This is a genomic window from Clostridium sp. OM05-9, from assembly GCF_003481465.1.
Taxonomy (GTDB): Bacteria; Bacillota; Clostridia; order Lachnospirales; family Lachnospiraceae; genus Coprococcus; species Coprococcus ammoniilyticus.
The window spans coordinates 122,843-238,185 of sequence record NZ_QULF01000006.1 but is presented as its reverse complement, the minus strand read 5'-3'; the positions used below and the strand labels follow the sequence as shown (position 1 = coordinate 238,185).

At 42.2% G+C, this 115,343-nt stretch carries 92 protein-coding genes (2 of these 92 running past the window's edge); 82 read left to right on the top strand and 10 right to left on the bottom strand.

Translation table 11 applies throughout. The features are described 5' to 3' along the window. The 3 genes from DXB77_RS11440 to DXB77_RS11430 form a co-directional block, all read left to right on the top strand. Positions 1-2,001, top strand: partial view of an LTA synthase family protein gene (locus DXB77_RS11440; protein WP_118615920.1) — the 3' portion only. It extends 45 nt beyond the left edge of the window; the window shows 2,001 of its 2,046 coding nt (coding positions 46-2,046); the start codon falls outside the window, past its left edge; the stop codon is at positions 1,999-2,001. A gap of 172 nt (positions 2,002-2,173) precedes the next feature. Next, the gene (gene guaB / locus DXB77_RS11435) at positions 2,174-3,625 is read left to right on the top strand and encodes an IMP dehydrogenase (RefSeq protein WP_008401827.1); all 1,452 of its coding nucleotides are present in this window, start codon (positions 2,174-2,176) and stop codon (positions 3,623-3,625) included. Between the two features lie 182 nt (positions 3,626-3,807). After that, positions 3,808-4,749, top strand: coding sequence for a tRNA-dihydrouridine synthase family protein (locus tag DXB77_RS11430; protein WP_243100180.1), 942 nt, complete (start codon positions 3,808-3,810; stop codon positions 4,747-4,749). A gap of 179 nt (positions 4,750-4,928) precedes the next feature. On the opposite strand, the gene DXB77_RS11425 is transcribed toward DXB77_RS11430, so the two are convergent. Then, the gene (locus DXB77_RS11425; RefSeq protein WP_117785490.1) at positions 4,929-6,317 is read right to left on the bottom strand and encodes a TrpB-like pyridoxal phosphate-dependent enzyme; all 1,389 of its coding nucleotides are present in this window, start codon (positions 6,315-6,317) and stop codon (positions 4,929-4,931) included. Positions 6,318-7,276: 959 nt separating this feature from the next. Between DXB77_RS11425 and aspS the strand changes: the two genes are divergently transcribed. The 3 genes from aspS (at position 7,277) to DXB77_RS11410 (ending at position 10,580) form a co-directional block, all read left to right on the top strand. Continuing rightward, on the top strand, positions 7,277-9,028 hold the full coding sequence (gene aspS / locus DXB77_RS11420; RefSeq protein WP_021943673.1) for an aspartate--tRNA ligase: 1,752 nt from the start codon (positions 7,277-7,279) through the stop codon (positions 9,026-9,028). A 91-nt stretch (positions 9,029-9,119) separates the two neighbouring features. Further along, positions 9,120-9,962: a pyridoxamine kinase gene (locus DXB77_RS11415; RefSeq protein ID WP_118663258.1), complete on the top strand. Its 843-nt coding sequence runs from the start codon at positions 9,120-9,122 to the stop codon at positions 9,960-9,962. 15 nt (positions 9,963-9,977) lie between these two features. Further along, positions 9,978-10,580 (top strand): TIGR04100 family radical SAM protein, encoded by a 603-nt coding sequence (locus DXB77_RS11410; protein ID WP_117785488.1) that lies wholly within the window; start codon positions 9,978-9,980, stop codon positions 10,578-10,580. 129 nt (positions 10,581-10,709) lie between these two features. On the opposite strand, the gene typA is transcribed toward DXB77_RS11410, so the two are convergent. Next, complete coding sequence (gene typA / locus DXB77_RS11405) at positions 10,710-12,548, bottom strand: translational GTPase TypA (RefSeq protein WP_117821949.1); 1,839 nt, start codon at positions 12,546-12,548, stop codon at positions 10,710-10,712. Between the two features lie 215 nt (positions 12,549-12,763). On the opposite strand from typA, the gene DXB77_RS11400 reads away from it, so the two are divergent. After that, positions 12,764-14,071: a Na+/H+ antiporter NhaC family protein gene (locus DXB77_RS11400; protein WP_118663256.1), complete on the top strand. Its 1,308-nt coding sequence runs from the start codon at positions 12,764-12,766 to the stop codon at positions 14,069-14,071. A 98-nt stretch (positions 14,072-14,169) separates the two neighbouring features. Here the strand turns inward: DXB77_RS11400 and hslO are convergent, their stop codons facing one another. Beyond that, positions 14,170-15,045, bottom strand: coding sequence for an Hsp33 family molecular chaperone HslO (gene hslO / locus DXB77_RS11395; protein WP_008401816.1), 876 nt, complete (start codon positions 15,043-15,045; stop codon positions 14,170-14,172). A gap of 171 nt (positions 15,046-15,216) precedes the next feature. Then, complete coding sequence (locus DXB77_RS11390) at positions 15,217-15,990, bottom strand: class I SAM-dependent methyltransferase (protein WP_118663254.1); 774 nt, start codon at positions 15,988-15,990, stop codon at positions 15,217-15,219. A 216-nt stretch (positions 15,991-16,206) separates the two neighbouring features. On the opposite strand from DXB77_RS11390, the gene DXB77_RS11385 reads away from it, so the two are divergent. The 3 genes from DXB77_RS11385 to DXB77_RS11375 all read left to right on the top strand — a co-directional run bounded on the left by DXB77_RS11385 (position 16,207) and on the right by DXB77_RS11375 (position 21,929). Further along, complete coding sequence (locus DXB77_RS11385) at positions 16,207-17,154, top strand: magnesium transporter CorA family protein (protein ID WP_118663252.1); 948 nt, start codon at positions 16,207-16,209, stop codon at positions 17,152-17,154. A 585-nt stretch (positions 17,155-17,739) separates the two neighbouring features. Further along, positions 17,740-18,918: an exonuclease SbcCD subunit D gene (locus DXB77_RS11380; RefSeq protein WP_243100179.1), complete on the top strand. Its 1,179-nt coding sequence runs from the start codon at positions 17,740-17,742 to the stop codon at positions 18,916-18,918. 2 nt (positions 18,919-18,920) lie between these two features. Beyond that, positions 18,921-21,929: an SMC family ATPase gene (locus tag DXB77_RS11375; protein ID WP_118663250.1), complete on the top strand. Its 3,009-nt coding sequence runs from the start codon at positions 18,921-18,923 to the stop codon at positions 21,927-21,929. 69 nt (positions 21,930-21,998) lie between these two features. Here the strand turns inward: DXB77_RS11375 and DXB77_RS11370 are convergent, their stop codons facing one another. Further along, positions 21,999-23,183, bottom strand: a complete 1,185-nt coding sequence (locus DXB77_RS11370) for a DUF4317 domain-containing protein (protein ID WP_117785484.1) — start codon at positions 23,181-23,183, stop codon at positions 21,999-22,001. Between the two features lie 717 nt (positions 23,184-23,900). Here DXB77_RS11370 and DXB77_RS11365 point away from each other — a divergent pair. From DXB77_RS11365 to DXB77_RS11210, 32 genes are all read left to right on the top strand, one after another. Then, positions 23,901-24,590, top strand: coding sequence for a response regulator transcription factor (locus tag DXB77_RS11365; RefSeq protein ID WP_117785483.1), 690 nt, complete (start codon positions 23,901-23,903; stop codon positions 24,588-24,590). 38 nt (positions 24,591-24,628) lie between these two features. Then, positions 24,629-27,340 (top strand): HAMP domain-containing sensor histidine kinase, encoded by a 2,712-nt coding sequence (locus tag DXB77_RS11360; RefSeq protein WP_118663248.1) that lies wholly within the window; start codon positions 24,629-24,631, stop codon positions 27,338-27,340. A gap of 137 nt (positions 27,341-27,477) precedes the next feature. Further along, entirely contained in the window at positions 27,478-27,780 is a 303-nt protein-coding gene (locus DXB77_RS11355; RefSeq protein WP_008402965.1) for a transcriptional repressor, read from the top strand. A gap of 514 nt (positions 27,781-28,294) precedes the next feature. Further along, complete coding sequence (gene mraZ / locus DXB77_RS11350) at positions 28,295-28,741, top strand: division/cell wall cluster transcriptional repressor MraZ (RefSeq protein ID WP_021944496.1); 447 nt, start codon at positions 28,295-28,297, stop codon at positions 28,739-28,741. 17 nt (positions 28,742-28,758) lie between these two features. Then, on the top strand, positions 28,759-29,703 hold the full coding sequence (rsmH, locus tag DXB77_RS11345) for a 16S rRNA (cytosine(1402)-N(4))-methyltransferase RsmH (RefSeq protein ID WP_117821942.1): 945 nt from the start codon (positions 28,759-28,761) through the stop codon (positions 29,701-29,703). A 15-nt stretch (positions 29,704-29,718) separates the two neighbouring features. Then, positions 29,719-30,285, top strand: a complete 567-nt coding sequence (locus tag DXB77_RS11340; protein WP_021944494.1) for a cell division protein FtsL — start codon at positions 29,719-29,721, stop codon at positions 30,283-30,285. A 108-nt stretch (positions 30,286-30,393) separates the two neighbouring features. Next, positions 30,394-32,550 (top strand): penicillin-binding protein 2, encoded by a 2,157-nt coding sequence (locus tag DXB77_RS11335; protein ID WP_226800979.1) that lies wholly within the window; start codon positions 30,394-30,396, stop codon positions 32,548-32,550. An 89-nt stretch (positions 32,551-32,639) separates the two neighbouring features. Beyond that, positions 32,640-34,370 carry a penicillin-binding transpeptidase domain-containing protein gene (locus DXB77_RS11330; protein ID WP_117821941.1) on the top strand — a complete coding sequence of 577 codons (1,731 nt, stop codon included), beginning with the start codon at positions 32,640-32,642 and terminating at the stop codon, positions 34,368-34,370. Between the two features lie 71 nt (positions 34,371-34,441). Beyond that, positions 34,442-35,401 (top strand): phospho-N-acetylmuramoyl-pentapeptide-transferase, encoded by a 960-nt coding sequence (mraY, locus tag DXB77_RS11325; RefSeq protein ID WP_021944491.1) that lies wholly within the window; start codon positions 34,442-34,444, stop codon positions 35,399-35,401. A gap of 16 nt (positions 35,402-35,417) precedes the next feature. Then, positions 35,418-36,773: a UDP-N-acetylmuramoyl-L-alanine--D-glutamate ligase gene (gene murD / locus DXB77_RS11320; protein ID WP_021944490.1), complete on the top strand. Its 1,356-nt coding sequence runs from the start codon at positions 35,418-35,420 to the stop codon at positions 36,771-36,773. Then, positions 36,770-37,924, top strand: coding sequence for a putative lipid II flippase FtsW (gene ftsW, locus DXB77_RS11315; protein WP_226800980.1), 1,155 nt, complete (start codon positions 36,770-36,772; stop codon positions 37,922-37,924). Before murD ends, ftsW begins: the two co-directional genes overlap by 4 nt. Before the next feature lie 22 nt (positions 37,925-37,946). Further along, on the top strand, positions 37,947-38,711 hold the full coding sequence (locus DXB77_RS11310) for a cell division protein FtsQ/DivIB (RefSeq protein ID WP_118663246.1): 765 nt from the start codon (positions 37,947-37,949) through the stop codon (positions 38,709-38,711). Positions 38,712-38,913: 202 nt separating this feature from the next. Further along, positions 38,914-40,182, top strand: a complete 1,269-nt coding sequence (ftsZ, locus tag DXB77_RS11305; RefSeq protein WP_021944487.1) for a cell division protein FtsZ — start codon at positions 38,914-38,916, stop codon at positions 40,180-40,182. 141 nt (positions 40,183-40,323) lie between these two features. After that, positions 40,324-41,874 (top strand): NAD(P)H-hydrate dehydratase, encoded by a 1,551-nt coding sequence (locus DXB77_RS11300; protein WP_118663244.1) that lies wholly within the window; start codon positions 40,324-40,326, stop codon positions 41,872-41,874. 26 nt (positions 41,875-41,900) lie between these two features. Beyond that, positions 41,901-43,067, top strand: a complete 1,167-nt coding sequence (gene alr / locus DXB77_RS11295; RefSeq protein ID WP_118663243.1) for an alanine racemase — start codon at positions 41,901-41,903, stop codon at positions 43,065-43,067. 70 nt (positions 43,068-43,137) lie between these two features. Beyond that, on the top strand, positions 43,138-43,482 hold the full coding sequence (locus tag DXB77_RS11290) for a type II toxin-antitoxin system PemK/MazF family toxin (RefSeq protein ID WP_008402980.1): 345 nt from the start codon (positions 43,138-43,140) through the stop codon (positions 43,480-43,482). A 213-nt stretch (positions 43,483-43,695) separates the two neighbouring features. Then, on the top strand, positions 43,696-44,502 hold the full coding sequence (locus tag DXB77_RS11285; RefSeq protein ID WP_021944484.1) for a hemolysin family protein: 807 nt from the start codon (positions 43,696-43,698) through the stop codon (positions 44,500-44,502). 98 nt (positions 44,503-44,600) lie between these two features. Further along, positions 44,601-45,341, top strand: a complete 741-nt coding sequence (locus tag DXB77_RS11280; RefSeq protein WP_008402983.1) for a YebC/PmpR family DNA-binding transcriptional regulator — start codon at positions 44,601-44,603, stop codon at positions 45,339-45,341. Positions 45,342-45,549: 208 nt separating this feature from the next. Continuing rightward, complete coding sequence (locus DXB77_RS11270) at positions 45,550-47,331, top strand: ABC transporter ATP-binding protein (RefSeq protein WP_118663242.1); 1,782 nt, start codon at positions 45,550-45,552, stop codon at positions 47,329-47,331. A 16-nt stretch (positions 47,332-47,347) separates the two neighbouring features. Next, complete coding sequence (locus DXB77_RS11265) at positions 47,348-49,108, top strand: ABC transporter ATP-binding protein (protein WP_118663241.1); 1,761 nt, start codon at positions 47,348-47,350, stop codon at positions 49,106-49,108. Positions 49,109-49,149: 41 nt separating this feature from the next. Next, positions 49,150-50,376 carry an acetylornithine/succinylornithine family transaminase gene (locus tag DXB77_RS11260; RefSeq protein ID WP_118663240.1) on the top strand — a complete coding sequence of 409 codons (1,227 nt, stop codon included), beginning with the start codon at positions 49,150-49,152 and terminating at the stop codon, positions 50,374-50,376. Positions 50,377-50,390: 14 nt separating this feature from the next. After that, complete coding sequence (queF, locus tag DXB77_RS11255; RefSeq protein WP_008402990.1) at positions 50,391-50,885, top strand: preQ(1) synthase; 495 nt, start codon at positions 50,391-50,393, stop codon at positions 50,883-50,885. Positions 50,886-50,897: 12 nt separating this feature from the next. Further along, on the top strand, positions 50,898-52,232 hold the full coding sequence (locus tag DXB77_RS11250) for a folylpolyglutamate synthase/dihydrofolate synthase family protein (protein ID WP_118663239.1): 1,335 nt from the start codon (positions 50,898-50,900) through the stop codon (positions 52,230-52,232). A gap of 1 nt (position 52,233) precedes the next feature. Continuing rightward, positions 52,234-52,380 carry a hypothetical protein gene (locus tag DXB77_RS13050; protein WP_021944479.1) on the top strand — a complete coding sequence of 49 codons (147 nt, stop codon included), beginning with the start codon at positions 52,234-52,236 and terminating at the stop codon, positions 52,378-52,380. Position 52,381: 1 nt separating this feature from the next. Continuing rightward, positions 52,382-53,758 carry a tetratricopeptide repeat protein gene (locus DXB77_RS11245; protein ID WP_118663238.1) on the top strand — a complete coding sequence of 459 codons (1,377 nt, stop codon included), beginning with the start codon at positions 52,382-52,384 and terminating at the stop codon, positions 53,756-53,758. Between the two features lie 76 nt (positions 53,759-53,834). Next, the gene (locus DXB77_RS11240) at positions 53,835-54,176 is read left to right on the top strand and encodes an STAS domain-containing protein (RefSeq protein ID WP_118663237.1); all 342 of its coding nucleotides are present in this window, start codon (positions 53,835-53,837) and stop codon (positions 54,174-54,176) included. Positions 54,177-54,197: 21 nt separating this feature from the next. Beyond that, positions 54,198-54,629, top strand: a complete 432-nt coding sequence (gene spoIIAB / locus DXB77_RS11235; protein WP_021944476.1) for an anti-sigma F factor — start codon at positions 54,198-54,200, stop codon at positions 54,627-54,629. Beyond that, entirely contained in the window at positions 54,630-55,307 is a 678-nt protein-coding gene (locus DXB77_RS11230; protein WP_021944475.1) for a sigma-70 family RNA polymerase sigma factor, read from the top strand. It abuts the gene before it with no gap. Positions 55,308-55,365: 58 nt separating this feature from the next. Continuing rightward, positions 55,366-55,995, top strand: coding sequence for a stage V sporulation protein AA (locus tag DXB77_RS11225; protein ID WP_021944474.1), 630 nt, complete (start codon positions 55,366-55,368; stop codon positions 55,993-55,995). After that, positions 55,985-56,407, top strand: coding sequence for a stage V sporulation protein AB (locus DXB77_RS11220; protein ID WP_117785469.1), 423 nt, complete (start codon positions 55,985-55,987; stop codon positions 56,405-56,407). Before DXB77_RS11225 ends, DXB77_RS11220 begins: the two co-directional genes overlap by 11 nt. A 79-nt stretch (positions 56,408-56,486) precedes the next feature. Then, positions 56,487-56,945: a stage V sporulation protein AC gene (spoVAC, locus tag DXB77_RS11215; RefSeq protein ID WP_021944472.1), complete on the top strand. Its 459-nt coding sequence runs from the start codon at positions 56,487-56,489 to the stop codon at positions 56,943-56,945. A 203-nt stretch (positions 56,946-57,148) separates the two neighbouring features. Beyond that, entirely contained in the window at positions 57,149-58,858 is a 1,710-nt protein-coding gene (locus DXB77_RS11210) for a VanW family protein (protein ID WP_182439481.1), read from the top strand. An 88-nt stretch (positions 58,859-58,946) separates the two neighbouring features. On the opposite strand, the gene DXB77_RS11205 is transcribed toward DXB77_RS11210, so the two are convergent. Beyond that, the gene (locus DXB77_RS11205; RefSeq protein WP_118663235.1) at positions 58,947-60,254 is read right to left on the bottom strand and encodes a chloride channel protein; all 1,308 of its coding nucleotides are present in this window, start codon (positions 60,252-60,254) and stop codon (positions 58,947-58,949) included. Positions 60,255-60,401: 147 nt separating this feature from the next. Between DXB77_RS11205 and spoVAD the strand changes: the two genes are divergently transcribed. Then, positions 60,402-61,421 (top strand): stage V sporulation protein AD, encoded by a 1,020-nt coding sequence (gene spoVAD, locus DXB77_RS11200; RefSeq protein WP_182427464.1) that lies wholly within the window; start codon positions 60,402-60,404, stop codon positions 61,419-61,421. 8 nt (positions 61,422-61,429) lie between these two features. Continuing rightward, on the top strand, positions 61,430-61,786 hold the full coding sequence (gene spoVAE, locus DXB77_RS11195; protein WP_118663234.1) for a stage V sporulation protein AE: 357 nt from the start codon (positions 61,430-61,432) through the stop codon (positions 61,784-61,786). Positions 61,787-61,876: 90 nt separating this feature from the next. Here the strand turns inward: spoVAE and DXB77_RS11190 are convergent, their stop codons facing one another. Further along, a complete protein-coding gene (locus tag DXB77_RS11190) occupies positions 61,877-64,870 on the bottom strand; it encodes a PBP1A family penicillin-binding protein (protein ID WP_118663233.1) in 2,994 nt (997 codons plus the stop codon). Positions 64,871-65,083: 213 nt separating this feature from the next. On the opposite strand from DXB77_RS11190, the gene DXB77_RS11185 reads away from it, so the two are divergent. From DXB77_RS11185 to thiI, 15 genes are all read left to right on the top strand, one after another. After that, positions 65,084-65,395 (top strand): hypothetical protein, encoded by a 312-nt coding sequence (locus DXB77_RS11185; RefSeq protein ID WP_021943476.1) that lies wholly within the window; start codon positions 65,084-65,086, stop codon positions 65,393-65,395. 74 nt (positions 65,396-65,469) lie between these two features. Beyond that, positions 65,470-66,387: a GPR endopeptidase gene (gene gpr / locus DXB77_RS11180; protein ID WP_117785464.1), complete on the top strand. Its 918-nt coding sequence runs from the start codon at positions 65,470-65,472 to the stop codon at positions 66,385-66,387. A 43-nt stretch (positions 66,388-66,430) separates the two neighbouring features. Then, positions 66,431-67,585 carry a stage II sporulation protein P gene (gene spoIIP, locus DXB77_RS11175; RefSeq protein ID WP_118663232.1) on the top strand — a complete coding sequence of 385 codons (1,155 nt, stop codon included), beginning with the start codon at positions 66,431-66,433 and terminating at the stop codon, positions 67,583-67,585. A 97-nt stretch (positions 67,586-67,682) separates the two neighbouring features. Further along, complete coding sequence (gene lepA / locus DXB77_RS11170) at positions 67,683-69,497, top strand: translation elongation factor 4 (protein ID WP_008403015.1); 1,815 nt, start codon at positions 67,683-67,685, stop codon at positions 69,495-69,497. Positions 69,498-69,609: 112 nt separating this feature from the next. Continuing rightward, positions 69,610-70,824: a radical SAM family heme chaperone HemW gene (gene hemW / locus DXB77_RS11165; RefSeq protein WP_118663231.1), complete on the top strand. Its 1,215-nt coding sequence runs from the start codon at positions 69,610-69,612 to the stop codon at positions 70,822-70,824. A 26-nt stretch (positions 70,825-70,850) separates the two neighbouring features. Further along, on the top strand, positions 70,851-71,489 hold the full coding sequence (locus DXB77_RS11160) for an ABC transporter ATP-binding protein (protein WP_118663230.1): 639 nt from the start codon (positions 70,851-70,853) through the stop codon (positions 71,487-71,489). 81 nt (positions 71,490-71,570) lie between these two features. Continuing rightward, positions 71,571-72,377 carry a hypothetical protein gene (locus DXB77_RS11155; RefSeq protein WP_118663229.1) on the top strand — a complete coding sequence of 269 codons (807 nt, stop codon included), beginning with the start codon at positions 71,571-71,573 and terminating at the stop codon, positions 72,375-72,377. A 116-nt stretch (positions 72,378-72,493) separates the two neighbouring features. Then, positions 72,494-73,525, top strand: a complete 1,032-nt coding sequence (gene hrcA / locus DXB77_RS11150) for a heat-inducible transcriptional repressor HrcA (protein WP_044946238.1) — start codon at positions 72,494-72,496, stop codon at positions 73,523-73,525. 11 nt (positions 73,526-73,536) lie between these two features. Then, on the top strand, positions 73,537-74,202 hold the full coding sequence (gene grpE / locus DXB77_RS11145) for a nucleotide exchange factor GrpE (RefSeq protein WP_008403020.1): 666 nt from the start codon (positions 73,537-73,539) through the stop codon (positions 74,200-74,202). Positions 74,203-74,274: 72 nt separating this feature from the next. Next, on the top strand, positions 74,275-76,122 hold the full coding sequence (dnaK, locus tag DXB77_RS11140) for a molecular chaperone DnaK (RefSeq protein ID WP_008403021.1): 1,848 nt from the start codon (positions 74,275-74,277) through the stop codon (positions 76,120-76,122). 115 nt (positions 76,123-76,237) lie between these two features. Further along, on the top strand, positions 76,238-77,404 hold the full coding sequence (dnaJ, locus tag DXB77_RS11135; RefSeq protein WP_044946265.1) for a molecular chaperone DnaJ: 1,167 nt from the start codon (positions 76,238-76,240) through the stop codon (positions 77,402-77,404). Between the two features lie 11 nt (positions 77,405-77,415). Next, entirely contained in the window at positions 77,416-78,378 is a 963-nt protein-coding gene (gene prmA, locus DXB77_RS11130; protein WP_118663228.1) for a 50S ribosomal protein L11 methyltransferase, read from the top strand. 24 nt (positions 78,379-78,402) lie between these two features. Beyond that, on the top strand, positions 78,403-79,149 hold the full coding sequence (locus DXB77_RS11125) for a 16S rRNA (uracil(1498)-N(3))-methyltransferase (protein ID WP_118663227.1): 747 nt from the start codon (positions 78,403-78,405) through the stop codon (positions 79,147-79,149). A gap of 2 nt (positions 79,150-79,151) precedes the next feature. Then, positions 79,152-80,297 (top strand): cysteine desulfurase family protein, encoded by a 1,146-nt coding sequence (locus DXB77_RS11120; RefSeq protein WP_118663226.1) that lies wholly within the window; start codon positions 79,152-79,154, stop codon positions 80,295-80,297. Positions 80,298-80,386: 89 nt separating this feature from the next. Next, positions 80,387-81,574, top strand: a complete 1,188-nt coding sequence (thiI, locus tag DXB77_RS11115) for a tRNA uracil 4-sulfurtransferase ThiI (RefSeq protein ID WP_118663225.1) — start codon at positions 80,387-80,389, stop codon at positions 81,572-81,574. 96 nt (positions 81,575-81,670) lie between these two features. Here the strand turns inward: thiI and DXB77_RS11110 are convergent, their stop codons facing one another. Beyond that, positions 81,671-81,907, bottom strand: coding sequence for an HPr family phosphocarrier protein (locus tag DXB77_RS11110; RefSeq protein ID WP_021943462.1), 237 nt, complete (start codon positions 81,905-81,907; stop codon positions 81,671-81,673). A gap of 113 nt (positions 81,908-82,020) precedes the next feature. On the opposite strand from DXB77_RS11110, the gene mtaB reads away from it, so the two are divergent. The 9 genes from mtaB (at position 82,021) to DXB77_RS11065 (ending at position 89,078) form a co-directional block, all read left to right on the top strand. Then, positions 82,021-83,334, top strand: coding sequence for a tRNA (N(6)-L-threonylcarbamoyladenosine(37)-C(2))-methylthiotransferase MtaB (gene mtaB / locus DXB77_RS11105; RefSeq protein WP_118663224.1), 1,314 nt, complete (start codon positions 82,021-82,023; stop codon positions 83,332-83,334). Between the two features lie 152 nt (positions 83,335-83,486). Then, positions 83,487-83,750 carry an IreB family regulatory phosphoprotein gene (locus DXB77_RS11100; RefSeq protein ID WP_021943460.1) on the top strand — a complete coding sequence of 88 codons (264 nt, stop codon included), beginning with the start codon at positions 83,487-83,489 and terminating at the stop codon, positions 83,748-83,750. Between the two features lie 55 nt (positions 83,751-83,805). Beyond that, on the top strand, positions 83,806-84,243 hold the full coding sequence (ruvX, locus tag DXB77_RS11095; protein WP_021943459.1) for a Holliday junction resolvase RuvX: 438 nt from the start codon (positions 83,806-83,808) through the stop codon (positions 84,241-84,243). Positions 84,244-84,261: 18 nt separating this feature from the next. After that, the gene (locus DXB77_RS11090) at positions 84,262-84,534 is read left to right on the top strand and encodes a DUF1292 domain-containing protein (RefSeq protein WP_008403031.1); all 273 of its coding nucleotides are present in this window, start codon (positions 84,262-84,264) and stop codon (positions 84,532-84,534) included. 4 nt (positions 84,535-84,538) lie between these two features. After that, a complete protein-coding gene (locus tag DXB77_RS11085; RefSeq protein ID WP_021943458.1) occupies positions 84,539-86,203 on the top strand; it encodes a ribonuclease J in 1,665 nt (554 codons plus the stop codon). A 61-nt stretch (positions 86,204-86,264) separates the two neighbouring features. Beyond that, positions 86,265-86,600, top strand: a complete 336-nt coding sequence (locus DXB77_RS11080) for a YlbF family regulator (protein ID WP_117785451.1) — start codon at positions 86,265-86,267, stop codon at positions 86,598-86,600. Between the two features lie 61 nt (positions 86,601-86,661). Then, positions 86,662-87,072, top strand: a complete 411-nt coding sequence (locus tag DXB77_RS11075; RefSeq protein ID WP_021943456.1) for an endolytic transglycosylase MltG — start codon at positions 86,662-86,664, stop codon at positions 87,070-87,072. Continuing rightward, positions 87,069-87,731, top strand: a complete 663-nt coding sequence (locus DXB77_RS11070) for an O-methyltransferase (RefSeq protein WP_117785450.1) — start codon at positions 87,069-87,071, stop codon at positions 87,729-87,731. The genes DXB77_RS11075 and DXB77_RS11070 overlap by 4 nt, the downstream gene beginning before the upstream one ends. Before the next feature lie 108 nt (positions 87,732-87,839). Next, a complete protein-coding gene (locus DXB77_RS11065; RefSeq protein WP_118663413.1) occupies positions 87,840-89,078 on the top strand; it encodes a U32 family peptidase in 1,239 nt (412 codons plus the stop codon). A gap of 1 nt (position 89,079) precedes the next feature. Here the strand turns inward: DXB77_RS11065 and sigK are convergent, their stop codons facing one another. Further along, a complete protein-coding gene (gene sigK, locus DXB77_RS11060; RefSeq protein ID WP_117807369.1) occupies positions 89,080-89,760 on the bottom strand; it encodes an RNA polymerase sporulation sigma factor SigK in 681 nt (226 codons plus the stop codon). 147 nt (positions 89,761-89,907) lie between these two features. On the opposite strand from sigK, the gene DXB77_RS11055 reads away from it, so the two are divergent. The 14 genes from DXB77_RS11055 (at position 89,908) to leuS (ending at position 115,068) form a co-directional block, all read left to right on the top strand. Next, positions 89,908-91,626 carry an ATPase, T2SS/T4P/T4SS family gene (locus DXB77_RS11055; protein ID WP_117785448.1) on the top strand — a complete coding sequence of 573 codons (1,719 nt, stop codon included), beginning with the start codon at positions 89,908-89,910 and terminating at the stop codon, positions 91,624-91,626. A gap of 124 nt (positions 91,627-91,750) precedes the next feature. Continuing rightward, a complete protein-coding gene (locus DXB77_RS11050) occupies positions 91,751-92,812 on the top strand; it encodes a type IV pilus twitching motility protein PilT (protein ID WP_117785447.1) in 1,062 nt (353 codons plus the stop codon). A gap of 194 nt (positions 92,813-93,006) precedes the next feature. After that, entirely contained in the window at positions 93,007-94,215 is a 1,209-nt protein-coding gene (locus tag DXB77_RS11045) for a type II secretion system F family protein (RefSeq protein ID WP_117807370.1), read from the top strand. Between the two features lie 126 nt (positions 94,216-94,341). Continuing rightward, on the top strand, positions 94,342-94,746 hold the full coding sequence (locus DXB77_RS11040) for a prepilin-type N-terminal cleavage/methylation domain-containing protein (protein WP_021943486.1): 405 nt from the start codon (positions 94,342-94,344) through the stop codon (positions 94,744-94,746). 585 nt (positions 94,747-95,331) lie between these two features. Then, entirely contained in the window at positions 95,332-96,951 is a 1,620-nt protein-coding gene (gene pilM, locus DXB77_RS11035; RefSeq protein ID WP_021943485.1) for a type IV pilus assembly protein PilM, read from the top strand. 15 nt (positions 96,952-96,966) lie between these two features. Further along, complete coding sequence (locus DXB77_RS11030; protein ID WP_117785446.1) at positions 96,967-97,779, top strand: hypothetical protein; 813 nt, start codon at positions 96,967-96,969, stop codon at positions 97,777-97,779. Between the two features lie 51 nt (positions 97,780-97,830). Further along, entirely contained in the window at positions 97,831-99,174 is a 1,344-nt protein-coding gene (locus tag DXB77_RS11025) for a prepilin-type N-terminal cleavage/methylation domain-containing protein (protein ID WP_117821927.1), read from the top strand. Between the two features lie 3 nt (positions 99,175-99,177). Beyond that, on the top strand, positions 99,178-102,009 hold the full coding sequence (locus tag DXB77_RS11020) for a hypothetical protein (RefSeq protein WP_117807373.1): 2,832 nt from the start codon (positions 99,178-99,180) through the stop codon (positions 102,007-102,009). Between the two features lie 11 nt (positions 102,010-102,020). Continuing rightward, positions 102,021-102,527, top strand: a complete 507-nt coding sequence (locus tag DXB77_RS11015; protein ID WP_118663223.1) for a prepilin-type N-terminal cleavage/methylation domain-containing protein — start codon at positions 102,021-102,023, stop codon at positions 102,525-102,527. Between the two features lie 13 nt (positions 102,528-102,540). Then, positions 102,541-103,365: a prepilin-type N-terminal cleavage/methylation domain-containing protein gene (locus DXB77_RS11010; protein ID WP_118663222.1), complete on the top strand. Its 825-nt coding sequence runs from the start codon at positions 102,541-102,543 to the stop codon at positions 103,363-103,365. A 14-nt stretch (positions 103,366-103,379) separates the two neighbouring features. After that, positions 103,380-110,198 (top strand): DUF5057 domain-containing protein, encoded by a 6,819-nt coding sequence (locus DXB77_RS11005; RefSeq protein ID WP_118663221.1) that lies wholly within the window; start codon positions 103,380-103,382, stop codon positions 110,196-110,198. 226 nt (positions 110,199-110,424) lie between these two features. Beyond that, the gene (aroE, locus tag DXB77_RS11000) at positions 110,425-111,786 is read left to right on the top strand and encodes a shikimate dehydrogenase (protein ID WP_118663220.1); all 1,362 of its coding nucleotides are present in this window, start codon (positions 110,425-110,427) and stop codon (positions 111,784-111,786) included. Positions 111,787-112,001: 215 nt separating this feature from the next. Continuing rightward, positions 112,002-112,559, top strand: a complete 558-nt coding sequence (efp, locus tag DXB77_RS10995; protein ID WP_044946272.1) for an elongation factor P — start codon at positions 112,002-112,004, stop codon at positions 112,557-112,559. Between the two features lie 91 nt (positions 112,560-112,650). Next, positions 112,651-115,068, top strand: a complete 2,418-nt coding sequence (gene leuS / locus DXB77_RS10990) for a leucine--tRNA ligase (RefSeq protein ID WP_021943381.1) — start codon at positions 112,651-112,653, stop codon at positions 115,066-115,068. A 218-nt stretch (positions 115,069-115,286) separates the two neighbouring features. On the opposite strand, the gene DXB77_RS10985 is transcribed toward leuS, so the two are convergent. Continuing rightward, positions 115,287-115,343, bottom strand: partial view of a hypothetical protein gene (locus DXB77_RS10985; protein WP_117807377.1) — the final stretch only. Its footprint extends 201 nt past the window's final position; only the last 57 of its 258 coding nucleotides appear in the window; its start codon lies off the right edge, out of view — the gene reads right to left on this strand; it ends in the stop codon at positions 115,287-115,289.

Here is a 115,343-nt window from a genome sequence, read left to right as displayed (position 1 = left end):
TGTGTTGCGATTGCAATTGTGCTGGATATTATTTTGGAGATATTGGGAAGACACTCATTTATCAATACGATGAAATATATTGTGAATGAACCATTGGTGTTCCTGTATAACTGTTCCATTATCTTTTTTACTTTGACATTGGCACTGCTGATGCGTAAGAGAGTGTTTGGTTATGGTATTATTTCATTTGCATGGCTGCTTTGTGGTGTAACGAACTGTATTGTTTTAGGTTTTCGTATCACTCCGTTTTCAGCGATCGATATGCTGATGGCGAGAAATACGATCACCATCATTGATAAGTATTTCTCAGTATGGCAGGTTGTATTCATCGGTGTAGCGTTATTTATTGCACTGGCAGCGGTTATCATATTGTTCTTAAAGTCCCCGACAATCCAGGGAAATATTTACAGGATCCGTACAACGGTTCTGATCGTTGCATCTTTCTGTATGGTTATGCTATTTACAAAGATTGCATTAAATGCACAGGCAATCTCGGATAACTTTGCAAATCTGGCAACAGCATACGATAAATATGGTTTTGTATATTGCTTTTCAAACAGTGTAGTGGATGTCGGAATCAGTGAGCCGTCAGATTACAGTGAAGAAAAGATGCTTGAGATCAAGGATGAACTGGATACGGTGAAAGCTTCGGGAGCAAAATTTGCAAAGAGAAAGCCAAACGTAATTGTAGTTCAGTTGGAATCCTTCATGGATCCATCATATGTAAAAGAATTATCTTTTAATATGAATCCGATTCCGAATTTCACAAAATTAAAAGAAGAATGTTCGTCAGGTTTCCTTACGATGCCTGCAATCGGAGCGGGAACGGCAAATTCGGAATTTGAGGTGCTTTCCGGATTTGATGTGGCATACTTCGGTGCCGGTGAATATCCATATAAGACGGTACTTGGAAGTACAACCTGTGAGACGATGGCGACACAGTTTAAAAAGCTTGGTTATTCTACTCATGCGATGCATAACCATGACGGTACATTCTATGACCGTTATATCGTATACAAGAATCTTGGCTTTGATACATTTACCCCTATGGAATACATGTATGACGTAGAGCATACCCAGAAAAACTGGGAAAAGGATAATGTACTGACCGGAGAGATCATGAAGACCCTGAAATCTACAGAGGACAAGGATTTTATCTTCACGGTCAGCGTTCAGGGACATGGAAGATATCCGAGTGAATTAGATTATGAGAATTATTCCTATCCGGTAAAAGTAACAGGTACGGGAAGTGAAGAACTGGACAATGAATGGACATATTATTGCAATCAGCTTCATGAGATGGATGAATTTATCAAGGATTTAATTGAAGAACTGAAGAATTATGATGAAGATGTAGTACTGGTAATGTATGGTGATCATTTACCGGGATTTGAACTGACAAATGATGATGTAGAGAATGGAAATCTGTACCAGACGGAATATTTCATATGGAGCAATATGAAGCATTTCATTGATAAAGATGAAGACATTCCGGCTTATGATCTGAGTACGAAGCTGTTTGATGTGATCGGACTTGAAAAGAGTGCCATGCAGAAGGTGCATACACTTTACAGCGAAGATGATCCTGAATACAGCGATGTAATGTGGAATGTAGAATATGATATGTTATACGGTAAGCGATATATGTATCCGGATGGCTGGCCATATGAGCCTACCGATATGCAGTATGGTGTAGAACCGATCTATATTACGGATATAAAAGAAGGCGATTATCAGAAAGTGTCCGATGACCCGGAGAAAGCACCGGAGCAGCTCCATGGATATTATATCAAGGGTGAGAATTTCAATGAATGCAGTTTTGTTTGGATCAACAACGGATTCAAGAAGGAAACAATCTATATAGACCGGAATACTCTGTTTATTCCTGATATCACGTTTGACGATGGTGAGGAAGTCTATGTTGCTCAGGTTGGTGATGACAGCATTGATATCGGAAAGTCGGAAGCGTTTATTTATCAGGCTCCGGTAGCAGAAAATTAAAGATAACTGATAATTCCTCATAAAAAAGAAATTTTTTGGTAATAAATAATCTTGACATTAAATAGGTTATTTGATAGCATAGCATCATATATTTTGGATATAACAGGAGCGTTCGTTTGAATGCTCCTGTTATATCAACTTACAAATAAAAAAAAGAAAGTGAGAGAAAAAAATGGGTAAGATCATAGGCGAAGGAATTACATTTGATGACGTATTATTAGTACCTGCATATTCTGAGGTGCTTCCAAATGACGTGGATTTAACAACTAACTTAACAAAGAAAATACAGCTTCAGATTCCTCTTATGAGTGCCGGTATGGATACCGTAACAGAGCACAGAATGGCTATCGCTATGGCTCGTCAGGGTGGTATCGGTGTTATTCACAAAAATATGTCAATCGAGGAGCAGGCAGAGGAAGTAGATAAGGTTAAGCGTTCTGAGAATGGTGTAATTTCTGACCCATTTTATTTATCTCCTGAGCATACACTTGCCGATGCAAATGCACTTATGGCAAAGTTCAGAATTTCAGGTGTGCCTATCACAGAGGATGGCAAATTAGTCGGTATCATTACAAACCGTGACCTGATGTTTGAAGAAGATTATTCCAAGAAGATCAGCGAGTCAATGACTTCAGAAGGTCTGATCACAGCAAAGGAAGGCATTACATTACCGGAAGCAAAGAAGATTCTTGCAAAGGCTCGCAAAGAAAAGCTTCCGATCGTTGACGATGATTTCAGATTAAAAGGACTTATCACAATTAAGGATATTGAAAAGACGATCAAATATCCACATTCTGCTAAGGATCCACAGGGAAGACTTCTCTGTGCAGCAGCCGTTGGATGTACAGCAAATATTCTGGATCGTGTTGCTGAACTTGTATCAGCAAAGGTTGATGCGATCGTTATTGATACAGCACATGGACATTCAGCAAACGTACTTCGTACTTTCAAGATGGTAAAGGAGAAGTATCCGGATCTTCAGGTTATCGCCGGTAACGTAGCTACTAAGGCCGGTACACAGGCAATGATCGATATGGGCGTAGATGCAGTTAAGATCGGTATCGGACCTGGTTCTATCTGTACAACCCGTGTTGTTGCAGGTATCGGTGTACCACAGATCACAGCTATTATGGAAGCATATGATGCAGCTATGAATGCAGGTATTCCTGTTATCGCTGATGGTGGTATCAAGTACTCAGGAGATATCACAAAGGCAATTGCAGCAGGTGCAAATGTATGTATGATGGGTAGCTTATTTGCAGGTACAGATGAAGCTCCTGGTGACTTCGAATTATATCAGGGACGTAAGTACAAGGTATACAGAGGTATGGGTTCTATCGCAGCTATGGAGAATGGAAGCAAGGACAGATACTTCCAGGAGAATGCAAAGAAGCTTGTTCCGGAAGGTGTAGAAGGACGTGTTGCATACAAGGGTTCTGTTGAAGATACTGTATTCCAGTTGATCGGCGGACTTCGTTCCGGTATGGGATACTGTGGTGCTCACAATATTCCTGAATTACATGAGAAAGCAGAGTTTGTTAAGATCTCAGCAGCATCATTAAAAGAGAGTCATCCACATGATATTCATATCACAAAGGAAGCTCCAAACTACAGCGTAGAGTAATAAAAGTATTTAATAGAAATATAAGTTAGAATATAGCCGGTGAGAATATGCAGATAACATATATCACTGGCTATATTTGAGTACTGAGTTTGGCGACTGCTGTGATGACATAAAAGTATAAGAAGTCTGTGTCTGCGATTATCATGATGACATATGTTTTAATAATTGGAAGGAGAATTAAGATGCTCTATCTGGCACCTTTAGAGGGGATAACCGGATATATATACAGAAATGCATACCAGAAATATTTTGGAGGAATCGATCGGTATTTTACGCCTTTTATAGCTCCTGCAAAGGGGAAACCATTCAGACATCGTGAGCTGGCGGATGTTCGCCCTGAACATAATACGGGCATAATGGTGATCCCACAGATTCTGACGAATCATTCAGAAGGCTTTATAAAAGCGGCAAAAGCTTTAACTGATATGGGATATGATGAGATCAATATAAACATGGGTTGTCCTTCCGGTACGGTTGTTTCAAAAGGAAAAGGTTCAGGGATGTTGGCAGATCCCACAAAGCTGGACCATTTCCTTGAGGAGATATTTGCAGCCGATATCTGCAAAATATCGGTAAAGACCAGACTGGGAATGGAATTTGCAGATGAATTCCCGGATATACTGGATGTATTAATGAAATATCCATTTACCGAAGTGATCATTCATCCAAGAACCAGAGAAGATTATTATGGTGGCAGCGTAGATCTTGCTATGTTCGATCTGGCAGTAGAACGATACGGAGAGCAGACAGAAAGTGTCCTTTGCTATAATGGTGATATTACCGATGCAGCCGGCTATAAAAATATTCAGAAACGATATCCACAGGTTGATAAGATCATGATCGGACGTGGAATCATAGGAAATCCGTTTCTTCCACAGGAGATTGCAGAACAGAGGTGCTGCTATAACGCAGGAATCCTTCTGGCATTCCACGATGAACTGTTTGCCGGTTATATGGAAGCAGGGCTTGGGGCGAGAAATGTCATGTTTAAGATGAAAGAGTTGTGGTCGTTTATGGAATGTCTTTTTGAAGCTCCCGACCAGCAGAAGATATTAAAAAAGATCCGCAAAGCCAACGATCCGGATACCTACAACACCGAAGTCCGGAAGCTGTTGCAAACATAGCCTATAAGTTGAATACTAGAAAAAGGAAGCTGACAATACTATTATGGAGCAAGCCTTTTCGAATGTCGATACTTAGTGAGCCACGAAGTGGAGAACTTTAGTACCGCTACATGAGAAATAGAGCGAAAGCGTCTTGCGTAATAATATGTATTGTCAGCTTCCTTTTTTATAGGGGAAGTTTAGAACTCATTTCCGGGAAAATGAGGGATTCCGTCAAAACCTGCCTTCAGATCGTCGTCGGTAGGAATATAATCGCTCATCTCACCATCGTTATATTTGCCGTAAGCCACCATATCAAAGTATCCGGTTCCGGTCAGACCAAAGACGATCGTCTTTTCTTCCCCGGTTTCTTTACATTTCAGTGCCTCGTCGATAGCAACACGGATCGCGTGGCTACTTTCAGGAGCAGGAAGAATACCTTCCACTCTTGCAAATTGGGTTGCTGCTTCAAATACTGCTGTCTGTTCAACGCTTCTGGCTTCAATGATGCCATCATGATAGAGCTGGGATACAACCGGGCTCATACCGTGATAACGAAGTCCACCTGCATGGTTTGGTGAAGGGATGAATCCGCTTCCGAGGGTGTACATCTTTGCCAGTGGACATACCTTGCCGGTATCACAGAAATCATAGGCATAGACACCCCTTGTCAGACTTGGGCAGGATGCCGGTTCTACAGCGATGATCTGGTAGTTCTTCTCGCCACGGAGAACCTCGCCTGCAAATGGGGAGATCAGACCACCGAGGTTTGAACCGCCGCCGGCACATCCGATGATGATATCCGGTGTGATGTTATATTTGTCAAGTGCTGCTTTTGTTTCAAGACCGATAACAGTCTGGTGAAGTAATACCTGATTCAGTACACTTCCGAGTACATAACGATAGCCTTCCTGCTTGGACTCTGCTTCAACAGCTTCTGAGATGGCACAGCCAAGGCTTCCGGTTGTTCCAGGATGCTCAGCAAGGATCTTACGGCCAACCTCTGTTGTGGTACTAGGAGATGGAGTTACGGTTGCACCGTAGGTACGCATAACTTCACGACGGAATGGCTTCTGTTCATAGGAAACCTTAACCATATATACCTGACAGTCCAGACCAAAGTAGGAGCATGCCATAGAGAGGGCGGTTCCCCACTGACCGGCACCGGTCTCGGTTGTAACACCCTTTAAACCCTGCTGCTTAGCATAATAAGCCTGAGCGATAGCGGAGTTTAATTTGTGGCTGCCGCTTGTGTTGTTTCCTTCAAATTTGTAGTAGATCTTAGCTGGTGTCTGCAGTTTTTCTTCCAGACAGTATGCACGAACCAGTGGAGCAGGACGGTACATTTTATAGAAGTCCTGAATTTCCTGTGGAATCGGGATGTATGGAGTGGTGTCATCCAGCTCCTGCGCGATCAGTTCGTCACAGAATACAGGACGAAGATCATCGGCTGTCATTGGCTGAAGTGTTCCCGGATTTAACAGAGGTGCCGGCTTGTTCTTCATATCGGCACGTACGTTATACCACTCTTTTGGAATCTCGTTTTCACTTAAATAGATTTTGTAAGGAATGTTTGCATCTTTTTTCATAATCATAACCCTCCAATGCTTGATTCATTTGTATAAATAGTTTCAGTTATCCCGGTTATTTTTGATGGGATATATAAATATGTTCCGGGGAATTTTATAATGTCATGCATTTTGCAAAATCATCCTCCTTGTGGGCAAAGAATTTTGCATGGATTTGTGATAGATATTAAGACATAAAAAAACTGCCCCAGTATAAAAATGCTGGGACAGGAGATTGTTCATTAGAAACTGTTTCCTGCGGTGCCACCCGGCTTGACGTATCAGATACGCCCGCTCATTGTCTGCAAATACATACATTACAGATATCTCGTTCTTAACGGAGTATCATCTCCGGCTTACATACAGAATGCATATACAAGAATCGTACCACATCGTTCAGCTTGCCCTCGGGAGTCCATTCCATCATGGAAAACATACTGCCTTCCACCGGCGGCAGCTCTCTGGGATGTTTGTCACATCATGTACTTACTCTCCTTCAACGGTTTAAAGCAATACTAGCATAATTGTTTTTATGTGGCAAGTATTTTTTTATGAATGGGGGTGTATTTTTAAGAAAAATCCGTTGACAAGCCATTTTCCCTGCTATATAATTGACACATTGAAAAGGCGAAGACGGAGAGAAGTAGTGCTTTTTATCGCTCACAGAGAGCCGGCGGTGGTGAGAATCCGGCAGAATGAATAAGCGTGAATAACACTCTAACAGCTGCAAGCTGAACCCGTGAAGACATTTGCAGAGATGACCGGAAAATGTGAGATGGTTGTTCTGAGAAATGGACCTCACAGCAGTAGGTGCGCCGCAATTGTGCGTGAAACAAGGAAAGGGACTGTCAGATAAGAGACAGTAAATCAGGTGGTACCGCGGATATGAATTATGTTCGTCCTGGATGCAGGGCAGGCATAGTTCTTTTTTTATGCAACCTGTGAAATATAAAAATCAGTCAAAGGAGATAATGCAGACAATGACCATTTCAAACATTTATCGTAACAGAACCTTAAATGAGATCAGCGAAGGCGACGTTGGCGCAGAGCTGAAGGTGGCAGGATGGATCGAGAACATCCGTGACCATGGTGGTGTATCCTTCATCGACCTGAGAGATATGTATGGTGTTCTTCAGGTAGTTATGAGAGACACTTCATTATTAGATGGACTTACAAAAGAGGATTGTGTATCCATATCAGGTGTGATCGAGCACAGAGATGAGGAGACATACAATCCAAAGATCCCGACAGGAACGATCGAACTGGAGGCACATTCCGTAGAAGTACTTGGAAGAGTATACAAGCAGGTTCCGTTTGAGATTATGACATCCAAGGAGACAAGAGAGGATGTCCGACTCAAATACAGATATCTGGATCTTAGAAATAAAAAAGTAAAGGATAATATGATCTTCCGTTCACAGGTGATCAGCTTCCTTCGTCAGAAGATGACAGAGATGGGATTCTTGGAGATCCAGACACCGATCCTGTGTGCGTCATCACCGGAAGGTGCAAGAGACTATATTGTTCCATCCAGAAAATTTAAAGGCAAGTTCTATGCTCTGCCACAGGCTCCACAGCAGTACAAGCAGCTTCTGATGGTTGCAGGATTTGACAAATATTTCCAGATCGCACCATGCTTCCGTGACGAGGATGCAAGAGCAGACCGTTCACCGGGTGAGTTCTATCAGCTCGATTTTGAGATGAGCTTTGCAACACAGGAAGATGTATTTAAAGTAGGAGAGGAAGTTCTCTCAGCAACATTTGAGAAATTCGCACCGGAAGGCTCTGTTGTAACACAGGCTCCTTATCCGATCATCAGCTATAAGCAGGCAATGTTAGAATTCGGTACGGATAAGCCGGATCTTCGTAATCCGCTTCGTATCATCGATCTGACAGATTTCTTCCAGAGATGTACATTTAAGCCATTCCATGGCAAGACTGTACGTGCGATCAATGTACCGAAGAAACTGTCAAAGGGACAGCATGAGAAGCTCTTAAAGTATGCTCAGTCTATCGGTATGGGAGGTCTTGGATATCTGGAAGTCCTGGACGATATGACATACAAGGGACCGATCGATAAGTTCATTCCGGATGATATGAAGAGCGAGATCGCAGAGCTTGCAAATCTGAAAGCAGGAGATACTATCTTCTTCATTGCCGATGTAGAAGAACTGGCAGCTTCCTTTGCAGGACAGCTTCGTAATGAGATCGGTGCAAGACTTGATATGATCGAGAAGAATGCATACAGATTCTGCTATATTAACGATTTCCCTATGTACGAGTACGATAAAGAAACAAAGAAGATCATCTTTACACATAATCCGTTCTCCATGCCACAGGGTGGTCTGGAAGCTTTAAATGAGAAGAATCCGTTAGATGTTCTCGCATACCAGTATGATATCGTATGTAATGGTATCGAGCTTTCATCCGGTGCTGTCAGAAATCACGACATGCAGATCATGGTAAAAGCATTTGAGATCGCAGGATACACAGAAGAAGATCTGAAGACAAAGTTTGGAGCACTTTACAATGCATTCCAGTTCGGTGCACCACCACATGCCGGTATGGCTCCCGGTGTTGATCGTATGATCATGCTCCTTCGTAATGAAGAAAATATTCGTGAGATCATTCCGTTCCCTATGAACGGAAATGCACAGGATCTGATGTGTGGCGCTCCTGGTGAGGTTACAGAGCAGCAGCTCCGTGAGGTTCATATCAAGGTAAGACAGTAACAGAGAAAATCAGGTATTTATGTATAGATTACCGGATAGAAGATTATTTTGATATACACCCAAGATTTTATGTTAGAAAGGTGCATAAGATATGCAGGGCTCGCATAATAACCAGAAAAAGATAGCAGTTATAAATGATTACTCAGGATTTGGACGCTGCTCTATAGCAGTAGCAATGCCGATCATTTCTGTAATGAAGGTTCAGTGCTGTCCGGTTCCAACGTCGATTTTTTCCAATCATACGGGGTTTGACAGCTTCTATTATGAAGATTTTACAGATCATATGCAGAGGTATATCGATGAATGGAAGAAGCTGGATCTGCAGTTTTCCGGTGTCTGTACCGGATTCCTGGGTTCCAGTGAACAGATCAGTATAGTGGAACGGTTCCTTACGGATTTTAAAAGACCGGAGACAAAGGTGATCGTGGATCCGGTAATGGGTGACTATGGCAAACCATATCCGACCTATACAGACGAACTGTGCCAGCAGATGAAAAAGCTGGTGCGGTTTGCTGATATCCTTACTCCAAATACCACAGAGGCATGTGTTCTGACGGATACACCATATAAGGATGACTGGCATATGGATGAACTGAAAGCTATGGCGGAGAAGCTGGCAGCACAGTCAGAGAGCAGACAGGCAAAAGTTGTGATAACAGGAATCAGGCGGGGAAGCTTCCTTGCTAACTTCTGCTATGAAAATGGAAAAGTAACCGTTGTGAAGACGAAGAAGATTGGAGAGTCGCGCTCCGGTACCGGAGATGTCTTTTCGGCGATTCTTGCGGCGGATGCCGTAAATAATGTAGATTTTACAGAATCAGTTAAGAAGGCAAGTGTATTTATTAAAGAATGTATCAAACGTTCCGTTGAGATGGAGCTTCCATTGACCGATGGAGTGTGTTTTGAGGAATGTCTGTACAAGCTTGCCAGATAACAGGAGGCGAATAGTATGGAGATATTATATAAAGTTCATAATAATCTGTATGTAAATCTGACAAATAAATGCCCATGTGCATGTACATTCTGTCTCAGACAGAACATGGATCATGTTGGTGAATCAAAGAGTCTGTGGTTAGAGCGGGAACCATCAGCAGAAGAAGTGATTGCTGAATTTGCAAAATTCGATATGAGCCGGTTTAATGAGGTTGTGTTCTGTGGATTTGGAGAACCGACGGAAGCCTTTGAGGTGTTGAAGAAGGTTGCGGCATTTGTAAAGGAGACTTATCATATGCCGATACGTTTGAATACGAATGGGCTGGGAAATCTTGTAAATGGCAGAGATATCACACCGGAGATGGAAGGCCTGATCGACACGGTATCGATCAGCTTGAATACGCCGAATGCAGATCGGTATCATGAACTGGTCAGAAGTAAGTTTGGAGATAAATCCTTTGATGCGATGCTTGACTTTGCAAGAAGTTCTACAAAGTATGTACCAAATGTAGTTATGACGACTGTAGATACCACGATTACAAAAGAGGAAGAGGAAGAATGCCGGAGAATCTGTGATTCGATCGGTGCAAAATACAGAATCCGCCCATGGGAGGATTAATAAATCTGATAAGAAAAGCTCTGTATGAAAATACAGGGCTTTTCTTGTTATCCTACAAATAAAAGACCGCAGGTAGCGATCAGGCTGCCTGCGGTCTTACTGTAATATTTATTATTATAACATAAATGCTTATTTATTTCCGGCATCTCTCTTGGCACGGAAACGAAGTGTAGGATCAAGGATCTTCTTACGGATACGGAAGCTCTTAGGAGTGATCTCAAGAAGCTCATCTGTATCGATGAAGTCAAGTGCCTGCTCCAGACTGAGTACCTTAGGAGGTGTCAGCTTTAATGCATCATCAGCACCGGAAGAACGGGTGTTGGTCAACTGTTTCTTCTTGCAGACATTTACTTCGATATCATCGGTACGTCCATTTTCACCGATAACCATTCCGGCATATACAGGTTCACCTGGTCCGATGAACAGTGTACCTCTTTCCTGTGCATTGAACAGACCATAAGTGATAGAAGTACCGGTCTCGTATGCGATCAGAGAACCCTGTGAACGATAGTTCATATCACCCTTATATGGGAGATATTCATCAAAGATCGTATTGATAACACCATTTCCCTTTGTAGCGGTCATGAAGTCACCACGGAAACCGATCAGTCCACGGGAAGGTACAAGGAACTCCAGTCTGGTTGTACCGTTTCCGGTAGGAGCCATACCCTGAAGCTCACCCTTTCTGGAATTTAACATATTAATAACTGTTCCGGTAAATTCATCCGGAACATCGATATATGCAATCTCAAATGGTTCAAGCTTCTTACCGCGTTCGTCTGTCTTATAGATAACTTCGGCTTTACTGACTGCAAATTCATATCCTTCACGTCTCATGTTCTCGATCAGGACGGATAAGTGAAGTTCGCCACGACCGGATACCTTGAAAGCTTCTGTTGTCTCTGTTTCTTCTACACGGAGACTGACATCTGTATTTAATTCACGGAACAATCTGTCGCGTAAATGTCTGGAGGTTACAAACTTTCCTTCCTTACCGGCGAAAGGAGAATCATTTACCATGAATGTCATGGAAATAGTTGGCTCTGAAATTTTCTGGAATGGGATTGGTTCCGGATTTTCAGGAGAACAGATCGTATCACCGATATTAACATCTGCAATACCGGAGATGGCTACGATCGATCCGATGTCTGCTTCATTTACTTCTACTTTATTCAGACCCTCGTAAACATAGAGCTTACCGATCTTAACCTTTAACATTCTGTCAGGGTCATGTTCATTTACAATAACAACAGGCTCATTTACAACGACCTTACCGTTGTCAACCTTGCCAACACCGATACGGCCTACATATTCATTGTAGTCGATCGTGCTGATCAGAACCTGTGTACCTGCATCCGGATCACCGGTAGGAGCAGGAATATAATCAACGATGGTATCAAACAGTGGCTTCATATCTGTACCCGGTTCATCTGGATCAAGAGAAGCAACACCTGTCTTTGCTGATGCAAATACAAATGGGCAGTCAAGCTGATCGTCATTTGCATCCAATTCGATCAGAAGCTCAAGAACTTCATCTACAACCTCTTTAGGACGAGCTTCAGGACGGTCACATTTATTTACACATACAATAACACTGAGGTTCAGCTCCAGCGCTTTCTTCAGAACGAATTTGGTCTGTGGCATGGCACCTTCGAAAGCATCAACAACAAGAATAACACCATTTACCATCTTCAGGACACGTTCTACTTCACCGCCGAAATCAGCATGTCCCGGAGTGTCGATAATGTTGATCTTTGTCTTACCATAACGGACGGCAGTGTTCTTGGAAAGAATCGTGATACCACGTTCACGTTCAATATCATTTGAGTCCATGACACGCTCGGTAACTTCCTGATTATCACGGAATACACCACTCTGTTTCAAAAGTTCATCCACTAATGTTGTTTTGCCATGGTCAACATGGGCAATAATCGCAACATTTCTGATATCATCTCTGGTAATCTTCATTTTTTTCACTCTTTCTTTATGATATTAAAATTACTTACAATACAACGTTTACCATTCTAGCATACGAAAAAAAGCATTTCAATGGAAATGATAGCCGAAAATTACACCAAAATATTCGGTAAAATGCGCCGAACTGTACAAAAATATGTTATTATTAGAAAGTATGACAGGCGGGAACGGTTCCTGCTAAATAAGTGATTTGGAGAGGTATTAAAATGAATGAGAAAAAGGGCAGAGCGATCGCACTGTTGCCGATCGGTGTATTTCTGTTATTGTATCTGGGACTTGGGATTATATTTGAATATGTGATGAAAATTCCGATGGGCTTTTATAATGTGCCTATCATCGTGGCATTTCTTGCAGCTATCCTGGTCGCATGTATCCAGAACCGGGAATTGGTATTTGATAAGAAGCTTGAGATTATGGCACAGGGAGTTGGGGATAAGAATATTATAACGATGCTGTTGATCTTCCTGGCAGCGGGTTCATTTGTCGGAGTAGTCGGAAGAAGCAGCGCAGAGAGCGTAGCATATTTTATGCTGACACTGATCCCGGCAAGATTTTCAGTAGCGGTTTTGTTTGTTGTTGCCTGCTTTGTATCAGTTGCTATGGGCACTTCGGTTGGAACGATCACATTGTTAACACCGATTGCTGTAGCAGTGTCGAGAGCGTCTGGCTTTGATATGGCATTTTGTGTTGCATCGGTTATGGGTGGAGCAATGTTTGGGGATAATCTTTCTTTTATCTCAGATACGACGATTGCGGCATGTAATGGACAGGGATGTGAGATGAAAGACAAATTCCGGGAGAATTTCTGGATCGCGTTTCCGGCAGCGGTTATAACGCTGATATTAATTCTTGTACTTTCATTTCAGACCGACATACAGGGTCAGGTCAGCCAGACTTATAATCTGGTGCAGATCATACCGTATGTTCTGGTGTTGATCGGTGGAATTATAGGGCTGAATGTATTTATCGTATTACTTACGGGAATTGTATCCGGAGCATTTATTATGCTGATATGGGGACATACTGCACCTGTTGATCTTCTGACAAATATGGGCTCCGGTGTTTCCGGAATGTTTGAAACCTGTATGGTAGCAATATTAGTAGCGGCGTTATGTGCACTGATCCGGGAATATGGCGGTTTCGATGCACTTCTCAGTTGGATACACAGGATCTTTCGCGGAAAGAAAGGCGGACAGCTCGGAATGGGGTTGTTAGTCGGAACAATGGATATTGCAACTGCAAACAATACGGTAGCGATTGTTATGGCAAATCCGATTGCTGGAGAAATGGCACAGGAATATGGAATCTCTCCGAAGAAGACTGCCTCTTTGCTTGATACCTTTTCCTGTATCTTTCAAGGAATAATCCCATATGGTGCGCAGATGTTAGTTGCAATTGCCGCGGTAGGAGAACTGGGTGATTCCATTTCTGCTTTTCAGATCATGCCGAAGCTTTTTTATCCGATGTTCTTGCTGCTGACATCACTCGTTACCATAATAAGAAGTGATAAATAATAGAGACAATTCAAAGAATATAGAAAACGCTGATCTGTTCACATTGCCAATAAACTTTTTGGTAGTATTCACATAGGAACAGATCAGCGTTTTCTGTTTTATTTGCCAAGTAACATATTTTCCAGTTCTTCCGGTGAGAAGGTGTAAGACGAGTTGCAGAACTGGCAGTTTACCTCGATCGGCTTATTGTCTGCGAGCAGATTTGCGATCTCCTTTTTGCCAAGACTGATAACAGCCTGCGAGAAACGTTCCTTGCTGCAGTTGCAGTGCCACTTCGTAGGAATGGTATCGGTAACTTCTACATTATAGCCTTCAAAGATCTGCTTCACGATATCAAGCGGTTCCATACCCTGGTCGAGGAGAGCGGTAATGGATGTGAATTCACCCAGACGTTTTTCCAGATCAGAGATCAGTTCCTCGGATGCAAATGGCATAAGCTGAATGATAAAGCCACCGGCTTGTTTTACTGTGTTGTTCTTCTCCATCAGAACACCTAAAGCTACAGAAGTTGGAATCTGTTCTGAGGTTGCAAAATAATACGTCAGGTCTTCTGCAATCTCACCTGAAACAAGCTGGGTCTGACCGATATAAGGCTCTTTTAAACCGATATCCTTGATCACGGAGAGCACGCCCATATCAAGAGCTTTAGCGACATCCAGTTTTCCCTTATCATTTGCATGCAGGATAACCTCCGGATTGTTGACATAGCCTTTGACATTGCAGTGCGCATCAGCAGTCACTGTCAGTCCGCCGATCGGACCGCTGCACTGGATCTGGAGCGTCAGCAGATCGGAGTCGTTCTTACATGCAGCCCCCATCAATGCACCTGCAGTCAGCAGACGACCGAGGGCGGCAGTGGCAACCGGACTGGTATTGTGAATACTTCTTGCTGTTTCTACGATTTCCTTTGTGGTGCCGGCAAAGAAACGAACCTGTCCATCTGCCGCCATACCTCTGATAATATAATCACTCATATGTTATTCCTCGTTCTTTCTATATATAATGTAAAATATTGCACTTTTAAGGTGCCTTTTTAAAAATAATACCTGCATTTATAAAGTGCTGATTAATAACAAAATAATACTTGTATCTATAAAAGTAGTGCTTAATAATGAATTGATGACTAAAATCACTACGGCAGGAGATCAGATATATAATTTGCCTTCGTGATGTTTTTCTCTGGCTATCACATAGACACGTTCACTGTCATCGGTTGCTGGCGTGTGCGTAAATGCATCATACATGGCAAGAAGCTCCATACCTGCCTGTTCTACACAACGAATCATGTCCTCACAGGTCAGTCCGATCTGGTAATGGAATTCCTGTGTTTTTCGGTACAGGTCGTCATCCTCTTTCAGAAACAGGCTGAGTGCAAGCTCGTTGACATTCTGTTCCTCATCATAATAATTATCCCAGATGAAGCTGACATCATCCCGGTCCTCAGCAATCACTGAATCTGCAACGACATCCCGGAAATAGTGTTTGGTCTTAAAGTCACAGATAAAGATGCCATCTGCTTCCAGATAATTATTTGCAAGAGAAAAAACGGTAGTGATCTGGTCTGTATTTGACAGATAGTTGATACTGTCACAGACACAGACAATGGCATTTACTGTTCCATATAATTCAAAGGAACACATATCCTGCTGGAGATACATAATGGATGAGAAACCATTCGCAATCTTTTTTTCATTTGCAATCTCTAACATATCAGGAGATACATCAATTCCGATCATATCATAGCCAGCGGTGGCAAGTCCTTCCGTGATTGTTCCCGTTCCGCAGCCAAGCTCGGCAACCAGACCTTCGGTGATATTGTATTCATGGAGCAGGCTGGTGATATAAGATATCCATTCGTCATAAGGAATGTTATCCATCAGCTCATCGTATACCTGCGCGAAGCTTGTATAGGCATCCATAGAAAAACCTCATTTCATAAAATCTCAATGCCATCATTATATACATCTCAGAAAGGAAAAACAACCGTTTCTTTTGGAGCAGTTTTCTATTTGCTGCGGCAGACAGAATGTAAAAAATAAGGTTTGAGATTGAACATGGTGGGCTTTTGTGTTAATATAAATTCGGTTAGAAATCCTCATATGGAAGAAACCATATATGAAAGTGGGTAGTTTGGCATGATAAAGTTCTATAGAACAGATCATAAGGTTTTGTCAGAGATAACAGAATATGAAGACAATATGTGGGTTTGTATGACGAAACCTACAGTAGATGAGACCAAACTGATTGCAGAAGATTTTGAGATTGATCTGGCAGATGTCAGAGCTGCATTGGATGATGAGGAGAGCTCCCGTGTGGAGGTCGAAGATGGTTATACACTGATCCTTGTCGATATTCCGTCGATCGAGATGAGAAATGAACGCGAAGCATATACAACTATTCCTTTGGGTATTATCCTCGTAAAGGACATTCTGATCACGGTATGCGCGGAGGATACGCCTGTTCTGGATGCATTTATTGAGGCAAAGGTAAAGGAATTCAGTACAAAGAAACGGATGCGCTTCATGTACCAGATTTTATATAGAAACTGCATGACCTATCAGTATTATCTGCGAGTTATGGATCGCAGAAGAAATCTGATCGAGCAGCGGATCCAGGATGAGACAGAGGATACGGATTTGATCGATCTTCACGAACTGGAATCTAACCTTGTATACTTTGCAACATCACTTCGTGCAAACGGAGTTGTATTAGATAAGCTTGCAAGATACAGCAGTATCAAGCAGTACCCGGAGGATCAGGAGCTTCTGGATGATGTTATGGTCGAGAACAAACAGGCTATCGAGATGACCGGAATCTATCGAGATATCATAAGCGGTACAAGAGAACTGATGACGACGATCATTAATAACCGCTTGAACAATATCATGAAGTTCTTAGCGGCTATCACCATCGTAATGGCGATCCCGACGATCATATCCGGTATCTATGGAATGAACGTATCAGGTAAGTGGATGCCTCTCGCAGGAACCCCATACGGCTTCTACATTGTATGTGGCATCATTGTTCTGATCTGTATTATCATAGCCTTAATCCTCAAGAAAAAGAAAATGTTCAAGATGTAAAAATAAATCCGTCAAGCAAATAAGCAGCGTGTCTGTGTACAGACAACGCTGCTTATTTATTTGACGGATAAACACACATAAGCATGAAGGACGATAGTCCGGAATGCGCATGTGTGAAGCGATTTCGAAAGTTCGAAGAACGGAGAAATCGTATTATTTTTATAGGTAGAGGGAGGGTGACACATAAGCATGAAGGACGATAGTCCGGAATGCGCATGTGTGAAGCGATTTCGAAAGTTCGAAGAACGGAGAAATCGTATTATTTTTACAGGTAGAGGGGGGTGACACATAAGCATGAAGGATGATAGTCCGGAGTGCGCATGTGTGAAGCGATTTCGAAAGTTCGAAGAATGTTGACCCTCTTGCTTCATAATGCTAAACTTAACTTATTTAAAAACCAACATTCATTTCAGAGACAGAAAGTTTCTATCCTTAGAACTTATGGAACAAACCTGTTTGAATGCCGGTACTTAGCGATCTACGAAGTGGGAGCTTAGAACCGCTGCATGAAAACAGAGCGAGAGCGATTTGCGTAATAAGTTACTAAGGATAAAAACTTTCGTCCGGGGAACATGGAAAACATGTATGGGAAAGGAGATAACAACGATGAAGCTGTTTCATTTGTCGGATCTGCACATTGGCAAGATCGTAAATGGATATGAGATGTGGGAAGACCAACGCTATGTGTTTGACCAGATCCTTGCATATGTAAGAGAAGAACAGCCGGATGCCGTGATGATCGCAGGAGATATCTATGACAAAGCAGTTCCATCCGCAAAAGCAGTAACAGAATTTGATGAATTCCTGACTGAACTTGCAGACAGCGGAACGATCATCCTCATTATCAGTGGCAATCATGATTCGGCAGAACGTCTGGATTTTGCCAGCAGTATCATGAAAAAGCAGAATATATATATGAAAGGAACCTATGGGGGAGAAGCCATGAAGGTGACGATGCAGGATAAATGGGGAGATGTGAATTTTTATCTGATGCCATTTGTAAAGCCGGCAAACGTAAAAAATACATTATCGGATTTACCAGAAGAACCGGAGAAAGAGTCAGCAGCTTTAACATATACAGAAGCCATGCAGCAGGCGGTTTCAGCCATGCAAGTTGATCCGGGGAAAAGGAATGTACTGATCGCCCATCAGAACGTAACAAATAGTGGAGTGAACCGGCGGTCGGATTCGGAGACAATATCGATCGGTGGACTGGATAATATTGACCGTACGGTATTTGATATATTTGACTATGTGGCACTTGGACATCTTCATTCTCCACAGCAGATCGGAAAGTCGGAGATTCGGTATTGTGGCACACCGGTTATCTATTCTATGTCGGAAGCCGACGATCAGAAATCTGTCACAGTGGTAGAACTTGGAGAAAAAGGAAAGATTTCGATCCGTGAACTGCCCCTGCACCAGCTTCATGCATGGTACAATTTTACGGGTACACTTGATGAAGCCATGAGCCGGGAAGCAAATGAAGATTATGCGAGAATTGTGCTAACGGATAAGGAAACGATCATTGATGTTCAGGCGAGACTTCGGACCGTGTATAAGAACCTGATGTCAGTAGAATTCCAGATGGCAGATGGCAGCAGACCGGAACAGGAACGGACACTTGAGGACGTAAAGAATCTTGCACCTGATGAGGCATTTGCGGATTTCTATAACAGAAAGATGAAACGGGAGCTGTCCGATGAAAATGCAGTTTATATCAGACAGTTGATCCGGGATTATTATGAACAGAGACAGGGGTGAAGATGATGCGGCCACTGGTACTTACAATGGAAGCGTTTGGAACGTATATAGAAAAAACGGAGATTGACTTTCGAAAATTTGGGAAACAGGGACTTTTTCTGATATCGGGAGATACCGGATCGGGAAAGACAACGATATTTGACGGAATCATGTATGCCCTTTACGGAGAGACCAGCGCAGGAAGCGGGAAGAATAACACCGGACGAAACGGTGAAATGCTCCGAAGTGATTTTGCAGAGCCAAAGCAGCTTACCTATGTAGAGCTGTTATTTGAAAGCGGTGGTCATGAATATAAGGTCTGGCGAAGTCCAGCGTATGAGAGGCCGGGATACAAATCCATGAAGCAGGCAGAAGTGCGCTGGATGGAGGATGGACAGGAGACAGAGCTGAAAGCGGCAGATATTGATGGTAAGCGGACAGCAGGGGTGATCGGCAGGGTAAGAGAGGTGTTGGGACTTACGGCCGATCAGTTCCGACAGGTTGCGATGATCGCACAGGGAGATTTTAAGAAGCTGTTAGTTGCGGATACGAAGACCCGAAGCGATATCTTTAAGACGATATTTGATACGAAGATTTATGAATATATCCAGAACAGGATCGCACAGGACTGTAAAGAGGCAGAGGGGGTCTATACAGAGCTTGTTGCAAAGGTAGATCGTACGATAGAGGGAGTAGAGCTGCCGGATGAAACGGAGCTTTATAAAACAGGACTTCAGGACCTGCCGGAGCATCTGGAAAACCGTCATCTGGCATTTGATGATATTCTGGAAGAGCTGCACAGTCTGAATCAGATCGAAGAAAAGCAGGCGGAAGATCTGCATCATCAGATCGAGAGTTATACACAGACCAATAACCAATATGACAACTGGTATACAGCAATCGAGAAAAATAAGAGAATCATCGGTCAGACCTATGATGGCTATGTGGCACATCTCGATGCATACAGACAGGTGAAGCAGGAATTTGTCAGTGCAGAAGCACAGAATCATAGTATGGAAGCACAGTCTACAGAACCGCTTATGCTGAGACAGGCGGAGCTTCAGAAACAGGCAGATTCTTTTGTGCGGTTAAATGAGATGGAGAAAGAACTGCTGTTTGTGGAGCAGGTATGCCATCAGGCAGGAAAGAAAAGACAGGATATTCTTGAAACAAAGAAGAAACTTCAGAAGCAGACCGAGGAGCTGGAACAGATCGTGAATCCGGGTGACACTTCACAGGTGAAGCTTGAGATGGTTCAGACAGAAAAGAAACAGATTGCAGAACGTATGCAGCGGTTACAGGAGCTTGAAAAAGAATGTCTGGAGATTGATCATCTGGAAATTAAGAAACAGCAGATGGTGGTTGATAATCGGAGTGCATTTGAGAAGCGGAATCAGGCAAATGCGAATTACGAGGAAGCTATCAGAAATCGGAATGATCAGATCTGTGGAGAACTGGCAGCGAACCTACAGGAGGGAACACCGTGTCCGGTCTGTGGAAGTAAGACACATCCGGAAAAGGCACATTGTGACGGAGCTGTTGTAACAGAAGAAATGGTAAAGAAGCTCCGGGCTGCATTTGATCAGGCGGATGCTTCATTCAGACGAAAAGAAAATGAGCTTGGAAGCCTGAATGGTCGTCTGGAAGAAAAACGGAATCAGACAACAGCAGCGGTTATGGAGATGGCAGCCTTTACTATACCGGATCAGACGGTACAGGCTGATGTTCTGATAGATGAGGTCAGAAAACTGCATGTGATCTGGGAGAAAAGGACAGAGAAAACAGAAGCCAGACTGCGGACACTTGAGAAAGAGCACAGAAGTTATCAAGAACATAAAAGGCAGCTTGGCGAGCTTCGTTTGCAGATAAAAGAACTGGAAGAAACGGAAGTGCGGGTAACAGAGGAATATCAGGAGGCAGACCGGAGTTACACGGCAAAGCAGGCAGCCGCGGCACAGATGCGACAGGAGATCCGGGGGGATGAGTCGGATATCCTGAAGCAACTGCAACAGGTGAGAAATGAGATTGCCGAGGTGAACCGGAAGAAGACAGAGGCAAGAGATACTTATAATAAACTTGCAAAGGAACTCTCTGCACTGGAAACAAATCTGAAACGTGATGCAGAAGATCAGAATATGCAATACAGACAGGAATGGCAGTTGGAGAAAGATGTTCTTTCTGCACTTGAAACGGACAGCGGAGAAATGAACACATCTGTAAATGACGAAAGTGTGATACAGAAGCTTCTTGACAGCAATCAAGAAAATGATTTTGCAGATGAACAGGAACTGGAAAAGCAGGCAGGCAGCTACGGAGAATGTTATACACATTTCTGTACGGCATCAACGGTTCTGCTTGAACAGATATCCGGGCAGATAGAACGCACGATCCGGAAGAAAAACAGTGTTGCCATCAGGCATGATGCGATCGCGGAACGATTAGTTAAGAATAAGGCAGCATACAGCAAATTAAAGAAGGATTATGGGGCATATCTGAATATCTATAAGAGATACAGTAAGCTTCAGGATCTTTCACAGGCTGCACTTGGTAATTATAAGCTGGAAACCTATATACAGGAGGTCTATTTTGACCGCATTATAGACAGTGCGAATCACAGACTGCGCCAGATCGTATGCAACCAGTTTGAGCTGAAACGCGGACAGAAGACTGCAGGAAACAGAGGGCTTGATCTGTTTGTGCTGGATCATCGGACAGGAAAAGAAAGAGATGTCAAAACACTGTCCGGCGGGGAAGCATTTGTAGCATCTCTGTCTATGGCACTTGGACTTGCCGATATTGTATCTGCAAATGCGGCAGGTGTAAGAATTGATACATTATTTATCGATGAAGGCTTTGGCTCTCTGGATTCTGATATTCTGGAGCAGGCATTAAATGTACTGGCCGAGTTGTCCGAGTCCGATCATCTGGTTGGTATCATATCTCATGTGGAAGAGCTGAAGCATCGTATCGACCGCCAGATCCTGGTTACTAAGGATCATCAAGGCGGCAGTCATGTGGAGATACAGGTGTAAAAAAATATACCCCACTGATCATAGGAAGATATCTGCTTACAGGCATTTGTATGATCAGTGGGGCATTTTTTAATATTTTACAGGAATTCCGTTTACGGATACTTCATCTGTGATCTCGATTACGATACATTTTCGTCCGTCAATCTCACGGGTCTCTACGAGATCGGCGCGGTCAGGATTGACCTTGATCACAACCTCCGGAGTCTTTACCTCAAATGATTTTGTACTGGCGATATTATTTGCATAGAGCTGTACTTTTCCCGGAGCCGGTGCAGGCAGAGTCTCATCGGAGCCTTCGGCAACCGGATGCTGGTTCACAGAAGCAGCAGCGGCACGATCAAAGTTCGCATCAAAGGTCTGCATTTTTTCTTCGGATACTCCCGAGGTTTCCAGAAGATTCTTTAATGAATTTCTGGATAAGGTCAGTGGCTCCGGACTATCTTTTTGTTCCTCGATCATTTCATTCAGATTCTCATGGATATTCCGGATCACTTCATAATCACAGTCCATTCCGAGTGTATCGGTGATGATCGTCTGGAACGCCTCTTTCTGATTACCGGCAGTTACAGGCATTCCCGTTCCGAGAATATAGCGGATAAATTCTTCATGGATTTCCTCCGGCTTCTTCGTATAGTAGAGGACATTATGGATATCGGCTGTCCGGTCGATAAATGCAGGGAACAGGAAACCGATATCAGGAACATCCACGATCCAGTCACGGATACGGTTGTGGAAGGTGTTCTCCGAATCAAAATAACTAAGTCCTGCCTTTGACAGATTAACATGGCAGATACAGCACATGATGTATTCGTAGATCTCATCCGAGGCATCATCCATTGTCAGTCCGTCTGTGGTCTTTCCGGGTACGTCATATGTATCATGGATCAGCAGGATCAGATAGTTTCCGGTATAGTCATAATTCTCGATTACCTTATCATAGAACTGGTCGATCAGTTCATCATCCTCTAATTTGCTGTTGCGCAGCTTTAACAGAAATTCCTGCGTACCGCCGTCGAATTCCGAATCTGTGGGAAACGGCATCGTGATCAGATTCTTTCCGATCGAGCCGGACAAGTTCTTCTTAAAAATCTCAAAATATTTAAAAGCTTCCTCCTCCGGCAGAGAGAGAAACGCTTCCTTCATTGTCGCAATTTTACGTCTGTCACCATCCACATAGCAGCCACAGATCTTATCAATCGAACAGGTAGCCTGCGCAAACTGATGCCGGATTTCCAGAACCTCTTTCTTTGTCATATGTATCAAACTCCTTTATAAAAAACTTTAATAGTGCATTATGTGTTTTATGCATTCTATGCATTTGAAAAATCTTAAATAAGCCTAATAAGTGTATCACCTAAAAAAAACAAAGACAAGAATTGACATCTATAACTTTTAATATTTTACAAAGTTAGCAATTAAATTATGATTGGAAAAAGAAGAATCTATTTAATAGACAGGAGACAGATAGAAAGCAGCAAATATATATTTTATAAAGAAAAATGTTTTAAAGATAGTATATTAAAAATGAAAGAGATATTACTATTATGTAGTAAGCCTTATCCACTCTGTGTAACTTCGAACTAACCTCGGCAAGCCTCGCTAAGGTCTCAGTTACTCGCCTCGGTACTTAGACAGCGTATTTTGCTGTCTTATGTACCGCTGCATCGAGGATACGAGCGGAAGCGTCTTACGAAATAATATGCAATAATCTCTTTTATTTTAATTCATGGACATATCAAACATTTTTCGTAATAAGATATATATTTGCTGCTTTCTATCGTTCCCACATCTTAATAAATCTTAAGAATATCCCAAATTGTATCTTAATGGTAGAAAGCCTTACAATGATACCGTCAAAGAAAGATATGGAAAATATCAGCGGTTTGCTGTATCCTAAAAAGGAATGCGTGGTGCGCACACGTACCCCATAAGATACAGACAACGATCATATTTTCAGACGAGGAGAGAAAAATGTATAATATATTAATTTGCGATGATGAGAAAGATATCGTATCAGCTTTAAAGATTTACCTGAAAACATCCGGCTACAATATTTATGAAGCTTACAACGGAAAAGAAGCGTTAGAGCAGATCAAAGAGCATGACATCCATTTGGTGTTAATGGATATCATGATGCCGGAGATGGATGGGATCACAGCGATGTTAAAGATCCGCGAGGAGACGAATCTGCCGGTTATCCTTCTGACCGCAAAGAGTGAAGATACAGATAAGATCCTTGGACTGGAGGTTGGAGCAGATGATTACATTACCAAGCCGTTTAATCCGGTAGAGGTGATCGCCAGAGTGAAATCGCAGCTTCGAAGATATATGCAGCTTGGAAGCGGACAGATCAAGAAAGATGCGATCGTGATCGGGGGAATTGAGTTGAATGATAATTCCAAACAGGTTACGGTCGATGGCGAACTGGTCAGTCTGACACCGACAGAATATGATATTTTAAGACTTCTGATGGAACATCCGGGACAGGTATTTTCACCGAGAGATATTTACAAGGAAGTCTGGAAAGAAACACCGCTTGGAGCCGAAGGTTCGGTAGCTGTCCATATCCGTCATTTGCGTGAAAAGATAGAGATCAATCCCGGAGAACCAAGATATATCAAGGTGATCTGGGGCAGAGGTTATAAGATGGAATATCAGTAAACCTCTATACAGTCTGACAGGAATGGAGAATGTGAAACATGAATAAGTTAAAAAATAACAATCCCTTTAAATTACTGATCTATACGTTATTTTTTATCACCTGCAGCGTTGGATTTATATTGGGTTATGTACTGCTTGATATGTATGAAGCCGGAATCTTTCAGGGCAGATCGGAATCGGAGCTGCGGGCAGAGCTGGAAGCGGATTATCAGAGCGAGATGTTGACTAACTGTATGAATCGTGGTGCCGAGTATGTTAGAAATACTCTGGATATCAGTTACAGTGATGATGAATGGGGAGACTATGAATACGATCCCGATGCTTTGCAGAAAAAGGATATGAATCATGATAATGTTGTCGATGCAAGTGATTTTCTGATGCTGTTATCGGAAAAGGAAAATGCATTTAATAAATATGATCGTACCTATGAAGAGGATTTGGAGAAAACATATGGATATGCGAAAACAGATCTGTATGTGGGTGTTGGTGATGATTGGGATTCTTCAAAAACGGGTGAATCTAATTCCGTTATGTTGGCACAGACAGATAATTTGCCGGAAAAAGCATTAGTATATGGAGTTTTAGGAGAGAAAGCAGTTGTCAGTACAACGATCGGTATTCCTACCGGAAAGATCCTGAGCTATGATACCTATAAGGAAGCACAGAGTATCGGTGTGGAAAAAGAAGGAAACAATTATGATTATGTTAACCTGCGTATGCCGGATGAAGCAGCTCTTTCCAGGTCAGAGGTGTCTGATGATTATGGAATTGATCTGAGTGATCTGGAGGAATATACCACAGATGCGGAAGCAGAGACGGAAGCCGAAACCAAGAATTCAGGAATATCGGAAGAGTCTGCAACATCAGAAGATTCCACAACAATGGAGGAGGAAATAGAGAGCTCCGGTTCATACAGCACGCCGGAGGGAGTAACTATTTCCTATAACGGTGATCAGATAACGATCACAGCAAACGGAAAGACAAAGCAGTATGAGTATGATGCGGAGAATGATATGTATTATCCGATCATAAAAGATGGATATACCGTAATCGTTGGCAATTATGCAGGAGACGATATTACGATATATGCTTCCGGTAATTTATATATCGACGGCACATCTGACGTTTCTTCACGTATGAATAAGAGCCTACAGGCGATCAGCAAGGCTGCTTCGGGAAAGAACAGAATCCTGCTCTTCTTTGGACTTGATTTTGTTTTGTGTATCATATTCATGATCACAAGTATGGTATTATCCGGTAAAGACGGTGTTGTAAGAAAAACAGAAAAGGTTCCGGTTGAAATTATATTGGCTGGAATAGTCGTTTTGATAAGTCTGTTGATTGCTTTTGCACAGAATATATGTTATTCCTTATCATATGCTTATTATAGTTACAGCGATACAGACCGGCTTCATTATTTTATTGATAGCAGTATTACAGGACATGATATTGAGACTATTGTATGTCTGATCGGTTTGGGTTGTATCTGTACGGTCGGACTTTTACTGATCAATAATCTGATCGCAAGAGTCAAACAGTCGAATCTGCTTAATACATCATGGATTGTCAGACTGGGTCGCAAACTATTTGGAAAATCGGGAAAGATAACCGCATTTTTCCGGTATGTATTCAGCAGGGTTCCATTTATAATAAAAGCGATCCTGTTGTATATCGTAATTACGATCGTTGAAATTATAGTGGCATTGCTTGTTACTAATGCTGTATATATAGATGAAGCAGGATTTATTGTATTAATGCTGCTGAAGATCATCTGTGCAATTGCCTATATGGGATTTGTCTGTATGATGCAGGAGCTTTTCATGGGTGGAGACAAGCTTGCAAAGGGCGAGTACGGTCACAAGGTAAATACAAGATTCATGTTTGGAAAGTTCAAAGAACATGGCGAGAATCTGAATCATATCAATGAAGGTGTCCAGCTTGCGGTAGATGACCGGATGAAAAGTGAACGGATGAAGACGGAGCTTATCACGAATGTATCGCATGATATCAAGACACCGCTTACTTCTATTATTAACTATGTCGATCTGCTTCAGAAGGAGGATATCGAAAAAGAACCTGAGGCTTCTTATATAGAAGTAATAGCAAGGCAGTCAGCAAGGTTAAAAAAACTGATCGTGGATCTTGTGGATGCTTCTAAGGCATCGACCGGAAATGTAAAGGTAGAGCTTGTAAACATGGATGCGAATATGATCGCAGAACAGGCATCCGGTGAATATATTGACAAATTGATGCAGAAGAATATCACGCTGGTAACGAATCTCGCAAAGGATCGTGCAGGGATCGAAGCAGATGGCAGACACCTCTGGAGAGTATTTGATAATCTGTTAAATAATGCATTCAAATATACGATGCCGGGGACTCGGTTATATGTAAATACTTATATAACCGATGAAGATGGAAACGTGATCCGTGATCTTACAAAGAGCATCAAAGAACCTGCGAAGGTATGTATAGAGTTCAAGAACATATCAGAAGCGCCGCTGAATATTTCAAGTGATGAACTGATGGAACGCTTTGTAAGAGGTGACAGTTCCAGAAATACAGAGGGAAGCGGACTCGGCTTATCCATTACAAGAAGCTTGTGTCAGCTTCAACATGCGGATTTTAACATCGTGATCGATGGAGATCTGTTTAAGGCTGTGATTACATTTGCATACTGTAAAGAACCACAGGAAGATCAGAATGTGGATCAGACAGAAGCCGCAGAAGCCATAGATATTGAACAGTAGTCACCGGGATTCGAAAAAAACAGTTATTTGTTCACAAAATATATAAATAATTATTGACAACTAACGAATGTTAGAATATACTAACCAACATAAGAACGTAGTAGTTATATTTATTGATATAAAAATGGAGGAATAAAATGATTGTTCAGGAAATCCGTAATGACAATGTGTTTGGTTATGTAAGATATCAGGGAGAACCAAACCGGAAGGATGCAGTGATCGAGAAGCTTAGAAAACAGGGCTTTCGCATTACAAAACAGAGATGCATTCTGTTAGATATTATTCTGGATGAAGACTGTTCTTCTTGTAAGGAAATATATTACAAGGCTGTCAAGAGAGATGACAGTATAGGAATCGCAACGGTATACAGGATGGTGAACACTCTGGAAGACATAGGTGTGATCAGCAGAAAGAATATGTACAAAGTTGCGTGTTTCTAAAAATGGGATCATCCTCCACTGGAACGTACACTCAGGTGTAAAAACACATACAAACATACAAATGGGACATCCACAATGGCGTGGATGTCCTTTTTATATGGTAAAGATAAAATTAAGGGGTACGTTGCTTGTTTTTTTAAAAAGTCTGGAATTTCAGAATGGTATGGCGCTGTATATAAACAACATCGACGTTTGCGTAGTTTCGTTTATGAGACTTGCACTAGCTGTCAGCACCAAGCCCTTGTTTGAACCCATAAGGGTGAGTTAGGGCGACTGCTGACAAATCGGCGTGCGAGTCGAATAGAAACGCAGCAGGTCGTGTGTTTATATACAGTGCCATACCATCTTGAAGTTCCAGACATTACATGAAAAATTAAGGCAGCTACAAATGTGAATTTTTCATATTTGTGGTTGCTTTTTTTAGTTAAGTAGTATAGAATTACCCTATAAGTGGAGTGAAGTGGTGGATTAGTGACACAAAGTGGAGGAAATGAGTCGAAAGAAGGTGGAATAAGTGTCCAAGTGTTTAACAGGTGAATATGAACACAGATTAGATACCAAAGGGCGACTTATCATGCCATCCAAGCTTAGAGAGGAACTCGGCTGCACCTTCATGATCACAAAAGGTCTGGACAATTGTCTGTATGTTTATCCAAATGATGAATGGCAGCAGTTTGCGGACAAGTTGAACCAGCTTCCGATGACGAATAAGAGTGCAAGACAGTTCAAGCGTTTCTTCAACTCAGGAGCAGTAAAGTGCGAAACAGATGCACAAGGACGAGTGATCATTCCACAGACACTTCGTACATTTGCCAATATCGAAAAAGATGTTGTCATCATAGGTAACGGAGAGAAAGCAGAAATCTGGAATAAGGAAGCATGGGACGAGATCAATAATGAAGAATCCTTGAACATGGATGAGATTGCAGACAAGCTGGACGAACTGGATTTCAGAATATAAGGACAGAAGTGGTAGTTATGGAATTTAAACATACATCGGTTTTACTGGATGAAACCATTGAAAATCTGAATATCAAACCGAATGGTGTTTATATGGATGGAACCCTTGGGGGAGCCGGACATTCGAGAGAAATAGCGAAAAGACTTGGATCGGATGGACATCTGATCGGTATTGATCAGGATGGTGAGGCGATTATAACAGCAAAAGAACGACTGGCGGAGTACGGTGACCGCATTACAGTCGTAAGAGATAACTATCAGAATTTTAAAAGCATACTAGACGAGCTAAATATACTTCAAGTGGACGGGATATTGCTGGATCTTGGCGTATCTTCATATCAACTCGACAATGTGGATAGAGGATTCACATATCGGGTTGATGCGCCCCTTGATATGCGGATGGACGACCGCCAGACAAAGACTGCAAAGGATATCGTAAATGGATATACCGAGCAGGAACTCTTTCATATACTCAAAGAATATGGCGAAGAACGATTTGCAAAAAGTATTGCATACCATATTGTGAAGTATCGTGAGAAAAAAGAGATTGAAACAACAGAAGAATTAAACGATATCATCCGTGGATCAATTCCTGCAAAAGTACGAAATGCACAGGGACATCCATCCAAGCAGACATTTCAGGCAATTCGTATTGAATTAAATCATGAGCTTGAAGTACTAACGAATTCCATTGATGGAATGATTGACTGTTTGAAACCAGGCGGAAGATTATGTATCATCACATTCCATTCGTTAGAAGACAGAATTGTAAAAAATGCATTTCGTAAAAATGAAAATCCGTGTATCTGCCCACCGAATTTTCCGGTGTGCACATGCGGAAGAAAATCAAAAGGAAAAGTGATAACAAGAAAACCAATTCTTCCAACAGAAGAAGAAATGGAAGCAAATTCAAGATCCAAGAGCGCAAAACTCCGGGTATTTGAAAAAGGTATGAATATATAAAAGGGGTGTTTTAAAATGTCAGAAAGACGGAATCACTACTACATAGATGGAAGTACAGTCCGGAAGCTGGATTATTCAGCAGAACCGGTCAGAAGAGAATATGAACCGGCAAGAAGAACAGAGATGCCGGCAGAACGCCCTGCCAGAAGAAGACAGGAGAAACAGACAGCAACACCTGCAAGAAAGCAGATGCCACAGAGAAAGAAACAGGTAAGAACCAAACAGGCGCCGGCTGTCAGACAGAGAGACAGAAGATGGGTCGATGAATTAAGACATGGATTATTCTTATCATTTGCTGTAATATGTGCAGTAGGCTTGTGCTTTGTAATGCTGAAATTAATGGCAGATGTAAAAGAAGGAAAAAATGAAGTTAGTACACTGCAGAGCCAGTTGAATGAACAGTTAAATGTAAATGCAGAATACAGTTCAGGACTTGACAGCATGACAGATCTGGATGAAATATATAAGATTGCAACAACTGAGCTTGGTATGGTATATTCGAAGCCGGGGCAGACTGTGTACTATCCACAGAACAGTGACGATTATGTTATACAGTACAAAAATGTTCCTGAGACCAAATAAGTCTCAGGAAATTTTGCGTTATACCCGAACCTGTTAAGATACAGAATATAAAAATAAAATCAAAGGTGGAAAAATATGTCGACAAAAGCAAAGAATTTTCTTAGGAGAATGAAACAGAGACTGGTTATAATATTTGGTATCGCATTACTCTTTTTTGTTGTGCTTATCGGACGTGTGATCTATATCAGCCTTGCAAAAGGACAGGAGTATCAGGAAGAGGTACTGGATCAGAAGACCTACGACAGTCTGGATATTCCGTTTGAACGGGGAGACATTGTGGATCGAAATGGAAATATTCTTGCCACCAGTGAGAAAGTGTACAATCTGATTTTGGAGCCCAAAAATATCCTGCGTACGGATAAGGGAAAAGAGGCAACAAAGGCAGCGCTGATCAAATATTTTGGAATGGAAGATGCAAAGTTCGATGAATGTATGCAGAACACAGATTCCTTTTATAAGGTAGCCATGAAAGGGCTTGAATATGCAGATGTAAAAGCATTTCAGGAATATTGCAATACAAGAGATGGTGCAGATGTCGTTGGTGTGCGGTTTGAGGAGGAATACAAAAGAAAATATCCAAATGGCAGTCTTGCCTGTCACCTGCTTGGATATACCGTAAGCGGAAATGTCGGACAGGGTGGAATCGAAGGTTATTATAACAGTTACCTGAATGGTGTAAATGGAAAGACATATGGATATCTGACAAATGATAATACCGTAGAATCTGTTACAGTACCTGCACAGAATGGTTATACTGTAGTGTCTACGATCGATCTGAATATCCAGAAGATCATTGAAGATAATATAAAAGAATATATGCAGACGACTGGTGCAAAGAAGATCGGTGTTATCGCAATGGATCCGGATACGGCAGAGGTTCTTGGCATGAGTACCTCTTATGGATATGATCCGAACGAACCGATGAATACGGATGCACTTCGTAATATGGAGGTTACCGTTACAGAAAGTACGGAAGAACCATCAACAGAAGAAGACAGCAGCGAGGAAGGTTCTTCTGAAGATACGACAGAAGCAACAACCGAGGAACAGAAAGACCCGGAAAAGATCACATATGATTTTTCATCTATGACAGATGATGAATTCCAGAAAGCAATTGATGACCTGACAAGTGATCAGACGTATGAAGCATTAGATGCTGTATGGAGAAATTATTGCATCAGTGATATCTTGGAGCCGGGTTCTACATTTAAGCCTTTTACGATTGCAGGTGCCCTTGAGGACGGAATTGTGAAAGACGGCGATACATTCTTCTGTAAAGGCTATGAGATCGTTGCAGAGGGAACATCTCCGATCTATTGTCATAACCGAAGTGGTGATGGCACGATTACATTAAAGCAGGCGCTAGAGCAGTCCTGTAATGTCGCTTTGATGCAGATCGCAAAATCAGAAGGAAGAGAAACATTTTCCAAATATCAGGATATATTTAATTTTGGTAATCAGACCGGAATTGATCTTTCCGGTGAGGGAAGCGGTCTGGTGTATGATGAAGAAGGACTGAATCCGGTCGAGCTTGCGACTTCATCCTTTGGGCAGGGTATTAATGTAACAATGATCCAGATGGCAGCAGCGTTCTGTTCACTGATCAATGGAGGAAATTATTATACGCCTCACACCGTCAGACAGATTTTAGATGAAAATGGAAGTATTATAGAGAATAATGAACCGGAACTTGTCCGCAAGACGATTTCAAAGACAACTTCAGATCTGATGAAGCAGTATATGGCAGGTGTTGTTACAGAAGGTACCGGTTCCAGAGCAGCCGTTGATGGATATACGATCGGCGGTAAGACAGGTACAGCAGAAAAGATTCCTAGAAATCAGGGCAATTATGTATTATCCTTTATCGGTTTCTCACCGGTAGAGAATCCACAGATCATGCTGTATGTTGCAGTTGACGAACCAAATGTAGAAAGTCAGTCTACATCCGGTGCCGGAGCACTGTTATTCCATGCGATCATGGAAGATCTGCTCCCATATATGAATGTATATCAGAGCAGTGATGAAGATGTAACGTATAATGGAAAAGATGAGCCGATCAGCTCTCCATTTGAAGGCAATGTAGAAGATTCAACAGGCGAGGGAACAACAGAAGAAGGAAGCACTGCAGAGGGAGATACAACAGCGGAAGATACCGGTTCAGAGAATGTAACCTCTGAGGGAACAACAGAAGCAGTATCTGAAAATGGCACTTCAGAAGAAACAACCTCCGAAGAAACAACAGAAGCCAAAGTTCAGGATGAATAAACAAGGGAATATCTGGCAGACTGACAGAAAAGGCATATTTGTCCGGAAAAAGTAATAAGATATAAGGATAAATAAATCCGGCGGGCAGAATGAAGCTTTATAGTTATAATCGGAGAAAGATATATTTTACATGTATAGCGATCGTAATGACTGCGGTTTTTCTGATGGGAAGACTTGCTTATCTGATGGTTGCAAAAGCGGATTATTATAATCGTGCAGCAACCGGGCTTCATGAAAGAGAACGAAGCATCAAAGCACCAAGAGGAAGGATATACGACAGAAATGGAAATATCCTGGCTGATAATAAAGCAGTCTGTTCCGTATCGGTCATCCACAGCCAGATTGAGGATGAAGAAGCAGTTATACAGGTTCTGAATGAATATCTGGATAAGGGAGAAGCGGAGATACGCAAAAAAGTAACCAAGGTATCCTCCCGTGAATTGATCGCAACAAACGTTGCGAAGGAAACCGGAGATCAGATCCGGGAATTAAATGTTGCCGGAATTAAGGTTGACGAGGACTATAAAAGGTATTATCCTTATGGAAGCCTTGCATCCAAGGTTCTTGGCTTTACAGGAGCAGACAATCAGGGAATCGTTGGCCTTGAGGTCTGGTATAATGAAATTCTGGCAGGAGAGGACGGAAGCATTCATACAGTAACGGATGCAAAGGGAATCGAACTGCCAAATGTAAAAGAAACGAGAGTAAGTCCTGTACCGGGAGATGACCTGGTACTTTCACTGGACTTGACAATACAAAAATATGCAACACAGGCGGCTCTTTCCGTTATGGAAGAGAAGCAGGCAAAACGTGTGGCAATGATCATTATGAATCCGCAGAATGGAGAGATCTATGCCATGGTTGATGTGCCGGAATATGATCTGAACCAGCCATTTCAGTTGAACACGGATCTGGCTGGATACGAGAGTATGACTGACGGTGAGAAGATGGATGCGTTAAACAATATGTGGCGTAATTTTACAGTCAGTGATACGTACGAACCGGGATCGACCTTTAAGATCGTGACAGCGACAGCAGCCCTTGAGGCTGGAACCGTATCCTTATCGGATACCTTTTACTGTCCGGGATATAAGATCGTGGAGGATCGCAGGATCCGGTGCCATAAGACGACAGGACATGGTTCGGAGGACTTCCGGCATGCACTGATGAATTCCTGCAATCCGGCATTTATGACGATCGGAGAACGGACAGGAGCCACGAATCTGTATCAGACCTATCAGAAGCTTGGATTGTTTCAGAAAACCGGGATCGATCTTCCGGGTGAGGCAAATTCCATTATGCATAAGCTTTCCGATATCGGACCGGTAGAACTGGCAACGATGTCATTTGGACAGTCCTTTCAGATATCACCGATCCAGTTTGTGACTGCTGCAGCAACCGTTATAAATGGTGGGAATAAGATCACACCACATATCGGTATGAAGGTGGTGGATGCGGAGAGTCAGGTTATGACGGAGCTTCAATATCCGGTCACCCAAGGGGCGGTCGGTAGTGAAACATCGGCGACAATGCGTGATCTGTTGGAGTCTGTTGTGGCAGAAGGCGGAGGCAGCAAGGCGCAGATCGAGGGATACCGGATTGGCGGCAAGACAGCAACCAGTGAGAAGTATCCGAGAGGAACCGGAAAATACATATCATCTTTCCTAGGATTTGCACCGGCAAATGATCCGCAGGTCATGGCATTTGTTATGATCGATGAACCGACAGGAGTATATTATGGAGGAACGATAGCAGCCCCTGTCATACAGGAGGTATTTTCCAATATCCTTCCATATCTGGGAATACCAAAAGAGGAATAAGAAAATTACCTCATACGTGAGGAAAAATATAGCCATTTCAAAATGAAATGACGGGTAAGGAGTACAAAGAAATGAACTTGGATTTTTCAATTATTTTACCGATACTTATAGCGTTTGGAATCAGCGTGGTGTTAAGCCCGATCGTGATCCCATTTTTAAAGAAACTGAAATTTGGACAGTTTGTACGAGATGATGGACCGGAAACACATCTGAAGAAATCAGGAACACCGACAATGGGCGGACTGATCATTCTGTTGAGCCTGGTGATTACCTCGTTATTTTATATGAAGGATTATCCGGATATCCTTCCGGTATTGTTTGTAACACTTGGTTTTGGGCTGATCGGATTTCTGGATGATTATATCAAAGTCGTTATGAAGCGTTCCCTGGGACTTCGTGCATGGCAGAAGATGCTCGGACAGTTCGTTGTAACAGCAGTTTTTGCATATTATATTGAGAAATATACCGAGATCAACAACGAGATCATTATTCCATTTGTCGGTAAGACAGTTGTTCTTGATAAATGGGTTTATATCGTTTTGTTATTCTTTGTTGTACTTGGAACAGTAAATGGTGCAAACTTCACAGATGGTCTGGATGGTCTTGCTTCTTCCGTAACAGCATTGATCGCTACATTCTTTACAGTTGTTGCGATCGGAACCGGATCCGGTCTTGCACCTATCTCCTGTGCAGCAATGGGAAGCTTGTTAGGATTCCTTGTATATAATGTATACCCTGCAAGAGTGTTTATGGGTGACACCGGTTCTCTTGCACTTGGCGGATTTGTAGCATCGATCGCATACATGCTGAAGATGCCATTATTTATTCTGATCGTGGCATTCATTTATTTTATAGAAGTATTATCGGTTATCATCCAGGTAGTTTCATTCAAACTGACTGGAAAACGAGTGTTCAAAATGGCACCGATCCATCATCATTTTGAGCTTTCCGGATGGCCTGAGACAAAGGTTGTATCAATATTTGCGATAGTAACAGCCGTACTTTGTGTTGTAGGTTTACTGGCTGTTTAATACGGAGGATATGAAGATGAATTTTAAAAATGCTTTAGTGGCTGGTACAGGTAAGAGCGGCATCAGTGCAGCAAAGCTGCTGATCGCTCATGGCGTAAAGGTTACGCTGTTTGATGAAAATGAAAAAAGAGATAAAAATGATCTGATGGAGAAACTCTCCCAGTCAGAACTTGTTACGATCCTGCTTGGAAAATTAACGGATGAAGTATTAAAGCAGACAGATATTATGGTTATAAGCCCGGGTATTCCGGTTGATTCTGCATTTGTAGAGGATATAAAGAAAGCAGGCATTCCGGTATGGAGTGAGATTGAGCTTGCATATTATTTTGGTAAAGGAAAGATCGCTGCGATCACAGGAACAAATGGCAAGACAACGACGACGGCACTTGTTGGCGAGATCGTAAAGGCGTGGAATCCGAAGACGATCGTAGTTGGAAATATCGGTATTCCATATACCGAGCTTTGTGATACAACCGATGATGACAGTGCAACAGTGGCAGAGATCAGCAGCTTCCAGTTAGAGACGATCGTGGATTTTCATCCGAATGTCAGTGCAATCTTAAATCTGACACCGGATCATCTGAACCGTCATTATACATTTGAAAATTACGGAAATGTCAAGAAGTCGATCACAAAGAATCAGACAGAAGATGATGTGGTTGTATTAAACTATGATGATGATCATACAAGAGCAATGGCAGAGGGAATCCGCCCAAGAGTTGTATATTTCAGCAGACTGGAGAAGCCTGCAGGCGGTGTATATGTAGAGGATGGTCACATTGTGATCGAGGCAAATGGAGAAAAGATCGATGTCCTTGCATTAAAGGATCTGATCCTGCTCGGTTCCCACAATGTTGAAAATGTGCTCGCTGCAGTTGGTATCTCTTATTATATGGGAGTGCCGGTCAATGTCATTCGTGATGTTGCAGTCAGTTTTAAAGCCGTAGAGCATAGAATAGAGTATGTAAAGACAGTGGCTGGTGTGGATTATTACAATGATTCCAAGGGAACCAATCCGGATGCAGCCATCAAGGGAATTCAGGCAATGGTAAAACCGACTTATCTGATCGGTGGAGGCTATGATAAAGGCTCTACCTATGATGAATGGATCGATGCATTTGACGGAAAAGTCAGATGTTTGGTTCTGATCGGTCAGACGGCGAAGAAAATCGCAGAGACTGCCAAGAAACACGGATTCCATAATATTGTATTTGAAGACGATCTGTTAGGAGCGGTAAAATATTGTCATGAGAATGCAAAGGATGGAGAAGCAGTTCTTCTTTCTCCAGCATGTGCAAGCTGGGGAATGTTTGATAATTACGAGCAAAGAGGAAGAATGTTCAAAGAATATGTCCGCGATTTTAAGGAGTGAAATATTTGAATGACAGAAACAGGAACACAGATACAAATGAGATAGATAGCAGAAGAAAGCCGTTATGGTACAGCGGACGTTACTTTGACTATCCGCTGCTTGGCATTGTACTGGGGCTTGTTCTGTTTGGACTGGTCATGGTTTACAGCACCAGCTCCTACCGGGCAGATGAACTGTATGGTGACAGTACATATTTTGCAAAACGACAGCTTGTTTTTGAACTTGTTGCACTGTTTGGAATGTTTCTGGTATCGAAGATCGATTATCGCAGATATGCAAGATATTCCAAATATTTTCTGTATGTGGCAATGGCACTTTTAGTGCTGGTCTACATTATAGGTAGTGCGAGCCATGGATCGACCAGATGGATCTATATTGGTGCATTTGGATTCCAGCCGTCGGAATTTGCAAAGCTTGCGCTGATCGTATATACCGCAGATATCTGTACCAGAAAACCCAGAAGCCTGAATACACTGAAGGGTCTGGCGAAGATGCTTCTGCTTCCGTTTGTAACGATCATACTGATCGCAATCGAGAACTTAAGTACCGCGATCATATGCTTTGGCATTGTGGTGATCATTGTATTTGTCGCCAGCCCGAAAAAATGGCCGTTTGTGCTGATGGGGCTGATCGGAATCCTGATGTGCGTGATATTTATTGCAACAGCAGGCTATCGTGCAGATCGTATCCGTATCTGGCTTGCACCGGAAAAATACGATGATGGATACCAGACGATGCAGTCCCTTTATGCGATCGGATCCGGAGGCTTTTTTGGAAGAGGCATTGGGAACAGTATCCAGAAGATGGGATTTATACCAGAGTCCCATAATGACATGATTTTTTCCGTTATCTGTGAAGAGCTTGGTTTATTTGGTGCGGCACTTGTAATCGCAATGTTTGTGGTCCTGATATACAGATGCGCACTGATCGCAATCAATTCCGGTGAACGGTTTGGAGGTCTGATCGCAACCGGTGTTATGGCACATGTTGCTGTTCAGGTATTGATCAATATCAGTGTTGTAACAAATACGATACCACCGACCGGTGTACCGCTTCCATTTATCAGTTATGGTGGAAGCTCGATATGTTTCATGCTTCTTGAGATGGGACTGGTGCTTGCTGTTGCCAGACAGATGAAGCCGGGAAGATAAAATGGATAGGAAGATATAAAAGATGCAGAATAGGAGAACAGAGAGCGAAACTGAAAAGAAAAAGGGAAGAAAGGCAGGTAAGATTCTGTTGATCATTCTTGGTGCGCTGCTGCTTATATGCCTTAGTGCCTATGTCTATATCCTGAAATGCTACAGTCTGACCAAGATACAGGTGTCCGGCAATGTGCATTATACAGAGGATGAGATCATAGATATTGTAACAAAAGGGAAAAAAGCGGATAATACCCTGTTTTTCTATCTGGACAACAGAATGCATCCGGTAGAGGATGTAACCTTTATTGATAAATTTCAGATTGAAGTGATTGGAAGACATACCATAACGATCACAGTATATGAGAAGTCCATGGCTGGTTGTGTGAGCTATATGGATCAGTATATTTATTTTGATAATGATGGCCGCGTGCTTGAAACGTCTTCCGAAAAGCTGGAGGATGTTCCGTGTATTCAGGGATTGAAATTTGACCGTATCGTTGTGGGTGAAAAGCTCCCTGTAACGAACGAGAATATGTTTCAGGAGATCTTGACGATGACACAGTTGATCGGTAAGAACAAGCTGTTGATCGATGAGATCCGGTTTAATAATGACAATGAGATCATCTTGTATAAGGACAAGATCAAAATAGAGCTTGGAAGCGGATCCGGGCTGGAGGACAAGCTTATGAATCTGGAAAGCATTCTTTCCAAACTGGAAGGGAAAAGTGGAACCCTGGATCTGTCGGATTATTCGGCAAGCAGTGGAAACGCAATATTTAAGGAAAATAAGTAAAATTTAAAACAAAAAGTTGTTGCGTTATTTATGAAAAAATCGTATTATTAAGATATTAATGCGATTATATAGATGTACACTCCCTGTACTTTGGGTTGCGGGTGCCAGATCTGCAGCCTGTGACTTGCTTACAGAATGAAGACAACCGGGGGAGGGAGCTGTACAGGAATTATAAAGAAATATATAGAAGGAGGAAACAACCTTGCTCGAAATAAAGTCTAACGATGAGAGAACACCAGCTAGAATACTGGTAATAGGAGTAGGTGGCGCTGGTAACAATGCAGTAAACAGAATGATTGATGAAAATGTAGAAGGTGTGGAGCTGATAGCGATCAACACGGATAAACAGGCACTTTCATTAAGCAGAGCTACAACAAAGATTCAGATTGGTGAGAAGCTGACAAAGGGACTTGGTGCAGGTGCAAAGCCTGAGATCGGTGCCAGTGCAGTTGAAGAGAATAGAGAAGAGATAGCAGATATTATCAAAGATGCCAACATGGTATTCGTAACATGTGGTATGGGTGGTGGTACCGGAACCGGTGCAGCACCTGTTGTTGCGGAGATGGCAAGAAATCTTGGTATCCTGACAGTTGGTGTTGTAACAAAGCCATTTGGTTTTGAAGGAAAGCCTCGTATGAAGAATGCGATGGAAGGAATTGCAAGATTAAAAGAGAATGTTGATACACTGATCGTTATTCCAAATGATAAGTTATTACAGATCTGTGATAAGAGAACCAGTATTCCGGATGCTTTAAAGAAAGCAGACCAGGTTCTTCAGCAGGGTGTTCAGGGTGTAACAGACCTGATCAATAAACCGGGTCTTATCAACCTCGACTTTGCAGACATCCAGACTGTTATGAGAGACAAGGGTATTGCACATATCGGTATCGGTTCTGCAAGCGGTGAGAACAAGGCTGTTGATGCGATCAAGGAAGCTATGGATTCACCATTACTGGAGACAACAGTATCCGGTGCAACCGATATTATTGTAAACTTCTCAGGAAATATTGGTATCGTGGAAGCATACGATGCAGTTACTTACCTGACTGAACAGGCCGGTGATGGTGTAAATATCATCTTCGGTACAGTTGATAATGATAACATGGGTGAGGAGATCAGCATTACGATCATTGCTACAGGACTTGAGAAAGCAGAGACAACTACACCTGTCAGCAGATTCGCAGGAACTGCAGCTCCAAAGCTTGATACAGTTAATACAACATCATTTGGAGAAGCAAGAAAGACAACACCTACTTATGGTGGACAGGCACTTGGTGGATCATCTTCCATCCGTCCTACTTTCCTGTCAGATGCAGGAGCAGCATCACAGACAGCAAAGCCGGTAGTTCCAAATACAACAAGAACAGCTGCTCCGGTTGAGCCGCATGTAGCTCCGTCTCCAAAACCGGCAAGACCAACTGTACAGTCAAATGACAGTATCAGAATACCGGAATTTTTAAAGAAAAGATAAATAGCAGAGATGCGGACAGATATGTATATGTACGGATGCCATGGCGATATTGCCATGGCATTTGTGCAATAAGCTGTTATGTAGAAATAATATCTGCATCAGTTAATGGATATAAAAATCATAACATGGAAGGAGACAGATATGAGATTCCTGGCAACCGGAGAGGAAATGCAGAAGATCGATCAGATCTCCATTGAACAGATTGGAATTCCCGGTCTGGTGTTGATGGAACGTGCAGCACTTGCTGTAACAGAAGAAATAGAAAAAAGATTTTCACGGATAAAAACAGGAGAACATGATACCGGACGGACAGCATATACCAGGATCCTTCTTGTAACAGAACGCGGCAATAATGGAGGGGACGGTCTGGCTGTAGCAAGGATGCTGGCAGAAAAAGGATATCTGGTAGATGTGTACTGTATCGGACAGGTTAGCAGAGCAACAGAGAGTTATAAGGTTCAGGAGAGTATACTTGGACAGCTTGGGATCAAGATTACAGAGGATTTTCCGAATGGAGAATATGATGTAATCGTAGATGCAATCTTTGGAGTTGGATTAAAGCGTGACATAGAAGGAATCCATAAAGAGGTCATTGATCATATCAATGATATGCCGGCATATGTGGTAGCAGTAGATATCCCATCCGGTATATCGGCTACGACCGGACGGGTAATGAATGTTGCAGTAAAGGCGGATCTTACAGTAACAATGGGGTTAATGAAGGTCGGTATGACCGTTTATCCGGGACATGGATATTGTGGAGAGATCCTTGTAAAAGATATCGGATTTCCGGATAAGGCAGTTGATATGGTGATGCCGGAGATATTTACATATGATGAAGGGGATCTGAACCGGCTGAATAAACGAAGACCGGATGGAAATAAAGGAACCTTTGGAAAAGTTGCAGTCATAGCTGGCAGTCAGGAGATATCGGGAGCAGCCTGTCTTGCGGCATCAGCAGCCTACCGGGTTGGAAGTGGTATGGTAAAGGTATATACCCATAAGGATAACAGAGTGATTGTCGGGGGATATCTGCCGGAAGCATTGATGATGACATATCAGGATGAGAAAACAGCAGTTATCTGTGCGGAGAATGCATGTGCATGGGCAGATGTCATTCTGATCGGACCGGGTATCGGAACCGGAAAAGAAGCGGAATGTATGCTTAAGACAGTGCTGGAGAATTTCAAAGGAACGATCGTTGTTGATGCAGATGGACTTAATCTTTTGTCAGCACATAAGGAGCTGCTTGCAGCAGGGGGAATCAGCAGACAGACAGGGAATATAGCACTTGTTATCACCCCTCATGTAAAAGAAATGTCCAGACTGACAGGAAAGACAGTGGCTGAATTAAAAGAAGCACCGGTTCGTGAGTGCAGGGCATTTGCGGAAGTAGAAACACTTGTGTGTGTATTAAAAGATGCAAGAACCTGTGTCAGTGACGGAGGCGTGCATACTTACATGAACACTTCGGGAAATGATGGTATGGCAACAGCAGGTTCAGGGGATGTTCTTGCCGGAATGATTGCAGGGCTATCTGCCGGTGGAATATCTCCGACAGAGGCAGCAAGACTTGGGGTGTATATACATGGGCTTGCAGGGGATCGTGCAAAGAAACGGTATGGAAAGGCGGCTATAACCGCCGGCAGTCTGATCGATGAGATCGGTCCGATCATGAGTTCTTATGTATAAAATATAATAGGCAGAGGCGCAGACAAATGAATAAATATAGAAGAATAGAAGCAGATATCAATCTGGATAATATCAGAGAAAATATAAAAATGATGAAGGCATGTGTGCCGGAGAGTATGAAGATGCTTGCTGTGATCAAGGCAGATGCCTATGGCCACGGAGCAGTAGAGGTTTCAAGAGCCCTTTCTGATCTGGCAGACTTTTATGCGGTTGCCTGTATTGATGAGGCGGTAGAGCTTCGTCATGCAGGATGTGAGAAGCCGTTGTTGATACTTGGATATACAGACCCATCAGAGTATGATGAATTGATCACATACGATGTAAGACCTGCGATGTATGATAAGGCTGAATGTGCCATTCTCTCAGATGATGCGGTAAAGAAAGGATCAAAAGCAAAGATCCATATCAAGATGGATACCGGTATGAGCCGGATCGGCTTTCAGTGTGATGATGCAGGTATCAATGATATCGTGGAGATCGCGCATATGCCGGGAATTGAGATCGAGGGAATATTTACACATTATTCAAAGGCGGACGAATACGATAAAACAGCTGCAAATGGACAGCTTGCGTTATTCCGGTCTGTGATCGGCAGATTAGAAGAACGGGGTATATCGATTCCTGTAAAGCATATATCGAACAGCGCAGGAATCATGGAGATGGATAATGAAGGCTTTGATATGGTAAGATCCGGTATCGTAACATACGGACTATATCCATCGGATGAAGTCGATCATTCGATCGCGGCACTTAAGCCGGCAATGGAACTACTTGCCAAGGTAGTTCATGTGAAGAATGTGAAAGCAGGAACAGGTATCGGCTATGGATGGACATTTGTCGCACCGCATGATATGAGAATAGCAACCGTGTCTGCCGGTTATGCTGACGGATATCCAAGAGCACAGTCCAATATCGGGCGTGTGATCATTCATGGTAAGTATGCACCGATCACCGGACGTGTCTGTATGGATCAGTTTATGATCGATGTAAGTGATATACCGGAGACGTCAGTCGGTGATACAGTTGTTCTGATCGGAAAATGTGGAGATAAAGAGATCACGGTGGAAGAAGTTGCGGAACCGGCAAACAGCTTCAACTATGAACTGATCTGTAATATCGGAAGACGTGTACCAAGAGTCTATATTAGGGATGGAAAAGAAGTCGGGGAAGTGAATTATCTACGTCGAAACTGAATATCATAGAATAGAATTGGAAATACTTTTCACAACAGAAGATATTAATAAATAAATGGAGTGAAAAGAATTGGTAATCAGAAGAGGCGATATATTTTATGCTGATTTACGGCCTGTCGTTGGTTCGGAACAGGGAGGAGTCAGACCGGTACTTATCATACAAAATGAAGCGGGAAATAAACACAGTTCTACTGTGATCTGTGCAGCGATCACCAGCAAGATGAACAAGGCAAAGTTGCCTACACATGTTGAGATTGATTCCAGCCGGTATGATCTGGCAAAGGATTCGGTTGTTCTATTGGAACAGGTGCGTACGATCGATAAACAGAGATTAAAAGAAAAAGTATGCCATATGGGAGATGACATTCTGAAAAAGGTAGATATTGCATTAAAGATCAGTCTGGATCTGTATTGATCTTTGTGGCATGGTAATTATAGACATTGTATAATCATACAGTTATACAGATTCCCATATGAATACGGATTATACAGATTCTCATATGAAAAAATTGACGAATGTTGGAATTAATGATATATTTCCATTATATTTGCATTCGTGTGGAATTAAGAGTGAATGCAGAATGAAACGAACAGGAGAGGTGATTTGTAGACAGAGACTGTCTGGTATATGAAATTATTTAATAACAGAAAAGCTGATGAAGAAAAAGTTGAGGAAGAGATTATTTCCATGGTCAATGAGGGTAATGAACAGGGGCTCATTCATGATGACGAAGTAGAGATGATCACAAATATTTTTGAATTCAGTGAGAAAGAAGTCCGGGATGTTATGACGCCGCGTTCCGATGTAGTTGGAATCGACAAACATACTACAATGGATGAAACGATCAAGATCATGCTGGAGAATAATTATTCCAGATATCCGGTGTTTGATGATGATCTGGACAATATAGTCGGAATCCTTTATTTTAAGGATTTCGTAAAAGCGTATTTAAAGGATAAGAATCAGACGATCGAACAGATCATGGTTGAGCCGCTATTTGTGCATCCGACAAAGAATATATCGGAATTATTCAAACGGATGCAGAAAGAGAAAATTCATATGGTTATTGTGGTGGATGAGTATGGTCAGACAGAAGGCATCATAGCGATGGAAGATATTCTGGAAGAAATTGTCGGCAATATTTTTGATGAATACGACGATGATGACGATGATATTGCACTTGCGGGTCATGGATATATCGTGGGCGGCAGAGCAGAACTGGATGAATTGTCGGAACATCTGGGAATTGAGTTTCCGGATGAGGATTTTCAGACACTGAACGGGTTTATGCTGTATGAACTGGGAAGGCTCCCTTATGAGAACGAAAAAATAGATATTACATATAAGGGATATAATTTTGAGACCATTGGGATCAAGGATAAGATGATCGATAAGGTGCGGATAACCAAGGTTGAAAATGAAAATCAGGTATGATATTATGAACCAGTTGGGCTTATAAAGCTTCAAAAAAGAAACCGATATCCGAAAATGGATATTCAAAAGATAGAATTACAGAGTTAAGGAGTAAAAAAATGTCAGGACATTCAAAATTTGCAAATATTAAACATAAGAAAGAAAAGAACGATGCTGCAAAGGGTAAGATCTTTACCATTATCGGTAAGGAAATTGCGATCGCTGTAAAAGAAGGTGGTGCAAACCCTGATAACAACAGTAAGCTTCGTGATGTAATCGCAAAGGCAAAGGCAAACAATATGCCAAACGATACGATCAAGCGTGGTATCGACAGAGCAGCAGGTGATGCAAACTCAGTAAATTATGTTGCTAATACATACGAAGGATATGGTCCGAACGGTACAGCGATCATCGTTGATACTCTTACAGATAATAAGAACAGAACGGCTGCAAATGTAAGAAATGCATTTACAAAGGGCGGCGGAAACGTAGGAACGACCGGTTGTGTATCTTATATGTTTGATAATAAAGGACAGATCATTATCGATAAAGAAGAATGTGATATGGATGCAGATGATCTTATGATGATGGCACTGGATGCCGGAGCTGAGGATTTCAGTGAAGAGGAAGACAGCTTTGAGATCATCACAACACCGGATGATTTCTCAGCAGTCAGAGAGGCTCTTGAAAAAGAGGGAATCAAGATGGCAGAAGCAGAGCTTACCATGATCCCACAGAACTATGTAGATCTGACAGATCCTGAGGTTGTAAAGAAGTTTACAAGAATTCTGGATCTCTTAGATGAAGATGATGATGTACAGGCCGTATATCACAATGCAAATCTTCCGGATGAGGAATAATTATATCGTTCATGCCATTTGTGCATGAAAGAATTTCCACAGAATCCACATGCAATTTTATGTAAGGTGTTGTGGAGATTCTACCATATATGTATGCCAGGCAGGCAGCAGGACGGCAGAAAGCCGTTTGGCAGCACGCCTGGCATATGGTATGTTAAAAACAAATGCAGAGAGCATATACATTTTACAACAAGAGTAGGAGAGTAGAATGAAGGGAATATTAAGATATTTACGGGACTATAAAAAAGAATCGGTTCTGGCACCATTATTTAAAATGCTGGAAGCCTGTTTCGAACTGCTGATCCCGATCGTAATGGCACATATTATTGATACCGGTATTAAGAATCAGGACATGGGGTATGTTCTTCGGATGTGTCTCGTTATGATCGCACTTGGTATCATCGGCCTGAGCTGTTCACTGACAGCACAGTATTTTTCCGCAAAAGCAGCGACCGGATTCGGAACGGCACTTCGAAGTAATCTGTTCCGTCATATCACAAGTCTTTCTTATAATGAGATTGATACGATCGGAACATCGACACTGCTTACTCGAATGACCAGTGATATCAACCAGATCCAGACAGGTGTCAATCTGGTGCTCCGTTTGTTCTTACGTTCTCCGTTTATCGTATTCGGTGCGATGATCATGTCATTTACGATCGATGTCAAATCAGCCATGACCTTTGTGGTTACAATACCGGCATTGTCGATCGTTGTATTCGGAATTATGCTTGTCAGCATTCCATTGTTTAAGAAGGTACAGGCAAGACTGGATAAGGTCATGCTTCTGACCCGAGAGAATCTGGAAGGTGCCCGTGTGATCCGGGCATTTAACAGACAGCAGAAAGAGGTTGATGAATTCGATAAGTCAACCGATGATCTGATGGATATTCAGTTGTATGTCGGAAGAATCTCGGCATTCTTAAATCCTGTCACATATGTGATCATCAATCTTGCAACTGTTGCGATCATCTGGATCGCAGCCGGACAGACCGATATCGGTATCCTGTCACAGGGTAAGGTTGTTGCACTGATCAACTACATGTCGCAGATCTTAGTTGAGCTTGTAAAGCTTGCCAATCTGATCATTAACATCACAAAGTCGATCGCATGTGCAAAGAGAATCAATGTTGTGTTTGATACGAAGCCATCGATCACAGAGGTTGAAGAAGATTCTGCTTTATCAGAAGCACAGAAGGCAGCCGGCCAGGATGTTCCTAAGGTGGTATTTGACAACGTAGCCTTACGGTATGGTAAAGCATCGGAAGATTCACTGACCGGTATATCCTTTACGGCAAAAGCAGGAGAAACGATCGGTATTATCGGTGGTACAGGTTCCGGTAAGAGTTCTCTGGTCAACCTGATCCCGAGATTCTATGATGCCACCGGTGGTGCGGTTAAGATCGATGGTGTGGATGTAAAGGACTATGATCTCCGTTCCCTTCGAATGAAGGTAGGTGTAGTTCCGCAGAAGGCAGTTCTGTTCCAGGGCACGATCGCCGAGAATATCCGCTGGGGTAAAAATGACGCAACGGAAGAAGAGATCAATGAGGCACTTACGATCGCACAGGCAAAAGAATTCGTTGATCAGAAAACAGATGGCATGAACTTTAAGATTACACAGGGTGGCAAGAACTTATCCGGTGGGCAGAAGCAGCGTCTTACGATCGCAAGAGCAGTTGTAAGAAAGCCTGAGATCCTGATCATGGATGACAGTGCATCGGCACTTGACTTTGCAACAGACGCAGCTCTTCGGCGTGCGATCAAAGAGCAGACAAAGGGTATGACCGTATTTATCGTTTCCCAGCGTGCATCGACGATCATGGGAGCCGATCAGATCATCGTATTAGATGATGGACAGGTTGCAGGTATCGGAACCCACGAAGAATTGTTACAGTCCTGTGAGGTATATCAGGAGATATGTCAGTCACAGTTATCGGCAAATGAAGTATCCGGTAAAAAGACTTCTGCCGGAAATGCAATGGCATAGGAAGGAGGAAGCGACGATGAGTAAAAAAGAAAAAAGTACGTCTGTCAATAAGAAAACACTTGGCAGAATATTAAAGTATATCAAACGATACAGTTTCTTAGTTGTCCTTTCTCTGATCTGTGCAGCGATATCCGTTGTTCTGACCTTATATGCACCGATCATTACCGGACATATGGTAGATAAGATCGTCGGAAAAGGAGCCGTTGATTTCGGAGCATTAAAGACACTGGCAATCCGTTTTGTGATTGTAGTTGCGGTTACGGCAGTCTGCCAGTGGATCATGAATATATTGAATAATAAAGTTACCTATCATGTTGTAAATGATGTCCGTACATCTGCATATAAGAAGTTAGAACAGCTTCCGTTATCCTATGTGGATTCTCACACCCATGGTGATATCGTAAGCCGTGTGATCGCAGATGTAGACCAGTTTTCAGATGGTCTGCTGATGGGCTTTACACAGTTATTTACCGGGGTTATGACTATCGTTGGAACGCTTTGTTTCATGTTATCGATTAACGCTGTGATCACGGTTGCGGTTGTTGTGATCACTCCGGTTTCTCTGTTTGTTGCGGCATTTATCGCAAAGAAAACCTACCATATGTTCAGAAAGCAGGCAGAGATCAAGGGTGAGATGACATCACTTGTTAATGAGATGGTAGAAAACCAGAAGGTTGTAACAGCCTTTTCCATGGAAGAAAATGTAAATGGCAGCTTTAACGAAGTAAATAAGAGATTGAATAAGGCCGGACTGGATGCGACCTTCTTCTCATCCATTACCAATCCGTGTACCCGTTTTGTAAACAGCTTAGTATATACCGGCGTTGGCATCATCGGTGCGGTCATGGCGATCAAGGGAAGAATATCCGTTGGTCAGCTTACCAGCTTTTTAAGCTATGCAAACCAGTATACAAAGCCATTTAATGAGATCTCAGGCGTCGTAACGGAGCTTCAGAATGCACTTGCATCCGCAGCCAGAGTATTTGAGCTGATCGATGAAGAACCGGAGATCGCGGAGCCTGCGGATGTTTATGTGATCGAGAAAGCAGATGGACAGGTGGATCTGTCTCATGTGGATTTCTCTTATAATAAAGATGTAGAACTGATCAAGAATCTGAATCTGAAGGTTGAACCGGGTAAGCGTGTAGCGATCGTCGGACCGACCGGATGTGGTAAGAGTACCGTTATCAATCTTTTAATGCGGTTCTATGATGTAGATGCCGGAGCCATTTCTGTAGATGACCATGATATCCGTCAGGTAACGAGAGAGAGCCTTCGTGATAACTATGGTATGGTTCTTCAGGAGACCTGGTTAAAGACCGGAACGATCAAGGAGAATATCGCATACGGAAGACCGGATGCGACGGATGAGGAGATTATAGAAGCAGCAAAACAGTCCCACGCACACAGCTTTATCAAGCGTTTGCCGGAGGGGTATGATACCATGATATCAGAGGATGGCGGCGGACTGTCACAGGGACAGAAACAGCTCTTATGTATTACCAGAGTTATGCTTGATCTGCCACCGATGCTGATCCTTGATGAAGCAACATCATCGATCGATACAAGAACCGAGATCCGGATCCAGCGTGCATTTGCGAAGATGATGAAGGGAAGAACGAGCTTTGTCGTAGCGCATCGTTTGTCAACGATCAAAGAATCTGATATTATACTGGTTATGAAGGATGGACATATCATAGAGCAGGGTAATCATGAATCACTTTTAGCACAGAAAGGATTCTATTACACCCTTTACAATTCACAGTTTGCACATTAGTAGGAACTAAAAATTTGTATTTATATAAAGGAGACAGGAAGATGAAAGTTAGTGAAAGCGGATATACAAAAGACGAATTACTTGACATAGTAGACAAATACCTAGCCGAGCAGTCCAGAAGATGGAATTTTATCGAGGAAAAGGGAGACGGCATGTATGTGTACGATGAGGAAGGAAATGAATATCTTGACTTCTTTGGCGGCATCGCAGTAAACAGTACCGGTAACTGTAACAAGAAAGTTGCGGCAGCAATCGCAGACCAGTGCCAGAATGTGATCCATGCATCCAATTACGCATATACACTTCCTATGATCCTGCTCGCAAAGAAGATTTGTGAGACGATCGGTATGGAGAAGGTTCTGTTTCAGAATTCAGGAACAGAGACAAATGAAGCAATGATCAAGATGGCAAGAAAATACGGAACCGATCATTACGGACCGGAGCATTATCATATCGTTACAGCCATTAACAGCTTCCATGGCAGAACCTATGGAGCGTTATCAGCAACCGGACAGCCGGACAATGCATGTCAGATCGGTTTCAAGCCGATGCTTCCGGGCTTCACATATGCAGAGTTCAATAATCTTGAGGATTTCAAGAACAAATGTACCAAAGACACAGTTGCAATCATGGTAGAGCCTGTTCAGGGCGAGGGTGGTGTATATCCGGCAACGGAGGAATTCTTAAAAGGACTTCGTGCTTACTGTGACGAGACCGGCATCCTGTTGTTATTTGATGAGGTACAGACCGGATGGGGCAGATGCGGAGATACGATGGCATTTATGACCTATGGAGTGAAGCCTGATATGGTATCTATGGCAAAAGCGATCGGCGGCGGTATGCCGATCGGCGCACTTTGTACATCAGCAGAGCTTGCAAGTGCATTTACACCGGGGGCACACGGTTCTACTTATGCAGCCAATCCTGTATGCTGTGCAGCCGCACTTGCAGAGATCGATGAGATCTTAGACAATCATCTTGCAGAGAATGCAAAAGAGACAGGAGCTTATTTTGCAGAACAGCTTTATTCCCTTCCGTATGTGAAGGAAGTACGCGGACGCGGACTTCTGGTTGGCGTTGAATTCACCAAACCAATCGCAAACGAAGTAAAGCATCAAGCTGTTGAGAACAGACTGTTGATCACAGCGGTAAGACCAAATGTGATCCGTATGGCACCGCCACTGATCGTAACAAAGGAACAGTGCGATAAGGCTGTTCAGATCCTGATCAAATGTGTGTCAAAGGCAGCTGAAGAAGCAGATGCATAAGGAGGTAACAGAAGATGGGAAGAACCGCAGAAGAAATGGAAGATGTAACACTTCTCGGCAATAAGAATGTAAAATACAGCATGGACTATGCACCGGAGATGTTACAGACCTTTATCAATAAACATCAGGACAATGATTATTTTGTCAAGTTCAATTGTCCGGAATTTACCAGCTTATGTCCGATCACGGGACAGCCGGATTTTGCAACCGTATATATATCCTATGTTCCGGATGTGAAGATGGTAGAGAGCAAGTCTTTGAAATTATATCTGTTCAGTTTCAGAAATCACGGAGATTTCCATGAGGACTGCATGAACATTATCATGAAGGATCTGATCAAATTGATGGATCCGAAATATATTGAGGTCTGGGGCAAATTCACTCCGAGAGGCGGTATCTCGATCGATCCATATTGTAATTACGGAAGACCGGGAACAAAATGGGAAGAAGTTGCATGGAACAGAATGTCAAATCATGACCTGTATCCGGAAAAGATAGATAACAGATAGGCGGCATGTCAGATGAATTACAGGGAAACAGTTGATTATATCCTAAGCATTCCACTGTTCGCACAGAAGATTGGCACAGAGAATCTTGCCAGTCTTCTTGAACGTTTAGGGAATCCGCAGGATAAGAGCAGAGTGATCCATATAGCAGGAACAAACGGTAAGGGATCGACGGCAAAGGCGCTTGCTACGATACTGATGCATGCAGGCTTTCATGTAGGATTGTTTACATCACCGCATCTTGTCTCGATCAATGAGCGCATACGGTACGATGATGAAATGATCTCAGACGAAGATTTTACATGGGCATTTGAACAGGTGCGGAAGAAGTTCACCGTTCATCCGTCTTTTTTTGAAGTGATGTTTGCGATGGCGGCTGTTTATTATGAGAAGAAGCAGCCGGATTATGTGATTTATGAGACCGGAATGGGTGGCAGGCTGGATGCAACTAATGTCGTAAGACCGGAGCTTTGCATCATCACATCGGTAGGACTTGATCATATGGAATATCTTGGAGATACGATCGCTAAGATCGCAGGAGAGAAAGCAGGGATCATCAAACCGTCAGTTCCGGTCGTATATTTCAAGCGGGATGCGGTTTCGTCTGGAATCATAGAGACTCATGCAAAAGAATTGGATTCTGCCGTAACAGCGGTCGAAAAATCAAACTATATAATAAATGAAATAGATGATAAAACCATTGATTTTTCATTTCATAATCGGTATTATTATTATGACCATTTGAGGATACCGAAAACGTCTCTTTATCAGGTCGAAAATACCTGCCTTGCAGTTGCTTCTTTTGATATCCTGATGCAGACCAGGGATATAGAATATGGGAAAAATGCAGGTGCTGATGTCAGGATAGAGCAGGCAGTCAGAAGCGGATTACTTGATTTTTCATGGGAAGGCAGGATGGAGGAGATCGCACCGGATCTGTTTGTAGATGGTGCACATAATCCGGAAGCAGTCGAATGTTATTGCAGAACACTTCGGACGCTTTATACGAAGAAAAAGAAGATCCTGGTCTTTGCAGCAGTAAAGGACAAGGACTATGATACGATGATACGGGATCTGACAGAAGCACTTTCGTTTGAGAAGATCATAGTTACAAGTGTAGATAATAAACGGAAGGCGCCGGTCTCTCTGATCGCAGACAGGTTCCGGAATTACACAGGACATACGGTGGAGGCATATGAGGATATTGCAGAAGCAATGGATGCCGCCATCCGCTATAAAGAACAGATCACAGATTCAGCAGTCTATTGTGTGGGTTCTCTTTATCTGGTGGGAGAAGTCAAACTCTGGCTTCAGAAGATAAAAGAGAAATCTGCGAATATGGAGGAATAGTATGATAAACTTTGATGAAGAAGTAAAAAAATTCAGACCGACTCTGGAAGTAGACCAGGCAGAAGATGCCATTTATCATAATGATCTGAAGGATATCTCAGATATTATGCAGGAGATGCTTCGTGTAGCAAAGGAAACGGAGAAATAATATGGCAGACGTACTGAATTGTAAGCATTGTGGCGGTAAGATCCTTGTTACCGGATATTGCAGCCAATGTGGGTTAAAGAGTGAATTTGTAAATAAGGCACTGAACACATCCAAATATTATTATAATATTGGTCTGGATAAAGCCAGAGTCCGTGATATGAGTGGTGCAGAAGAGGCATTAAAGACAGCCCTTAAATATGACAAGTTGAATATTGATGCCAGAAATCTGCTGGGGCTTGTATATTATGAAACCGGTGAAGTTGTTCTGGCATTAAGCCACTGGGTCATCAGTGTGAATTATTTCAGCGGACGAAATGTTGCAAAACGTTATATCAAAGAGGTGAAGGGCAACCCACACAAGCTTGAAACAACGAACAATGCAGCAAGAAAATACAATCAGGCAGTAAACTATGCCAGACAGGGCAGTAAGGATCTTGCATTTATCCAGCTTCGAAAAGTCTTATCGGATAATCCGAAGTTTGTAAATGGTTATCTGCTGATGGCACTTCTACTGATCGATGATAACAAATATGATAAGGCAAGAAAAGCATTAAAACGTGTCATCAAGATCGACAGAACCAATCCTCTGGCTGTCCGCTATTTCAATGAGATGGGGCATACGGATGAGGAGATCATGAGCTTTCGTGATTATCCGGATGATGATTATGATGCGGATCTGCTGTTTGTGGAAGACCAGCCACGGGCATATGTGGAATCCGATAATGTTGACCGGAATGGAAGACCGACTCCGGTTGGCAGATATAAGGATATTAATTTCTACAAATATTCGCTTGCCTATGTTCTGGCAGGACTGGTATTGGGACTGGCTGTCATGTGGTTCCTTGTTATGCCACAGCATAATAAGAATGCAGATGATGAGAGCAGAAATGTTAAGATTGCCTACAGCGAAGAGATTGCCAATAAGAATACCAAGCTTTCCTCTCTGCAGGATGAGGTTGATTCCCTGACAACAAAGAATAAAGATCTTACGAAGCAGGTCGCAGATTATGAGGAAAAAAGCAAGGCAGATATATCAGATACGGATAAGGTTACGATGCAGCTTGCCATGAAGTATTATAATGATACCCAATATGATAAGGCAATGACAGAGATCGACAAGGTGCTGGAGACCAGCCCGGATTATGATGTTGCTCTGTATTATAAAGCTCTATGCTATCTGGGTACGGAGGATGAGGATAAGGCCAAAGAAGCCTTTGATACATTTATCCAGAAATGTCCAAATTCTATTTATTATACAGTTGCAGTAGCATTGTCTGGTGCAGACACAACGAGTGGAAAAACAGATGATGGAGGCAGCACGACAGAAGGCAGTTCGGAAGGAACAACGGAATCCGGTATGGATCCGACAAATGAATAAAAAGAAATCAGGATCATACAAAAGACAAATAAGCAATATTGCTTATTTGTCTTTTTTTGTAAAAAAGAGGTGGCGTATGAATAATTATGAGAAAATAGGGGATACTGTGTTAATAGAGCTTCCGGAAGAAGTTGATGATTACCGGGCATCGATACTGGTGAACGAAACGGAAGAGATATTTCAGGATGGAAAGATCCGGTACGTGATATTCGATTTCCGGCATACAAGCGTGATGGACAGCTCCGGGATCGGTCTGATCACGAGAAGATTCCGGAATGTATATGACAGAGGCGGAAAGGTGTTTGTGATCCATGCAAATGACAGAATGCAGCGTATTCTTAAAATGTCGGGAATATTTAAGATCGCAGAGCAGACAGAGGATTTTGAGACTGCGTACAAGCAAGTACATATGTCATAAAATGAAAAGGAGAAGAAAAGAATGAACAGAAATGAAATGAAAATAGAGTTTGGAAGTGATCCAAGAAATGAGAGCTTTGCAAGGGTTGTCGTAGCATCCTTTATGACCCGTACGAATCCGACGCTGGAGGAGGTCGCTGATGTTAAGACAGCCGTGTCGGAAGCAGTTACGAATTCGATCATTCATGGTTATGGGCAAAAAGAGGGAACAATCGAGATACGGGCATACATAGAAGAGCGGAAGCTGTACATAGAGATCACCGATTATGGCTGTGGTATCGAGGATGTGGAAAAGGCAATGGAGCCAATGTTTACAACCGGAAAGGATGGACGGTCGGGAATGGGATTTTCCTTTATGGAAGCCTTTATGGATGAGCTTACGGTAGAGTCGGAGCCGGGAAAAGGAACGACAGTAAAGATGGCAAAAAAAATAGGGGCTGGGTGTGCAGTATAAATGGAAAATAATCTGGATCTTCTTTTACAGGCGAAGAAGGGTGATGACAGTGCAAAAGAAAAACTGGTAGAACAGAACCTTGGACTTGTATGGAGCGTAGCCAGAAGATTTACAGGACGTGGATATGATATCGAGGATCTGTTTCAGATCGGCTGCATCGGATTGATCAAAAGTATTGATAAATTTGATTTTGACTATGATGTGAAGTTTTCGACCTATGCAGTTCCGCTGATCCAGGGGGAAATCCGCCGCTTTTTGCGGGATTACGGCGCAATCAAGGTCAGCCGTAGTCTGAAGGAGATGAATAGTAAGGTAGAGCAATACCGGCAGCGGGTGATCAAGGAAAAGGGCTATGAGCCTGAGATTGAAGAGATCGCTGCTGCCCTTTCTTATGATGCAGGGGAGATCGTAATGGCAATGGAGGCTTCGTTGGAGCCGGAGTCTCTGGATGCTCCGGGTGTATATTCAAAAACGGAGGAATATAGCCAGGAGATTGTTGATCATTTGTCGTTGATGCAGATGTTGGAACGGTTGGAGCCGGAGGAACAGCGTTTGATCCAGCTTCGGTATTTTGAAGACAAAACGCAGTCGGAGACCGGAAAACTGCTTGGTATCAGCCAGGTTCAGGTGAGCCGGCAGGAAAAACGGATCCTTGAGAAATTAAAAGAAAGTGTATAAAAAGAACAGATGCGGATACCCTAATCCTGTAAGAATATGGGAAAGCAGGTTTCGTAATATGGCAGAAATGGTATATTTGCAGTTGGCAGAAAGTGTTCTGGCGGAAAAACGAAAGGTATTGATCCGGGATGTATCGAAGGTCGTATCCGACAATCTGGATCTGAAAAATAAAATCGAAAAAATTGAACTGATGAATTTTTCTACCAGTTCAAAGGAACAGCAGGTCATATCCATATTGGATATCATAGAGGAGATCAGAAAAAACTGCGATGGGGAGCTGTGTATCCAGAATCTTGGACAGCCTGATGTCGTTGTATATTATAAGGCATTCGATCCGTCGGACCGGATAAAGCAGAAGTTCAAATTTATATTTCTATGCCTGATCGCATTCTTTGGTGCTGGATTTTCAATTATATCCTATAACTCGGATGTGAATCTGGTAGGACAGCTTGATCTGCTTCAGAATGTATTTACCGGAGGCAGTGAATCAGGAGCCATGATTGGCGGTGTTGCCTATTCACTGGGCTTGTTCATTGGAATCATTGTATTCTTTAATCATGGAGCCAATAAGAAATTTACCGATGATCCGACCCCGCTTCAGGTGCAGATGCGGCAGTATGAACAGGAGATCAATCAGACAGTGATCACGGATTCTGTAAGAAAGAAGGATGTGCGGGATGCTGATTAGACATATCTGTTATGCACTGGTTGCATTTATCGGAGGGGCAGCTATATCCAGTGGTTATTTTGCATTTATATCCCTGATCGGAGTATTCCCCAAGCTGGCGGAAAAGGTGAAAGGCAACCGGCACTATATGCTGGTGGAATGTCTGCTGGCATATGGTGCTGTGGCAGGAAATATCGTATATATATTTAATATCCGGATCCCGCTTGCAATTCCTGGGCTGGCTTTTGTAACCCTGCTTGGCGGTATCTTTACAGGCTGTCTGGTTGGTGCGCTCGCAGAGGTGCTGAATGTATTTCCGATCATATCCAGACGGTTTTCAATCCGGCGTTATATTCCTTACATCATATACATGGTTGCAGCAGGGAAACTCGTGGGTTCTGTTCTTGGTCTGATATCAACCGGACTGGTCTAGGAATGCGATTTATATGCATAGTTTTCATGCAAATGGAAAATACTGAAGAATAGAACCCGGTAAGACAGGAGGAAAGTATATGCAGTTTGAACCAAAAGAAAAGGAATACAATCAGTATGTTGAAACGATTACTCCGGTATCCAATTCGGCAAGAAACTGCCTGTGGGCGTTTCTCATCGGAGGACTGATCTGCACGATCGGACAGGTGTTATTTAATTTGTTTGAATATGCGGGACTGGATAAGGATGACAGTTCGTCTTATGTATCGATCGTTCTTGTACTCATCAGTGTGGTACTCACAGGTCTGAATGTCTATAAGAAGATCGCAAAATATGGTGGAGCCGGAACTCTGGTACCGATCACGGGCTTTGCTAATGGTGTCTGTGCTCCGATCATAGAGTTTCAGACCGAAGGTGAGGTCTTCGGTAAAGGTGTAAAATGTTTTACGATTGCAGGCCCGGTCATCATGTACGGTATCTTTACATCATGGGTGCTGGGACTGATATACTGGATCTGTAAGCTGGCAGGCTGGGTATGATTCCCGGCCTGTTTTTTCAAAAATGTTACATATGTTTTAAGGTAAAATGATGGTTTTGTGAAATATTAGATTTAAGGGGAATCTGTATTGACAGATAAAAATACCTATGATAACTTTAACAAATGGTTAAGTTAATAATAGTAGGTATCTGTATCCTTTAGCAGGATGCGTATACTCGCATGTGTAGTAAATGGAGATACATCATGAAAAAAGCAAAAAGAAGTGTTACTACAACAGTATGTGTTATTGTTGCATTGTGTGCGTGTTATCTGATATTTTGCGGAATTATTGGTAAGAAAAAGTTTTTTCCAAATACCAGTATAAATGGAATTGATGTCAGTAACATGACGGTGAAGGAAGCTGCAGCGGCTGTAGAAGATCAGTTTGCAACGGAGTACAATAATGCCGGGATCGACGTAACGTTGGAAGGTAAAACATATTGCATTGCGATCGAAGAAGCTCTGGATCTGGATGTGATCGATGCGGTACAACAGGCAAACGATGAAAGCCATGGATTTTTAACAAGAGGTTTTAATTTTATTAAGGCATTATTTGGTGAGGCAGAATATACTGCACGGCCATCGCTGAAGGATAAGAAGCCGTTGTATACTGCGATCGAACAGTCCGGGCTGACGAAGCTGGAAGGGGTAGAAGATTCCTCTTACACCGTGAAGGATGACAAGGTTATTGTTACAAAGGGCCGCGGAGGTTATACGGTAGATTCGGATAAGCTGGCAGATGAGATTGCTTCCTGCATCAGCAAGGGAGAATATGATGCGCAGCTTGAATGTCCACTTACATACAGTGATGTCGATCTGGATCTGGTATATGATCAGATTTATGTAGCACCGGCGGATGCAACACTGGATCCGGAAAATGATTACAGCGTAACAGATTCTGTGGTAGGAATCAGCTTTGATAAAGATGCTGCCAGGAAGAAGCTGGATGCGGCAGCCGATGGAGAAGAAGTCAGCTTTGATCTGGTTTATACAGAACCGGAGCTGTCGAAGGAGACATTACAGGCCTATCTCTTCCGTGATATGCTGGGATCCTTCAGTACCAATGTAGGTGGAACGGATGCAAGAAAAGGAAATGTTGCAAAGGCGGCAGAGAATTGTAACGGCACGATACTGATGCCGGGTGAAGAGTTTTCATTCAATAATGTGGTAGGACAGAGAACCATTGAGAATGGGTTTCAGGCAGCTCCATCTTATGTCAATGGGGAATCAGTAGATGAAGTCGGCGGAGGTATCTGTCAGGTATCATCCACTCTTTATGATGCCTGTCTGTATGCGAATCTGGAAATTGCAGAACGTCATTGCCATCCGCATCCATCCACTTATGTAGATGCAGGCTTTGATGCAACAGTATCCTGGGGCGGACCGGATTACCGTTTTATAAATAATACGGATTATCCGCTCAAGGTGACCGCCTCCTATAGTGGTGGTGTTGTGTCATGTGCGATTTATGGAACGAAGCTAAAGGACTTCAGAGTGTCACTGTCCAGTGAACTGGTAGCAACTTATGATTATGATACGGAATATGAGGACGACGATACACTGGAGAAAGGTGAAGAGGAAGTTTCCGTTACAGGTATCACAGGAACTAAATATCAGACCTACCGGACGGTATATGACGGAAATGGAGAGGTAATCTCATCTGAACCGGAATCTGTCAGTGTGTATGATAAACGGGATAAAGTAGTTCTTCGTGGAACCAAAGAGAAGGAAGATACCTCAGAGGAGAATTCGACTGAGGAGAAGAAGACGGAGGAAAAAACAACCGAGGAAAAGACAACTGAGGATACGACAGAAAAGAAGGACGACAAGAAAGACGATTCCAAGAAGGATGATAAGAAATCGGATAAAAAGTCAGACAATAAGAAAAAGAATGATACAAAGACAGATGATTAAATAAAGAAACAAAGAAAAGCTCATATGGAAGCCGGTTCGTAAGGATCAGGCAGCCATATGAGCTTTCTTTTGTGTTATTGATAGTATATTATTCCGCTTCACTGTGTTCGTTTGTTTTGACCTCCTGATTGGTATACAGGTTTACATAGTGAGGACGAAGCTTGGAATATATGATTTTCTGTTCACTGTATAAGCTGTAATAACCGGATAACATATAGCTGACACTGCAACCGATCGCGAACAGCAGGATACCGCTTGCACCGAATAATTCGATGCTTAAGACCAGAGATGCCAGTGGACAGTTTACAACGCCGCAGAAGAGACATACAAGCCCCATAGCAGCTCCGAATCCTGGATCCAGTCCAATCCAGCCTCCAAGGGTACATCCGAAGGTTGCACCGATGAAGAACGATGGAACGATCTCTCCGCCACGGAATCCGCAGCCGATCGTGATGCAGGTAAACAGGAGCTTCAGAATGAAGGCTTCCGGTTTTGCTGTTCCATGGATCGCCTGTTCAATAATGTTCATACCGGCACCATTGTAATCATTGCAGCGGACGGCAAGCGTCAGGAGAACCAGTAGCACACCGCCAACCAATATACGAAGATACTGGTTTTTCAGATATTTCTTAAATGTTTTTCCGATGACCTGCATGGACATACAGAAAAGGATGCTGAGTACGGCAGCAGCGACCGAGAGAATGATCACCCGGATCCCGGTTGCCAGTGACATTTCAGGAACCTGATTCAGAATGAAATAGGTAGGGGTGATGTGAAATTTTTCTGTGATCGCATAGGAAATGGTTGCTGACAGGATACATGGTACCAGTGCACTATAATACAGAATTCCGATGCTGATAACCTCTACACTGAAAAGTGCGGCCGTAACAGGAGTTCCAAACAGGGCAGCGAATACGGCACTCATACCACACAAGGTCATAATATGTTTATCGCTGTCATCCATTTTGATCAATTTGCCAATCGATGCACCCAGACTTCCGCCAATCTGCAGGGCAGCACCTTCCCGGCCGGCAGATCCGCCAAATAAATGCGTGATAACGGTTGTTATAAAGATCAGAGGTGCCATACGGAAAGGCACATTATATTCCGGATTCCGAATCGAACCGATAACAAGGTTGGTACCCTTGTCATGCTTGATGCCGCCTGCACGGTACAGAAATACGATCAACAGACCGGCTGCCGGGAGCAGGAAGATGATCCATCTGTGCCCGGAACGGAACTGTGTGACATATTCAACGCTGTAATGAAAGGCTGTTCCGACAGCCCCGCAGGTGATTCCGATAATGGCAGAACAGATCAGCCATTTAATAAATGTTTTTGCATATCGTTTTGTTCGATCGATACAATTTAACCAGTATTCTTTTGTAAATATCATAATTCATACCTATCCAGATTGTTTTTATTCTTTCATAGATTACCCCGAATCAGCGGATTTGTCCAGAACATATTAAATATGAATAAAATAAAGAAAAGAAGCAAATGACTATCAACAGAAGAACATATGGAAATAAGGAGGCAGAAAATGAATAAAATGGTTGGAAAACAAAGTGTCAGTTTTTCAGATCCTCCATGTATTCTGGGATCGGCTTCTATCTGTGGGCCAAAGGAAGCTGAAGGACCTCTGGCGGATTACTTTGATATCCGTTCCGAAGATCCTACATTTGGAAAGGATTCCTGGGAAGAGGGCGAAAGTGAGATGATCCGGCAGGCGGTCGAGCTTGCAATCAAAAAGGCGGATAAAAAGAAAGAGGAGATCCGGTATATATTTGCGGGGGATCTGCTGGGACAGTTGATCGCAACCACATTTGGTATTAAGGATCTTGATATACCGGTATTTGGGTTGTATGGAGCCTGCTCCACCTGTGGAGAGGGATTGTCGCTGGCATCCATGACAGTTGCTGCCGGTTATGCGGACTGTGTAGTGGCAGCAACGTCCAGTCATTTTGGAAGTGCAGAGAAGCAGTTCCGGTTTCCACTGGAATATGGAAATCAGAGACCGCTATCTGCGACCTGGACGGTAACCGGAAGTGGAGCGTTTGTTGTTGGTAAGGCAGAGCCGGAAGAAGGAGCAATTCAGATTACCGGGATTACAACGGGACGGATCGTGGATTATGGGGTAAAGGACTCCTTTAATATGGGAGCCTGTATGGCACCGGCAGCGGCAGATGTGATCTATCAGAACCTGAAGGACTTTGATCGGAAGCCAACGTATTATGACCGTATCATTACCGGGGATCTGGGGAAGATCGGGCAGAAGATACTGTTTGATCTTTTAAAGGACAATGGAATAGATATCAGCAACCAGCATATGGATTGTGGTATCGAGATCTTTGATAATGAAGAACAGGATACACATTCCGGTGGCTCCGGCTGCGGATGCTCGGCTATTACGCTGGCTGGCTATGTATTAAAGCAGTTACGGGACGGAACCTGGAAGAGGGTATTGTTTGTACCGACCGGAGCACTTCTTTCCACAGTAAGCTATAATGAAGGACAGAATATACCGGGCGTGGCACATGCAGTTATAATAGAACGGAGGTAAAGTTATTTATGGATTATATAAAGGCATTTGTGATCGGAGGTGCTGTCTGTGTGCTTGTTCAGATACTGATGGACAAGACGAAGCTGCTTCCGGGACGGATCATGGTGATCCTGGTATGTACCGGTGCTGCTCTTGGAGCAATCGGGATATATGAACCATTTCTTGAATTTGCCGGCTGCGGAGCCTCGGTTCCTCTTTCCGGATTTGGTTATAATCTCTGGAAGGGAATAAAAGAGGCAGTTGATCAGGATGGATTTATCGGGCTGTTCCGGGGAGGCTTCAAGATGGCGGCAGTAGGAACATCGGCAGCATTGATCTTTTCTTATCTGGCATCCCTGATCTTTAAGCCAAAGATGGTAAAATAGTATAAAGTATATTTTTTTATATAGATCCCAGGGAATAGGAAAGGAGCCATGAGAATGATCTCTCATGGCTCCCTTTTACATATATCGTTTTTATTCTTCTGTATTTTTATGTTTGTTCTCTTTTGAGGAAGGTTCATCAGAAGATGGTTCATCGGTAGGTTCCTCTGTTGGCGGTTCTTCTGTTGTAGGAGCTTCCGTTGTTGGTTCTTCTGTTGTAGGAGTTTCCGTTGTTGGTTCCTCTGTTGTAGGCTTCTCTGTTGGCGGTTCTTCTGTCTTGTCCTTTTTGAACTTAACAGTGATCGTATGATTGCCTTTTACCTTTGAGAACTTATACTGTGAAACCGGTCCGACGGAGCTTCCGTCTACATATACATCCGAGATCACATAACCCTTATCCGGTGTGATATAGAAGGTTGTACTCTTGCCGGATTTTACGGTTGTACTTGGTGAGATAGAACCACCGGCTCCATCTACACCGGATGTGATCTTGAAGCTGTCCTTCTTGTTGTCCTCTGTAGTCTTATTTGGATCTTCAGAATCAGAAGGGTCTTCGGGTTTTTCTTCCTCCGGATGAAGCGGACATTTCTCTTTCAGGATGTTCTGGTCGTATTCAAAGTCTGCATCAATGATCTCAATCTTGCCGTCATCATCTTCTGTATAATAGTAGGTTGTTGTTTCCTTACAGGTATTGGTTGCTACCTTATGGGAATCATTACAGATCACAACCTTCTTGTTTCCACCACATCGTTTGGTAGGAACGGTTCCTTCTGCAAAATAGTCTGTTATTGTTGAACAGCCTTCAACAGGAAGAAGTCCGGTATCCTTACATACGGTTGCCCGTATGATTCCACTTGGCATTTCAAAGGTCTTGGAGGTATCCAGACCCTTTGCTTCCACGATTGCATCCATGATCTTACGCCACATGTTCTTATGATAGCTTCCAGCAGCAAAATTAGTATTTACATCAAAACCGATCCAGATCGAAGCGGTGTAATATGGAGTATATCCACAGAACCATGCATCGTAGTTGCTGGAGGTTGTACCTGTTTTACCTGCTGTATAAAGACCACATGAAAGATTTGCAGCAGTACCGGTACCGATCGTAACTACATCATGCATGGCACTTGTTAATAACCATGCATTCTGAGGAGAGATGACCGGGGATTCTTCCGGTGTTCTGTTATCGATCAGAAGCTTGCCGTCATGATCATATACCTCGGTGTAGAAGATAGGTTTGATATAATTGCCTTCATTTGCAATTGTTGCATAAGCAGCGGTGATCTCAAGGTTTGTGATACCATCTGTCAGACCACCAAGGGCAAGGGACTGGTTGATATCCGATTCAATCCCTCCGCTTGAATTTGTACGTTCTTTTACTAGGGTTGTGAATCCAAGCTTTAACAGATATTCGTAAGCAAGCTCCGGAGTAACATCTGTGATCGTCTTAACAGCAAGAATATTCATGGAATTCTGAATAGCCTGTCGGATCGTGCTTGGACCACGGTAGCCACTGTACCAGTTCCTGACTTCGCCGCCATTTGTATAGGTGTATGGTTCATCTTTGTATACGGTTGCAAGGCTCATGCCGCAGCCGTCCAGTGCAGGAAGAAAAGAGGCAACAACCTTAAAGGTTGATCCGGGTTGTCTGGTTGCTTCCGTAGCACGGTTAAAGGAACGATCCTCTGTCTTTTCACCACGACCGCCGACGATGGCTTTTACCTGACCGGTCTCCTGATCCATCAGGGTGAAGGAAATCTGTGGTTCCACTGTGACCTTATAGCTTTCAAGCTGTTCCTTGTAACCGGTTGTCTCAATCAGGTGCGCTTTGTATTCGTCAGCAGCAGCACGGGCATCTTCTTCACTGGAGAAGATTAGGTCGAAAGAGGATTGTCCCATTTCTTCCTGGAACCAGGTTACCATCATATTCTGACTGTAGTTGTACTGTTCACCGTTGTCATCTACCAGTGTCAGTGCATAGGATAACTGATAGCTGTCAGCCGGATAGTTATCTTCATCATTTAAAACATCATCACAGATATTCTGGATCTGTGTATCCTGACAGGTACGGACATCCAGACCACCGGAGTAGATCAGGCTGTCTGCCTCTGACTTGGAATAGCCCATAGCCATGAAATCATCTTCAAGCTGGCTGATGACCTCATCAATGTAATAAGAGTTGACCTTGGTAGGGGATGATTTCTTGATCGATGATACCTTTTCAATCTCGCTATATACATCATCAGCGAGTGCAGTATCGTAATCGGACTGGGAGATCATGTTCTGATCCAGCATATTTTCAAGAACCATCAGTCGTCTTTTGGCATTTTCCTCCGGGAAAACGATAGGGTCAAATTTACTTGGGTTCTGAGGGATGGCTGCCAGTACCGCACATTCGGATATGGACAGATCCTTCAGTTCTTTATTGAAATAGTATTTTGCAGCGGTTTCTACGCCGTAACGTCCCTGACCGAGATAGATTGTATTCAGGTAATACTCGGCAATGCTCTTTTTCGGAAGCACCTTTTCGATCTCAACTGCCAGATACTGCTCCTGCACCTTACGTTCGATCTTGTCAAACATGGTTTTTTCATCCAGGCCGACATTGAAGATCTGGTTTTTGATCAGCTGCTGGGTCAGTGTACTGGCACCCTGATCAAAGTCACCGGACTGGAGACCGTGGGCGAAGGCACGCATGATACCCTGGACATCGATACCGTTATGCTCCCAGAAACGTTTATCTTCAATAGCAATGAAGGAATTTACAAGTGTTTCCGGTATATCATCGTAGTAAACATACTCACGGTTGGCATCAAAGCTCGCAAGAACCATAAGCTCTTTGCCGTCCTGATCATACAGGGTTGTCTGATATCCTTTCGGGATCAGATCCTTGGCATTCACCTCTGGTGTGTCGTCCAATATGCCTTTTAACATACCAAAACCGGAACCGATTCCAAGTACGATGATCGCAAGGAATATGACCAGTAGTGTTTTGAACAGCGAAACCGATAGTTTTCGTTTATTTCGGGGTAGTTTGGAAACAAGTGCTTTTTGTTTCTTTTCCACGCCCTTTTTGCTAAAATCCATGGAAAATCCTCCTTAAATTAAGTTCAATCATAAATACAACTCATTATAGCAGAGATTTACATAATAATAAAGTAAAACTTCTGATGTGAAATAAAATTAAGACATATAAAAATGCGGATAAATCCCAAATATTTTATAGTTTTTTTGTTACACTATAGGTGGATTTTGTAGTATGATGGTTACAGAAATAAACAGAGAGGAAACAGAACAGCGATGTTTGAGTCAATTGAAGAAGCAATTTCCGTATGGAAAGAGGAGTTTTCCTTTATTGAGGATGCGAAGGTCACAGGATATGACGGAGGGTATCCGGTTGTTGATTTTACGATCCATGAAGCTGCCTTCAGTCTGGTAAAGAGTGAGAGTAAATTCAAGCGTATCATACGATCTGCCGAGATGGAAGGCGGTATAGAAGTAGGAGTATCGACCTGTTTTTACAATACAGCATATGTCAGATGGAATCCGCCGGTCATGACGATCTGTGGTTATCCTGAGGTGATCAGCCGTATATTAAAAAAGATCATGTAAACTGCCCGGGTGAATAAAAAGAAATTCACCCGGGTATTTTATATGTATTGGGATAACAGATAGGAGGCGTATACATGAACCGGGCAATACGAACCGATCTTGCCATTGAGCTGCGGGAGGATATCAAGGACCGCGGGAAGATAGACGGGATCGAAATTGAAACAAGGATCAGCCAGGAAAAAATAAAGACGACTATTATACATGTAAATGACCAGACAGGAGCCGATACGTTGGGAAAACCGGTTGGCACTTATATCACCATTGAATGTCCGGAAATCCGGGAATTTGATGAGGATATCCATAAGCCGCTCTGTAAAGAGCTGGCACATGATCTGAAAAAAATGCTGGGAGAAGCCCGTTCCATCCTGGTTGTGGGACTGGGAAACCGGGAGGTAACACCGGATTCGCTGGGACCACTGGTGACCGATCATTTATTTATAACCAGACATTTGCAGATGGAGCATATACACCTGCAGGAAGAGCCGGAATATGAAATCTCTGCGATCTGTCCGGGTGTCATGGCCCAGACGGGGATTGAGACGGTGGAGATCATCCGTGGAATCTGTGACAATATTGATGTCGATGCAGTCGTTGTAGTCGATGCACTTGCCGCCCGGAGCAGCAGACGTTTAAATAAAACGATACAGCTTGCGGATACCGGTATCAGTCCGGGATCCGGTGTTGGGAATCATCGTACGGAGATCAATTCACAGACGATCGGAGCAAAGGTGATCGCTCTTGGTGTTCCAACCGTTATTTCAGTTCCGTCCATTATAGATGGTTCTCTGGATGTTATTGCAGATACATTTAACCAGTCTTATGGAAAAAAGCTAATGGAATCTTTTTCCGAACAGCAGCGATATGAGCTGGCATATCATCTGGCTGAACCGGAGCTTGCGGATATGTTTGTAACACCAAAAAATATCGATGAACTGGTAAAACGAATAAGCTTCACAATATCCGAAGCAATAAACAGCATGATTTTCACATAACCAACATATACTGGTAAATAACTAAAATAAGAGTATTTACTGGATGAAGAACAGACGGATCATAAGAAAAACAAAATACTGCCTTTTATGGGCCGGATTGTCGATACTGATCTGGTTCGCAAATTGTGACGCAACATATCGGATGGAATTGGTAAACCGGATGGTGAACTGGCTGTTTTTTGGAAATGGATACGAAACACAGACCGAAAATATGGAAACCGTGTCGGCATCCGGGAAATATCTGGAGGATATGCTGCAGGAATATTGTCTGGCAGGAGAACTGGTACAGGGAAGCGGACAGAAGGATCAGACTGTGTCGGCGGGACAGATGACGGATGAAAAAGGAACGGACAATCTGCCGGCGCAGACTGTGATCGCACTGGATCACCGGGCGAAAGCCATAGTTGCCGCCATGTCAGACAAATATGGATATATGCGGGAGAAACTGACGGATTATGATTATATGAGATCAAATTTTTATGTTATAGACAGTACAACAAGTGTATCCAGAGAAGAATTAAATGGACAGGATCTTGCTTCCATGGATCTGACGATCGATACAGAAGAAAAGAATTATAAGGTACTGATCTACCATACACACGGAACGGAGAGCTTTAAAGATTCCGAGCCGGGCAAGGTTGAGGATACCGTGATCGGCGTTGGTGATTACCTGACGCAGCTTCTCGAAGAGAATTACGGGGTGGCAGTCTATCACGATACGACAGCCTATGATATGACCGGTGGGGAGCTGGATCGAAGCGCAGCATATGATTATGCAAGAGAGGGAGTTCAGAAGATTCTTACGGAATACCCGTCTATTGATGTCGTGATCGATATTCACAGAGACGGTGTAGCCGAGGATACATATCTGATCACGGAGATCGGGGGAAAAAAGACTGCGCAGATTATGTTTTTAAACGGAGTGAGCCGATTAAATAAGAACGGAGACATATCATATCTGGCAAATCCATACAAAACAGAAAATCTTGCCTTCAGTCTGCAGATGTATCTGACGGCACAGGCAAATTATGAGTCCTTTGTAAGAAAGATATTTGTTAAGGGATATCGATATAATCTGGATCTGAAGCCCCGGTCGTTATTAGTAGAGGTCGGCAGCCAGACGAATACGGTAGAAGAAGCAAAAAATGCCATGGAGCCGCTGGCTGCAATTCTTTACAAAGTATTGAGCGGAAAGTGAGATTGTGTTATGATAATGAACACGAAATTATTTGCTTGCAGGAATGTATGTTTAAAATAAAAAGAGAAAAGAAATTCAGATACCGGAGGAAAACAGGATGGCTCATATAGATCAGTCAAAGATACGAAACTTTTGCATTATAGCGCATATCGATCATGGTAAATCGACACTTGCGGACAGGATTATAGAAAAGACAGGCTTATTGACTGAACGTGAGATGCAGAATCAGGTGCTTGACAATATGGATCTGGAGCGGGAACGTGGAATCACGATCAAGGCACAGTGCGTTCGTACGATCTATAAAGCACAGGATGGAGAAGAATATATCTTCAATCTGATCGATACCCCGGGGCATGTTGATTTTAACTATGAAGTATCAAGAAGTCTGGCTGCCTGCGAGGGTGCGATCCTGGTTGTGGATGCAGCACAGGGAATCGAGGCACAGACACTTGCAAATGTATATCTTGCGATCGATCACGATCTGGATGTTATGCCGGTTATCAATAAGATCGATCTTCCTTCGGCCGAACCGGAGCGTGTGGTAAATGAGATTGAAGATGTGATCGGAATCGAAGCGCAGGATGCTCCGAGAATTTCGGCAAAGAATGGTATCAATATCGATCAGGTCTTAGAGCAGATCGTTACGAAGATCCCGGCACCAGCAGGAGATCCGGAAAAACCGCTTCAGGCACTTATATTTGACAGTATTTACGATTCATATAAAGGTGTTATCATATTCTGCCGCTTATTCGACGGTGTGGTAAAACGTGGGACGTCTATCCGTATGATGGCAACTGGAGCTGTTGCAGAGGTAGTAGAAGTAGGAATCTTCGGGGCTGGCAGATTCGTTCCATGTGATGAATTATCGGCAGGAATGGTAGGCTATATCACTGCCAGCTTAAAGAATGTCAGAGATACTACAGTCGGTGATACCGTTACAGATAACGACAATCCATGCGCAGAGGCGCTTCCGGGATATAAGAAGGCACAGCCTATGGTCTACTGCGGACTTTATCCGGCAGATGGAGCCAAATACCCGGATCTTCGCGATGCATTGGAGAAGCTTCAGTTAAATGATGCGTCCTTAAGCTTTGAGCCGGAGACATCGATCGCACTTGGTTTCGGTTTCCGTTGCGGTTTCCTTGGACTTCTGCATCTGGAGATCATACAGGAGCGGTTGGAGCGCGAGTTCAATCTGGATCTGGTTACGACTGCGCCGGGCGTTGTTTACCGTGTGCATACAACGGATGGCAAGATGATCGAACTGACGAATCCGTCCAATCTGCCGGATCCGTCGAATATCGAATATATGGAAGAGCCGTTTGTATCCGCGGAGATCATGGTCACTACAGAATATGTAGGTGCGATCATGCAGCTCTGTCAGGAACGCCGTGGCGTATATCAGGGAATGGAATATATGGAAGAAACCAGAGCGCTGCTTCGGTATGACCTTCCGTTAAATGAGATCATCTATGATTTCTTTGATGCATTAAAATCAAGATCCAGAGGTTATGCGTCCTTTGACTATGAGATGAAGGGCTATGTGCGGAGCGAGCTTGTAAAACTTGATATCCTGATCAATAAAGAAGAGGTCGATGCGTTGTCCTTCATTCTTCATCAGGATACTGCTTACGAACGCGGAAGAAAGATGTGCGAGAAGTTAAAGCAGGAGATCCCAAGACATTTATTTGAGATTCCGATTCAGGCAGCGATCGGCAACAAGGTCATTGCCAGAGAGACGGTAAGAGCAGTCAGAAAGGATGTCCTTGCAAAATGTTACGGTGGAGATATCTCCCGTAAGAAGAAGCTTCTGGAGAAACAGAAGGAAGGTAAGAAACGTATGCGTCAGATCGGAAATGTAGAGATTCCGCAGCAGGCGTTTATGAGCGTATTAAAACTTGATGAGGAATAAATATAAAAAAATTGCAGGTTGAATCAGGACATTTAGAATGAAATAAATCAAAAATGATCCTGATATAAGCAGAAAGCAGCTTACAGAAAAAACGAGAAGGCAGGAAAAACACATGAGAAAAAAACTGAGCATTTATATACATATTCCGTTTTGTGTTAAGAAGTGTGTATATTGTGATTTCCTGTCTTTTGGTGCGGATGACCCGCAGATCAACCGGAGCGGTGCGGTCAGAAAGGCATATGTCCAGAGCATTTGCAGAGAGTTATTAAGCTATAAAAGCATATCAAAGGACTATATTGTAAAAACGATATTTATAGGCGGAGGAACTCCGTCTATACTTTTACCGGGCGAGATCATGAATATATTGGCGACCCTTAGAAGCATTTTTAAAGTGGACGAAGAAGCCGAGATTACGATTGAGGTGAATCCGGGTACCCTGACTGCGATCAAAGCAGCGGAATATCTGGCGGCCGGGATCAATCGTATGAGTATCGGACTGCAGTCCGCACACAATGATGAGCTTGCCATGCTTGGCAGGATACATACATATGAACAGTTTCTGACATCCTATCAGACAGCACGTGACGCAGGCTTCAGAAATATCAATGTCGACCTGATCTCTGCGATCCCGGGGCAGACGCTTCATTCCTACCTGGATACACTAGAGCGTGTATTGAAGTGCAGACCGGAGCATATCTCTTCATATAGCCTGATCGTGGAAGATGGAACACCGCTTGCGGAGGATCAGAAACTTCTTTCAAAACTTCCGGATGAGGAAACAGACCGTGAAATGTATGAAGCAACCGGAAAGGTACTCGAGATGTCAGGATATAAAAGGTATGAGATCTCAAATTATGCAAAGCCCGGATATGAATGCAGACATAATATCGTATACTGGACGATGAATGAATATATCGGGATCGGTATAGGTGCGGCTTCCTTTTTTAATGGAAGAAGATATTCGAATACGTCAGATATAAAACAGTATGTCGATACGATGGAGGAAGTATTTGAAAAACGCTCGATCGATGAAACGTACCGGATACCGGAGCTGCTTTCGATCAGACATATTGATGAAACTGTAGATGTTGATACATTGATGGAAGAATATGTGATCTTTGGGCTTAGAATGACCAGAGGGATCAGTGCGGCGGATTTCTATGAACGATTCGGCCATTCCTTATATGATGTTTATGGGGATATTATAAGAGGGTATGTGGCAAGCGGACATATGAAAGATGAAAAGGGGATGGTATGTTTTACCAGAAAGGGAATCGATGTAAGTAACAGGATTCTTGTAGATTTTTTACAGGATAAAGATAAATGAAATGATAGTCGGGGACAGGTTCGGATATGATAAAAGAGACGAATGAGCAGCAGACCGCTGTTATTATAGAAATAAATGAACTGAATTATACCTATCCTGGAACAGAACAGCCGTTGTGGGAGAAGAATCTGACATTTGTACTGCGTAAAGGCGAGATTGTCGGACTGGCGGGACAAAATGGAAGTGGAAAGAGCACGTTACTTCGTATGTTGGCGAGCTTTATTCCCCGGAAAAAGGGCAGCTGCTCAGGACAGATAAATGTAATAGATATATCCGGCAGAGATATGGCATGTGTGATCGACAGACCCTCTTTTTTTTCAGACCTTTCCGTGCGTGATAATATAAAAATGATGGAGCATATGAACGGAGATAAGCAGCTTACGGATGAAGCTTTGATCGATCTTTTGGGTATCCATGAATTTGACCGGATCAAAGCATCTAAGCTGTCACTTGGCAATAAACAGAAGCTTGCGCTTTGTCTTGCGATCCATAAAGAGACAAGGCTGGCATTGCTTGATGAACCGTTGAACGGGCTTGATCCGTTTACGAGAGCATCGTTTTTATCTTATCTGGAGAAACGAAGAAAACAAGGAATGGCGGTTATTCTTACCAGCCACATACCCGGAGATCTGGAACAGGTTTGTGACCGGATTATTTACCTGTAATATAAAAAACCACTCACGGGTATATTAAAAACAGGAGATAGATCCGGTTATTTCTTATTTAGAGGGAGCGTAGGCAACAGTATGAATGTTTACAGAGCAGAAGTATTTCGATATGGCAAAAGCTTTTATGGCAGAATGATCATGATTCTGGTGATTCCGTTTGCGATTCTTGTAGCAGCTTTTCTTCATTATGTAAGTGCAGGGGTAAGCAGCGACTTCCTGGCGGCAGCAGGCTTTTCAGAACAGACGATTACAGCGATCAAAGGTCAGATGGATGGAATCGCTTATATTGCATCGGCTTTTTCTGCTTCTGAGCTTCTGGTCCTTCTTATGATGTTTCCGGTTATCCTTCATATATCCGAAGACTACGAACAGAATACCATACGCTGCGAGCTGCAGAGAAGTAAAAGCAGAGCGGCCTGTTATATTGCCAGAGTGCTGGCGGCAGTTACTTATGCATGGGGGATCTTACTGGAATATATTCTGATTTCAGGGATTGCGGCTGCTTTGTTTTTTAGAAATGTCCCTGAAGCTTCAGAAGCTTCCCGGATTGGAAAAACAATGCTTGCGATAGTGCTGCAGTTTATAATGATCGGAGCCTGTGCGATGTTTGCATTTATGTTGGTTTCACTGATCAGACATTCGGTATTGTCTATGACTGCCGCGGTTCTTTTGGTGCTGTTATTTACACCCGGAGTTCGTGTCCTTGTGGATCTGTTTAATCTGCCGGCGTGGTCGGATAACATCTGGATCGTGCAGCTTCTCGGTATGACAAGTGACCTTACATTTAACGGAACAGATGCGGTAGCTGCGATTATCATCAGTCTTTTATATGCCGTGATTTCTACAGGACTCGGCATTCATTTTTTCAAAGCTCAAAAATTATAAATTTTCTTGATTTTTTTCAAAATAAATGTTGACAAACAAGGTAGTGGGTGTTAGATTAATTTTAGTGGTTAGCACTCGGAGTATTTGAGTGCTAACAAAATGAAAGGGATGAGCAGATGGAACTTGACGAGAGAAAAGTCAAAATTCTGAAAGCTATCGTTTCCAATTATTTAGAGACCGGAGAACCTGTAGGATCGCGGACGATTTCAAAGTATACAGATTTGAACTTAAGTTCGGCGACGATCAGGAATGAGATGTCTGATCTGGAGGACATGGGTTATATATGTCAGCCGCATACATCTGCAGGAAGAATTCCAACGGACAAAGGATATCGGTTCTATGTTGACAGCCTTATGAATGAGAAGATAGAGGCTGAGACAGAGAAGGGAAATCTTCTTGAACGAGTTGATAAAATGGAGAAGATGCTGAAGCAGGTTGCCCGGGTATTAGCGGCAAATACGAATTATGCCACACTGGTTACCACACCTCAGTATAATAATACCGTGAAGTTTATACAGCTTTCCAAGGTTGCTGAGTCAAAGCTTCTTGCGGTGATCATGGTGGATGGAAATATCGTAAAGAATAAGCTGATCGATACCACGTACGATCTGAAGAATGACGAGATTTTAAAATTCAATATTTTATTAAACACGTTCCTTCAGGGAGCTGCATTAGAAGATATTAATCTGGAACTGATACAGACGATGAAGATGCAGGCAGGTGAATATGCGGATATCTTAGAAAACATCTTTCAGGGAATCATGGAAGCTATTCATGAAGCGGATGACCTGAAGGTTTATACAAGCGGAGCGACCAACATGTTAAAGTATCCTGAATTGATGGATTCGGCAACAGCGGAAAAACTGCTTGGAACTTTTGAAGATATAGAAGACAAAGAGGAATTTGTAAAATATGTAGAAGAAGTTATCAATAAAGATAACTCTGATATAGAGATCCGAATCGGCGATGAGAATTCCAGTGAGGATCTGAAAGATTGCTCCCTTGTAACGGCAACTTATAAGATGCCGGAAGGCGCAAAAGGAACTATAGGTATCATCGGTCCGAAACGTATGGACTATAAGAAAGTCGTTACGATGTTAAAAAATCTGACCGATGAATTGGATGATATATTTAATAATAACGAATAGGGGGTCCGATAATGGCAGACACCAAGAAAGATACTAAGAAAGTAAAGACAGATGAAAAGGCAGCAGAAACAATTGTAGATGAAGTTACAGCAGAGTCAACAGATACTGCAGAAACAACAACTACAGATGTGAATGTTACAGAAACCGTGGATGTCCCTGAAGAACAGGCGGAAGCAGCAAAACCGAAGCCGGTTGCAAAAGAGAACAGACGCGGCAGTAAGGCTTTAAGAGAAGAAAATGATAAATTGAAAGAACGCTGTCAGGATGCAGAAGACAAATATAAACGTCTTCTTGCAGAGTGCGAGAATATCCGCCAGAGAAATGAAAAGGAGTCATCCAAAATGTATGATTTCGGAGCGAAGGATGTTCTTGGAAAATTACTTCCGGTAGTTGACAACTTTGAAAGAGCGATTGCAGCAATTCCGGAAGAGGATAAAGACAGACCGTTTGAAGCAGGAGTTGATAAAATCTACAAATCACTTATGACTTCACTGGAATCCATCGGCGTTACCCCGATGAACTGCGAGGGTGAACAGTTTGATCCGGCGTTCCACAATGCAGTAATGCATGTAGAGGATGAGAATTACGGAGAGAACGTGATCGTCGAAGAGATGCAGCGTGGTTACATGTATAAGGATCAGGTATTACGATTCAGCATGGTAAAGGTTGCAAACTAATAGTCAAATGACTATAGCATATAAATTTTATTAAATTAAGAAAACAGAATTTTATTTAGGAGGAATATAATCATGGGTAAGATAATTGGTATTGATTTAGGTACAACAAATTCATGTGTAGCAGTAATGGAAGGTGGTAAGCCTGTTGTTATTGCGAATACAGAAGGTATGAGAACTACACCATCTGTAGTAGGTTTCTTAAAGACAGGTGAGAGAGTAGTCGGTGAGCCTGCAAAACGTCAGGCAGTTACAAATGCAGATAAGACAATTTCATCCATCAAGCGTCATATGGGTACAGATTACAGAGTAGAGATCGATGGCAAGAAGTATTCACCGGAAGAGATTTCAGCTATGATTCTTCAGAAACTGAAATCCGATGCAGAAGGATATCTCGGTGAGAAGGTTACAGAGGCCGTTATCACAGTACCTGCTTACTTCTCAGATGCACAGAGACAGGCAACAAAGGATGCCGGTAAGATTGCAGGACTTGATGTAAAGCGTATCATCAACGAGCCTACAGCAGCAGCTCTTTCTTATGGTCTTGATAATGAGCAGGAGCAGAAGATCATGGTATATGACTTAGGTGGTGGTACATTCGATGTATCTATCATTGAGATTGGTGAAGGTGTTATTGAAGTATTAGCAACAGCTGGTGATAACAAGCTCGGTGGTGATGACTTTGATAATGCTGTTACACAGTATATGTTAGATGAATTCAAGAAGGCAGAGGGTATCGACCTTTCCGGCGATAAGATGGCTATGCAGAGATTAAAGGAAGCAGCAGAGAAGGCAAAGAAAGAGCTTTCATCCGCTATGACAACAAACATCAACCTTCCTTTCATTACAGCAAATCAGGATGGACCAAAGCATTTTGATATGAACCTGACAAGAGCAAAATTTGATGAGTTAACAGCAGATCTGGTTGACAGAACAAAGGTACCTGTTCAGACAGCACTGGAAGATGCAGGACTTACTGCAGCAGATCTTGATAAGGTATTATTAGTTGGTGGTTCTACACGTATCATCGCCGTACAGGAAGAAGTTAAGAGATTAACAGGTAAAGAGCCGTTCAAGGGTATCAACCCTGATGAGTGTGTTGCAATCGGTGCATCTATCCAGGGCGGTAAGCTTGCAGGTGATGCCGGTGCCGGTGAGATCCTTCTTCTTGATGTTACACCACTTACACTTTCTATCGAAACAATGGGTGGTATCGCAACACATCTGATCGAGAGAAACACGACAATTCCTACAAAGAAGAGCCAGATTTTCTCAACAGCACAGGATAATCAGGATGCCGTTGATATCAACGTAGTACAGGGTGAAAGACAGTTTGCAAAAGATAATAAGAGTCTTGGACGTTTCAGACTGGATGGTATCGCTCCTGCAAGAAGAGGCGTTCCTCAGATCGAAGTATCATTCGATATCGATGCGAATGGTATCGTAAATGTATCTGCTAAGGATCTCGGAACAGGAAGAGAACAGCACATTACAATTACTTCCGGTACATCACTTTCAGATGATGATATCGAGAGAGCAGTAAAAGAAGCTGCAGAATACGAAGCACAGGATAAGAAACGTAAGGAAGGCATTGAAGCAAGAAATGAAGCAGATGCACTTGCATTCCAGACAGAAAAAGCACTGAATGAAGTCGGAGATAAGCTTTCAGATGCAGATAAGTCTGCCGTACAGGCTGACTTAGACTCATTAAAGTCAACAATTGAAAGCACGGATGCAGAGAATATGACAGATCTTGATGTGGATAAGATCAAGGCTGCTAAGGATAAGCTTATGGAAAGTGCTCAGAATCTGTTCGCTAAGCTTTATGAGCAGAATGGTCCCGGAGCAAATGCAGGAACAGGTACAGGTACACCGGACTTTTCAGAGGGTGATGTAGTAGATGGAGATTTCACAGAGGTTTAAGCCTTGAAATAATATGAAATGTAGTCTATAGTAAATATCTGACAGTAAAACAGGAAAAAGGTTTCCTGTTTTACTGTGGATATGAATGTATATCGCAGATGAAAGGTTAAAAGTTATGGCAGAAACAAAAACTGATTACTATGAGGTCCTTGGTGTAACCAAGAATGCCTCAGAGGCAGAGATAAAAAAAGCATATCGTGTCGTAGCCAAGAAATATCATCCTGATATGAACCCGGGCGATGCGGAGGCTGAAAGAAAATTTAAAGAAGCAGCGGAAGCTTATGCAGTACTTAGTGACCCGGAGAAGCGAGCGAAATATGATCAGTATGGTCATGCGGCATTTGATCCAAATGCCGGCGGCAGTGGCTTTGGTGGCTTCGGCGGCTTTGATTTTGCTGATATGGGAGATATTTTCGGAGATATTTTCGGAGATATGTTCGGTGGTGGAAGCAGACAGAGAAATTCAAACGGACCTGTAAAGGGTGCTAACATCAAGACAACGATCAGAGTTGCTTTTGAGGAAGCAATATTTGGTACACAGAAAGAACTGGATCTTCCATTAAAGGATGAATGTGAAGTATGTAAGGGAACCGGTTCACAGCCGGGACATCAGCCGGAGGTTTGTGGCAAATGCGGCGGAAAAGGTCAGATCGTTACAACACAGCAGTCCTTGTTTGGCGTAGTAAGAAATGTATCGACTTGTCCGGACTGTGGCGGATCCGGTAAGATCATTAGATATAAATGTAGCAACTGTGCGGGAACCGGTTATGTAAAGAGCAGAAAGAAGATTCAGATCGCCGTTCCGCCTGGAGTAGATAACGGAACCAATATCCGTATCAAAGGAAAAGGTGAACCTGGATTTAATGGTGGTGAAAGAGGAGATCTTCATGTTACGATCCTTGTTGATCGTCATCCGAAGTTCCAGAGACAGGAATACAATCTTTACTCCTCCGAACCGATCTCATTCACACAGGCAGCGCTGGGTGGAAATATTAAGATCCATACGATCGAGGGAGAGATTGATTACACGATTCCACCAGGAACACAGACCGATACCAAGGTTAAGCTGAAGGGAAAAGGTGTGCCAAACCTGAAGAATCCTACTCAGCGTGGTGATCATTATGTAACACTGGTTGTACAGGTCCCTGAGAAGCTGACTGCAGAACAGAAGCGTATCTTGAATGAATACGAGCAGGCAACATTGGTTGAGACTAGACCTGCAACAGATTCGGTAGGAACATCATTCTCGTTTGGAGATCACAAAAAAAGAAAGAAGAAATAGGTAAATAGATTATGAAATGGACACAAATCACGATTGAAACAACGTGTGAGGCTGTCGATTTACTCAGCGCCTTCCTCGATGAGGAAGGCGTTTTGGGTATAGAAGTCGATGACAATGTGCCTCTGACAGATGAAGAAATGGCAGCTATGTTTGTAGATCTTCTGCCGGATGAGATGCCGACGGATGACGGAACAGCAAAGGTTTCCTGCTATCTGGATGATTCCTTTGACAAGGAAGAGATAAAGACCAAGATAAAAAATGAACTGGAACGGTTATCGGAATTTATTCCGGTTGGAGCCTGCAATATCATAGAATCCGAGACGGAAGATGTGGATTGGATGAACAACTGGAAGGCATATTTTAAGCCGTTTCGTCTGTATGACAATATCGTTATCAAACCGACATGGGAGAATGCACCTTCTGATGTGACAGATGATGATATTGTGATCGATATTGATCCGGGTGCGGCGTTCGGAACCGGCTCCCATGAGACGACCAGATTATGTATCGGACAGCTGAAGAAATATATGAAAGAAGGAGATCTGGTTCTTGACTGTGGAAGCGGAAGCGGGATCCTTTCCTTTGTATGCAGTAATCTTGGCGCAAAAGAGGTTCTCGGAATCGATATTGATGAGACTGCGGTTCATGTCAGCATCGAGAACAGGGATATCAATCATATTACAGAAGATCAGGTTCGGTTTCTCTGTGGTAATGTACTCGCGGATAAAGAGCTTGTTCAGTCGATCGAACCGAAGTATGATATCGTAGTTGCAAATATTCTGGCGGATGTAATCATCCCGCTTTCCGGTGTTGTGCAGCAGTTTATGAAGGATGATGCGAAGTTTATCTGTTCCGGAATTATCAATACAAAAGAAGACGAGGTCAGACAGGCACTTCTTGACAATCACTTCAGAATAGTGGATACTGTCTCTATGAAAGACTGGATCAGTTTTGTAGCTGAGAAGGATAATTAGTCATAAAGAGACAGGATTGGGAAGATGAATCGTTTTTTTGTAGATTTTGATGGAAGGGTATTTGATAAGAGCATTGATATTACCGGTGAGGATGTCAATCATATTAAGAATGTTCTTCGTTTAAAAGTAAATGATGAGATCATAATAAGTGATGGCAGGGGTAGAGATTACCGCTGCCAGATTTCAGTTATGGATCATGAAAAAGTAGTTGCAGATATTCTGGATGTATGTGATAATTTTGCAGAACTTGAAACAGAGATTACGTTGTTTCAGGGATTTCCGAAAGCGGATAAGATGGAGTGGATCATCCAGAAAACGGTAGAGCTTGGCGTTACAAGGATCGTACCGGTCATGACGAAACGGACGGTTGTCAAGCTGGATGCAAAGAAAGCAGGAAAGAAGACGGAACGTTATCAGGCGATCGCACTTGCGGCGGCGAAGCAGTCGGGCAGAGGTGTGATCCCGGAGGTAACTGCTCCTGTAACATGGAAAGAGGCTCTTGCTATGGCAAAGAAGCTTGATATGAATATGATCCCGTATGAAGAAGCAGAAGGAGTTGCATATTCGAAAGAGGTCTTTGCATCGATCAAGGGAAAGAAAAGTCTTGGTATATTTATAGGCCCGGAAGGTGGATTTGCCGGAGAAGAAGTCGAGGCAGCGACAGACATGGGCGCGAAGATGGTTACGCTTGGACACAGGATTCTGCGTACCGAGACAGCGGGAATGGCGGTTATGTCGATCATAATGTTTGAACTGGAAGAGGATAGATAGAGATGGAAGCATATTTTGATAATGCAGCAACAACAAAGGTATTTCCGGAAGTAAAAGATCTGGTGGTAAAATTAATGGAAGAAGATTATGGTAATCCTTCCTCCCTGCATCAGAAAGGCCTGGATGCAGGACACTATATCAAGGAGACGAAAGAGATCCTTGCAAAAGAATGGAAGGTAGACAGCAAAGAGATCGTACTGACTTCCGGCGGAACGGAATCCAATAATCTTGCGTTGATCGGAGCGGCACTTGCGAATAAAAGAAGTGGTAACCGGATTATAACTTCTAAGGTGGAACATGCATCGGTATCAAGCACGATGGCATTTTTGGAGAGCCTTGGATTTGAAATCATATATCTGAATGTAGATCACCACGGAATTGTGGATCTGGAACAATTAGAACAGGAAGTGAACGAGGATACGATTCTTGTGTCTGTTATGTATGTAAATAACGAGATCGGGACAGTAGAACCGATTCAGGAGATTGCAGAGATTATCAAAGAGAAGAATCCAAAGACGCTCTTTCATGTGGATGCGATTCAGGCATTTGGCAAATATCACATTTACCCGAAACGGATGGGTATCGATCTGATGTCCGTAAGCGGGCATAAGATACATGGACCAAAGGGAACCGGAGCATTGTTTATTAAGAACCGTACGAAGGTGAAGCCGATCATATACGGCGGCGGACAGCAGGACGGAATGCGATCCGGCACAGAGAATGTTCCGGGATTTGCAGGATTTGGACTGGCAACAAAGATGGTTTATGAAGATCTGGAAGCCAGAACTGTTCGTATGAGGGCGGTGAAAGACCGTCTGACCGAACGGCTAAAGACACTTCCGGATGTATATATCAATGAAGGGGAAGCACCACATATCCTAAGTGTATCATTTGTTGGTGTTCGAAGTGAAGTGATGCTGCATGCATTAGAAGAACGGGAAATCTATGTTTCTTCCGGATCGGCATGTTCGTCGAATAAACCGGCAGTCAGCCATGTATTAGCTTCGATCGGGTTACCGAAGGATCGGTTGGAATCCACGATCCGTTTCAGTTTTTCGGCAGAGAACACAGTGGAACAGGCAGACTATGCGGCAGATGTGATAGAAGAGATCCTGCCGGTATATAGAAAATATGTCAGAAAAAAGTAGCGTCAAACGAATGGAAGGTTTGATTATAATAGTATAAAACAGGCGAAGAACAAATAAATAGAATGAAAATCGGAGGTTGAGAGAAGCATATGCAGTATAAGGCATTTATGATCAAATATGCCGAGATCGGTACAAAAGGTAAAAACCGGTATATATTTGAAGATATCCTTGTAAAAAACATTAATCGTAAGATCAAAAATTATGGTGATTTTTATATCCGTAAGGAACAGGGGAGAATCTTTATCGAAGCAAAATCAGACTATGATTATGAAGATGTAGTGGGTGCATTGACCAAGGTATTCGGTATCGTGGGAATCTGTCCGATCGTGGTAGAGGAAGATACATCATTTGAAGCCATCAAAGAAAAGGTGATCGAATATGTGGATAAGGCATATCGTAAGAAGAACTTTACCTTTAAAGTAAATACAAGAAGAAATGATAAGAGCTTTCCTATGACTTCGATGGAGGTCAATGCAGAGCTCGGACATTATCTGTTAGAGGCATTCCCGGATACTTCCGTTGATGTTCATGAACCGGATGAGATCATTAATGTAGAGATCCGGAAGACGGTATATATTTATTCGATCACGATTCCGGGTCCGGGAGGACTTCCTGTCGGCACAAACGGAAAGGGAATGGCATTATTATCCGGTGGAATTGACAGCCCGGTTGCAACCTATATGATCGCAAAACGCGGTGTCCAGATGGAGGCTGTATATTTCCATGCACCGCCATTTACCAGTGAGCGTGCCAAAGAAAAAGTAATTGATCTGGCATGTCTGGTTGCGGATTATGCAGGTGCGATCAAGTTGCATGTTGTAAATTTCGCGGATGTTCAGATGGCGATCTATGATAATTGCCCGCACGAGGAGCTTACGATCATTATGAAACGCTATATGATCAAGATCGCAGAAGAACTGGCAAAGAGAAATGACTGTCAGTGTACGGTGACAGGTGAGAGTATCGGGCAGGTATCCAGCCAGACGGTATTCAGTCTTGCTGTTATCAATGATGTCAGTACATTGCCGGTGTTCCGTCCGTGTATCGGACTGGATAAGCAGGAGATCGTTGACATATCAGAGAAAATCGGAACCTATGAGACTTCGATCCTTCCTTATGAGGACTGCTGTACAACATTTGTAGCAAAGCACCCGGTAACAAAACCGATATTATCTGCGATCGAGAAATCGGAAGCAAAGCTTGCCGGTATTATCGAACCGTTATATGAAAAAGCGTTAGAGTCTGTAGAAACTGTAATGTGCAGATCACAGAGATAAGATGAAAAAGCTTGCCACTACAAAGGCGGCAAGCTTTTTTATGCAGAATGACTGTCGGAACGGGCATTCTGTATGTATGCAAATAGGCGGTTATGATTATTCAACAACGTAAGGCTTGATTGCTGCAAGAATATCAGCAAGATCCTTGTCATCAGCGTGAATGTTTAATTCAATTGGCTTTGAAATATCAAGGCTGAATATACCCATAATTGATTTTGCATCAATAACATAACGTCCTGAGATGAGGTCGAATTCTGCGTCGAATTTTGCAATTTCATTGCAGAATGCTTTTACCTTATCGATTGAATTTAAAGAAACCATTAATGCTTTCATGATTGCCCTCCTAAAAGTTAGATTATCCGGAGTCATAATGACCGCGGATGTTTATATATTTATAATATCTTTTGGAGAGGGAAAAGTCAATAATAAGAAAGGAAAAATAAGGAATGTTGAAGGGAAAAACAGTAGCCCCTCTGACACTGGGCTGCAAGGTAAATCAATACGAGACAGATGGTATGATCGAACTCTTAAAAGAGGCTGGTATGACGGCTGTTTCCTTCGAAGAAAAAGCAGATGTGTATCTGATAAATACATGCTCTGTTACCAATATGGCAGATAAAAAGTCCAGACAGATGATACACAGAGCCAAGAAGCTGAATCCGGATGCGGTTGTAATAGCAGCGGGCTGTTATGTGCAGGCGGCAAAAGATAAGCTGATGGAAGATGACAGGATATCTATTATCATCGGAAATAATAAAAAGAAGGACATTGTGCAGATCCTTGAAGACTATCTGGAGATCGGAGTGACGGACGAAGGCATGCTCGATATTGCGGCAGAAAAGGAATATGAACCGCTTACGATCAACAGTACCTTAGAACATACACGGGCATATGTGAAGATTCAGGATGGATGTAACCAGTTCTGCTCTTATTGTATTATTCCGTACGTTAGAGGAAGAATCCGGAGCCGGGAGCTTGCATCGATTACAGAAGAAGTAGAACGTCTGGCACAGACCGGAGTAAAAGAGATTGTTCTGACGGGTATCCATATCTCATCTTATGGCAAGGATAAGGAAAATGAGGTAGGACTCGCAGATGTAATTGACACAATCTCAAAAATTGAATCAATTGAACGGATCCGTCTTGGTTCTCTGGAACCGGGTATCATTACAGATACATTTATAGATCGTATTGTGGATAATAAAAAGGTATGTCCGCATTTCCATTTAAGCCTGCAAAGTGGCTGCAATACAGTATTGAAACGGATGAACCGGAAATATACTTGTGAAGAATACTTTGAAAAATGTGAGATGCTTCGTAAGGCATTTGACCGCCCGGCTTTGACAACAGATGTGATCGTAGGCTTTCCGGGAGAAACGGATGAAGAATTTCAGGAAACGGTTGACTACCTGACGAAACTTAATCTGTATGAAATGCATATATTTAAATTTTCACCGAGACAGGGAACGGTTGCAGCCGGTATGAGGGATCAGATCGGACCGGAGATCAAGAATCAGAGGAGCGATGTGCTGCTGGCATTATCTGAAAAGAACAAACATGCATATGAAGCTTCTTTTCGGGGAGAAACTCTGGAGGTTCTGATTGAAGAAAAAGTCCGGAGAAATGGAAAAGACGGATACCGTGGACATACAGAACGCTATATAGATATTTTTGTAGAGGAAGAATGTATGCACAGGATTTGTGGACGAGAAGTGGATATCATCAATCATATAGTGCAGATTCCATATGGCATGGAATAGACAGCCGGTGTGGGAAAATTATGCATGAATTGCGTGGAACATATACAAATATGCGGCTTTAGGTTGAATTTTGCGTGATTTTATATTATTATAGGGTAAGATTTTTTTGCAAAGATGCCGATGGCACTTGATAAAAGTAAGGATGTGAGTATATGAATAATAGAGAAAATACACAACATATTGCACAACTGAAAGATAATACAATAGATGTAACACAGATCATTGGACAGGTTTATGAGGCTTTGACAGAAAAAGGATATAATCCGGTCAGCCAGCTTGTTGGTTATATTATGAGTGGAGATCCTACATATATCACCAGCTATAAGAATGCAAGAAGTCTGATTATGAAGGCAGAACGGGATGAGATCATTGAAGTTCTGTTTGAAGATTACATCAAGAATAATCTGATCAAGTAGATGAAGAGTGCATCAGAATAATCGAATCAGGTAGAGAGAAGAACAGGATAAGAGTATGCGGATAATTGGATTGGACTACGGAACAAAGACAGTAGGAGTTGCGGTCAGTGATGCGCTGATGATCACGGCACAGCCACTTGAAACAATAGAAAGAAAATCAGCAAACAAGCTTCGACAGACACTTGCGAGAATAGAGAGTATCATTGAAGAATATCAGGCGGAACGGATCGTTCTCGGATATCCGAAGAATATGAATAATACGATTGGAGAACGGGCAGAAGCGACCGAACAGTTTAAAGAAGATCTGGAACGCAGGACAGGCCTGGAAGTGATCCTGTGGGATGAAAGACTCTCTACGGTAGAAGCAGAACGGATTTTAATGGATACCGGAGTCAGAAGAGAAAACCGGAAGCAGTATGTGGACAAGATGGCTGCTGCGGTTATTTTGCAGAATTATCTTGATAGTCAGGCTCATGAAGGGCAGACAGAATAGTCGAAAGGATTAAACAGAATGGAAAACGACAGCATAGTATTTACAGATGAAGATGGCAATGAGGTTGCTTTTTCTGTTATGGAGCAGACAACTCTTGGCGGAGTGAATTACTTGCTTGTTACAGAAGATGGAGACGATGAGGATGATGGTTCTTTCCTGATCCTGAAGGAGAATGCTTCAGACAGTGAAGGTGAGATGGCAGCGTTTGATATCGTTGAAGATGACAAAGAATTAGAAGCAGTTATGAAGATATTTGAAGAACTGCTAGAGGACGTAGATTTGGAGGTATAGAACATTGAAAAAATTGAATAGTGATGCAGTAAAGATCATTCCATTGGGCGGATTGGAACAGATTGGAATGAACATTACTGCAATAGAGTATGAGGACTCTATTATAGTCATTGACTGCGGTCTGGCATTCCCTGAGGACGATATGTTAGGAATCGATCTTGTAATACCGGATGTCACTTACCTTAAGGAAAACGCGGACAAAGTCAAAGGACTTGTGGTTACCCATGGTCATGAGGATCATATCGGAGCCATTCCTTACATTGAGAAAGAACTCAATATGCCGATTTACGCAACAAAGCTTACGATGGGACTGATCGAGAATAAACTGAAAGAACATAATCTGATGAACAACACCAGACGTAAGGTTGTAAAATATGGACAGAATATCATTCTTGGAAAATTCCGGATAGAATTTATTAAGACGAACCATTCGATTGCTGATTCCGCAGCATTGGCGATCTATACGCCGGCAGGACTGCTTGTCCATACCGGAGATTTCAAGATTGATTATACACCGGTATTTGGAGACATGATCGATCTCCAACGTTTTGCGGAACTTGGAAAAAAAGGCGTTCTGGCACTGATGGCAGATTCCACAAATGCAGAACGTGAGGGCTTTACAAAGTCAGAAAAGACAGTAGGAAGAACCTTTGATAATCTGTTCAATGATAATCAGAATCATCGTATTATTATTGCTACATTTGCATCGAATGTAGATCGTGTGCAGCAGATTATCAATTCGGCATATAAATATGGCAGAAAAGTAATCATCGAAGGAAGAAGTATGGTGAATATCATCAGTACAGCTTCTGAACTCGGATATATTGATATACCGGACAACACGCTGATCGATATCAGCCAGATCAAGAATTATCCGGATGAGAAGCTGGTTCTGATCACGACAGGAAGCCAAGGTGAAAACATGGCTGCCTTATCAAGGATCGCAGCATCGATCCATAATAAGATCTCTATCATGCCGGGAGATGTGGTCATATTCAGTTCGCACCCGATCCCTGGTAATGAAAAAGCGGTATTCAAGGTGATCAATGAGCTGGAAATGAAAGGTGCTCATGTAATTTTTGAAGATACACATGTATCCGGACATGCATGCAGAGAGGAATTGAAGCTGATCTATGCACTCACAAAACCAAAATATGCGATACCAGTACATGGTGAGTACAGACATCTGAAGCGCCATGCAGAGCTGGCACAGGAGATGGGTATTCCAAAAGAGAATATCAAGATCCTGACAACAGGAGATGTTCTGGAAGTCAGTGAGGATAAACTGGAAGTAACCGGAAAAGTTCCTGCACAGGGAGTCTTTGTTGACGGACTTGGAGTTGGAGATGTTGGAAATATCGTTTTAAGAGACAGACAGCTTCTGTCGCAGAATGGTCTTCTGATCATCGTAGTGACACTCGATAAATACAGCAATAACCTGATTGCAGGACCGGATATCGTTTCCCGTGGATTTGTATATGTCAGAGAATCGGAAACATTGATGGAAGACTGCCGTGCCGTAGTAGAAGAAGCACTGGAGAAATGCCTGCGGAAGAATATTACCGACTGGGGCAAGATCAAGACAACCATCAAGGATTCCTTAAGTGAATTCCTTTGGAAGCGGACGAAGAGAAGCCCGATGATCCTTCCGATCATTACCGAAGTATAAATTGTCCTGAAAAATAGTGTCCATGCACAGATGCAGGTTAAGAAGAAAAGAGGAAACAGACATGAGTGATGTTGTTGAACTCAGCAAAAAACTGAATGAAACGATAAAGGAGTCAGAATTCTACAGAAATTATCTGACCTGCCGTGAACGGCTGTATGAACATCCGGATCTTCTCCGGGGACTGAATGAATTCAAGAAAAGAAATTCAGAGATCCAGAACCGTGGCTCTGTGGATAATCCATACGATGAGGTGGTTGCACTGTTTGAGGAGTATGACGCAATCGTTCACGACACGATCGTGAATGATTTCCTTCGGGCAGAACGAAAGCTGTGCAGGATGTTGAAAACGATGTATGATGAGATTGCAGATGGTCTGGATGTTGACATAAAGCAGTAGGATATGATAAAACAGTTACGAGAAGTGTCTGGATGGACACCGTAAGATAAGGAGAACAGATATGGCTATAGATAGTGCTGTAACAATGAAACGGATATTGCGGTTTGCGATAGGCTTACTGGTAAATGTATTTATCCTGTTTATACTTGTGAAAGTGTTTGCGTTTGGCTTTAGCTTTGCCTATGATGTATTTGCCAGCAATAGCTGTAAGGATAAATCTGATACAAAGGTAGTCACAGTCACAGTTCTGCCGGATTCTTCGATCAAGGATGTATGCGAGACTCTGGATGATGCCGGAGTTGTAAAAAATGCATACGCACTGATGGTACGTATCCGAATCGGATCTTATGCAGCAAAGATAAAACCTGGAACATATGAGATCGCACCAAGTTATACAAATGATGAGATCATAACGATCATAACAGGTGGAACTCTGGATAGTGACAGTAAGAAAAGTGGAGATAATAAATGATAACAGATGAGAGAATTGCATCCTTCATAAATTCATTCAACAATGACTATGATGATGCAATAACTGCTATCAGAAAAGAAGCAGAAGAGCAGGGGGTTCCTATCATACGAAGAGAGGCCGGAGAATTTATCAGGCTTCTTCTGAGAATGAAGAAACCGGTAAATATACTGGAGATAGGAACTGCGGTAGGCTTTTCTGCTATTTTTATGAGCAGGTTTATTGCAGAGGGTGGACATATCACAACAATTGAAAACTATCAGCCGAGAATTGATCAGGCAAAAGAGAATATAAAGCTGGCAGGTGCAGAAAAGAAGATCACTCTGTTAGAGGGAGATGCAAATGAGATCCTGCCGACATTGTCGGATCAATATGATCTGGTCTTTATGGATGCTGCAAAAGGTCAGTATGGAAGCTTTTTCCAGAAGGTGGTTCCTTTGCTTGCACCGGAAGGAATCCTGCTATGTGATAATGTGCTGCAGGATGGAGATGTACTGGAATCGCGGTTTGCAGTAACCAGAAGAAACCGGACAATTCATGCCAGAATGCGGGAATATCTGTATGAATTAAAGCATGATGAACGGCTGGATACAGCCATCCTGAATATAGGAGATGGAATGAGCCTATCGGTGAAAAAAACGGCTGATAAAAAGGATCATTGAAAAAGTAGTGGATCAATGAAAAAACAAGAAGATATTAACAGGCGGATGGCAACAGACTAAAAGATGATGCCATCTGTACGGAAAGAAAAGAAGAGGGTTTTGAAAGATATGGCAGAACGTAAAGTGGAACTGCTTGTTCCGGCAGGTAGTCTTGAGGTATTAAAGGTTGCAGTAGATTATGGTGCGGATGCAGTCTATATTGGCGGACAGGCATATGGACTTCGTGCAAAAGCAGATAATTTTTCGATTGAAGAAATGAAAAAGGCTGTGAAATATGCGCATGCAAAGAATGCAAAGGTATATGTGACAGCAAATATATTTGCACATAATTATGATGTTGAAGGAATGAAGGCATATTTTGAACAGTTGAAGGATACCGGTGTCGATGCGGTTCTGGTATCAGATCCGGGTATTTTTATGCTGGCAAAGGAAACTATGCCTGATATGGAACTTCATATCAGCACCCAGGCAAATAACACGAATTACCTGACGTATAACTTCTGGTATAATATGGGGGCAAAACGAGTGGTCACAGCCAGAGAGCTGTCACTTGTGGAGATTAAACAGATCAGAGAACATATTCCGGAGGATATGGAGATTGAGTCCTTTATGCATGGAGCAATGTGCATTTCCTATTCTGGACGCTGCCTGCTCAGCAGTTATTTTACAGGAAGAGATGCAAATCGTGGAGCATGTACACATCCATGTAGATGGAAGTATCACATTGTAGAAGAAACAAGACCGGGCGAGTACATGCCGGTCAATGAAGATGACAGGGGTACTTATATTTTTAATTCCAAAGATCTTTGTATGATTGAGCATATTCCGGAAATGATCGATGCCGGAATTGACAGCTTTAAGATTGAGGGAAGAATGAAAACGGCACTATATGTTGCAACGGTAGCAAGAACCTATCGTAAAGCAATTGATGACTATATGGAATCTCCGGAGCTGTACCGGTCAAATATGGAATATTATAAATCAGAAATTGCAAAATGCACATACCGTCAGTTTACAACTGGATTTTATTTTGGAAAAACAGATCAGGATTCTCAGATCTATGATAATAACACATATATTAAAAACTGTACTTATATAGGCAATGTACAGGAGGTTACAGAGGACGGACTGGTTGCATTTGAACAGAAAAACAAATTCTCGGTCGGAGAAGAGATAGAATGTATGAACTTTGATGGAACCAATACGGTCTGCCGGGTTGAGGAGATCTACAATGACCGGATGGAACCGATGGAATCAGCACCGCATCCCAAGATGCAGTTGTATGTAAAGCTGGACCGCCCGGTATCAGCGGGAATGATACTCAGACGGCAGGAGCTTTCGGAATAGGTCAGGCTTCAAGCTGCCTGCGGATCTTCTGTAATGCCCGTTTTTCGATCCTAGAGACATAGGAACGGGAAATCCCCATCTGGCTGGCAATCTCTTTCTGTGTGCGTGGAGGGTGACCGTATAGACCATAACGACGGATGATAAGGCTGGCTTCCTGCTCGGACAGACAGTGCTTCAGACAGTATGGAAGACGGTTTATGTGGTAAGTATGCACCATAGAATCCAGAATGGTTGCTTCATCCTGACTGATGATGTCGATCAGATTGATCTCATTTCCTTCTTTGTCGGTACCGATCGGTTCAAACAGGGAGACTTCGCGGGCGTATTTTCTGGAGTGACGGAGCATCATGAGCAGCTCGTTGTCGATACACCTGGAAGCGTATGTGACCAGACGGTTGCCTTTGGCATGGTCGTAGGAATCGATCGCCTTGATAAGACCGATGGTTCCGACAGAGAGCAGATCATCATTGTCGGCGGTTCCAATGTATTTTTTTGCAATATGGGCGACCAGACGCATATTGGATTCAATCAGAATCCGGCGTGCATCGGCATCCCCTGCCCTGCATAATTTCAGATAATATTCTTCCTGATCCGGTAAAAGGGGTTTTTTAAATGCCTGCATAGAAAATAGACCCCTAGCGATTTGTATATATTTTATGATTAAAATGTGGAAAAAGTGCATATCCCAAAAAATAAAATTGGTAAAATGTGAAAAAAATTAAAAAAAATTGACTAAATTCTGTTCAAAATGTTTAATTTTTTATTAGATTGTGCTATACTCTGTAAGTGATGCTTGTATATTTCAGAAATGTAGGAGGGACAGACCGGTATGCGATTAGGAATGGGTCGTAAAAAGATTAGAATAGGTGATATTCTCGTAGCGGCAGGAGCTATTACAGAAGAACAGTTACAGGAGGCTCTGGCATATCAGAAAGAGAATGGCGGAAAACTCGGAAATGTTCTTGTTGATCTTGGTATGATCAGTAATGAGATTCTGATAACGCTTCTGACACAGCAGCTTGGCATTGATTACATAGAATTAAAGGGAGCAAAGATAGAAGAAAAGGTGCTTCATCTGGTTCCGGAGAATATGGTAGCAAAATATAAAGTTATTCCTATCGAGATCGATCCGGATAACCCGAATATTTTAAAACTTGCCATGTCAGATCCGATGGATATCAATGCGATCGATGATATTGGGCTTGTAACCAATATGCAGGTGGAGCCTATGCTTGCAACAGAGGATCAGATCAATGATGCCATCGGCAAGTACTACGGAAGCTCCAAAGCAATGGAAGCGGCTGAGATGTATCGTCAGGAACAGGCGGATGCACTTGGCGGCGGAGATGAAGATGAAGTAAATGAAGATATAGATAATTCTCCTATCGTTCTGCTTGTAAAACAGATCATAGAAGGCGGAGTTCGACAGAGGGCGTCCGATATTCATATTGAGGCATTGGAAAGCAGTGTTCGTGTCCGTTACAGGATCGATGGTGCATTAAAACAGGTTATGTCCTACGACTTAAGTATTCTTGCGGGTATCACAGCCCGAATCAAGATCATCGGTGGTATGGATATTGCAGAAAAGAGAAAACCACAGGATGGTCGTATCACGATCTTTGTAGATCGTAGAGAGTTTGATGTCCGTGTATCTATCCTTCCGACTGTATATGGAGAGAAGACGGTTATGCGACTTACCTCCAAGGACGGACTTACAAAACCGAAGAGCGGACTTGGCCTGGATGAGGATGAGATCAAGGTATTTGATGGAATCCTGAGTAATCCACACGGAATCATCCTTGTAACAGGACCTACCGGTTCCGGTAAATCAACGACACTGTACACATCCTTAAGTGAGCTGAACAAAGAGGATGTAAACATTATCACAGTAGAAGACCCTGTCGAGGCGAATATCAATGGTATTAACCAGGTACAGGTAAATAATAAAGCAGATATGACATTCGCAGCAGCCTTAAGATCCATTCTTCGTCAGGATCCGGATATCATAATGATCGGAGAAATTCGAGATGGTGAGACTGCTCAGATCGCGGTTCAGGCCGCTATCACAGGACACTTGGTTGTATCAACACTCCATACAAACTCAGCAGCAAGTACGATCACCCGTCTGGAAGATATGGGAATCGAACCTTATGTTGTAGGTGATGCGGTTGTAGGTGTTATTGCCCAGCGACTTGTAAGAAGACTGTGCCCAACCTGCAAACAGCCTCGTCTCGTAGAAGATGAAGAGAGAATAGTACTCGGTGTGCCGGAGGATGAAGAAGATGTTATCATCTATGAGCCGTCTGGCTGTCCGTTGTGTAATGATACAGGATATTCAGGACGAATCGGTGTATATGAGATGATGCCGGTATCCAAAGCACTGCAGGCGGTTATCTCGACCGGAGCGACAGCGGATAAGATTGAAAAACAGGCACTTGCAGAAGGTATGCTTACTCTGAAGATGGGTGCTGCCAAACATGTGCTGAATGGAATCACCTCCATGTCAGAGATGAAGAAGATCGTATATACAACAGGTGATGAATATTAAAAGATCCGGTCCGGTGATAAACCGGCATAGATGAAAAAGATTTTTAGCAGAGAAGAATATGTGATCAGGCTCTGTAAAAATAAAATTGAAATTATGAATGCAACAAAGAAAGGAAGGAAACAGTATGCTGGATATGAAAGAGCTCCTGGCATTCTCGGTTGAGGCAAAAGCGTCGGATGTACATATTGCCGTAGGCATACCACCGAAACTCAGAATCAATGGACGACTGACAGAAGTTGAAGTTCCTCCGCTTACACCGGCTGATGCGGCTGAAGCAATCGGAGCAACGATGAAAGAGAGACATGTAGCAATTTTAAAAGATAGAGGTGAAGTCGATTTCTCATTCGATTCACCAGAAACCGGTCGTTTCCGTGTAAACGTATATATGGATCGTGGTAATATGGCTGCGGCATACAGACGAGTAGAAACACAGATTCCAAGACCGGATCAGCTCGGTATTCCGAGAGAGGTTGTTGAATTATACAAGAGAAAAAGGGGTCTGGTACTTGTAACAGGACCTACCGGTTCCGGTAAATCAACAACACTTGCTTCTATTATTAATAAGGCAAATGAAAACCTGACCGATCATATCATTACACTGGAGGATCCTATCGAGTATATTCACCATCACAACAAGGCAATCGTTAATCAACGAGAAGTTGGTATGGATACACTCAGTTATGCGAATGCTCTTCGTGCAGCGCTCCGTGAAGATCCTGATATTATTCTTGTAGGAGAGATGCGAGATCTTGAAACGATTTCAACAGCGATCACTGCAGCCGAGACCGGACACCTGGTATTCTCGACTCTGCATACGATCGGTGCGGCAAGTACGATCGATCGTATTATCGATATCTTCCCGACAAACCAGCAGCAACAGGTACGAGTACAGCTTGCAATGGTACTGGAAGGTGTTATTTCCCAGTCACTGCTTCCGACAGCGAACGGACAGGGACGAGTTGCAGCATTTGAAGTAATGCTTGCATCACCGGCGATTCGGAGCCTGATACGAGAAGCGAAGACACATCAGATCCAGTCGACGATCCAGACCAGCAGACAGCTCGGAATGATCACAATGGATGATGCATTGTATGATCTGTTCTCGTCCGGCACGATCACCAGAGAGATGGCTATGACATATGCACAGGATCAGCAGTATCTCAGAAAGAAGATCAACGGACAATAAGATGTACAATCCTTTTGTGCAATTCTTACAAAAAAAACTGCAATCATAAGAAATTATTGAATGTGGTTGAGAAATATAGTAATATAACAAGTATAGTATATGTAAAAGTCCGTGAATTTACGTGCACTTTTAGCTGGTAATAGTAGAAAACTATTACAAAAAAGAAGAAATATGACAGGGTCGGAGGAGAAACAATGGCAGTATTTAACTACAAGGTTGTTGACAAAAATGGTAAGAATAAAAAAGGTACCATTGAGGCCCCGAACAGAGATGGAGCGGAGAAGAAGCTGAAGGCAGATGGTTATGCGATCATGAGCCTGACAGAGCAGAACAGTCCATTTTCAGGGGGTTTGATTAAGAAGAAGGTAAAATCAAAAGATTTGGCAGTCTTCTGTAAACAGTTTTCAGCAGTTATAAGAGCTGGTGTTACGATTATATCAGCACTGGAACTGATGGGAGACCAGATAGAAAACAAAACACTGCAGAGAGCAGTTATGGATGCAAAGACATATGTTGAAAAGGGTGGAACGCTTGCAGATGCACTTCGTGTAAACTCAGAGGTATTTCCACCGATCATGATCAACATGGTCGCAGCCGGAGAGTTATCCGGTAACTTGGAGGTCTGCCTCGACAGACTGACAGAGCACTTTGAAAAAGATAATGCGTTATCGGCGAAGATCAAGGGTGCGATGACATATCCTATCGTAGTGTTCATCGTTATGATCATCGTAGTAATCGTGGTAATGGTAATGGTTATCCCTAACTTCTCAAGTATGTTTGCGGAGATGGGAACACAGCTTCCGCTGGCAACACGAATTATGGTAGCGGCAAGTAATTTCATTATACATAAGTGGTGGCTGCTGATCATCATCGTTGCAGCTATCGTTGTTGGCTGCAAGGCATTCAAGAGAAGTTCTGTTGGCGAACAGCTTTTCGCGAATATGGCGATCAAGATGCCGATTTTTGGTAACCTGACGATCAAGTCAGCATGTTCCAGATTTGCAAGAACAATGAGTACACTGATGGCATCCGGTATTTCCATGATCGATGCTGTTGAACAGGTGGCAAAGATGATGGATAACAAGATCATCCGCGATGGTCTGTTAGATGCCAAGACGCAGGTAGCAAAAGGTATTCCACTTTCCAAGCCATTAAAGGATATGGAAATGCTTCCCCCAATGCTTTCTGCCATGACAAAGATCGGTGAAGAAACCGGTGATATTGAGGAGATGCTCAGTAAGGTTGCTGACTACTACGATGAAGAAGTAGAAGAGGCAACAAACAAGCTGACAGCAGCGATGGAACCATTGATTATGGTAGTCCTTGCATGTATCGTAGGAATGATCGTTGCGGCTGTATACGGTCCTATCATGAGTATGTACAGTGCACTTGACCAGTACTAATACAAGTCCTATTACATATTATAGTATTGATTAGATCCGGCAGTACGAGGATGCTGGTTTTAATATAGCATCGAAAGATGCATCAACAAACAACAAAGAATATCAATTTAAAAGGAGAGAACAATTATGAAGAAGAACAACAAAGGTTTCTCATTAGTAGAGTTAATTATCGTAATCGCTATTATGGCAATTCTTGCAGGTGCTCTTGCACCAGCCCTTATCAAGTACATCAACAAGTCAAGAAGAAGTGCTGATATTTCAAATGCTGATACAATCCGTACAGCATGTCAGACAGCTATGTCAGATGAAGATGCAATGGTTGCAATCGGAACAGGCGTTACAGGCGCAAGCGTTTCAGACCTGAAGTCAAGCTACGGTGCATTCAGCACAGAGATCAGCAGCATTCTTGGTAACAGCACAATTACTTCAAAGTACTTCGACAAAGGAAATGAATTCACAGTTGATATCAATGTAGCTGGTAACACAGTTATCGTTAAAGCTGGTTCTCAGCAGGTTTCACCTCAGCCATAATAAAAGGCGGGCATAGTGAACAGATGTAAGGATCTGATGTTAAACAGATAATCATTACATCAGTCAGACATCAGAAGGGTGATGAATAAGTTGGTAAGAATCCTCGTTTTTCGATCTTGTTTGTCGCCCTTCAAAATTGTCTAACAACATGGAACGTCAACATGTATGAAAAATATGCATGTTGGCATCTCTTTCATGGTCACACGTTTTATATAAGCTTTATATAATAAGAAGAGATTTATATAACATACGAGTGACTATTTTGCAGTCAGCGGTTTTATATTGTTTGTGTCTGAAACGAATAAATGTAGAAAGAAGAAACGCGAATGACAACGGCATTGAACTAATGGCGGCAGCCGGCTTACAAAAGAAGCTGGAAACTGAAAAATAGGCATGAAAGATGAACGGGTCAATCATCCGTGTGCTTATGATTAAAGGTGACAGATTGTTTACCTTTCAGCCTGTACATACAGGCATATTGTATTTTATTTTAAGTGGGGTGAACAGCTTGTAGGCTGGTACTCAGGCAATTGGAATATACATATTCCACAAAAAACTACTGATTAGCGAGGGAGGCTATTTAAAATGGCGAGTAATAACAAAGTCTTAACAATCGACATCACAAATGAAAGTATTACTATTACAGAAGTAACAGCTTCTGAAAAAAAGACTTCCACAGTTCATAATGCCATCATCTTCGAGACACCGGAAGATGCTTATGAAGATGGTTTCATTAGAGACAAGGAAAGAATTGCAGAGGCGATCAAATCACAGCTTGCTGCAAACGGAATCACTAACAAGAACGCAATATTCGTTCTTACCTCTACAAAGATCGTTAACAGAGAGGTTCTTGTACCTTTCGTTAAGGAAAACAAAATTAAAGGAATTATTAATGCGAACTCATCAGAGTATTTCCCTGTTAATATAGAGGATTACACAGTATCCCATTCTGTATTAGAGACAGTTACTGATGAAGAAAATAACAAACAGTTAAGAGTTCTTGCAGTTGCAGCACCAACCAGTATGGTTCGTTCATATTATGAAGTTGCAGCACTTGCAGGACTGAAGGTAGTTGCTCTTGATTACATTGGAAATGCCATGTTGCAGTTGATCAAAACACAGACCAGCGAGAACATGACGACTATGGTAATCCAGTTAGGTAGCGAATCTACTGTACTTAATATCGTAAAAGGAGATATCCTTCTGTTACAGAGAACTGTACCATATGGTACCAATGTTGTTGTAAATGAAGTAATGGATGCAAAGGGTGTTGATGCTACAACAGCAATGACATTACTCCAGAATGAAAGACTGATCACGGTTGATTTTGATGATAATGCGATCACAGGATCTTTCCGTTACCTGATCAACAACATTGGCCGTGTAATGGATTTCTTTGCATCAAAGAATCCTGATAAGCCGATCGATGATGTATTCCTGACAGGTGATGGCGCCCTGATCAAGGGAATTGATGGTCTTTTCAAGGTACAGCTCAATGTTTCAACAAGAGTTATGGACAGTTTATTCAATATCAAATTTGACCCAAAGATTGATTTGAAGATATATAATCCTGTATACCTTATGGTTCCAATCGGTGCTGCTTTTGCACCTATGGGATTCACAATTTCAGAAGGCGGAGCTTCCGGCAAGAAGGAAGGTCAGATGGATACAACTCCACTGGTAGTTGCATTCCTGATCCTGGCTGTGTTAGTGGCAGGCGGATTAACGGCTGTGTCATTTGTATTAAAGAATCAGGCACAGACAGAGCTGGATGATGTAAATAAGAAGATCGCTTCTATCCAGGATATTGAGACGATCGTAAAGGATTATGAAAATGCAGAAAGCGTTTATGTTGATGCCATGAGCATGTACAGCTACACAAAGAACTTGAATGAGAATGTTGTAACATTTATCACGGCTTTGGAAGAGAAGATGCCAAAGGGAACTGATATCACAGCATTTGAATCCGATTCAACAGGTGTTTCAATTTCAGGAACAGCAGCAGAATATGATGATATTGCAGGACTTGCGATCAGCTTAAAAGAAATTGACTGTATTGATAACTCATTCATTGGAAGTATCACAGAAAATGTAGATGAAGACACAGGTAAAATAACATATGATTTCACAGTAACGTGTATCTATGTTGACGCATCAGCGGCAGATGCTGATACAACTGAAACAGATGCTACATTAGCTGAGTAAGGGAGGGCATAGAACATGGATGCAATGACAAAAGGACAAAGAAATTTATTATTATTTTTACTCGGTGTTGTTATTTTATTTGTGCCGATCAGATTTGTGGCATTAAGCAATTTTGATGACCGTAAAGAGCTTGTTTCAAAGAAGGATGAACAGCAGGTTTATTATAACAGCCTGAAAGCAAAAGATGTAAACAGAGATCAGTACATCAAGGATACAGAGAACTATAAGAAAGAATATGAAGCAATCCTTGCAGAATTTCCATCAGAGATCTATCAGGAAAATACAATCATGTATTTACAGGGGATCAAGGACGAATATAAGTTCCGTTTCACAGATGTATCAATGGGAGAGGAACAGCTCTTCTATACACTTGGAACCGGTGCTGTTGGTGATGCTACATTAGATGGTGCAGCAACAGGAACAGCTTCTACAGATGCAAATACTACAGCAGCTACAACAGCAGCTACAACAGAGACTGCAGCCGCTGGCACAGATGCTACTGCAGCAGTAGCAGGAGAAAATAATTTCAACTGCTATTCAGCAAGCTTCCCGGTTACATATTCAGGTTCTTATCAGTCTGTTAAAGATGTTGTTGATTACATCGAGAAGAGCGATTTCCGTATGACAGTTGACTCTATCTCAATCGCATTTGATGAGGAGACTGGTGATTACACAGGAGATATGTCATTCTCTGAATATGCTGTTACAGGTGGAGACAGAACCACAGATCAGGTTAACGTAAATGTTCAAACCGGTAAAGATAACATTTTCGGAAATCCAACCGTAAAGAGTAGTACGACAACTACAACTACAGATAGCAATCAGTAGGATGTAGACTTGCAACCCGTAGATTCGATTTGAACGGAGTGAGAAGTAAGAATGGCAAAGAATAATAACAAAGGCTTTAGCTTGATTGAAGTAATCATAGCTGTAGCAGTATTTGCTATATTAATTGCTCCCCTTACCGCCCAGTTGATTTCAGCGATCAATGTCAATACGAAGTCAACAAAGAAACAATATGCGATTGAAAAAGCTGAAGAGATCATGGAAAGCTTTAAAACTGCAAATATGAAAGAAAGTGCCATCAGTATCCCTGATGGCAATTCTACAGGTAATTATGAGTTTGGTCTGGATGATTCCCAGACACAGACTTATACCCTCCCGGAAAGTGCGGGAACTGTAGATTATCACATTAATACATATTCATGCAGTGGAATATCGCTCGGGGGAGAATACGAGAAGTATGATTGCACAGTAACTGTAAATGATATTGCGCATGCAGTTGCAACAAAGGGATATGTATGGGATGCCAATACAAATGACCTGAAGAAAGACGGTTCTGAGTATGTCCGCCTTACATCAGGTGTTGGTACAGTACGTAATCTTGATAACAAGCAGTCAGCGATCATTGCTGGAGCAACCTATATGGGAGCAACCAGTGGTATAGAAGGAAACAGTCTGGATAATCAGGCAGCGGCATATTTTAAAGATGTGAAAGTGGATATCTTAAAGGGAAATTCCGTTTTATATAATCAGTATCTGTCCGGTGCTACCTATCTGGATAATGATTCGTTCCAGAAAACAACCACGATTAAGGTTTCAAAGACTTTATCCGGTTATATGGTACAGTGTTTTGTAGAATATCAGGATAAACCATCGTTTAATCCTATCATTAAGGCATACGCGAATGGAATTGCAAGCGATACCTATAAACCGGATGGAAAATATGGAGAGGGAATTGTATATCAGAAGGAATACAAGACACTTCCTCCAATCTATCTGTTATATGCACCTGCAGTGTGTAATGGTGTATATTGTAATAATGATTATATCAGAGTTGAGACATCAGGACTTGCTGATGATGAAAAAGCAAAGATCTACTTATTTGAAACAATTGCTTCAATTGATCCGAAATATGAGGAGATCATTTGCGATACACTTGGCGTAAGCAGTATTGACAGTCTGGTTTACCAGAGCACTAGTCATACAAGCTCACCATCTTCTGTTAAGGTATATGTGAACCGCACTGGTGATGATACCAAGGGAAAGATTGAGGCATATTCAAACTTCGGAACTGAGTATGATGAAACAGATGCAACTGCTATTAAAGTTAAGAACACATCAGATGATACAAGTGATGAAACATACCTGTATGATATTCATGTTACATTGACAGATAGTGATGGCAATAAGACAGAAGTATCAGGAACAAGGGGGAAATAAGAGATGCTGAAAAAGTTAAAAAACAAGCTTAAATTAGCGGATAACCGCGGCTCGAGTTTTGTCCTTGTTATTGTATCGGCAACTTTCTTAAGCATACTGGTGTCAGCATTGTTAATGGGAACTCTTTTGGCATATAAACTTCGTTTTTATAAGCTGAATTCCCTGAATAACTTTTACAGTGTTGAAAAAGCCATGGATGAGATATATGCCGGAATTGGTGCAGCGACAAATGAGCATTTGTATTCCGCGTATACGACAACGGCTGAGATTGTTGTGTATTACAAGGATGGTCAGTATAACAATCTGACAGAAGATGAAGCGAATGATCTGTTTAAGCAGTTCTTTATGCAGGGTATCAAATCAGATAAGACATTCAGCAATATGCCAACTCTGATCGAAACCTTAAAGGGCTATATTACAGATCCGGATGTATCACTTGCCTGTGACAATCTGAGAATTGTATTCAAGGATAAAGAAGGTCGTGAAAAGTACATCAAATATGTAGCTGGAAAGAATGGAAAAGTTACAGGTGTAGCAAGTGCCAATACGATCGATGAGAATAATATCGAAGAGATTACATTCAGAAATATTGGTGTAAAGCGTACAATCACATTAAGCAGCACAGATTCCGCGAGCGGAGCAATGGCGCCTGGAACTTATGTACAGACGATCACAACAGATCTTGTATTAAAGAAACCGGAATATAATGTTTCTTTTGATATGGCAGGTGCAAACAGTGACAGCTTATATAATTACGCATTGCTTGCTGATATGGGACTTCAGGTATCCGGAACAGCAGCAGACACAGAAGTAAATATAAAGGGTAACATTTATACTGCTTCTGACTATTACAATAAAGATTATAATGGAAAAACAGATACAAAGGTAACAAATGAATACAGCCGTACAGTTGAAACCAAATGGGGATCAACAGATGAGAGTGCATATTCCGGTATCTTTGTACAGGGTGACAGAGCGAATCTGACACTGAATTCCGATATTATCGTTAACTCAGGATCTCTCGCAGCTTTTGATGGTGCGAAGATTAATCTTTCAGGACGTACATCCCTGTTATCAGAACTCTGGACCGATAACATCATCATCGGAGGCGATGAGGGCGGACAGATCAAAGCGGCAGCAAATGCTTATGTATATGATGATACAGAGCTGAATGCAGAGAAATCTGAGCTTACATTTACAAGAGGAACTTATTTTGGATACAGCTATACAGCAGATGACGTAAGAAGCATTAACCTTCTTCGTACATCCGGTAACCTTGCAACAGGATTCAAATTAAAATCACACTTCAGTGACAGTGCAATCATTGTCAATGGAAAGAATTCAACTCTGGATCTTTCAAGTCTGGAATCTCTGTATATTGCAGGTAAGTCCTATATCGAATTCTCCAAGATCGCAGCAAATACGATCACAGATGAGAAAGAAAGAAAAAACTTTGGTCTTACGAAAGATTCTGATTATGCATTCACAGCATTAAACGATTATTCAACCGGTCAGTCTCTTGATGTTAAGTCCAATCAGTTGATCTTCCTGACACAGTGGGATCTGTATGATAATACTGAGGTTGTGGATGAGAACGGTTATACACATGTAACATTAAAGTTCCCTAAGACATTTTCAAATGATGTCCAAATTAACAAGCTGTATACTGATTTCGTAAAACAGCTCACATCTAATAATTATATTGTAGAAGCAATCAAGGAGACAGTTTCCGGACATGATTATTATTATCTGTACATTCAGGATGGCGATAAAGATAAGGATGGAGTAAACGATGCTGAGGAGTTTGTAGAGAAGTATTATGATCTCTTAAACACAGGCATCGATGAAACGAAAAAGAAATTGTACAATGTTGCTAACTATGAAAATTTTGAAGTTAAATTACTTCTGCCAAGCAAAGATGGTGATGTGGATGGAAGCAAGATCAAAACAAGTGGAGCTGTAACTGCTCAGAACAGTGACAATTCATTATTTGTTAAGGCATCTGCAGATACATCTCTGCAGGTTGATACAGCATTAAAAAATGCAACAGGATCAAAGACATTCTCAGTGTTACTTGGTAATAAGGGTATTACAGAGAATAATAATACATTTGCAGATATTAAAAAGAATTCAGAGGCACTTGGTGATCAGACCACTCTTAGCAAAGAGGAGAAGGTCAGCAATCAGATCAATTATATGTATATCAATATGAAAGATCATCTGTCTGTAGTAGATAAAAAGGATGATACAGATACAGATGTTTCTGCATGGGAAGTGGCCGGATATACAAAGAACGGAAGTACATACACATACGCTCCGATCAAAGGATCTGACGGAAAGAACCTTGATACATTTGATTACAACTACAGTCTGACACCTCTTACCAAATATGTTGATTATGATAAGATCTTCTCCAAAAATCTTAGTATCAACAAGGTAGAGCCAGAGACAAATGCAGTTGTTATCATCAATGCAAATGATGTAACATTAAAATCCACAGCCGCTGATGGTGCTTTACAGGGTATCGTTATCTGTGGTGGTAATGTAACATTTGATAAGAGTGTAAAGTCATTCCGAGGAATGATCATATCAGGTGCAAAGATTATCTGTAACAGCAGCGTAGATATCTCAGCAGACGCATCCTTTACAGCAACTGTACTGGAAGAGTGTTCCAAGAGTGATGTAGAAGATCTGAGTCTGATCACAAGAGAGATCTTAAAGAACTATGTTAAAGTAGACGATAAAAACAATTCAGAGGTTTCTGGTTCAAGCTTATCAGACATCTCTTATAGCGACATTCTTGCATTCCAGAACTGGAAGAAGAATGTAGAGTAGGAGGGGTGAATATGATAAGAAAAATAAAAAATGATTCCGGATATTCCCTTGTTGAATTGATTATTGTTCTTGCTATCATCGCAGTTATGTCAGGACTTGCGGCAGTGTCGATTTCTTCGATACGGACAGCTCGTGCGACTTCATCAAAGGAGTCGTTCAATCAGGAATTGTCAACTCTGCAGTCCCTGACAAAAACACAGGAAAGCGATTGGGCAATGAAACTGGAAAAAGTAGATGGAAAATATAACCTGGTATATGGTAAGAGCAAGAATGGATCGGATTTCACAGAAGATACTTCAAAGGATCGTGAGATTCTGGATCGTGTAACGATTTACTATTCAAATAATGGTTCTTCCGCAGGAAGTGAAGTTTCATCTATGATCATTAAGTTTAATAAGTCAGATGGTTCTGTTGAAACTGGAAGCGGTGTTTATACATTTTACAAAGACGGATCAACCGATTCTGTTGGTAGAGTAACACTGAATCGAGCAACTGGCAGCCATTACACAGGATCATGAGGAGGGGTGAAGCGTGAAGAAAAATAATAATAAAGGTTTCACTTTCATTGAATTAGTACTGTACATTGGAATTTTAAGTGTGTTTATGGTTGCAGTAACCTCACTTGTTGGTACAGTGGTATCCTCCAATAGAAAGATGACAAACAGAAAGAAAATACAGAACGAAGCCAGTGAAACATATGATACCATATCAGATATGATCATGGGTGCGACTGATGTGAAGATATTGGGAAGCGCATATGTGGCTACCACATCAGCGGGCGTCACATCTTACAGCCCGGTTTCCGGAGTATTTATTGTTCCGGATGATACAGATACAAAGGGCAGCGGAGGTGAATTAATGTCTGCTGGTGGTATTGGAAGACGTACTGTTTATATCGAGAAAGCGGGTGGAGCTGGTCTTACACCAAAGGGTCCATGTTATGATATTGCAGATATGAAGTCGTTTGGTGATGTCACATCACCATCGACAGATGACACGACATATATTATTCCGGATGATTCTGGGAAGTTATATCTGAAAGTAGATTATGCATCTGCATTACAGAGTAACGGTGACAGTGTTATCACGACCTGTACGATCACATATGATAAGACCGAAAAAAAGCTTTATGTGTTTAAAACACCGCAATCAGATAGAATCACTGATGCAAGTGAAGCAGATGGCACTGTTCTTTGTAAGGATGTAAAGGATTTCAAATTACAGATCAATCCGGACGAGGACAGTATTGCAATTACACTGGAACTTGAAGATTCAACAACGGCGGCATCTTATAAGATAAATGGTGTTGTTGGCATTCGAAATTCATATGTGCTTAAAAAGCATACATGGGATTAAGGAGGAAAGAAATAGTGTTTAAGAACAGAAAAGTAGTATTATCATCTGTAGCGATAATATTTACACTTATAGTATGTGCTATATTCGTAAACTTTACGTTGGCTAATTCTGGAACTCCTGTTGAAAAAAGTGAAGCGGACACAAGTGGCAGTTCAACATTGGTGGGCAGCTCAAACATTGATCAGGCGATTCTTAACTCAAACGATTCCAGTCTGAAGAAGACAGGAGAGGATAAGTATCACATTGTTCAGATCCTTCCGGATGGTTTGGGATCTTATGCAACAGCAGATACATCAATGACAGAGATTGTGACTGCTTCCGGTTACTCAGGAAAGATCAGTGATGAAGCAGGATATAAAGGCACATCTGATCTGTGGAAATATGTATATGATGGAGAATACTTCAGATATGCAGTTTTCAATGGTTATAAGAATATTAAAGATGATATGGCACCGGGTGCAGTTCAGTTGACGACTAAAACAGTCAGTGATCTGAACGGCATGGGTACAGAGGCACAGGAAATACTTGCAAATGCGGATTTTATCTATATCGTTGCAACAACAGCAAATGATTATGCTGCAGGCGGTACAGATATCAGCGAGAGCTTATATAACTGGCTGGATGTATATGCAGGAAAGCATCCGATCATCTTTGATCGATATGCATTATGTACAGCGGAGCCTGAAAAGATCACAGGTAATAATGACCAGTATCGTATGGGATCTCTGGCATACAAATATGTAACAAAGACATTAAAGGGAAGAACAGATAATGTTCTCTGTGTAGAACCTGGTTTCTTCAATGTCCTTTATAAAGAAGCAAGTGGTAACAAGTCAGATCCAATGACAAATACCACAAAGACAATATCGGACTTTATTCTGACTGCTGAACGTTCTGCAACAGAAGGCGGAAAGGATTATATCAATAAGAACAGATATTATAAATGGTATACAGATGATAAGATGGAAAACTTCTTAAATAATAAGACCGATAAGGTCGATTCTGCATACGCAAAGATATCTGGAAATACACAGGGCATATCAGGTTCCAGACATGAATGGAAATTTGATAATGCAAATGTTCTGGTGATCACAGACGGTACATCAAACAGTATGTTCTCAGAACTGGCATCAAAGAATGATGCACCGCAGTGCTCTGCTGAAAATTATGTTTATAACAGCAAGAAACAGATATGGGAGTCAGTAGTAAAGGCTCCAAACAGCGACTTTACAAGTGATGCTTATGCCGGTAAGGGTTATAAGTTCGTTCCAAGTGGAGCAAATATCTATCAGATTCAGAGTAAGGATCTGTTAAATGCGGTTGACAGCTCAAAGGGAGCAAAGTATACAGCAAATGATCTTGCTAAGACTTATTTCCAGGATGTTGCTGCAAAGCAGATTACCGGTACGATCAAGTCTAAGGGAGATCTTGCAGGCTCTGTTGTTTATCTGGTTGTAACTCCAAAGGGAGAAGCAAGCAAACTGGCTGGTAATACAGATGGTACAGTTCTGGCATGTGAACTTACAACCGGTGAAGATGGAAATGGATCATATGATGAAGAGACAGGTATCTATACATATGAATATGGATTTCCTAAAGTAAATGCTGATTATGATTACAGTGTTCTTTTGGAGGCAACAGTGGATCCATCTTCATATGAAGACAATGGAGATGATTCTGATACATCAGGCGATAACGCAGGCACAGGCGATAACGCAGGTACAGGCGATAATTCCGGTACAGGTGATAATTCCGGTACAGGCGATAACGCAGGTACAGGCGATAATTCCGGCACAGGTGATAATGCAGGTACAGGCGATAATTCCGGCACAGGCGATAACACCGGCACAGGCGATAATTCCGGCACAGGTGATAATGCAGGTACAGGCGATAATTCCGGCACAGGCGATAACACCGGCACAGGCGATGGCTCTGATCCGGCAACGAATCCGGATGCAATTACCGAGGATTATGTGATCGGAAGCAATGGCTATGATTTCATCGTTTCTGTAAAGGGAGAAAGCAAAGATGGTGCTTACGACTACACAAATGACTGCGATGAATATAAAGAATATGCAGACAAGTGTACAGCAGATCCGACAAACTATACAACAGATGTATATACAGATGATCTTATCTTTGAGACATCAGAACAGGTATATGCTTATGTAGATGCTCAGTATAAAAAGTATAAAAATGATGTCCTGTTGCCAAAAGTTACAGGAACGAATGTAATTGATTTTACAGAGTATGATTTTATCTTTATTGAATCAGGTGATTATAAAGATGAGATCGGTGATTCAGCATACCAGAAGTTATGTTCAGCAGTAGAAGAGGGTGTGTATGTAATCGCAAGCAGTGAAGCCGGAGACGGTATTGGATCCGGAAACAATAATGGTGGTGGATCAGGTGATCCAGATAAGATTATTATCAACAGTCCATCAGCAAAGGTGATCGCAGATATTATCAATGCCGGTGTATACCGAAGAGGCAGTGATAATAAATTCAGAGTTCTGGAAATTCAGCCGGATTATCCAATTGATGAAGAACTCGCAAGATCTTCATCGGTTAAGAATGGATCCGGTGCATGGACAAATGGTACCAATACACACGGAGAAAAAATCTATGGTAATTATTATACCGTTCCATCGGATGTAGCTGAGGGCTATGCAGTGGAGGAGCTTTCACCGGGCAGTGAGTATTATGATTTTGATCTGACGAAGGCAAAGATTGCATATGCGATCGATGGTATCTCATATTCAGATATTGAGCTTACACAGGTTTCATCAGAGGCACTGATCGGTATGACAGATGATATCGCTGCTACATATGACCTTGTATATATCGGTGGAGATATCAGCGCTCTGGACAGAGATCTGAGTAAGATATACGATTCCAGTGTATTTGCTTATATCGGACCAAGCGCAGAACAGTTAGTATCCGCAATTCCTACATTTGTTATGTATTACCATACAGGTGTTCTGAAGGAGATGGGTGGTACCGGTTCTTACAAGATGACAAGATCAATCACAGGTTCTGAGCTTATGGCAACACCGGTGATTGGCTCAACAAAGTATAAGACAACATATGTTGTTGAAAATGGTAATGACCTGACAAAGAATAAGTATGATGAGCTTGTATCTTACGTTAATCTTGGAAGACCGATCATGGTTGGCAATGAACTGACTTCGGTATTTGAAAAGGTAAATGGAACAGATGCAGACGGCAATGGTCTTACAGATGCGCAGAAGAGTCAGGGCTACTGGTATAATGCAGGCAAGCTGGAAAGAAAGAACTTCTATCTGGATCCATCATCCAGAATGTATGACCTTTTGAATGTGATCAATAACAGAAGATCCAAAGGAACAAATGTATTATGGGGCGTAGATGCAACCGATACACAGAAGATTGATAATTCAAATAAGCAGTATGGTGATACACTGTACACTTATAAGATTGCTGAAAAGCAGACAATGCTTGATTCAGAGGCACAGCAGAAGACATGGTATAAGGATGCAACAGATGAGACGGCTATCAAGTCGTATGCAACAGTATTCTCAGAGGATACAAATGCAGCGATTAACAATCTTGTTAAACAGTCTACATCAAGAGCGCGTCTTACAGTTACAAGTGCACCGGTTGAATATTCAGAGGGTATTACAAGCACATATCTGAAGACAACCAATTTATCATTTACCTTCTCTGTAGCAGGATCGGAAAAGAGTTATAAATATTCAATCTGTATTGACAAGAATAAGAATACACAGTTTGATCATGATAAGACGATTGACTATTATGTAACAGGTGATATAGATACATCAACAGGAACATCCGGTTCTGCAGTAAAGAATAAGACAGTAAATATTGCACTGGATCAGGATTTCTTCGGTTCTGCATACTGGCAGATCCTTATTATGGATAGTAAGGATAATATCATTGCAGAAGAGCGTGGTATCTGCAAGATCGTAAACAACACAGACGGAATCAGTGATATCAATGTTTTACAGGTTCAGACCATGTCAGAAGGACAGGGAGCAACATCCTGGGGAGCAACAGATACATTGTACTTTGATATTCAGTCACAGACAGCACATAAGATTCTGAAGTATAACACCTATGCAAATCAGACAGCACTTGATACAGCAGATGTTGCACAGTATAAATGTCTGGGACGTCATGAGAATCGTTTTGGTATCGTTCCATATGACACAGATCTGTTCTATGGTTCACAGAAGGGTAATGATGATTATCTTTCAAATTTTGCAGATACCTTAGCAGAGGATTACGATATCAGTCTTGATATGGTAGTAGCTTCAGCTGATAAAGCTGCCTTTACAACAAAGGATAATCAGGCAGACACATATGACTGTCTGGATACCTGGGTAGAAGAGGCAGATAAGCTGGAGAATGGCGGTACAGTAGAAGGTAGAAACAAGAAGCAGTATGCAACAGATGCAACAATTGCTTTGGCAGCTTATAACAAATATGTATCTGAGACCGTTAAGCCAAAAGAAGACCTGGATAGCTACATCAAGGGTGCTATTCAGTCCTTACAGGGCACATATACAGGTTCTACAAATTATGGAGCAAGAGGTACTTATAATACGTTCCTTGGTGGTTTCAAGTCATCTGTTTCAAACAGTGACCTGATCGATCTCCTTAATTATACGATCGATACCGGTGAGTACTATATGGTATTCTGGCCTGTATACAGTACAAATACAGATATTACATTTGCCAGCGGAAAGATTTCATCTACAATGTTCGGCAGTGAATTTGTAGAACTGTATGAGAAGTACAGAGATGCAAAGGATAAAGAATTAGATGCATTAGATGTGTATAAGAAAGATTTAAGACGTTCTTATGGTAAAAATTTCATGAAGAAGCAGTATTCAATTCTGGTTCTTGGTCCATCCGATTCTTTTGGTGGATTCAAGGTAGACTTGAAGCAGCGTACTTGTGAATACATTCTGGATTATGTATCAAATGGTGGAGATTTATTCTTCTTCCATGACACAATGACACCGTATGCAGATGCAGGTGCTGTTAATCTGACAAAGTCATTACTTGATATTGTTGGAATGAACAGATTCCATGTAGATCTTACAAATAATGCCAATACATATGAGGTCGTAAATGATGGATATGTAACAGGTGTTACGCAGGAAGGTCTTGTAAAGGGTACATTGACAGAGGATGGATATATCTATACAAAACAGAATTCATCAGGTACTCCGGCCGGAATGGTAAAGGGTACATTGACAGAAGATGGATATATTTATGAACCGGAAACATACGGAACAACGCATGACTGGAAGGGCCCATTGAATGGCTGGGAAAAAGATAAGGTTTATATGGATGTATCAGCAGGATATAGCCGTACATTCTATAAGAAGGCAGCTACAGCAGGTTCCACAGGATATATTTATCAGGATGCAGTAACATATGACCAATATTCATATATCAACGACTGGGGCGGTGTAGATACCGGATATTTTACAAAGACAGAAGCAAAGGCTGGAACCTCAGGATACATTTATCAGGAGGGCGGCAAGCCAACGTATTCAGACAAGAATACATCACTGGCATACAAGTCGGAGGACGCTGACCTGTATTATCTTACACCATATGTAAATAATTCAATCGCAGGAAAGAGTCTTGTAAACAGTATTAATGCTAATATGACACAGATCGCATCCAGCTATAACAAGGTTGGAAACATTGGAATGTATGTAAGTGCATTGTCAATGACCAGTTTGTACTATGATAAGAATGGTGGCGGTGGTGCAACATACACCTTACCATATGTATATGCACAGAGTGATTTCCAGAGTGCGACAGCATGGTCAGCATCATCAACAGCTGATCAGTCAGCAAATTCACAGACTGTAAAGGCAAAACAGTTAAATGAAGGTCTGATCACATTGTATCCATACAAGATTGGTGATTCCCTGAATATTTCAGGTACACATCAGCAGGTATATGCACTTGATCTGGAAGCAGGCGATGTAACTGTATGGTATACACTGGCAGGTTCTAACAACTCAAGTGATGCGAAGAAGAGATCATCCCTGTATGCAGCAGATCCATATGATGGAATGGAGAACTACTACATCTACACAACATCTTATGGTAACGGAGCAATTACATACTGTGGAGCCGGTCATGGATCGGTTACAGGTCCTACAACAAGAAATAATGATGAAAGAAAGCTCTTCATCAACGTTATTGTAAACAGTGCAGAAGCAGTAAAGGAAAAACCTACATTATATGTTTATGATCCTGATACAGATTTCAAGAAAGAAATGGCAAAGGACGAAGAGATATCTGAGTCAATTGGTAAGACCGTATATTTGGATGAAGTAGCAGATAAGACAACATCACCGGAATTCGACTTCAAGATCAATGTTCCAAATGATGTAACAGTGGATGCAATTAACGTATACTATGATCTGGATTATGATGATACAGATATGGCAAACAATCGTCCAGCATATGCAGAGGGTACAGATCGTATGATCTGGAATACACCGGCATCCGATAAGGAAAAAGCAGGCATTGTGGAAGATAGTGCATCGACAAAGAAGATACAGATTAAGGATAAGTTTACAGATTCCAATAACCTGAAGCCAACAGATGAACTGTTCGCACCATATGGTGGAAACTACACCTACATAGTTGTAGAAGTATACTACAATGGTAAGACAAAACCGATCTATACAATGATCAAGGTAAAAGCATCTGATCCATTGTTCAATCTGACACAATCAGATAGTGCAATTCAGGTTGCAGCAAATGATGTAGCTTATACGAAAAAATTTGTATTGGCTTAACAAATATAAGAATTGACAAACAATCTTATATATTACAAGGCGGGCAGTAATGTCCGCCTTATTTCTGTATATTTGGAATAATTCTTGTAAGAACAAACAGAAGATGCTACTATGTTAATGTTTCCTTTTTATTACATAATGCGGTGAGAGGACATATGTATATGAGCGGAAGAAAGAGAAAAAATAAGCCATTTTGGTTAAGACAGATCATAAGGAGAAGAGGTAAATGATGATAGATGGAAAGACAAGAACGCTTGGTCTGTTAGGAGATCCGGTAGAGCATACAATGTCGCCGCTGATCCACAATACATTAAGTGAAACACTTGGACTAAATAATGTGTATGTACCATTTCACACAAAAGCAGAAGACCTTGGAGAGGCAGTGAAAGGAGCTTATGCACTGAATATTCTGGGCTTAAATATGACTGTACCGCATAAGAATGAGGTTATGAAATATTTGTCAGAGCTGGATGAAGGGGCACAGGCGATCGGTGCTGCTAATACCCTGGTGCGGACAGAAAATGGATATAAAGGCTATAATACGGATATGCTGGGGCTTCTTCGTGAGGTGAGATCTTATGGAGTAGAACTTGATGCGCATGATGTCATTATTTTAGGAGCCGGCGGAGCTGCAAAGGCTGTAGCCTATATGTGTGGGGCAAATGGAGCAGGACATGTATATATCTTAAACCGTACGGTATCGAAAGCACAGGCAATCGCAGATCATATGAATGATTTCTTTGGAAAGCAGAATATGACTGCTATGAGCATTCAAGACTATCACAAACTTCCGGAGAAAAAATATATTGTATTCCAGTCAACTTCAAAGGGCCTGTATCCGCATATTGATGAGGTGATAATTGAAGATCCGGCATTTTACCAGATGGTATCAGTGGGAATTGATCTGATCTATAAACCATTCTGTACCAGATTTATGTCTTTGTGCAGACAGGCAGGAGCAAAGAGTTATAATGGTCTGAAGATGCTGTTATATCAAGGAATAATTGCATATGAACTGTGGAATGATATATCGGTGGATGAGAAAACAGCAGATATGATCTATCAGAAACTGTTGAAAAAAACACGGGATAATATTATTTTGACAGGATTTATGGGATCCGGAAAGACAACAGTTGGACAGCTTTTATCTGAAAAATATGGATATACATTTATAGATACTGACCAGTATATAGAAGAAAAATGTGGCTGTACGATCGCAGAATTATTCAGTAAAAAGGGCGAAGCATATTTCAGACAATTGGAGACAGATACATTAAAAGAATTAAATACGTCATTGACACACGCGGTACTTTCGACCGGCGGAGGACTTCCGCTTCGAGAGGAGAATGCTGTAGAGCTTGCAACTCTTGGAACAGTCGTTTATTTACAGATCACTCCGGAAGAAGTCATATCACGATTATCCGGTGACAACACCAGACCACTTCTGGCAGGCGGAAATCCGGAACATAAGGTACGCGATCTCTTAACCTACCGCACCCCGTTATATGAACGTGCGGCAGATCTGACAATCCCTGTCACAGAATTGACTCCTGAGCATATAGTGGAAGAAATAATAAGCAAAATATAGTATAAACTATGTACTTAATTAAAAGCAAAAAGTAATACGCAATGTTTTGTTTTTAAAATAATAGAGCGTAAGCGACTTATGAAAGAGACATATCACGGCCACCAATCGTCCGGGAATCCGTGAATTGGTAAAAAGTAGTTGAAATATTCTGTAGAATATTATAAAATGTCACAAGAAGTTCATATCTTAAGGAGGAAAAGAAAATTATGGCAGAGATGATCTCAGCAGGTGATTTCAGAAATGGTGTTACGATTGAATTTGAAGGAAATATTTATCAGATTATAGAGTTCCAGCATGTAAAGCCTGGTAAAGGTGCTGCATTTGTAAGAACAAAGCTTAAGAATATCAAGAGTGGTGGTGTTGTAGAAAAGACATTCCGTCCAACAGAGAAGTGCGAGAAGGCTCATATCGAAAGAAAAGATATGCAGTATCTGTACAATGATGGTGATCTTTACTACTTCATGGATCCGGAGACATACGATCAGATTCCATTGAATAAAGCAGCAATCGGAGATGCATTAAAGTTCGTTAAGGAGAACGAGATCTGTAAGCTTGTTTCCCACAATGGTTCTGTATTTGGTGTAGAGCCACCATTATTTGTAGAATTACTGATCACAGAGTGCGAGCCTGGTGTAAAGGGTGATACAGCTACAGGTGCTACAAAGCCTTGTGTAGTTGAGACAGGAGCAACACTCTATGTTCCTTTATTTGTAAATGAAGGAGATACGATCAAGATCGATACACGTACAGGCGAGTATCTTTCAAGAGTTTAATTCGATCAGAATATAAGAGAGATAGTAGGAGCTGGTCATATATGATTAGGCTCCTATTACACTTTACAAACATTTTTCAGGAGGAAATGACATGGCAACAGCATATAATCATAAAGTTGTTGAGAAGAAGTGGCAGAAGGTCTGGGATGATAACAAGGCTTTTGCTGCAACAGATGATTACAGTAAACCAAAATATTACGCATTAGTTGAGTTCCCATATCCATCCGGACAGGGACTTCATGTTGGTCATCCAAGACCATATACAGCACTCGATATTGTAGCCAGAAAGAGAAGAATGCAGGGCTATAATGTTCTTTATCCAATGGGTTGGGATGCATTTGGACTTCCGACCGAGAATTATGCGATCAAGAACAAGATCCATCCAAAGGAAGTAACAAAGAATAACGTAGCAAGATTTAAGGCACAGCTTCATTCCCTTGGATATTCATTTGACTGGGATCGTGAGATCAATACAACGGATCCGGAATATTACAAATGGACACAGTGGATCTTCCTGAAGTTATTCAAGGCAGGTCTGGCATATAAGAAAGAAATGCCGATCAACTGGTGTACATCCTGTAAGGTTGGTCTTGCAAATGAGGAAGTTGTAAATGGTGTCTGTGAGCGTTGTGGTGCACCGGTTGTCCGTAAGGTCAAATCTGAATGGATGTTAAAGATCACAGAATATGCAGATAAGCTGATCGAAGGTCTCGATACTGTTGATTATATTGAGCGTGTGAAGGTATCACAGAAGAACTGGATCGGACGTTCTACAGGTGCAGAAGTGGATTTCCAGATCAAAGGAAAAGAAGATAAGCTTCGTATCTACACAACCAGATGTGATACATTATTTGGAGCAACCTATATGGTTGTATCACCGGAGCATCCATTGCTTGATAAATATAAAGATGAGATCAAGAACTGGTCTGAGATCGAAAGCTACAGAGAGCAGGCTGCCAGAAAGTCTGATTTTGAGCGTTCTGAGCTTGCAAAGGATAAGACCGGTGTAGCTATTGATGGTCTGGTAGCAATCAATCCTGTAAATGAGAAAGAGATCCCGATCTGGGTATCCGATTATGTACTGATGTCATATGGTACAGGTGCGATCATGGCGGTTCCTGCACATGACGAAAGAGACTGGGAATTTGCAAAGAAATTCAATCTGCCGCTGATTCAGGTTGTAGCAAAGGATGGAGAAGAAGTAGATATCAATGAAGCAGCATTTACAGATGTTGCAACAGGTGTTCTGATCAATTCCGGCTTCTTAAATGGTTTACAGGTAAAAGATGCAAAAGAGAAGATGATCGAGTTCCTGGAAGAAAAGAAAATCGGTAAGGCAAAAGTTAATTATAAGCTCCGTGACTGGGTTTTCTCCCGTCAGAGATACTGGGGCGAGCCAATTCCGATCATTCATTGTGATAAATGTGGCTATGTACCTCTTGATGAAAGTGAACTTCCGCTGATGCTTCCGGAGGTAGAGAGCTATATGCCAACGGATAATGGAGAATCTCCACTTGCAGCTATGACGGATTGGGTAAATGTGAAGTGCCCATGTTGTGGAGGTCCTGCAAAGCGTGAGACAGATACCATGCCTCAGTGGGCTGGTTCATCGTGGTATTTCTTGAGATACACGGATCCAAAGAATACAGAGGCACTTGCAAGCAAGGAAGCATTAAAATACTGGCTGCCGGTTGACTGGTACAATGGTGGTATGGAGCATACAACACTTCATCTGCTTTATTCCAGATTCTGGCATAAATTCCTGTATGATCAGGGCGTTGTTCCTACACCGGAACCATATCAGAAGCGTACTTCCCATGGTATGATCCTTGGTGAGAATGGCGAGAAGATGAGTAAGTCCAGAGGAAATGTTGTAAATCCGGATGATATTGTAAATGCATATGGTGCAGATACATTAAGAACATATGAGATGTTCATTGGAGCCTTTGATCTTGCTGCATCATGGTCAGATGATGGTGTAAAGGGATGTCGTCGTTTCCTTGAGAGAGTATGGAAACTGCAGGATATCGTAGTAGATGGTGATGCTTACTCTAAGGATATGGAGACAAAGATGCATCAGACGATCAAGAAGGTTTCAACTGACTTTGAGAATCTGAAGTATAATACAGCTATTGCTGCTATGATGGCACTTGTAAATGATTTCTATAAGAAGAATGCAGTGACAAAGGGTGAGATGAAGACACTCCTTACATTATTGAATCCGGTTGCACCACATATCACAGAGGAAATGTGGAGTATTCTTGGTTACGATGGATATCTTTATCAGGCATCATGGCCAACATTTGATGAGGCAAAGACCGTTGAGTCTACAGTAGAGATTGCAGTTCAGATCAATGGTAAGATGAAAGCAACTCTTTCAATCAATAAGGCTGATCCAAAGGATGATGTTATTGCAAAGGCAAAAGAAGCTATCGCAGACAAGCTGACCGGCAATATCGTAAAAGAAATTTATGTACCGGGAAGAATTGTAAACATTGTGATGAAATAAATCTGTCAAGCAAATAAGCAGTGTGCCTGCAAGGCAGGCAAAGCTGCTTATTTATTTGACGGAAAAAACAACATAAGCATGTAGAGCGGATGCTCGGAATGCGCATGTTGTGGGATGATTTCGGGAGTTCGAAGAACGTAGAAATCATATTATTTCATAAATATAAATACAAAATAAGCAGTGTGCCTGCAAGGCAGGTAAAGCTGCTTATTTATATTTTACAGGAAATTACGGAACATGGCGATCTTCTGGCGTTCAGCAGGGGAAGCCTGTTC

Bases quoted from the DNA above. Each gene is read 5' to 3' on its own strand.
- guaB (WP_008401827.1), top strand. From the start codon at position 2,174: ATGGGTAAGATCATAGGCGAAGGAATTACATTTGATGACGTATTATTA.
- DXB77_RS11430 (WP_243100180.1), top strand. From the start codon at position 3,808: ATGCTCTATCTGGCACCTTTAGAGGGGATAACCGGATATATATACAGA.
- DXB77_RS11425 (WP_117785490.1), bottom strand. From the start codon at position 6,317: ATGAAAAAAGATGCAAACATTCCTTACAAAATCTATTTAAGTGAAAAC.
- aspS (WP_021943673.1), top strand. From the start codon at position 7,277: ATGACCATTTCAAACATTTATCGTAACAGAACCTTAAATGAGATCAGC.
- DXB77_RS11415 (WP_118663258.1), top strand. From the start codon at position 9,120: ATGCAGGGCTCGCATAATAACCAGAAAAAGATAGCAGTTATAAATGAT.
- DXB77_RS11410 (WP_117785488.1), top strand. From the start codon at position 9,978: ATGGAGATATTATATAAAGTTCATAATAATCTGTATGTAAATCTGACA.
- typA (WP_117821949.1), bottom strand. From the start codon at position 12,548: ATGAAGATTACCAGAGATGATATCAGAAATGTTGCGATTATTGCCCAT.
- DXB77_RS11400 (WP_118663256.1), top strand. From the start codon at position 12,764: ATGAATGAGAAAAAGGGCAGAGCGATCGCACTGTTGCCGATCGGTGTA.
- hslO (WP_008401816.1), bottom strand. From the start codon at position 15,045: ATGAGTGATTATATTATCAGAGGTATGGCGGCAGATGGACAGGTTCGT.
- DXB77_RS11390 (WP_118663254.1), bottom strand. From the start codon at position 15,990: ATGGATGCCTATACAAGCTTCGCGCAGGTATACGATGAGCTGATGGAT.
- DXB77_RS11385 (WP_118663252.1), top strand. From the start codon at position 16,207: ATGATAAAGTTCTATAGAACAGATCATAAGGTTTTGTCAGAGATAACA.
- DXB77_RS11380 (WP_243100179.1), top strand. From the start codon at position 17,740: ATGGGAAAGGAGATAACAACGATGAAGCTGTTTCATTTGTCGGATCTG.
- DXB77_RS11375 (WP_118663250.1), top strand. From the start codon at position 18,921: ATGATGCGGCCACTGGTACTTACAATGGAAGCGTTTGGAACGTATATA.
- DXB77_RS11370 (WP_117785484.1), bottom strand. From the start codon at position 23,183: ATGACAAAGAAAGAGGTTCTGGAAATCCGGCATCAGTTTGCGCAGGCT.
- DXB77_RS11365 (WP_117785483.1), top strand. From the start codon at position 23,901: ATGTATAATATATTAATTTGCGATGATGAGAAAGATATCGTATCAGCT.
- DXB77_RS11360 (WP_118663248.1), top strand. From the start codon at position 24,629: ATGAATAAGTTAAAAAATAACAATCCCTTTAAATTACTGATCTATACG.
- DXB77_RS11355 (WP_008402965.1), top strand. From the start codon at position 27,478: ATGATTGTTCAGGAAATCCGTAATGACAATGTGTTTGGTTATGTAAGA.
- rsmH (WP_117821942.1), top strand. From the start codon at position 28,759: ATGGAATTTAAACATACATCGGTTTTACTGGATGAAACCATTGAAAAT.
- DXB77_RS11340 (WP_021944494.1), top strand. From the start codon at position 29,719: ATGTCAGAAAGACGGAATCACTACTACATAGATGGAAGTACAGTCCGG.
- DXB77_RS11335 (WP_226800979.1), top strand. From the start codon at position 30,394: ATGAAACAGAGACTGGTTATAATATTTGGTATCGCATTACTCTTTTTT.
- DXB77_RS11330 (WP_117821941.1), top strand. From the start codon at position 32,640: ATGAAGCTTTATAGTTATAATCGGAGAAAGATATATTTTACATGTATA.
- mraY (WP_021944491.1), top strand. From the start codon at position 34,442: ATGAACTTGGATTTTTCAATTATTTTACCGATACTTATAGCGTTTGGA.
- murD (WP_021944490.1), top strand. From the start codon at position 35,418: ATGAATTTTAAAAATGCTTTAGTGGCTGGTACAGGTAAGAGCGGCATC.
- DXB77_RS11310 (WP_118663246.1), top strand. From the start codon at position 37,947: ATGCAGAATAGGAGAACAGAGAGCGAAACTGAAAAGAAAAAGGGAAGA.
- DXB77_RS11300 (WP_118663244.1), top strand. From the start codon at position 40,324: ATGAGATTCCTGGCAACCGGAGAGGAAATGCAGAAGATCGATCAGATC.
- alr (WP_118663243.1), top strand. From the start codon at position 41,901: ATGAATAAATATAGAAGAATAGAAGCAGATATCAATCTGGATAATATC.
- DXB77_RS11285 (WP_021944484.1), top strand. From the start codon at position 43,696: ATGAAATTATTTAATAACAGAAAAGCTGATGAAGAAAAAGTTGAGGAA.
- DXB77_RS11280 (WP_008402983.1), top strand. From the start codon at position 44,601: ATGTCAGGACATTCAAAATTTGCAAATATTAAACATAAGAAAGAAAAG.
- DXB77_RS11270 (WP_118663242.1), top strand. From the start codon at position 45,550: ATGAAGGGAATATTAAGATATTTACGGGACTATAAAAAAGAATCGGTT.
- DXB77_RS11265 (WP_118663241.1), top strand. From the start codon at position 47,348: ATGAGTAAAAAAGAAAAAAGTACGTCTGTCAATAAGAAAACACTTGGC.
- DXB77_RS11260 (WP_118663240.1), top strand. From the start codon at position 49,150: ATGAAAGTTAGTGAAAGCGGATATACAAAAGACGAATTACTTGACATA.
- queF (WP_008402990.1), top strand. From the start codon at position 50,391: ATGGGAAGAACCGCAGAAGAAATGGAAGATGTAACACTTCTCGGCAAT.
- DXB77_RS11250 (WP_118663239.1), top strand. From the start codon at position 50,898: ATGAATTACAGGGAAACAGTTGATTATATCCTAAGCATTCCACTGTTC.
- DXB77_RS13050 (WP_021944479.1), top strand. From the start codon at position 52,234: ATGATAAACTTTGATGAAGAAGTAAAAAAATTCAGACCGACTCTGGAA.
- DXB77_RS11245 (WP_118663238.1), top strand. From the start codon at position 52,382: ATGGCAGACGTACTGAATTGTAAGCATTGTGGCGGTAAGATCCTTGTT.
- DXB77_RS11240 (WP_118663237.1), top strand. From the start codon at position 53,835: ATGAATAATTATGAGAAAATAGGGGATACTGTGTTAATAGAGCTTCCG.
- spoIIAB (WP_021944476.1), top strand. From the start codon at position 54,198: ATGAACAGAAATGAAATGAAAATAGAGTTTGGAAGTGATCCAAGAAAT.
- DXB77_RS11230 (WP_021944475.1), top strand. From the start codon at position 54,630: ATGGAAAATAATCTGGATCTTCTTTTACAGGCGAAGAAGGGTGATGAC.
- DXB77_RS11225 (WP_021944474.1), top strand. From the start codon at position 55,366: ATGGCAGAAATGGTATATTTGCAGTTGGCAGAAAGTGTTCTGGCGGAA.
- DXB77_RS11220 (WP_117785469.1), top strand. From the start codon at position 55,985: ATGCTGATTAGACATATCTGTTATGCACTGGTTGCATTTATCGGAGGG.
- spoVAC (WP_021944472.1), top strand. From the start codon at position 56,487: ATGCAGTTTGAACCAAAAGAAAAGGAATACAATCAGTATGTTGAAACG.
- DXB77_RS11210 (WP_182439481.1), top strand. From the start codon at position 57,149: ATGAAAAAAGCAAAAAGAAGTGTTACTACAACAGTATGTGTTATTGTT.
- DXB77_RS11205 (WP_118663235.1), bottom strand. From the start codon at position 60,254: ATGATATTTACAAAAGAATACTGGTTAAATTGTATCGATCGAACAAAA.
- spoVAD (WP_182427464.1), top strand. From the start codon at position 60,402: ATGAATAAAATGGTTGGAAAACAAAGTGTCAGTTTTTCAGATCCTCCA.
- spoVAE (WP_118663234.1), top strand. From the start codon at position 61,430: ATGGATTATATAAAGGCATTTGTGATCGGAGGTGCTGTCTGTGTGCTT.
- DXB77_RS11190 (WP_118663233.1), bottom strand. From the start codon at position 64,870: ATGGATTTTAGCAAAAAGGGCGTGGAAAAGAAACAAAAAGCACTTGTT.
- DXB77_RS11185 (WP_021943476.1), top strand. From the start codon at position 65,084: ATGTTTGAGTCAATTGAAGAAGCAATTTCCGTATGGAAAGAGGAGTTT.
- gpr (WP_117785464.1), top strand. From the start codon at position 65,470: ATGAACCGGGCAATACGAACCGATCTTGCCATTGAGCTGCGGGAGGAT.
- spoIIP (WP_118663232.1), top strand. From the start codon at position 66,431: ATGAAGAACAGACGGATCATAAGAAAAACAAAATACTGCCTTTTATGG.
- lepA (WP_008403015.1), top strand. From the start codon at position 67,683: ATGGCTCATATAGATCAGTCAAAGATACGAAACTTTTGCATTATAGCG.
- hemW (WP_118663231.1), top strand. From the start codon at position 69,610: ATGAGAAAAAAACTGAGCATTTATATACATATTCCGTTTTGTGTTAAG.
- DXB77_RS11160 (WP_118663230.1), top strand. From the start codon at position 70,851: ATGATAAAAGAGACGAATGAGCAGCAGACCGCTGTTATTATAGAAATA.
- DXB77_RS11155 (WP_118663229.1), top strand. From the start codon at position 71,571: ATGAATGTTTACAGAGCAGAAGTATTTCGATATGGCAAAAGCTTTTAT.
- hrcA (WP_044946238.1), top strand. From the start codon at position 72,494: ATGGAACTTGACGAGAGAAAAGTCAAAATTCTGAAAGCTATCGTTTCC.
- grpE (WP_008403020.1), top strand. From the start codon at position 73,537: ATGGCAGACACCAAGAAAGATACTAAGAAAGTAAAGACAGATGAAAAG.
- dnaK (WP_008403021.1), top strand. From the start codon at position 74,275: ATGGGTAAGATAATTGGTATTGATTTAGGTACAACAAATTCATGTGTA.
- dnaJ (WP_044946265.1), top strand. From the start codon at position 76,238: ATGGCAGAAACAAAAACTGATTACTATGAGGTCCTTGGTGTAACCAAG.
- prmA (WP_118663228.1), top strand. From the start codon at position 77,416: ATGAAATGGACACAAATCACGATTGAAACAACGTGTGAGGCTGTCGAT.
- DXB77_RS11125 (WP_118663227.1), top strand. From the start codon at position 78,403: ATGAATCGTTTTTTTGTAGATTTTGATGGAAGGGTATTTGATAAGAGC.
- DXB77_RS11120 (WP_118663226.1), top strand. From the start codon at position 79,152: ATGGAAGCATATTTTGATAATGCAGCAACAACAAAGGTATTTCCGGAA.
- thiI (WP_118663225.1), top strand. From the start codon at position 80,387: ATGCAGTATAAGGCATTTATGATCAAATATGCCGAGATCGGTACAAAA.
- DXB77_RS11110 (WP_021943462.1), bottom strand. From the start codon at position 81,907: ATGAAAGCATTAATGGTTTCTTTAAATTCAATCGATAAGGTAAAAGCA.
- mtaB (WP_118663224.1), top strand. From the start codon at position 82,021: ATGTTGAAGGGAAAAACAGTAGCCCCTCTGACACTGGGCTGCAAGGTA.
- DXB77_RS11100 (WP_021943460.1), top strand. From the start codon at position 83,487: ATGAATAATAGAGAAAATACACAACATATTGCACAACTGAAAGATAAT.
- ruvX (WP_021943459.1), top strand. From the start codon at position 83,806: ATGCGGATAATTGGATTGGACTACGGAACAAAGACAGTAGGAGTTGCG.
- DXB77_RS11090 (WP_008403031.1), top strand. From the start codon at position 84,262: ATGGAAAACGACAGCATAGTATTTACAGATGAAGATGGCAATGAGGTT.
- DXB77_RS11080 (WP_117785451.1), top strand. From the start codon at position 86,265: ATGAGTGATGTTGTTGAACTCAGCAAAAAACTGAATGAAACGATAAAG.
- DXB77_RS11075 (WP_021943456.1), top strand. From the start codon at position 86,662: ATGGCTATAGATAGTGCTGTAACAATGAAACGGATATTGCGGTTTGCG.
- DXB77_RS11070 (WP_117785450.1), top strand. From the start codon at position 87,069: ATGATAACAGATGAGAGAATTGCATCCTTCATAAATTCATTCAACAAT.
- DXB77_RS11065 (WP_118663413.1), top strand. From the start codon at position 87,840: ATGGCAGAACGTAAAGTGGAACTGCTTGTTCCGGCAGGTAGTCTTGAG.
- sigK (WP_117807369.1), bottom strand. From the start codon at position 89,760: ATGCACTTTTTCCACATTTTAATCATAAAATATATACAAATCGCTAGG.
- DXB77_RS11055 (WP_117785448.1), top strand. From the start codon at position 89,908: ATGCGATTAGGAATGGGTCGTAAAAAGATTAGAATAGGTGATATTCTC.
- DXB77_RS11050 (WP_117785447.1), top strand. From the start codon at position 91,751: ATGCTGGATATGAAAGAGCTCCTGGCATTCTCGGTTGAGGCAAAAGCG.
- DXB77_RS11045 (WP_117807370.1), top strand. From the start codon at position 93,007: ATGGCAGTATTTAACTACAAGGTTGTTGACAAAAATGGTAAGAATAAA.
- DXB77_RS11040 (WP_021943486.1), top strand. From the start codon at position 94,342: ATGAAGAAGAACAACAAAGGTTTCTCATTAGTAGAGTTAATTATCGTA.
- pilM (WP_021943485.1), top strand. From the start codon at position 95,332: ATGGCGAGTAATAACAAAGTCTTAACAATCGACATCACAAATGAAAGT.
- DXB77_RS11030 (WP_117785446.1), top strand. From the start codon at position 96,967: ATGGATGCAATGACAAAAGGACAAAGAAATTTATTATTATTTTTACTC.
- DXB77_RS11025 (WP_117821927.1), top strand. From the start codon at position 97,831: ATGGCAAAGAATAATAACAAAGGCTTTAGCTTGATTGAAGTAATCATA.
- DXB77_RS11020 (WP_117807373.1), top strand. From the start codon at position 99,178: ATGCTGAAAAAGTTAAAAAACAAGCTTAAATTAGCGGATAACCGCGGC.
- DXB77_RS11015 (WP_118663223.1), top strand. From the start codon at position 102,021: ATGATAAGAAAAATAAAAAATGATTCCGGATATTCCCTTGTTGAATTG.
- aroE (WP_118663220.1), top strand. From the start codon at position 110,425: ATGATGATAGATGGAAAGACAAGAACGCTTGGTCTGTTAGGAGATCCG.
- efp (WP_044946272.1), top strand. From the start codon at position 112,002: ATGATCTCAGCAGGTGATTTCAGAAATGGTGTTACGATTGAATTTGAA.
- leuS (WP_021943381.1), top strand. From the start codon at position 112,651: ATGGCAACAGCATATAATCATAAAGTTGTTGAGAAGAAGTGGCAGAAG.